Source organism: Delftia sp. NA_296.1 (assembly GCF_052692095.1).
Map to the genome: position 1 here is coordinate 1 of NZ_JBQZGF010000010.1, position 114,427 is coordinate 114,427.

At 65.3% G+C, this 114,427-nt stretch carries 97 protein-coding genes and 5 tRNA genes (1 of these 102 cut by a window edge); 56 read left to right on the forward strand and 46 right to left on the reverse strand.

Going from position 1 to position 114,427, the window contains the following annotated elements; all coding sequences use genetic code 11:
- The 5 genes from ACUTR7_RS22460 to ACUTR7_RS22480 form a co-directional block, all read left to right on the forward strand.
- Positions 1-528: carboxypeptidase-like regulatory domain-containing protein (locus ACUTR7_RS22460; RefSeq protein WP_445609868.1), on the forward strand; the 528-nt coding region annotated here is incomplete at its 5' end.
- Between the two features lie 130 nt (positions 529-658).
- Complete coding sequence (locus ACUTR7_RS22465) at positions 659-4,822, forward strand: Ig-like domain-containing protein (RefSeq protein WP_445609869.1); 4,164 nt, start codon at positions 659-661, stop codon at positions 4,820-4,822.
- Positions 4,822-9,246, forward strand: a complete 4,425-nt coding sequence (locus ACUTR7_RS22470) for an RHS repeat-associated core domain-containing protein (RefSeq protein ID WP_445609870.1) — start codon at positions 4,822-4,824, stop codon at positions 9,244-9,246. The genes ACUTR7_RS22465 and ACUTR7_RS22470 overlap by 1 nt, the downstream gene beginning before the upstream one ends.
- A complete protein-coding gene (locus ACUTR7_RS22475; RefSeq protein WP_278537580.1) occupies positions 9,228-9,698 on the forward strand; it encodes a tetratricopeptide repeat protein in 471 nt (156 codons plus the stop codon). Before ACUTR7_RS22470 ends, ACUTR7_RS22475 begins: the two co-directional genes overlap by 19 nt.
- 646 nt (positions 9,699-10,344) lie before the next feature.
- A complete protein-coding gene (locus ACUTR7_RS22480) occupies positions 10,345-10,608 on the forward strand; it encodes an integrase core domain-containing protein (RefSeq protein ID WP_445609947.1) in 264 nt (87 codons plus the stop codon).
- Here the strand turns inward: ACUTR7_RS22480 and ACUTR7_RS22485 are convergent.
- Positions 10,583-12,730 carry a LamG-like jellyroll fold domain-containing protein gene (locus tag ACUTR7_RS22485; RefSeq protein WP_445609871.1) on the reverse strand — a complete coding sequence of 716 codons (2,148 nt, stop codon included), beginning with the start codon at positions 12,728-12,730 and terminating at the stop codon, positions 10,583-10,585. The genes ACUTR7_RS22480 and ACUTR7_RS22485 overlap by 26 nt on opposite strands.
- Before the next feature lie 747 nt (positions 12,731-13,477).
- On the opposite strand from ACUTR7_RS22485, the gene ACUTR7_RS22490 reads away from it, so the two are divergent.
- From ACUTR7_RS22490 to pdxA, 3 genes are all read left to right on the forward strand, one after another.
- Positions 13,478-14,803, forward strand: a complete 1,326-nt coding sequence (locus ACUTR7_RS22490) for an MFS transporter (protein WP_392415107.1) — start codon at positions 13,478-13,480, stop codon at positions 14,801-14,803.
- 74 nt (positions 14,804-14,877) lie between these two features.
- Entirely contained in the window at positions 14,878-15,630 is a 753-nt protein-coding gene (locus tag ACUTR7_RS22495; RefSeq protein WP_445609872.1) for a Nif3-like dinuclear metal center hexameric protein, read from the forward strand.
- 101 nt (positions 15,631-15,731) lie between these two features.
- Entirely contained in the window at positions 15,732-16,793 is a 1,062-nt protein-coding gene (gene pdxA, locus ACUTR7_RS22500; RefSeq protein WP_445609873.1) for a 4-hydroxythreonine-4-phosphate dehydrogenase PdxA, read from the forward strand.
- 92 nt (positions 16,794-16,885) lie between these two features.
- On the opposite strand, the gene mscL is transcribed toward pdxA, so the two are convergent.
- Entirely contained in the window at positions 16,886-17,314 is a 429-nt protein-coding gene (gene mscL / locus ACUTR7_RS22505) for a large conductance mechanosensitive channel protein MscL (RefSeq protein WP_012207302.1), read from the reverse strand.
- A gap of 149 nt (positions 17,315-17,463) precedes the next feature.
- Here mscL and petA point away from each other — a divergent pair, with 149 nt between their 5' ends.
- The 6 genes from petA (at position 17,464) to ACUTR7_RS22535 (ending at position 21,784) form a co-directional block, all read left to right on the forward strand.
- The gene (gene petA, locus ACUTR7_RS22510) at positions 17,464-18,060 is read left to right on the forward strand and encodes a ubiquinol-cytochrome c reductase iron-sulfur subunit (RefSeq protein WP_012207301.1); all 597 of its coding nucleotides are present in this window, start codon (positions 17,464-17,466) and stop codon (positions 18,058-18,060) included.
- Between the two features lie 14 nt (positions 18,061-18,074).
- Entirely contained in the window at positions 18,075-19,490 is a 1,416-nt protein-coding gene (locus ACUTR7_RS22515; RefSeq protein ID WP_013800811.1) for a cytochrome b, read from the forward strand.
- A gap of 17 nt (positions 19,491-19,507) precedes the next feature.
- On the forward strand, positions 19,508-20,263 hold the full coding sequence (locus ACUTR7_RS22520; RefSeq protein ID WP_012207299.1) for a cytochrome c1: 756 nt from the start codon (positions 19,508-19,510) through the stop codon (positions 20,261-20,263).
- Between the two features lie 103 nt (positions 20,264-20,366).
- Positions 20,367-20,978 (forward strand): glutathione S-transferase N-terminal domain-containing protein, encoded by a 612-nt coding sequence (locus ACUTR7_RS22525; RefSeq protein WP_012207298.1) that lies wholly within the window; start codon positions 20,367-20,369, stop codon positions 20,976-20,978.
- 101 nt (positions 20,979-21,079) lie between these two features.
- Complete coding sequence (locus tag ACUTR7_RS22530) at positions 21,080-21,610, forward strand: ClpXP protease specificity-enhancing factor (protein WP_445609874.1); 531 nt, start codon at positions 21,080-21,082, stop codon at positions 21,608-21,610.
- Between the two features lie 98 nt (positions 21,611-21,708).
- Positions 21,709-21,784: transfer RNA gene (locus tag ACUTR7_RS22535), tRNA-Thr, on the forward strand.
- Between the two features lie 69 nt (positions 21,785-21,853).
- Here ACUTR7_RS22535 and ACUTR7_RS22540 read toward each other — a convergent pair.
- On the reverse strand, positions 21,854-22,159 hold the full coding sequence (locus ACUTR7_RS22540; RefSeq protein ID WP_034396930.1) for a hypothetical protein: 306 nt from the start codon (positions 22,157-22,159) through the stop codon (positions 21,854-21,856).
- 311 nt (positions 22,160-22,470) lie between these two features.
- Between ACUTR7_RS22540 and secA the strand changes: the two genes are divergently transcribed.
- The 4 genes from secA to ACUTR7_RS22560 all read left to right on the forward strand — a co-directional run bounded on the left by secA (position 22,471) and on the right by ACUTR7_RS22560 (position 28,292).
- Positions 22,471-25,218 (forward strand): preprotein translocase subunit SecA, encoded by a 2,748-nt coding sequence (gene secA / locus ACUTR7_RS22545; protein WP_012207295.1) that lies wholly within the window; start codon positions 22,471-22,473, stop codon positions 25,216-25,218.
- 150 nt (positions 25,219-25,368) lie between these two features.
- Positions 25,369-26,601, forward strand: coding sequence for a bifunctional glutamate N-acetyltransferase/amino-acid acetyltransferase ArgJ (argJ, locus tag ACUTR7_RS22550; protein ID WP_180318877.1), 1,233 nt, complete (start codon positions 25,369-25,371; stop codon positions 26,599-26,601).
- 165 nt (positions 26,602-26,766) lie between these two features.
- A complete protein-coding gene (locus tag ACUTR7_RS22555) occupies positions 26,767-27,723 on the forward strand; it encodes an ATP-binding protein (RefSeq protein WP_279211964.1) in 957 nt (318 codons plus the stop codon).
- A gap of 50 nt (positions 27,724-27,773) precedes the next feature.
- Complete coding sequence (locus ACUTR7_RS22560) at positions 27,774-28,292, forward strand: (deoxy)nucleoside triphosphate pyrophosphohydrolase (RefSeq protein ID WP_043822315.1); 519 nt, start codon at positions 27,774-27,776, stop codon at positions 28,290-28,292.
- A 10-nt stretch (positions 28,293-28,302) separates the two neighbouring features.
- On the opposite strand, the gene ACUTR7_RS22565 is transcribed toward ACUTR7_RS22560, so the two are convergent.
- From ACUTR7_RS22565 to ACUTR7_RS22600, 8 genes are all read right to left on the reverse strand, one after another.
- Positions 28,303-28,551 (reverse strand): DNA gyrase inhibitor YacG, encoded by a 249-nt coding sequence (locus ACUTR7_RS22565; protein ID WP_445609875.1) that lies wholly within the window; start codon positions 28,549-28,551, stop codon positions 28,303-28,305.
- Positions 28,551-29,306 (reverse strand): cell division protein ZapD, encoded by a 756-nt coding sequence (zapD, locus tag ACUTR7_RS22570; protein ID WP_012207290.1) that lies wholly within the window; start codon positions 29,304-29,306, stop codon positions 28,551-28,553. The genes ACUTR7_RS22565 and zapD overlap by 1 nt, the downstream gene beginning before the upstream one ends.
- Before the next feature lie 89 nt (positions 29,307-29,395).
- Positions 29,396-30,040, reverse strand: coding sequence for a dephospho-CoA kinase (coaE, locus tag ACUTR7_RS22575; protein WP_445609876.1), 645 nt, complete (start codon positions 30,038-30,040; stop codon positions 29,396-29,398).
- A gap of 14 nt (positions 30,041-30,054) precedes the next feature.
- Entirely contained in the window at positions 30,055-30,948 is an 894-nt protein-coding gene (locus tag ACUTR7_RS22580; protein ID WP_445609877.1) for a prepilin peptidase, read from the reverse strand.
- Positions 30,948-32,165 carry a type II secretion system F family protein gene (locus tag ACUTR7_RS22585; protein WP_445609878.1) on the reverse strand — a complete coding sequence of 406 codons (1,218 nt, stop codon included), beginning with the start codon at positions 32,163-32,165 and terminating at the stop codon, positions 30,948-30,950. The genes ACUTR7_RS22580 and ACUTR7_RS22585 overlap by 1 nt, the downstream gene beginning before the upstream one ends.
- A gap of 38 nt (positions 32,166-32,203) precedes the next feature.
- Positions 32,204-33,946 (reverse strand): type IV-A pilus assembly ATPase PilB, encoded by a 1,743-nt coding sequence (gene pilB / locus ACUTR7_RS22590; RefSeq protein ID WP_445609948.1) that lies wholly within the window; start codon positions 33,944-33,946, stop codon positions 32,204-32,206.
- Between the two features lie 130 nt (positions 33,947-34,076).
- Positions 34,077-34,153, reverse strand: a tRNA-Pro gene (locus ACUTR7_RS22595).
- 33 nt (positions 34,154-34,186) lie between these two features.
- Positions 34,187-35,116, reverse strand: a complete 930-nt coding sequence (locus tag ACUTR7_RS22600; protein WP_445609949.1) for a polyprenyl synthetase family protein — start codon at positions 35,114-35,116, stop codon at positions 34,187-34,189.
- Positions 35,117-35,346: 230 nt separating this feature from the next.
- Between ACUTR7_RS22600 and rplU the strand changes: the two genes are divergently transcribed.
- The 4 genes from rplU (at position 35,347) to proB (ending at position 38,428) form a co-directional block, all read left to right on the forward strand.
- On the forward strand, positions 35,347-35,658 hold the full coding sequence (gene rplU, locus ACUTR7_RS22605) for a 50S ribosomal protein L21 (RefSeq protein ID WP_012207284.1): 312 nt from the start codon (positions 35,347-35,349) through the stop codon (positions 35,656-35,658).
- Positions 35,659-35,673: 15 nt separating this feature from the next.
- Positions 35,674-35,931 carry a 50S ribosomal protein L27 gene (gene rpmA / locus ACUTR7_RS22610; RefSeq protein ID WP_012207283.1) on the forward strand — a complete coding sequence of 86 codons (258 nt, stop codon included), beginning with the start codon at positions 35,674-35,676 and terminating at the stop codon, positions 35,929-35,931.
- Positions 35,932-36,080: 149 nt separating this feature from the next.
- Complete coding sequence (gene cgtA / locus ACUTR7_RS22615; RefSeq protein WP_012207282.1) at positions 36,081-37,196, forward strand: Obg family GTPase CgtA; 1,116 nt, start codon at positions 36,081-36,083, stop codon at positions 37,194-37,196.
- A gap of 83 nt (positions 37,197-37,279) precedes the next feature.
- Complete coding sequence (gene proB, locus ACUTR7_RS22620) at positions 37,280-38,428, forward strand: glutamate 5-kinase (protein WP_012207281.1); 1,149 nt, start codon at positions 37,280-37,282, stop codon at positions 38,426-38,428.
- A gap of 66 nt (positions 38,429-38,494) precedes the next feature.
- Here proB and ACUTR7_RS22625 read toward each other — a convergent pair whose 3' ends face one another.
- Positions 38,495-39,184: an RNA pyrophosphohydrolase gene (locus tag ACUTR7_RS22625; RefSeq protein ID WP_013800822.1), complete on the reverse strand. Its 690-nt coding sequence runs from the start codon at positions 39,182-39,184 to the stop codon at positions 38,495-38,497.
- Between the two features lie 93 nt (positions 39,185-39,277).
- On the opposite strand from ACUTR7_RS22625, the gene ACUTR7_RS22630 reads away from it, so the two are divergent.
- On the forward strand, positions 39,278-41,023 hold the full coding sequence (locus ACUTR7_RS22630) for a proline--tRNA ligase (RefSeq protein WP_141835083.1): 1,746 nt from the start codon (positions 39,278-39,280) through the stop codon (positions 41,021-41,023).
- The gene (locus tag ACUTR7_RS22635; protein WP_071956726.1) at positions 41,020-41,673 is read left to right on the forward strand and encodes a lytic transglycosylase domain-containing protein; all 654 of its coding nucleotides are present in this window, start codon (positions 41,020-41,022) and stop codon (positions 41,671-41,673) included. Before ACUTR7_RS22630 ends, ACUTR7_RS22635 begins: the two co-directional genes overlap by 4 nt.
- Before the next feature lie 54 nt (positions 41,674-41,727).
- On the opposite strand, the gene ACUTR7_RS22640 is transcribed toward ACUTR7_RS22635, so the two are convergent.
- The 5 genes from ACUTR7_RS22640 to hemA form a co-directional block, all read right to left on the reverse strand.
- Positions 41,728-43,101: a hemolysin family protein gene (locus tag ACUTR7_RS22640; RefSeq protein ID WP_445609879.1), complete on the reverse strand. Its 1,374-nt coding sequence runs from the start codon at positions 43,099-43,101 to the stop codon at positions 41,728-41,730.
- A gap of 187 nt (positions 43,102-43,288) precedes the next feature.
- Positions 43,289-43,612 carry a Grx4 family monothiol glutaredoxin gene (grxD, locus tag ACUTR7_RS22645; RefSeq protein WP_012207276.1) on the reverse strand — a complete coding sequence of 108 codons (324 nt, stop codon included), beginning with the start codon at positions 43,610-43,612 and terminating at the stop codon, positions 43,289-43,291.
- A 116-nt stretch (positions 43,613-43,728) separates the two neighbouring features.
- Positions 43,729-44,598, reverse strand: coding sequence for a peptide chain release factor N(5)-glutamine methyltransferase (prmC, locus tag ACUTR7_RS22650; protein WP_445609880.1), 870 nt, complete (start codon positions 44,596-44,598; stop codon positions 43,729-43,731).
- 10 nt (positions 44,599-44,608) lie between these two features.
- On the reverse strand, positions 44,609-45,691 hold the full coding sequence (gene prfA, locus ACUTR7_RS22655) for a peptide chain release factor 1 (RefSeq protein ID WP_445609881.1): 1,083 nt from the start codon (positions 45,689-45,691) through the stop codon (positions 44,609-44,611).
- A gap of 173 nt (positions 45,692-45,864) precedes the next feature.
- A complete protein-coding gene (gene hemA / locus ACUTR7_RS22660; protein ID WP_012207273.1) occupies positions 45,865-47,190 on the reverse strand; it encodes a glutamyl-tRNA reductase in 1,326 nt (441 codons plus the stop codon).
- Positions 47,191-47,262: 72 nt separating this feature from the next.
- Between hemA and ACUTR7_RS22665 the strand changes: the two genes are divergently transcribed.
- The gene (locus tag ACUTR7_RS22665; RefSeq protein ID WP_180318885.1) at positions 47,263-47,538 is read left to right on the forward strand and encodes a hypothetical protein; all 276 of its coding nucleotides are present in this window, start codon (positions 47,263-47,265) and stop codon (positions 47,536-47,538) included.
- A gap of 55 nt (positions 47,539-47,593) precedes the next feature.
- Here ACUTR7_RS22665 and ACUTR7_RS22670 read toward each other — a convergent pair whose 3' ends face one another.
- Positions 47,594-48,517, reverse strand: coding sequence for a LysR substrate-binding domain-containing protein (locus ACUTR7_RS22670; protein ID WP_099732894.1), 924 nt, complete (start codon positions 48,515-48,517; stop codon positions 47,594-47,596).
- Between the two features lie 148 nt (positions 48,518-48,665).
- On the opposite strand from ACUTR7_RS22670, the gene ACUTR7_RS22675 reads away from it, so the two are divergent.
- Positions 48,666-49,658 carry a tripartite tricarboxylate transporter substrate binding protein BugE gene (locus ACUTR7_RS22675; RefSeq protein WP_012207270.1) on the forward strand — a complete coding sequence of 331 codons (993 nt, stop codon included), beginning with the start codon at positions 48,666-48,668 and terminating at the stop codon, positions 49,656-49,658.
- Positions 49,658-50,563, forward strand: coding sequence for an N-formylglutamate amidohydrolase (locus tag ACUTR7_RS22680; protein ID WP_013800830.1), 906 nt, complete (start codon positions 49,658-49,660; stop codon positions 50,561-50,563). The genes ACUTR7_RS22675 and ACUTR7_RS22680 overlap by 1 nt, the downstream gene beginning before the upstream one ends.
- Here ACUTR7_RS22680 and ACUTR7_RS22685 read toward each other — a convergent pair.
- The 6 genes from ACUTR7_RS22685 to ugpB form a co-directional block, all read right to left on the reverse strand.
- On the reverse strand, positions 50,560-52,986 hold the full coding sequence (locus tag ACUTR7_RS22685; RefSeq protein ID WP_445609950.1) for a DUF3772 domain-containing protein: 2,427 nt from the start codon (positions 52,984-52,986) through the stop codon (positions 50,560-50,562). The two genes, ACUTR7_RS22680 and ACUTR7_RS22685, sit on opposite strands and share 4 nt — an antisense overlap.
- Positions 52,987-53,139: 153 nt before the next feature.
- A complete protein-coding gene (gene ugpQ / locus ACUTR7_RS22690; RefSeq protein ID WP_207442147.1) occupies positions 53,140-53,904 on the reverse strand; it encodes a glycerophosphodiester phosphodiesterase in 765 nt (254 codons plus the stop codon).
- A gap of 90 nt (positions 53,905-53,994) precedes the next feature.
- Positions 53,995-55,005 carry a sn-glycerol-3-phosphate ABC transporter ATP-binding protein UgpC gene (ugpC, locus tag ACUTR7_RS22695; RefSeq protein WP_034396898.1) on the reverse strand — a complete coding sequence of 337 codons (1,011 nt, stop codon included), beginning with the start codon at positions 55,003-55,005 and terminating at the stop codon, positions 53,995-53,997.
- Between the two features lie 89 nt (positions 55,006-55,094).
- On the reverse strand, positions 55,095-55,943 hold the full coding sequence (gene ugpE / locus ACUTR7_RS22700; protein WP_012207265.1) for a sn-glycerol-3-phosphate ABC transporter permease UgpE: 849 nt from the start codon (positions 55,941-55,943) through the stop codon (positions 55,095-55,097).
- Between the two features lie 2 nt (positions 55,944-55,945).
- Positions 55,946-56,827, reverse strand: coding sequence for a sn-glycerol-3-phosphate ABC transporter permease UgpA (gene ugpA / locus ACUTR7_RS22705; protein ID WP_012207264.1), 882 nt, complete (start codon positions 56,825-56,827; stop codon positions 55,946-55,948).
- A gap of 123 nt (positions 56,828-56,950) precedes the next feature.
- Entirely contained in the window at positions 56,951-58,255 is a 1,305-nt protein-coding gene (gene ugpB / locus ACUTR7_RS22710; RefSeq protein ID WP_097201471.1) for a sn-glycerol-3-phosphate ABC transporter substrate-binding protein UgpB, read from the reverse strand.
- Positions 58,256-58,675: 420 nt separating this feature from the next.
- On the opposite strand from ugpB, the gene ACUTR7_RS22715 reads away from it, so the two are divergent.
- The 22 genes from ACUTR7_RS22715 to ACUTR7_RS22820 all read left to right on the forward strand — a co-directional run bounded on the left by ACUTR7_RS22715 (position 58,676) and on the right by ACUTR7_RS22820 (position 83,994).
- Positions 58,676-62,590: a DUF3683 domain-containing protein gene (locus ACUTR7_RS22715; RefSeq protein WP_013800835.1), complete on the forward strand. Its 3,915-nt coding sequence runs from the start codon at positions 58,676-58,678 to the stop codon at positions 62,588-62,590.
- Positions 62,590-63,045 carry an HIT family protein gene (locus ACUTR7_RS22720; RefSeq protein WP_319072743.1) on the forward strand — a complete coding sequence of 152 codons (456 nt, stop codon included), beginning with the start codon at positions 62,590-62,592 and terminating at the stop codon, positions 63,043-63,045. Before ACUTR7_RS22715 ends, ACUTR7_RS22720 begins: the two co-directional genes overlap by 1 nt.
- Positions 63,046-63,055: 10 nt before the next feature.
- Positions 63,056-63,478 carry a gamma-butyrobetaine hydroxylase-like domain-containing protein gene (locus ACUTR7_RS22725; protein WP_013800837.1) on the forward strand — a complete coding sequence of 141 codons (423 nt, stop codon included), beginning with the start codon at positions 63,056-63,058 and terminating at the stop codon, positions 63,476-63,478.
- A 227-nt stretch (positions 63,479-63,705) separates the two neighbouring features.
- Entirely contained in the window at positions 63,706-64,437 is a 732-nt protein-coding gene (gene ubiE, locus ACUTR7_RS22730) for a bifunctional demethylmenaquinone methyltransferase/2-methoxy-6-polyprenyl-1,4-benzoquinol methylase UbiE (RefSeq protein ID WP_012207259.1), read from the forward strand.
- Positions 64,438-64,490: 53 nt separating this feature from the next.
- On the forward strand, positions 64,491-65,507 hold the full coding sequence (locus ACUTR7_RS22735) for a Tim44 domain-containing protein (protein ID WP_012207258.1): 1,017 nt from the start codon (positions 64,491-64,493) through the stop codon (positions 65,505-65,507).
- A gap of 122 nt (positions 65,508-65,629) precedes the next feature.
- Entirely contained in the window at positions 65,630-66,268 is a 639-nt protein-coding gene (locus ACUTR7_RS22740) for a ubiquinone biosynthesis accessory factor UbiJ (protein WP_065345757.1), read from the forward strand.
- The gene (gene ubiB / locus ACUTR7_RS22745) at positions 66,265-67,830 is read left to right on the forward strand and encodes a ubiquinone biosynthesis regulatory protein kinase UbiB (RefSeq protein ID WP_013800840.1); all 1,566 of its coding nucleotides are present in this window, start codon (positions 66,265-66,267) and stop codon (positions 67,828-67,830) included. The genes ACUTR7_RS22740 and ubiB overlap by 4 nt, the downstream gene beginning before the upstream one ends.
- Before the next feature lie 58 nt (positions 67,831-67,888).
- A complete protein-coding gene (locus tag ACUTR7_RS22750) occupies positions 67,889-69,337 on the forward strand; it encodes a sodium:solute symporter family protein (protein WP_445609882.1) in 1,449 nt (482 codons plus the stop codon).
- 177 nt (positions 69,338-69,514) lie between these two features.
- Positions 69,515-72,199 (forward strand): DUF7933 domain-containing protein, encoded by a 2,685-nt coding sequence (locus tag ACUTR7_RS22755; RefSeq protein ID WP_445609951.1) that lies wholly within the window; start codon positions 69,515-69,517, stop codon positions 72,197-72,199.
- A gap of 219 nt (positions 72,200-72,418) precedes the next feature.
- Positions 72,419-72,730, forward strand: coding sequence for an FmdB family zinc ribbon protein (locus ACUTR7_RS22760; RefSeq protein ID WP_034396889.1), 312 nt, complete (start codon positions 72,419-72,421; stop codon positions 72,728-72,730).
- An 18-nt stretch (positions 72,731-72,748) separates the two neighbouring features.
- Entirely contained in the window at positions 72,749-73,372 is a 624-nt protein-coding gene (locus ACUTR7_RS22765) for a DUF502 domain-containing protein (RefSeq protein WP_012207252.1), read from the forward strand.
- Positions 73,373-73,413: 41 nt separating this feature from the next.
- Positions 73,414-75,216 (forward strand): aspartate--tRNA ligase, encoded by a 1,803-nt coding sequence (aspS, locus tag ACUTR7_RS22770; RefSeq protein ID WP_445609883.1) that lies wholly within the window; start codon positions 73,414-73,416, stop codon positions 75,214-75,216.
- 78 nt (positions 75,217-75,294) lie between these two features.
- Entirely contained in the window at positions 75,295-76,110 is an 816-nt protein-coding gene (locus ACUTR7_RS22775; protein WP_197944150.1) for a curli production assembly/transport component CsgG, read from the forward strand.
- A gap of 8 nt (positions 76,111-76,118) precedes the next feature.
- Positions 76,119-76,595 carry a dihydroneopterin triphosphate diphosphatase gene (gene nudB, locus ACUTR7_RS22780; RefSeq protein ID WP_404826711.1) on the forward strand — a complete coding sequence of 159 codons (477 nt, stop codon included), beginning with the start codon at positions 76,119-76,121 and terminating at the stop codon, positions 76,593-76,595.
- Between the two features lie 27 nt (positions 76,596-76,622).
- Positions 76,623-77,396 (forward strand): endonuclease/exonuclease/phosphatase family protein, encoded by a 774-nt coding sequence (locus ACUTR7_RS22785; RefSeq protein ID WP_012207248.1) that lies wholly within the window; start codon positions 76,623-76,625, stop codon positions 77,394-77,396.
- 129 nt (positions 77,397-77,525) lie between these two features.
- Positions 77,526-78,248: a GTP cyclohydrolase I gene (gene folE, locus ACUTR7_RS22790; RefSeq protein ID WP_013800846.1), complete on the forward strand. Its 723-nt coding sequence runs from the start codon at positions 77,526-77,528 to the stop codon at positions 78,246-78,248.
- Positions 78,249-78,354: 106 nt separating this feature from the next.
- Positions 78,355-79,236, forward strand: coding sequence for an EamA family transporter (locus ACUTR7_RS22795; protein ID WP_199960339.1), 882 nt, complete (start codon positions 78,355-78,357; stop codon positions 79,234-79,236).
- 14 nt (positions 79,237-79,250) lie between these two features.
- Entirely contained in the window at positions 79,251-80,114 is an 864-nt protein-coding gene (locus ACUTR7_RS22800; RefSeq protein ID WP_445609952.1) for a DUF429 domain-containing protein, read from the forward strand.
- Between the two features lie 45 nt (positions 80,115-80,159).
- Positions 80,160-80,804, forward strand: coding sequence for a LysE family translocator (locus ACUTR7_RS22805; protein ID WP_012207244.1), 645 nt, complete (start codon positions 80,160-80,162; stop codon positions 80,802-80,804).
- A 107-nt stretch (positions 80,805-80,911) separates the two neighbouring features.
- The gene (locus ACUTR7_RS22810) at positions 80,912-81,754 is read left to right on the forward strand and encodes an alpha/beta hydrolase (RefSeq protein ID WP_445609884.1); all 843 of its coding nucleotides are present in this window, start codon (positions 80,912-80,914) and stop codon (positions 81,752-81,754) included.
- Between the two features lie 58 nt (positions 81,755-81,812).
- A complete protein-coding gene (locus ACUTR7_RS22815; protein ID WP_096913901.1) occupies positions 81,813-82,838 on the forward strand; it encodes an AraC family transcriptional regulator in 1,026 nt (341 codons plus the stop codon).
- Between the two features lie 142 nt (positions 82,839-82,980).
- Positions 82,981-83,994 carry a Bug family tripartite tricarboxylate transporter substrate binding protein gene (locus ACUTR7_RS22820; RefSeq protein ID WP_445609885.1) on the forward strand — a complete coding sequence of 338 codons (1,014 nt, stop codon included), beginning with the start codon at positions 82,981-82,983 and terminating at the stop codon, positions 83,992-83,994.
- Here the strand turns inward: ACUTR7_RS22820 and ACUTR7_RS22825 are convergent.
- The 6 genes from ACUTR7_RS22825 to ACUTR7_RS22850 form a co-directional block, all read right to left on the reverse strand.
- On the reverse strand, positions 83,981-85,462 hold the full coding sequence (locus tag ACUTR7_RS22825; RefSeq protein ID WP_445609886.1) for an amidase: 1,482 nt from the start codon (positions 85,460-85,462) through the stop codon (positions 83,981-83,983). The two genes, ACUTR7_RS22820 and ACUTR7_RS22825, sit on opposite strands and share 14 nt — an antisense overlap.
- 100 nt (positions 85,463-85,562) lie before the next feature.
- Complete coding sequence (locus ACUTR7_RS22830) at positions 85,563-87,056, reverse strand: ABC transporter substrate-binding protein (RefSeq protein WP_013800854.1); 1,494 nt, start codon at positions 87,054-87,056, stop codon at positions 85,563-85,565.
- A 129-nt stretch (positions 87,057-87,185) separates the two neighbouring features.
- On the reverse strand, positions 87,186-88,043 hold the full coding sequence (locus tag ACUTR7_RS22835; RefSeq protein ID WP_197944146.1) for an ATP-binding cassette domain-containing protein: 858 nt from the start codon (positions 88,041-88,043) through the stop codon (positions 87,186-87,188).
- The gene (locus tag ACUTR7_RS22840) at positions 88,040-89,092 is read right to left on the reverse strand and encodes an ABC transporter ATP-binding protein (RefSeq protein WP_063328213.1); all 1,053 of its coding nucleotides are present in this window, start codon (positions 89,090-89,092) and stop codon (positions 88,040-88,042) included. The genes ACUTR7_RS22835 and ACUTR7_RS22840 overlap by 4 nt, the downstream gene beginning before the upstream one ends.
- A gap of 15 nt (positions 89,093-89,107) precedes the next feature.
- A complete protein-coding gene (locus tag ACUTR7_RS22845; RefSeq protein WP_445609887.1) occupies positions 89,108-90,031 on the reverse strand; it encodes an ABC transporter permease in 924 nt (307 codons plus the stop codon).
- Positions 90,028-90,990, reverse strand: coding sequence for an ABC transporter permease (locus ACUTR7_RS22850; protein WP_013800857.1), 963 nt, complete (start codon positions 90,988-90,990; stop codon positions 90,028-90,030). The genes ACUTR7_RS22845 and ACUTR7_RS22850 overlap by 4 nt, the downstream gene beginning before the upstream one ends.
- 308 nt (positions 90,991-91,298) lie before the next feature.
- Here ACUTR7_RS22850 and ACUTR7_RS22855 point away from each other — a divergent pair, with 308 nt between their 5' ends.
- Positions 91,299-91,562 (forward strand): YfhL family 4Fe-4S dicluster ferredoxin, encoded by a 264-nt coding sequence (locus ACUTR7_RS22855; RefSeq protein WP_012207234.1) that lies wholly within the window; start codon positions 91,299-91,301, stop codon positions 91,560-91,562.
- A 4-nt stretch (positions 91,563-91,566) separates the two neighbouring features.
- On the opposite strand, the gene pth is transcribed toward ACUTR7_RS22855, so the two are convergent.
- From pth to ACUTR7_RS22890, 7 genes are all read right to left on the reverse strand, one after another.
- Positions 91,567-92,190 (reverse strand): aminoacyl-tRNA hydrolase, encoded by a 624-nt coding sequence (gene pth, locus ACUTR7_RS22860; RefSeq protein ID WP_013800858.1) that lies wholly within the window; start codon positions 92,188-92,190, stop codon positions 91,567-91,569.
- 126 nt (positions 92,191-92,316) lie between these two features.
- Positions 92,317-92,946 carry a 50S ribosomal protein L25/general stress protein Ctc gene (locus tag ACUTR7_RS22865; RefSeq protein WP_013800859.1) on the reverse strand — a complete coding sequence of 210 codons (630 nt, stop codon included), beginning with the start codon at positions 92,944-92,946 and terminating at the stop codon, positions 92,317-92,319.
- A 173-nt stretch (positions 92,947-93,119) separates the two neighbouring features.
- On the reverse strand, positions 93,120-94,079 hold the full coding sequence (locus ACUTR7_RS22870) for a ribose-phosphate pyrophosphokinase (protein WP_012207231.1): 960 nt from the start codon (positions 94,077-94,079) through the stop codon (positions 93,120-93,122).
- 44 nt (positions 94,080-94,123) lie between these two features.
- Positions 94,124-94,200 (reverse strand) — tRNA-Gln (locus ACUTR7_RS22875).
- Positions 94,201-94,229: 29 nt separating this feature from the next.
- On the reverse strand, positions 94,230-95,093 hold the full coding sequence (ispE, locus tag ACUTR7_RS22880) for a 4-(cytidine 5'-diphospho)-2-C-methyl-D-erythritol kinase (protein ID WP_445609888.1): 864 nt from the start codon (positions 95,091-95,093) through the stop codon (positions 94,230-94,232).
- Between the two features lie 70 nt (positions 95,094-95,163).
- Positions 95,164-95,712: an outer membrane lipoprotein LolB gene (locus ACUTR7_RS22885; protein WP_445609889.1), complete on the reverse strand. Its 549-nt coding sequence runs from the start codon at positions 95,710-95,712 to the stop codon at positions 95,164-95,166.
- On the reverse strand, positions 95,709-97,496 hold the full coding sequence (locus ACUTR7_RS22890) for a tetratricopeptide repeat protein (protein ID WP_170962004.1): 1,788 nt from the start codon (positions 97,494-97,496) through the stop codon (positions 95,709-95,711). The genes ACUTR7_RS22885 and ACUTR7_RS22890 overlap by 4 nt, the downstream gene beginning before the upstream one ends.
- Before the next feature lie 61 nt (positions 97,497-97,557).
- Here ACUTR7_RS22890 and mutM point away from each other — a divergent pair, with 61 nt between their 5' ends.
- The 3 genes from mutM to mutY all read left to right on the forward strand — a co-directional run bounded on the left by mutM (position 97,558) and on the right by mutY (position 101,797).
- On the forward strand, positions 97,558-98,388 hold the full coding sequence (mutM, locus tag ACUTR7_RS22895) for a bifunctional DNA-formamidopyrimidine glycosylase/DNA-(apurinic or apyrimidinic site) lyase (RefSeq protein WP_012207227.1): 831 nt from the start codon (positions 97,558-97,560) through the stop codon (positions 98,386-98,388).
- Between the two features lie 336 nt (positions 98,389-98,724).
- Positions 98,725-100,722, forward strand: coding sequence for a dynamin family protein (locus tag ACUTR7_RS22900; RefSeq protein ID WP_013800863.1), 1,998 nt, complete (start codon positions 98,725-98,727; stop codon positions 100,720-100,722).
- Positions 100,723-100,726: 4 nt separating this feature from the next.
- Positions 100,727-101,797, forward strand: a complete 1,071-nt coding sequence (gene mutY, locus ACUTR7_RS22905; RefSeq protein ID WP_445609890.1) for an A/G-specific adenine glycosylase — start codon at positions 100,727-100,729, stop codon at positions 101,795-101,797.
- A gap of 21 nt (positions 101,798-101,818) precedes the next feature.
- Here mutY and ACUTR7_RS22910 read toward each other — a convergent pair whose 3' ends face one another.
- The 7 genes from ACUTR7_RS22910 to ACUTR7_RS22940 form a co-directional block, all read right to left on the reverse strand.
- On the reverse strand, positions 101,819-102,061 hold the full coding sequence (locus tag ACUTR7_RS22910; protein ID WP_012207224.1) for a hypothetical protein: 243 nt from the start codon (positions 102,059-102,061) through the stop codon (positions 101,819-101,821).
- Positions 102,058-103,491 (reverse strand): cell envelope integrity protein CreD, encoded by a 1,434-nt coding sequence (gene creD / locus ACUTR7_RS22915; protein WP_445609891.1) that lies wholly within the window; start codon positions 103,489-103,491, stop codon positions 102,058-102,060. The genes ACUTR7_RS22910 and creD overlap by 4 nt, the downstream gene beginning before the upstream one ends.
- 112 nt (positions 103,492-103,603) lie before the next feature.
- On the reverse strand, positions 103,604-105,064 hold the full coding sequence (creC, locus tag ACUTR7_RS22920) for a two-component system sensor histidine kinase CreC (RefSeq protein WP_445609892.1): 1,461 nt from the start codon (positions 105,062-105,064) through the stop codon (positions 103,604-103,606).
- A gap of 16 nt (positions 105,065-105,080) precedes the next feature.
- Positions 105,081-105,800 (reverse strand): two-component system response regulator CreB, encoded by a 720-nt coding sequence (creB, locus tag ACUTR7_RS22925; protein ID WP_088163890.1) that lies wholly within the window; start codon positions 105,798-105,800, stop codon positions 105,081-105,083.
- A 30-nt stretch (positions 105,801-105,830) separates the two neighbouring features.
- The gene (rapZ, locus tag ACUTR7_RS22930) at positions 105,831-106,733 is read right to left on the reverse strand and encodes an RNase adapter RapZ (protein ID WP_012207220.1); all 903 of its coding nucleotides are present in this window, start codon (positions 106,731-106,733) and stop codon (positions 105,831-105,833) included.
- Between the two features lie 4 nt (positions 106,734-106,737).
- The gene (recN, locus tag ACUTR7_RS22935; protein WP_445609893.1) at positions 106,738-108,513 is read right to left on the reverse strand and encodes a DNA repair protein RecN; all 1,776 of its coding nucleotides are present in this window, start codon (positions 108,511-108,513) and stop codon (positions 106,738-106,740) included.
- A gap of 2 nt (positions 108,514-108,515) precedes the next feature.
- On the reverse strand, positions 108,516-109,412 hold the full coding sequence (locus tag ACUTR7_RS22940) for an NAD kinase (protein ID WP_012207218.1): 897 nt from the start codon (positions 109,410-109,412) through the stop codon (positions 108,516-108,518).
- 30 nt (positions 109,413-109,442) lie between these two features.
- Here ACUTR7_RS22940 and hrcA point away from each other — a divergent pair, with 30 nt between their 5' ends.
- From hrcA to ACUTR7_RS22955, 3 genes are all read left to right on the forward strand, one after another.
- Positions 109,443-110,447 carry a heat-inducible transcriptional repressor HrcA gene (gene hrcA / locus ACUTR7_RS22945; protein WP_445609894.1) on the forward strand — a complete coding sequence of 335 codons (1,005 nt, stop codon included), beginning with the start codon at positions 109,443-109,445 and terminating at the stop codon, positions 110,445-110,447.
- Positions 110,448-110,514: 67 nt separating this feature from the next.
- Positions 110,515-110,593: transfer RNA gene (locus tag ACUTR7_RS22950), tRNA-Ile, on the forward strand.
- 178 nt (positions 110,594-110,771) lie between these two features.
- Positions 110,772-110,848: transfer RNA gene (locus tag ACUTR7_RS22955), tRNA-Arg, on the forward strand.
- A 78-nt stretch (positions 110,849-110,926) separates the two neighbouring features.
- On the opposite strand, the gene ACUTR7_RS22960 is transcribed toward ACUTR7_RS22955, so the two are convergent.
- Together ACUTR7_RS22960 and ACUTR7_RS22965 are read right to left on the reverse strand one after the other, a co-directional pair.
- A complete protein-coding gene (locus ACUTR7_RS22960) occupies positions 110,927-113,296 on the reverse strand; it encodes a CHASE2 domain-containing protein (protein ID WP_445609895.1) in 2,370 nt (789 codons plus the stop codon).
- A 27-nt stretch (positions 113,297-113,323) separates the two neighbouring features.
- A protein-coding gene (locus ACUTR7_RS22965; protein ID WP_445609896.1) for a FecR family protein crosses the window boundary here: on the reverse strand, positions 113,324-114,427 show its 3' portion. It continues 693 nt past the right edge of the window; 1,104 of the gene's 1,797 nt are visible here — the last part of the coding sequence; its start codon lies beyond the right edge, outside the window; it ends in the stop codon at positions 113,324-113,326.

Sequence of the window (114,427 nt, forward strand, 5' to 3'; positions counted from 1 at the left end):
CTGATCAATGGCGTGGTCAGCAACGGGGCCGATGCGGTGACGGTGAATCTGCGTTGCGTGGCAGCGCAGATATGCGAGACGCCTGCGACGGTGACGATTCCTGCGGGGCAAAGCTATGCGTACATCAGCGTGAGCGGCTTGGATGCTGGCTCAACCCAGATCGAAGCTTCTGCTGCAGGCATGGATCCCGTCTATCTCAACGCGGAAACCGTGGCGCCGAGGCTGCGCCTTCAGTCCGCTCCTGCCTCTTTGGCAGAGGGGCAGAGGGCGGCCTATATCTCTGTCTCTGCTGAAGTCCCCGGGGCCTACTGGTCAACGAACCAATACCCGTCAGCTCCCCTGACCATCACCTTCACCAGCTCCGTCCCCTCCGTAGGCACGATCACCGACAGCGTCACCTGGAATGCCAACTCGGGCAACTCGGGCTACGCCACCTTCACTGCGGTCGCCCCCGGAACCACCCAGATCACGGCCAGCTCCCCCGGCTTCACGCCGGCGACCAGCGGCCCGATCACGGTGAACCCATAAGAAAGAGATGAGCATGCAACGCTCCCCATTTTTCCAGTGCGCACGCTTTACGCTTTCCGTGGCCGCATGGCACAAACCGCTGTCAGCGCTTCGGCGTCGTTCCGTTGCGGCCCTGGCCATCGCATTGGGCATGAGCACGGCCATTGCCGCCGACACGGCGCAACTGACCATTGCTGATGGCGTGATCGTCAAATTCGGCCAGGGCGCCGGCATCAGCGTGCGCAGCGGCCTGCAAACGGGATCTTCCGTGGTGCTGACCAGCAGCCACGACGACGCGCAACTGGGCCCGGTGCAGGCGCAGGGGCCACAGTCCCGGGCGCCACAGGCCAGTGACTGGCTGGGCGTGCTGGTAGCGCCTGAAACCGCCCCCGCCAGCCTGAAACTGGACGGCCTGGCCATTCGCTATGCCGGAGGCGCGGAGGGCCTGCCCGGCCACATGGCAGGTGGTGCCGCTCTGGTACTGGCAGGTGCAGGCTACGGTTTCGAGCGGCTGCAGCTCACGGACAACGCCGTGGGAATCCGGGTGGTCGGCAGCGGCAGTCCCCGCATCACGCGTTCGCGCATCGCTGGCAACGGCGTGGGATTGCTGGCAGAGCAGGGCGCCACGCCGGCCGTTGGTGAATCAGATATCTCGGGCAACAGCCAGTTCGGCATACGCAACACCAGCCCGGCCAGCATCGTCCAGGCCCAGGGCAACTGGTGGGGCCACGCCAGTGGTCCGCGCGATGCCGTGGGCAATCCGGCAGGGCAGGGCAATGCGGTCAGCACGGGCGTGGACTATGGCTCCCACCTGACGGCCGAGCCCGTACTGGCCTGCACCATCGCGCCCACGCAAGGCTATGCCACGCGCGTGCGTGCCGTGCAGGTGCGCCTTGACTGCCCGCAGGCCGCGCAGTTCCGCCTGCAGGAAAGCGATCAGTTCGACAGTGCTGCATGGCAGAGCATGACCGGCCACCCCATGCGGGCAAGCTACACGCTGTCCATGGGGGCGGGGGACAAGATGATCCATGTGCAGTTCCGCACGGCACAGGGTGGCATCAACCAGTTCTCGCTGCCACAACCCATTGCATACGCACCTGAAGGTCCTTTGGTGCAGTTCGCCCAGCCGGCCGCTGGGGCCGTGCTGGAGCAGGACACGACCATCGCCATCAACGTGACCGAGCCTGAAGGCGTGCAGCAGGTGGAAATCCTGGTGGATGGCCAGCGCCTGGCCCTGCTGACCGAAGCACCTTTCCAGACCACCTGGGCGCTGGCTGCCGTGCGCAACGGCAGCTATACCCTGCAGGCCAGGGCCACGAACGGCATCGGCCTGAGCAACACTGCAACGCGTCCGGTACAGGTGCAGAAAAAGGCCGGACAAGGCCCGGCCCTCACCGCTACCTTTGCAGGCGCGGCGCTCGCGCCCAATGCGACAATCTCCGCGCCGGGCGAATTGGTCGTGTCCGCACAAAGCCCCATCGGCATTGCCAACGTTAAGGCCACCATCAACGGCCTGCAGATCTTCGAGCGCAGCGGCGACGCCAGCAGTTCCTTCAGCCACAACCAGTTCATCGACTTTGCGCAACTGCCCAACGGCACGCACAGGTTCGGCATCACGGCCACCGACGTGGACGGGGTCGCAGCGGTACTGGACATCCCGTTCACGCTCAGCCTCAGCGCGCCGCCGGCTCCCGTCATCGCGCAGCCCGTCAACAACGCACAGGTGTCCACGCCGCAACTGGCCGTCTCCGGCACGGCCATGGCGGGCTCGCAGGTGCAGCTGTATCTGGGCGGTCAGGCCGTGGGCAGCCCGATGGCCGTGCCAGCCAATGGCAGCTTCTCCGGCAGCCTGACCCTGCCATCCGAAGGCGCGCACCGCATCGAAGCGACGGCCAGCAATGCGCGCGGCACCAGCCCGAGGAGCGCGGCGGTTGCCGTGACCTATGCCATCGCGGCTCCGACGGTGAACTTCACCATGCCGGGCCAGGATGCCACCGTGGTCGGCAGCACGGCCGTCGGTGTCGCCGCCTCGGCACCGGACGGCATTGCCAAGGTCGATTTCTTCGCCAACGGCAGCCTGATCGGCTCGGCCACGCAGGCTCCGTACAGCGTGCAGTGGGACACGTCGGGCGTGGCCAACGGTGCCCTCACGCTCAGGGCCGTGGCCACCAGCAAGGCGGGCAAGACCGGCGAGGCCACGCGCTCCGTCACCGTGAACAACAAGCCGCCCGAGCCCGAGCAGCCCAAGACGCCCTACACGGGCACGGTCAGCTCCGTCAGCCCGGCGGTCTCGTACGGCGCGCAACGCGTCGTCATAGCCGGTGCCGCCGTGTCACGAGCCAGCGGACAGCCCATGCCCAACGCAGCATTGCGCATGGTGCTGGACATCTCGGGCTTCAAGCGGCGCATAGGCATTGCCACCGACGACAGCGGCCAGTACCGCTACGAATTCGTGCCCACGGCCAATGACAACGGCACCTACATCGTCTCCGTCATCCATCCGGAAGAGACCACCACCACCGAGCAGGGGCGCTTCACCATCAACCGGCTGAGCTTCGACCTGGCCAGCTACCAGCTCACCGCGCCGCGCGGCTTTGCCGCCAGCATCACGGTCAACGCGCGTGCCAGCGCCGGCACAGGCGCCACCGGCGTGCGCTGGGCCGTGGTTCCGGCACAGCAGCCCAGCGGCAGCCTGCCGCCGGGCATCAGCGTGGAGCCGGGTGCGCCGGTCAACGTGGCCGCAGGCGCCTCGGTGCCCATGGTCATCCGCTTCACGGGCAGTGCATCGGCCGGGGAGACGGGCACCGTCGTGCTCACGGCCTACGCCAGCGAGACAGGGGACACGCCCCGGGGCAGCTTCACCATCCACTACCGGCTGGTGCAGGCCCTGCCCGAGCTGTTTGCCAATCCCACCTACATAGAAACCGGGGTACAGCAGGAAAAGACCGTCACCGAGAGCATCACCATCGGCAACCGTGGCCTGGTGGCAGCCCAGGACGTGAAGGTCCAGCTGGTGGACAAGGATGGCCGGGCCGCGCCTTCCTGGATCTTCCTGTCCAGCGCCAGCCACATCGGCGCCGTGGACGTGGGCGCCCAGGTGCCCATCCAGGTCACGGCAAGCCCCGGCAAGGACGTGGCCGACGGCATCTACAACTACCGACTGCAGATCACGGCCAGCAACCAGGGCACGGGCACCATACCCGTCTCGGTGGCCGTCACGCAAAGCGGGCAGGGCGGGCTGAGCTTCCATGCCACCGACCTGTTCACGGAAACGCTGGACGCGGGCGGCAAGCCCATACCGGGCGTGGCCAACGTGCGCATACGCCTGCAAAACGATGCCGTGCTCACCTATCTGCGCACCCTCACTACGGACGCGCAGGGCAAGGCCGTGCTCACCGACCTGCCGCCCGGCACCTACACCTACCGCGCCAGCGGCCCGCGCCATGCCGACAGGTCGGGCCGCATCTTCGTGCGCCCGGGCGTCACCACCTCGGAGCGCGTGCACCTGCAGTACCAGACCATCAGCATCGACTTCAGCGTGACGGAAACCACCATCAAGGACGAGTACCAGATCACCCTGGAAGCCACCTTCCAGACCCAGGTACCGGCCCCCGTGGTGCTGCTGGAGCCCCTGTCCATCAGCCTGCCCGAGCTGCAGGTGGGCGAGGAATTCACGGGCGAGCTGACGCTGACCAACTACGGCCTGATCCAGGCCGACAAGGTCGTCTTCACACCGCCGCAGTCCGACGAGTACTACCGCTACGAATTCCTGGCCGACATCCCCAAGACCCTGGCCGCCAAGCAGCGCGTGGTCATTCCCTACCGCATCACGGCCGTCAAGCTGCACCCGCGCAGCATGGGCTTCAGGCAGGCGCGCTCGGCGGAGATGGGTGCCGTGCAGAGCATCGTGGTGAATGCGCGCAATGCGGGCAGCTGCTCGTCCTATGCGCAGTGGGCCACGGCGGAATGTGGCTGGGTCTGTGCCAATGGAGAGGAAGAAACGCGCACGGTTTCCTCCACATTCGGTCGGCTGGTCGGCGGTGCTTGCGGAGGCGGATCTGGCGCAACTCCTCCTTGGCAGCCCGACACCAGATGCCAGGTGATCAATGGCCGTGAGTATTGCGGCCCAGGCTACCCGGGCTGGGGCGGTGCAGGCGGCGGTGCGCAAGGAACCCCGCTGCCGCTGGCCCCCGAATGCACGCCCACCTGCCGTGGCCAGTGCTGCGCAGGCGGTGGCGCGGGCCCCGGTGGAGGAGGCTCTGGCGGAGGCGGTTCGGGCGGCGGAGGCGCAGGAGGTGGAGGCGACTTCCGCTAATGCAAAAAGCATTCACCACACATCAGCCACGACCGGACATCGCCCGGCCGTCAGCCCAAGAGATGCATTCAATAAGGCAAACGATTCGCGAGACGAGAGGGGAAGAAATGAGAAACAGAAAACATGCTGTGCACGGTTGGCTGTGCGCAGTCCTTGCAGCAGCAAGCCTGCTGCCATCGATGGTCAACGCGCAGGACTACTCCAGTTCCAGTGCCTTCACCCGCCCGGGCGATCCCGGCTACTCCCTCACCACCCAGGCCAGCGAACCCCAGGTGCGCTGGATCAACGGCGAATACACGGAAACCCACATCGACCTGCGCGTACAGGTCCTGGGCGGCCCGCTGGATATCGTGCGCAGCTGGAGCCAGGGCCGCTGGTGGCTCAATCCGGCCTGGGCGCCTTTGAACTTTGAACTCGACCCGCTGGGTCGTGACGCCCGGCTCATCGAACGCGCAGGCGTCCTGTACGAGCGCAGCGGCCAGGCCGACCTCTACATCGCCAAGGGCAAGAACAACGCGCCCGTCTTCATCAAGCGGCTTGCCGAAGGCGGCAGTGCCCAGAACCCGCAAGCACAGTGGCGCTGGTACGACCGCCTGGGCAACAGCATCGACTACGACGCACAGGGCCGCATCCTGGGCTACGCCAACACCAACGGCATCAACGTGCGCTTTGCCTACGACAGCGCCACGCGGGCCCGCATCCTGGACCACCACGGCGGCACCGTCTACACGGCCACGCTGGCCAATGGCCTCATCACCCGCATCGAAGACCGGGCCGGGCGCAGCGTCAGCTACCAATGGAATGGGCAGTTGCTCACCCAGGCCACCGACGTCATGGGCCAGCGCTGGAGCTACACCTACGACGGCAACGGCCAGCTCACCAGCCGCACCGACCCCCTGGGCGCCCAGGTCACGGTCCAGTACAGCCAAAGCATCCCTGCCCCCGCACCGCTGCTCACCCTGGGCGCCGCCGGCAAGGTCCTGGACCCCACGGGCACCAGCGGCACCACCAGCAAACTCGCCAACCTCTGGGGCGGTGGCCGGGTCGGCAAATTCGATGGACAGGGCTGCGCTTCCACGGGCAAGAACCAGTACCTGCGAGAGAAACGCCAGTTCCTCGTCACCTACCTGGACTGCCGGGGCAACACCACCGTCTACCTCTACGACCGTGAAGGCAACGAGCTCGAAAGAACCTTCAACGGCAAACCCGCAGCAAAAACCCTCTGGGACGGCAACTACCAGACCCGCGCCATCGACGCGCGGGGCCTGACCACCACCACCCACTACGACTACAACTACCAGCCGCTGCAAATCATTCACTCCGATGGCAGCCGCGACCAATACGAATACGAGCCTGTACGAGGCCTCAGGACAAAGCACATCAACCAGGGCGGCATCACCAGCACCTGGAGTCATGACGACAAAGGCCGCGTCACCATCTGGACCGAAGCCCTGGGCCGGCCTGAACAGCGCACCACGCGCTACCAGTACGACAGCTACGGTCAACTGACGAGCCGCAGCACGGGAGCAGGCGACGGCACGGCAGACGATGCCCGCACCACCACCTACCGCTACGACAACAACGGCAGCCTGATCGAGGCCACGGATCCGCTGGGCCATACCAGCAAGGCGAGCTACGACGCCAGGGGTCTACCTGCAACGCAGACGGACGTCCTGGGTAACACCGCCACGCTGGGCTTCGACGCCGCAGGGCGGCTCACTAAGGCCACCAACGCCCTGGGCCAGAGCACGGTCCACCAATACGACGCCAGGGGACGGCGCACCCAGAGCACCAGCGCAGCAGGGCGAATCCAGCAAACCCGCTACGACCAGGAAGGTCGGGTCATCGAAACCATTGCCCCCGGCCAGACACAGGGAAGCGGCACGCGTATCACTTACGACAGCACGGGTCTGCCCCTGAGTACCACCAGCCCTAGTGGTCTTGTTACCCAGACCACCTACGACAACCGTGGTCGCACGGCCCGCAGCATCGACGCCGCAGGCAACACCATCACCTACACATACGGGGAAGACGAAACAGCACAGGCCGGTCTACTCATCGCCACCCAGTACCCCACGTACAAGGAAGCCTACCAATACGACCCAAACGGCCGGCAGACCGCCGTTACCCAGCATCTAGCGAATCCCTCGACCCCGGACCAGACCCGCACCCAACACCAGCAGTACGACAGCCTGGGCCAGCGGGTTGCCACCATCGACCCGGCAGGCCGAACCAACATCTACGAATACGATGGACTGGGTCGCCTCGTCAAAACCACCGATCCGCTGGCCCAGGCCACGAAACAGACCTGGAACGCCCACGACCAGCTCACCAGCCTCACTGACGCCAAGGGCAACACCCACAAATTCGAATACGACAAGGCCGGGCGCCTGATCAAGGAAACCCGCCCCATGGGCGGTGCCATTCTGTATGCCTACGATGCCGCAGGCCAACTGACACAACGCACGGACGCTGGAGGCAACACCCGCAGCTACGCCTATGACAAGGCCGGCCGCATGGTGCAGGAAGAGCACCAGCTAGGCGGGAAGGAAACCGATCAAAGCATCACCTACCAATACGACGCCGACGGTCTGCTCACAGCCTACGAACAAAAGGACGGCCAGCAGAACCTGATCGGCAGCGCCACCTACGACAAGGACGCGCAAGGCCGAATCACCCAGAACAAGGTCACCTACGGCAAGGTGGACAACACGGGCAGCTTCAGCTTCACGGTAGGCCAAAGCTACAACGCCGATGGCCAACTGGCGGGCCACACCTACCCCGACGGCAGCGCAGGCCACTACAGCTACGACAAGGGCCGCCTAAGCATGGTGACCCTGCCCGACCAGAGCCAGATCCGCTACGGCAACTACCAATGGCTCACGGCCACGCGCATAGAAGCTCCGGGCGCCACCAAAACCATCAGTCTGGACGCCCTTCAGCGACCGCTGTCCATCGAAGTGAAGAACGCCACAGCCGAACTGCTGGCGAGGCGTCACTACCAATACGACAAGGCCGGCAACATCACCCAGATCGACAGCGATCTGGGTAAGACCGAATATGGCTACGACAACCTGGACCGGCTGACCAAGGCTGCACCAGACCAGCCACTCAAGGACCTGGGTCTGCCCACCGAGCAATACCAGTACGACGCCGTGCACAACCGTGTCTTCAGCGGCCACCAAATGGGGCAGTGGAGCTACAACGCTGACAACCAGCTCACCAGTTACCCGCGCCTGCGGCCCTTCGACAAGACAGCGCAACCTACTCAAACCCAGGTGGAGTACACGCCCCAGGGACATACAGCCAGGGAAAGCAGTGACCAGGGGGAAAGAAGCTACAGCTACAACGCCGCAGAGCGACTGACTCGCTATGCCAGCACAGCGGCAGGCCAGAACACGCCGAGCATTGAAGCCAACTACCGTTATGACCCACTGGGGCGGCGCATCTCGAAAGAGGTCAAGGAGGGCCAGGCCACCAAGGTCACTTACTTTTTCTACAGCGACACGGGATTGCTGGGCGAGGCCGATGAACAGGGGCAGATAACAAGGGCGTATGCCTTCGATCCCCAGAAAGCGCAGCAGGAGCTATGGAGCACGGATCCTGTATGGCAGGCGGAGATCAGCGAAGCGCAATTGACAAACAAGAACACCAGCGTCCACTACCTGCATACGGATCATCTGGGAACGCCGATGCTGGGCACCAGTAAACAGGGTGCAATGACGTGGAAAGCTGTGGCTCAAGCGTTTGGAGCTGCGGGGGCACTGCCGCAAAGTCAGGTGGAGATGAATTTAAGGTTTCCGGGGCAGTATTTTGATATTGAATCTTTGAGAAATTATAATTTATTTAGAAATTATATTGGAGAAATTGGTCGATATTCGGAGTTGGATCCATTGGGTGCATTTTCTAGTGAAAATGAATACGTATATGTTGATGGAGATCCGATATCATTTATTGATTCATGGGGTTTGATAAAAGGTGTTGGTAACCCCATAGCTTATAACCCCCTGGAAGGTGGTGGGGGCGGTATTGGCATAGGCATGGGTGGCGGCCGGGGAGGATCTGGTGGTGGAGGGAAATCAGGTGCCGGAGTTACAGGTGGTGGGCGGCCTGCCGTACCCCTTCCTCCAGTAACGCCTCCATCTGAAAAAGAAGACCCTCATGATCGCCCATGGCGCAAGCGAGATACTTGGCATGTATATGTGAGTTGCCATGTTAAAAAGTCTGTAGGTTGTGTGAATTGCCCCGATTTCATAGGAGGGCATGCATATGGTGGCACTTTTACAGAAGCAAGCGCTAGAGCACAGTCAGATGCAAGCGCTAATCTAGGGTATATTGGTGCGCAAGGTTGTCAATTGAGACATTGTCAAGCAGTAGCTTGTTTTGTAAGTGGGAGAGTCGTAGCATGCCCAAGGCCACGGTAACATCGGATGATTTAATACATTTAACTGCTGCTGCCCGTAAAGGTGATGCAGAAGCGCAGAATCTGTTAGGTGTTTATTATGCTACAGGAGCTGTTGATGGAACATGTGATAACGTTTCTGCCTTAAAGTGGTATTTGGAGGCCGCAAAGGTGGGATTGGTGGAATCACTGTGGAATGCTGGGAGTATGCTGATTGATGGTGAGAAGGACGTGAAGACGGATTCACCTTTTGGATTACTATTAATTAGACTGGCTGCCGATTCTTTTCATCCCAGCGCCTGTTCATTTTTATCTTGGTGCTATAAATCTGGACTCTATGGTTTGCAAAAAAATGAAGATAAATCTAAATATTGGGCGGAGGCTTCTCTTAATTACAAAGAAATACAACAGTATACGAATTCAGTGGAGCGGGAGCTTGTGGGAATTTTTATGCAGCAAAAGATGAGTTTATAAGAATGGGAGTCGCTGTTTATGAGTTTTGAAAAATATTTAACTGAATTTTCGAGCGCCATTGCATCTGGTATTTGATAGGACTTGAATTATCATTGGTGGATTTAGATAATGGCGACATGCCGCGCCGTCATAATCAATGAGGATGGGCTATAGCCTTGATCTGGGAAAGGTAGAGTGAATGGGGACCAAGTGCAATTAAAGAGTAAGTAACCTTGAGGGAGGTGTACGGCGAGCCTGTCGGCCCAGGCGCCACAGGCTAGCCCCAAGGCCCCAAAATCCGCGCTCCCCGCCCAGCTACAGTACAACCTCCAGACCCACCGACCGACTGCGCCACGCCGCGTTCGCTGTTGCGCCGGCCGCAAGAGAGAGCCAAGTCCTCCGATCCCGCAGTCTTGCAGAACGATCTGCCGCCGCGCGCTCATCCGTTGCGGTAGCATCCACCGCGCCGTCCTGCTGTTCGATCCCTGGAAAAAACCATGACTACACCAGCCCCAGCGCCTTCACCCGCCCGGGCGATCCCGGCTACCTGCACAACGACCACCTGAGCACGCCCTAGGTTGCCAGCGATGCAACGGGTCGTTCATCCTGGTAGGCCTTGAACGAGAGCTTTGGGCACACGCTTGAGCGCAGCGGCAACCGCACTCGGATGAACCTGTGGTTTACGGACAGTATTTTAATTAAGAGACGGGGACTCATTACGATGCAGGATGCGCGGGAGAATTTGAAGGCTTGGCAGCATGACCACAACCATCACCGCCCGCACGGTTGGCTTGGCTACCTGACCCCAAGCGAATTCGTCAAAAAGAGGTTAGATCAACAACTGGAAAGTCGCTCAACTCCAGTTTTGAAGCGACCGGGTATGTGGAAAATACCAGCGAGAAATCTCATCGTGGAAAATCCGACGCCCTAGTGGGAGGGGTGAAGCCACCGATGTAGCGAGCCACTCCCTTAGTGATGCGCAATTCATCCACATTGGCGTTGAGGTACGAATCACCATACCCAAGACTTTGGCCAAACTGTGTAATGAGGGCTGAGTTGTTCAAATTACGTGAAAGTGTCACTCGGTTCATCTCTACTCCATTGCGGTAGCCGTAGAGCTGATTGCCCAGGCGTGACACTGCAAAGTGAGCCCATTGATTCTGTGCCACATCATGCAGCCCCATGCTAAACCATGCGTTGCCTGCCGTTGGGCTGGCATATTGAAAACCAATTTCTGCATCGTTGTTGATGATGCTGTAGTCATGATCGATTCCGCTGGTTCTTTTGGAAAGCACCGTCCCGTACAGCGACGTTCCACTCCAGGCTCGCAAATACAGCCAAAACTCAATGGTGAAGTCTGAACTGGAGAGATTCATGTCTTCCGAATATGGAACATGCAACATCGATCCGCTGCCATCAAAGCGCACGCTCGCAGTGCCTACTTTTTTCACATCCCCCCTCGTGAGCACCGTACCGTTTCTGGATACATTTTTTCCCGTCTCTTCGAAAAAGGTGGTTCCAGAATTCTCTCCGTCAAAATGCATCAGCAGTACGACTGCACCAACCCCCATTTCGACGTCAAATGACTCCAATACATTGCTGTCGGGATCAAAAGCCTGAACCGCGAACTTGTAGTACCCATTGGCAGCGGTACTCACGCCGCTGATGAGGCCTTGCGCATTCAGCGTCAGCCCGTCCGGTAGTGTTCCTGCAGCAAGCATCCAGACAACAGAAGAAGATGCAGACGAAACAACTTGGCCGGAAAGCTGGCTGAAATAGCTCTCTCCCCGTGCCGCAGAAACCAGAAGGCGCTTGTCCGTCGGCACCGACACTGTCGTCTCGCCACGCACGACGAGGGTTGCGAGTACAGAGGAGAAGTTCTCGGCGTGAGCGGTCAAACGGGTCGCACCGGCAGCCAGACCAGTCACATCAAAACCGGCACATTGCTGCCCAGCCTGCAAGACAACCGATGCAGAGACATTCAGTACCGAAGGATTTGCCACTGTCAGCTGAACGGGGACGTCGCGAGCTTCGGGATTCGGCAGACACACAGTCATGGCAGTGCGAACGCCTTGATTGAGCACGGCACTCGAAGGCGCCAGACTTAGCAAAGGCATATCTCGCACTTCAACCTGAGCCTCCGCAATGCCCAGACTGACATGACTGACGGTGATCTTTGCGAGGCCAAGATTGTTGGCTTGAACTTTAAGATCCGCGCTATGTTGCCCCTCCGGAATGAAGATGCTGGTGCTTGTTGAGGCAACTGAAGGATTGCTGCTGCCTGCGTCCAGAGTCATGCCGCCAGAAGGCGCCGCTGTATCGATTGATATCTGAAGAGAGCTTTCAGTACCAGGATTGAGTTTGAGACTGGCGGGCTTAATAGCAAGAGCCTCTTGACCCACATGAATCAAGCCCTGTTGTACGAGATAGGGAATGCCCAGCAAACCCCAAGTTATTGAATTTCGGATATGGCCAGATGGCACAACGATCGCATTCAGAAGATTTCCGTAAGCCGAGTTGCCGTTTCCCACGGGAGAAGACTCCAGATCCATTATCACTGCAGGCGCGTTGTGATGATGAATGATCGTATTGGATATTTGTGGAGACGAAGCCTCGATGGCGATACCCTCACCATATTCAAAATGTACATAGGCCAACCGTGTCAGCGAATTGTTGGTGCCAGCAGTAAAGCGCCATGTCCCCCAATCCCCAGCAGCCGGAGTGCTTTCGGCAGAGGTGATCACGATCGGCTTGGTTGAAGTGCCAACAGCGTTGAAGGCACCTTTTTGAAGAGTAAAGCTGGAATTCCGTGCCATGCGAATCGTCACGCCGGGCTCGACGCTCATGGTTGCGTCATTGCCCAGCACGACGGCGCCTTGGAATGTATAAGGCGACTGTGCGGCGCGCAGTGTGATATTGCTTTCAATGCGGCCAGTGATTTCTGTGAGGCTTTGGGCTACAGATTGACTGCTGCTCGCCAGCATTGCGAGCAGTAAAAGAAATTTAGCGCCAGCTTGACGGGCTATGCGCTTCACTTTGAACAATTCACTCACCGCACGACCTCTGTGTGTTGAACCAACCGGAACGCGAGTATGGATGAAGTACAGTCCGCATACCCATTCTTGGTATTTGTTGGTTGTCGTTTTTTTGCAATATGCGGGCCATGGCTTTTGCGTTCCGCCGGAATCGGCTGGGCTGGACTTCTTGAAGAGTGAAATTGACAGCCGTGACCCTTCATCGGGAATACCTGCGTCGGCGAGCGGCGGTGATCAGCGAACCAGATGCTCACGCAGCAGCCTGTTCATGTCCGCAAAAATAGGATTGGTCTGACCGTCATGCCTTTTCGCGGGCAGAGTCTGGAGGGCTTGTGAAGGAAGCCGATCCAGGGCCGATTCAAAGGCTCCTTGCCTGCGACCCGCAACAGACGCCGCAAGGGTTATGAACGATCAATTCCATCTGGCTGGCGCGATGCAAGCGCTGCACTGTTGAAGGGCGTTTGCGCGCCTGCCGGCAAGCCCGCCCTCCCATGACCCATACGCCAGAGCGGGTAGACGGTCCGCCGTGATGTTGCGCCCAACGGCGCCAAAGCCGCGCTCCCCACACAGCTACAGTACAAACCCTAGAATCCCCGGACGACTGCGCCACGCCGCGTTCGCTGTTGCGCCGGCCCACAAGCCGGCCCCAAGAGAGAGCCAAGTCCTCCGATCCCGAAGTCTTGCAGAACGATCTGCCGCTGCACGCTCATCCGTTGCCGTGGCATCCACCGCGCCGTCCTGCTGTTCGATCCCTGGAAAAAAACCATGACTACGCTTGACCAAGCGCAGCCGGGCATGGCCCCTGCTGTTGCGACCGCACGTCCTCTCAACCGACAGGACTACAAGACCCTGGGCCTGTCGGCCCTGGGTGGCACCCTGGAGTTCTACGACTTCGTCGTTTTCGTTTTCTTCGCCAACGTCATCGGCAAGCTGTTCTTCCCGGCCGAGATGCCGGACTGGCTGCGCCAGCTGCAGACGCTGGGCATTTTTGCAGCGGGCTATCTGGCCCGGCCCATCGGCGGCATTCTGATTGCGCACTTTGGCGACATCCTGGGCCGCAAGAAGATGTTCACGCTGTCCATCTTCCTGATGGCCGTGCCCACGCTGGTGATCGGTCTGCTGCCCACCTATGCCTCCATCGGCATTGCCGCGCCGATTTTGCTGCTGGCCATGCGCGTGCTACAGGGCGCGGCCATTGGCGGCGAGATGCCGGGCGCCTGGGTCTTTGTGGCCGAGCATGCGCCGGCGCGCCACTATGGCTTTGCCATCGGCTCGCTGACTTCGGGCATCACGGGCGGCATTTTCCTGGGCTCCATCATCGGTGTCTGGCTCAACAGCACCTACAGCGCCGAGGAGATCCACGACTGGGCCTGGCGCATGCCCTTCATCCTGGGCGGCGTGTTCGGCCTGGTGTCGGTCTACCTGCGCAAGTTCCTGCATGAGACACCCATCTTCCAGGAGCTGATGGCTCGCAAGCAGGCCGACCGCGAACTGCCGCTCAAGACCATCGTGCGCGACCACCGCCAGGCCTGCGTGCTGGTGGCGCTGATGACCTGGGTGCTGTCCACGGCCATCGTGGTGGTGGTGCTGTTCACACCGGCCTATCTGCAGAAGGTCTTCCACATCGACGCGGCCCTGGCCATGAAGGCCAACGCCGTGGCCACGGTGACGCTGACGCTGGGCTGCGTGTTCTGGGGCTGGCTGTCCGACAAGATGGGCACGCGTGTGGCCATGGTCACGGGCTGGCTGGGCATGACGGTGACGGCCTATGTGTTCTATCTGAACCTGCCGGGCACGGCGTCCTCGCTGGTGTGGAGCTATGCGCTGGTGGGCTTTTTCGTGGGCAGCATTGCGCTGCTGCCGGTGGTGGGCGTGCGCGCCTTCCCGGCCGAGGTGCGTTTCACGGGCCTGTCCTTTGCCTACAACATGGCCTATGCGGTGTTCGGCGGCATGACGCCCATGCTGGTGTCCGTGTGGCAGCAGGTGGATGTGATGGCGCCTGCGCACTATGTGGCGGCCATGGGCATCCTGGGCGCGGCCATCGGCTTCTGGCCCCTGGCCTGCCGTGGTTGGCAACCCAGGCGCGGCTGAGCTTGGCAGTGGAATGAAGGGCAGCATGGCTGCCCTTTTTGTTGGGCGCCGCATGGATCGCTGACAATCCTTTCATGAGCACCACGCGACAAGAACTCCTGGCCCACTTCGACGGTTTGCTGCAGCCCGAGCGCTTCAAGGACTATGGTCCCAACGGCCTGCAGGTGGAGGGGCGCGGCGAGATCCGCCGCATCGTCAGCGGGGTGACGGCAAGCCGGGCGCTGATCGAGGCGGCCATCGAGGCGCAGGCCGATGCCATCTTCGTGCACCATGGCCTGTTCTGGCGCGGCATGGATGGCCGCATCACGGGCTGGCTCAAGGAGCGCATCCGCCTGCTGCTGGCCCACGACATCAACCTCTTTGCCTACCATCTTCCGCTGGATGTCCATCCGCAATGGGGCAACAACGCGCAGCTGGGCGTGCAACTGGGGCTTGAGGGCCAGGCAACGTTTGGCGAGCAGAACCTGGGCTGGATGGCCGCGGCGGAGTTTGCCGACGCGGCGGCGCTGGGCAGGCATGTGGAGCAGGCGCTGGGGCGCACTCCTGTCTGCGTGGGAGAAGAGCGACTGCGCCCCATTCGCCGCATTGCATGGTGCACGGGCGGCGCGCAAGGTTTCTTCGAGGCCGCGATTGCCGCTGGGGCCGATGCCTTCATCACGGGCGAGATTTCCGAGCCGCAGGCGCATCTGGCGCGCGAGACAGGCGTGGCCTTCCTGGCCGCCGGCCACCATGCCACCGAGCGCTATGGTGCGCCGGCCCTGGCGGGGCAGGTGGCATTGGAGCTGGGGCTGGAGCACCGTTTCATCGAGATCGACAATCCGGCCTGATGCTGGCCTGTTAGTGGCCCACTATTGGCCCGCCCAGGGGGCGAGGCCTTTTGCTGCAAGCGCGGTGCGAATGACCGGCTTGCCTGATCCGGATACCGAAAATGCCTGATTCCACACACCCCCAAGCCGCGATTGCCATCACCCAGGGCGACTCTGCAGGCGTAGGGCCCGAGACCATCGCTAAGGCATTCATGGAAGTGCCCGAGGTCATGCGCGGCTGCTTCGTCGTCGGCGAGTTGCAGACGCTGCGCCGGGCAGCCGCCGTGGCGGCGCGTGCGCGCGATGGCGACAACGCCATTCCCATGCCCGTGGCTGTCATCGAGTCGGCTGAGCAACTAGAGCAGGTGCCGCCGAACTGCATTCCCTTGCTGGAGCTGCCCGGGCTGCCCGGTCCTGCGCCCTGGGGCCAGGTGAGCGCCAGCGCCGGTGACGCGGCTGCGCGCTGCGTGGTCTGGGCCGCGCGGGCTGCCTTGCGAGGCGAAATCGCGGCTCTGGTCACGGCGCCCCTGCACAAGGAGGCGTTGCATGCTGCGGGCGTGGACTTTCCTGGTCATACCGAGCTGCTGCAGTTCGAGGCTGCGCAGCATGCGGGTGTGGGCCTGGACCGCATGCCGGTGCGCATGATGCTGGCCAATGATGAGTTGCGGACGGTGCTGGTCAGCATCCATACCTCGCTGCGCAAGGCGATCGATGCGGTAACGAAGGACAACCTGCTGCAGACCTTGCGCATCACGCATGAGGCCCTGTCGCGCAGTCTGGGCCGCCCGCCGCGGATCGGTGTGGCAGGGCTGAACCCGCATGCGGGCGAGGGCGGCCTGTTCGGCAGCGAGGAGGTCGAGATCATTGCCCCGGCCATCGCCCAGGCGCGTGCCGAGGGCCTGGACGCCCATGGACCTTTTGCGCCCGATACGGTGTTCATGCGCGCCCGCAATGCGCCCGGCCACCCCGGTGAGTTCGACGTGGTGCTGGCCATGTACCACGACCAGGGACTGATTCCCGTGAAGTACCTGGGCGTGGAAAAGGGCGTGAATGTCACATTGGGGCTGCCGCTGGTGCGCACCAGTCCGGACCACGGCACGGCTTTTGATATTGCAGGGCAGGGTCTTGCAGAGGCGAGCAGCCTGATTGAGTCCGTGCGAATGGCGCGCAAATTGGCGGCTTGAATGGCTAGCCCAAGCACCGGGAATCTGCAGTAATGGAAAACGCCCGTGGCAACCATGCCACGGGCGTTTTGATTTGCGTCAAAACACGAATTTCAGCGCTTGAGGCTGTCGCGAATCTCGCGCAGCAGCACGATGTCTTCAGGTGTGACGGGGGCCGGCGCGGGGGCGGCCGGGGCCTCGCGGCGCAGGCGGTTGATCTGCTTGACCATCATGAAAATGATGAAGGCCAGGATGATGAAATTCACCGCCACCGTGATGAAGTTCCCATAGGCAAATACGGGGACGCCGGCCTTCTTGAGGGCATCGAGCGTCATCGCTGTTCCGGGGGGCACGCTGCCCAGCACGACGAACAGATTGGAGAAGTCCAGCTTGCCGAAAACCAGGCCAACGACCGGCATGATCAGGTCGTTTACCACGGAATCGACGATTTTGCCAAACGCTCCGCCGATGATGACGCCCACGGCGAGATCTACCACGTTTCCCTTAACTGCGAACTCACGAAATTCCTGCATCATGCCCATGGCTGGCTCCATCTGGAAAGAGTTTGAGATAGCGCAGTATTGCGCGGCTTTGGAGCCTGTCAATGTCGGAGTCGGTATGGAATAACCATACTCGCCCCGCTACAATTTATTGTTGACCCCAACTCAAGCGACGTAGTTCGAGGAACCCCATGAGTGACACTCCAATCGACTCCAGCAAGCGGACGTGGATCATCACGTCGGCGTGTGCTGGCGCGGTGGGCGGCGTGGCGACAGCCGTCCCGTTCGTGAGCACCTTCCAGCCATCCGAGAAGGCCAAGGCCGCCGGGGCTGCAGTGGAGGTCGATATCTCCGCACTCAAGGACGGCGAGAAGCTCACGGTCGAGTGGCGCGGCAAGCCAGTCTGGATCATCAAGCGCACGCCGGAACAGATCAAGGAACTGCCCGAGCTGGACAGCCAGCTGGCCGATCCCCAGTCCAAGCGCCACCCTGAAGAGTTCACGCCGCCCTACGCGATGAATGAAGCCCGCTCGATCAAGCCCGAAGTGCTGGTCGTCGTCGGCATCTGCACGCACCTGGGCTGCTCGCCTTCCGACAAGTTCCAGCCCGGCGCGCAGCCTTCGCTGCCCAATGACTGGAAGGGCGGCTTCCTGTGCCCCTGCCATGGCTCGACCTTTGACATGGCTGGCCGTGTCTTCAAGAACAAGCCGGCCCCCGACAACCTGCAGGTGCCACCGCACATGTACCTGTCGGAGACCAAGCTCCTCATCGGTGAAGACAAGGCTTGAGGGAGACAAGAACAATGGCCCACGAATTCAAGGACATCGATCCGAACGCGCCTGCGGGCGCCAAGCTCACGAACTGGTTCGAGAACCGTTTTCCAACGGCTTTCGACGCCTACCGTGTGCACATGTCGGAGTACTACGCTCCGAAGAACTTCAACTTCTGGTACATCTTCGGCTCGCTGGCGCTGCTGGTGCTGGTGATCCAGATCGTCACCGGCATCTTCCTGGTGATGCACTACAAGCCGGACGCCGAGAAGGCGTTCGCCTCGGTCGAGTACATCATGCGCGATGTGCCCTGGGGCTGGCTGATCCGCTACATGCACTCCACGGGCGCGTCGGCCTTCTTCGTCGTGGTCTATCTGCACATGTTCCGCGGCCTTCTGTACGGTTCGTACCGCAAGCCGCGTGAACTGGTCTGGATCTTCGGCTGCGCCATCTTCCTGGTGCTGATGGCCGAGGCCTTCATGGGCTACCTGCTGCCCTGGGGCCAGATGTCGTACTGGGGCGCCCAGGTGATCGTGAACCTGTTCTCGGCGATCCCCTTCATCGGCCCTGACCTGGCGCTGCTGATCCGTGGCGACTACGTGGTGGGCGATGCCACGCTCAACCGCTTCTTCAGCTTCCACGTGATCGCCGTGCCCCTGGTGCTGCTGGGGCTGGTCGTGGCCCACTTGCTGGCGCTGCACGACGTGGGCTCCAACAATCCGGACGGCATCGAGATCAAGGGCCCCAATGCGCCCAAGGACGCCAAGGGCCATCCGCTGGACGGCATCCCCTTCCATCCCTACTACACGGTGCACGACATCTTTGGCGTGACGGTGTTCCTGTTCCTGTTCTCGGCCGTGGTGTTCTTCGCGCCCGAGTTCGGCGGCTACTTCCTGGAGTACAACAACTTCATCCCGGCCGATCCGCTGAAGACGCCGTCGCACATTGCGCCGGTCTGGTACTTCACGCCGTTCTACTCGATGCTGCGTGCCATCACCAGCGAGATGATGTATGTGCTGATCGCCTGCGTGTTGCTGGGTGCGGGCTTTGGCGTGCTCAAGTCGCGCCTGCCGGCCGCCGTCAAGGGCGTGGTCGCCATCGTGGCCCTGGGCGTCATCGCCATGATGCTGTCCATCGACGCCAAGTTCTGGGGCGTGCTGGTGATGGGTGGTGCCGTGATCATCCTGTTCGCGCTGCCCTGGCTCGATTGCAGCCCGGTCAAGTCCATCCGCTACCGTCCGAGCTGGCACAAGTACCTCTACGGCATCTTCGTGATCAACTTCGTGATCCTGGCCTATCTCGGTGTGCAGCCGCCTTCGCCCATCGGCGAGCGCGTGTCCCAGGTCGGAACGCTGTTCTACTTCGGCTTCTTCCTGCTGATGCCCTGGTGGAGCCGCCTGGGCAAGACCAAACCCGTTCCCGATCGTGTGACGTTCAAGCCGCACTGAAGCTGGAGAGAACAACAATGAAGAAACTGATTCTCACGTTGATCGCGGCCCTGGGCATCATGACCGGTGCACAGGCTTCCGAAGGCGGCATCGCCTGGGACAAGGCCCCGGGCAAGACCAATGACACGGCATCGCTGCAAAACGGCGCCAAGCTGTTCGTCAACTACTGCCTGAGCTGCCACTCGGCCGCATTCATGCGCTTCAACCGGCTGCAGGACATCGGGCTGACCGAGCAGGAAATCAAGGACAACCTGCTGTTCACCACCGACAAGGTGGGCGAGACCATGAAGGCGGCCATCAACCCGAAGGAAGCCAAGGAGTGGTTCGGTGCCAATCCGCCGGATCTGACGGTGATCGCGCGCTCGCGCGCAGGCCACAACGGCACGGGCGCCGACTATCTCTACACCTTCCTGCGCACCTTCTACCGCGATGACACCAAGGCCACGGGCTGGAACAACCTGGCCTTCCCCAGCGTGGGCATGCCCCATGCACTGTGGCAACTGCAGGGCGAGCGCCGTGCCATCTTCGAAGAAGCCGAAGAGCACGGCGTGAAGACCCAGGTTTTCAAGGGGTGGGAGCAGGTCTCTCCCGGCTCCATGAGCCCAGTGCAGTACGATCAGGCAGTTGGCGATCTGGTGAACTACCTGCAATGGATGGGTGAGCCGGCACAGAACAGCCGCATCCGCATTGGCGTGGGCGTGCTGCTTTTCCTGGCGGTCTTCATCTTCATTGCATGGCGCCTCAACGCCGCGTTCTGGAAAGACGTCAAATAAAACCGTGACTGCAGAAGGTCGTGCAAGCGATTGCGCGGCTGAACTGTGTGCAGAGTGGGCGCCGCGAGCGACCCACTCTTTTTGATTTTTAGGAGCCTCCACCATGATGGTGCTTTATTCGGGAACGACCTGCCCCTTTTCACACCGTTGCCGTTTCGTCCTGTTCGAAAAAGGCATGGACTTCGAGATCCGCGATGTGGACCTGTTCAGCAAGCCTGAAGACATCAGCGTGATGAACCCGTACGGCCAGGTGCCCATCCTGGTCGAGCGCGACCTGATCCTGTACGAATCGAACATCATCAACGAGTACATCGACGAGCGCTTCCCGCATCCCCAACTGATGCCCGGCGACCCGGTGGACCGCGCCCGCGTTCGCCTGTTCCTGCTGAACTTCGAGAAGGAACTGTTCGTGCACGTGAGCACGCTCGAGGAGCGCAACGTCAAGGGCAACGAAAAGGCCATCGAAAAGGCACGCGCCCACATCCGCGACCGCCTGACGCAACTGGCTCCCGTGTTCCTCAAGAACAAGTACATGCTGGGCGAGAACTTCTCCATGCTGGACGTGGCCATCGCCCCGCTGCTGTGGCGCCTGGACTACTACGGCATCGAGGTGTCCAAGAACGCCGCCCCGCTGCTCAAGTACGCCGAGCGCATCTTCTCGCGCCCTGCCTACATCGAAGCGCTGACGCCTTCCGAGAAGGTGATGCGCAAGTAATTCGCATCGGTTGACGACTGATTGCGCGGGCAGGGAAGGCGGTCAACCGGTCGCCATCCTGCCCGTTTTCGTATTACGACCACTCTTTTCCTGGGATCGTCATGACTGCCCCCGAAGCAACTTCCACCCGCCCCTACCTGATCCGGGCCCTGTACGAGTGGTGCACCGACAACGGCTTCACACCCCACATCGCAGTGCGCGTGGACCGCAACGTGCAGGTGCCGCGCGAGTTTGTGCGCGACGGCGAGATCGTGCTCAACGTCAGCTACGACGCCACCAGCGGCCTGCAGATGGGCAATGACTTCATCAGCTTCACGGCCCGCTTTGGCGGCAAGCCACGCGAAATCATGGTGCCTGTCGAGCAGGTGATGGCCATCTACGCACGGGAGACCGGCCAAGGCATGGCTTTCCCGGCGCCGGAGTCGGATGCCGACGCCGACAACGAAGTTTCGGTCGAGCAGGAATCCGATGAGCCCGTGTCGCAGGACGCAGCTGCTGAAGTGCCGGCCGGGCCAGCTGCCGACGAACGCGTGGTGCAGCTGGTGAGTATCCAGAACGAGGGCGATGATGAAGAGCCCCCGCGCACGCCGCCGCCCTCGGGCACGCGGCCCTCGCTGAAGCTGGTGAAGTAGGTTTTTCGTACCCCGGGCCTGTGATCACGCGTGCAAGCGGGCTCGCAGGCGCCAGGAACGGCTGAAGCGGTCTTTTTCTGCGCTAGAATTCGTGCTTCGCCGGTTTAGCTCAGTTGGTAGAGCACCCGCCTTGTAAGCGGTAGGTCGTCAGTTCGAATCCGACAACCGGCACCAAAAGGTCTCCTTCGGAGGCCTTTTTTCATTGCTTTCTTCATTTCCGGCCGCGTTTGTTTCAGCTGCCGACTAGGCCTGCACTTTGAGCCGGATCTCGGTCACATCCCACCCCTTGGTGCGCAGGTGGGCTGCCATGGCGGGCAGCAACTGGCGGATCTTGGCGGCGGCCGCATTGTTTCGCACCAGCAGGCACCAAGTACTGCCCTCGATGGGGCCCGCCTGCAGGCTGGCGCGCAGCAGCGGCGGCACCAGGGGCAGGATGGCCGTCAGGCGATTGCTGGAGTCCCGCGTGAGCTGTGCGAGCCGCGCCAGCGTGGGCGAGTTCTCGACGGCGTGCAGGGCGGTGACGGCGTGGTGGCGGCGTGTGAAGGTCATGGGCTTGAAGGGCTGGACTGGCAGCGTTGGCATGCGCCGGCCCGGAGGGTCGTTATAGCAGCATCTGCGGGGTGGCGCGGGTCCGTGGATTCGGGTTCGGGGCTGTGCGGCTGCATGCGTCGGCCTGCCTGAGAGAGGGTTGGACAGAGGCAGTTAGAATCAATTGTTCGGTTCTCGCTTCGGCCCGGTCGCATGTGTTCTTCAGAAGAGCACTTGCAGGCAGGTGGAGCGGCCCCATCTGAAATCCAACAATCTAGGGATTCCAGGCACACCGCAGTCCGCTTCAGCGGGCGGCGGTGTGTCTTTTTCGCATGGCCACCAACTTCCTCACCAAACTATTCGGCAGCCGAAACGATCGGCTTCTCAAGCAATACCGCAAGACGGTTGTTCGCATCAATGCGATGGAGCCCGACTACGAGAAGCTCAGCGACGAGGCTCTGCGTGCAAAGACGCAGGAGTTCAAGGAACGTGTGGCCAAGGGCGAGTCGCTGGACGACCTGCTGCCCGAAGCCTTCGCCGTGGTGCGCGAGGGCTCCAAGCGCGTCATGAAGATGCGCCACTTCGACGTTCAGCTGCTGGGCGGCATGGCGCTGCACTACGGCAAGATCGCCGAAATGCGCACCGGCGAAGGCAAGACGCTGACCGCCACGCTGCCGGTCTACCTGAACGCACTGTCGGGCAATGGCGTGCACGTGGTGACCGTGAACGACTATCTGGCCAATCGCGATGCGACCTGGATGGCCAAGCTGTACAACTTCCTCGGACTGTCGGTGGGCATCAACCTGCCCAACATGCCGCGCGAGGAAAAGCAGGCCGCCTACAACAGCGACATCACCTACGGCACGAACAACGAATACGGCTTCGACTACCTGCGCGACAACATGGTCTACGAGTCGGGCGACCGCGTTCAGCGCGTGCTCAACTACGCCATCGTCGACGAGGTGGACTCCATCCTGATCGATGAGGCCCGCACGCCGCTGATCATCAGCGGCCAGGCCGAAGACCACACGGCCATGTACGTGGCCATGAACAAGATCGTTCCCAACCTGGTGCGCCAGGAAGGCGAGGCCGACCCGCGCACCGGCGAAGGCGTGACCAAGCCCGGCGACTTCACCGTGGACGAGAAGAGCCACCAGGTGTTCCTAACCGACCAGGGTTACGAGGCCGCAGAGCGCCTGCTGGGCCACGCCGGCATGATTGCCGAGGGCGCCTCGCTGTACGACCCGGCCAACATCACCCTGGTCCACCATCTCTACGCGGCGCTGCGTGCCAACAACCTCTACCATCGTGACCAGCACTATGTGGTGCAGAACGGCGAGATCGTCATCGTTGACGAGTTCACGGGCCGCCTGATGGCAGGCCGGCGCTGGAGCGACGGCCTGCACCAGGCGGTCGAGGCCAAGGAAGGCGTAACCATCCAGGCCGAGAACCAGACCATGGCCTCGATCACCTTCCAGAACTACTTCCGTCTCTACGGCAAGCTGGCTGGCATGACGGGCACGGCCGATACCGAGGCCTACGAATTCCAGGAAATCTATGGTCTCGAGACCATGGTGATTCCGCCCAACCGCCCCAGCAAGCGCGACGACCAGCTCGACCGTGTCTACAAGACCACGCGCGAGAAGTACGAGGCGGCGATCCGCGATATCCGTGAATGCTATGAGCGCGGCCAGCCCGTGCTGGTGGGCACGACTTCGATTGAGAACTCCGAAATCATCGACGAGCTGCTCAACAAGGAAAACCTGCCCCACCAGGTGCTCAACGCCAAGCAGCACGAGCGCGAGGCCGACATCGTGGCCCAGGCCGGTCGTCCCGGCATGATCACCATCGCCACCAACATGGCCGGCCGCGGTACCGACATCGTGCTGGGCGGCAACATCGAAAAGCAGGTGGCTGCTGTCGAGGCCGATGAATCCCTGTCCGAAGCCGAACGCCAGCAGCGCATTGAACAAATGCGCGCCGACTGGAAGATCGAGCACGACAAGGTCTCGGCCCTGGGTGGCCTGCGCATCATCGCCACCGAGCGCCATGAATCGCGCCGTATCGACAACCAGCTGCGTGGCCGTTCGGGCCGCCAGGGCGACCCCGGCTCCTCGCGTTTCTACCTGAGCCTGGACGATGCGCTGATGCGCATCTTCGCGGGCGACCGTGTGCGCGCCATCATGGACCGCCTGAAGATGCCCGATGGCGAAGCCATCGAAGCCGGCATCGTGACCCGCTCCATCGAAGGTGCGCAGCGCAAGGTCGAGGCCCGCAACTTCGACATCCGCAAGCAACTGCTCGAATACGACGACGTGTCCAACGACCAGCGCAAGGTGATCTACCAGCAGCGCAACGAGATCCTCGACGCCTCGGACCTGTACGAGATGATCACGGTGATGCGCGACGACGTGGTGTCCGATCTGGTGCGCCAGTACGTTCCTGCCGAGTCCATGGAAGAGCAGTGGGACCTGGCCGGTCTGGAAAAGGCGCTGGAAAGCGAATGGCGCATCCAGCTGCCGCTGCAGTCGCAGGTGCAGTCTGCGCACGCCATCACCGACGAGGAAATACTCGAAAAGGTGCTGCAGGCCGCCCGCGAAGTGTTCGATGCCAAGGTCGAGCTGATCGGCCGCGAGAACTTCACGCAATTCCAGCGCGCCGTTCTGCTGCAAAGCTTCGACACCAACTGGCGTGACCACCTGTCTGCGCTCGACTATCTGCGCCAGGGCATTCACCTGCGCGGCTATGCGCAAAAGCAGCCCAAGCAGGAATACAAGCGCGAGGCCTTCGAGCTGTTCCGCCAGCTCATCGACCAGGTCAAGACCGAAGTCACGCGCGTGCTGATGACCGTGCAGGTGCAGTCGCGCGAACAGGTGGAGCAGGCCACCGAGGCCCTGGAGCAGCGCAGCGCCCACAGCCTGGAGCACATGACCTATGGCGCTCCGTCGGATGGCGACATCGGTGGCTCCGTCGAAGACGAGCCGCTGGAGCTGCCCGAAGGCGCTCGCGTGGGCCGCAATGATCCCTGCCCCTGCGGCAGCGGCAAGAAGTACAAGCAGTGCCACGGCAAGCTGTCGTGATGCGGCGGGCGTCGTAAGACACTGCAAGACACGGAAAACGGCACGGATGCACTCCGTGCCGTTTTCTTTTTTAAGGTCGATGAAATACGTGCCGCTCCGGTTTGTTCCGATAATGGAGCGCGTTTTTCTTTCACTGTAGGAAGCCCCTCAATGCCTGTGAATCTCTCCGCTCCCGTGCACGCCGACCTGTTGGCGATCGACGGCGTTCGCATCGGCGTCACCGAAGCCGGTGTGCGCAAGGCCAACCGCAAGGACCTGTCCGTGTTCCTGCTCGACGAGGGCGCTTCGGTGGCTGGCGTGTTCACGCAGAACCGTTTCTGCGCAGCGCCTGTGCAGGTCAGCCGCGAGCATCTGGTTCAGACAGCGGGCGCCATCCGTGCCATGGTCATCAACACAGGCAATGCCAATGCAGGCACTGGCGCCGACGGCCTGGCACGTGCGCGCCGTACCTGCGCAGATCTGGCAGCGCTGCTGCAGCTCAAGCCCGAGCAGATCCTGCCGTTCTCCACTGGCGTGATCATGGAAGAGCTGCCTGTGGACCGCATTGCAGCCGGCCTGCCGGCCGCCATTGCCGCAGCCAAGGCCGACAACTGGGGCACGGCTGCCGAGGGCATCATGACCACCGACACGCTGCCCAAGGCCTTCAGCCGGGCCGTGGACATTGGCGGCAAGCGCGTGAGCATCACCGGCATCAGCAAGGGCGCGGGCATGATCCGCCCCAACATGGCGACCATGCTGGGCTTTCTGGCCACCGATGCGGCCATCGCTCCCGAGCTGCTGCAGCCCCTGGTCAAGGAACTGGCCGACGGCTCGTTCAACCGCGTGACCATCGACGGCGACACATCGACCAACGATTCCTTTGTGCTGGTGGCCACGCACAAGGCCGGCAATGCGCAGATCACTTCGCTGACCAGCGCCGAAGGCCAGGCCCTGAAGGCTGCATTGCTGGATGTGTCGCGTTTGCTGGCTCAGGCCATCGTGCGCGATGGCGAAGGTGCCACCAAGTTCATCACCGTCAAGGTGGAAGGTGGCAAGACCGAGGCCGAGTGCCGCCTGGTGGCATATTCCATCGCGCATTCGCCCCTGGTCAAGACGGCGTTCTTTGCCAGCGACCCGAACCTGGGCCGCATCCTCGCGGCGGTTGGCTATGCTAGCATCGACGATCTGGACCAGACCAAGATCGACCTGTACCTGAACGATGTGCATGTCGCAGTCAATGGCGGCCGCAACCCTGCCTATCAGGAGGAAGACGGCCAGCGCGTGATGAAGCAGCAGGAGATCATCGTGCGCGTGCTACTGGGCCGAGGGGAGGCCGAGCAGACCGTGTGGACCTGCGATCTGAGCCACGACTACGTGAGCATCAACGCCGACTACCGCTCCTGACTCTCCACCCACCGTGCCGCCGGCAGCCGCAGGCCTCGTGCCTGGCTGCTGCCAGCTTTCAATGGCGGCCGGCGCGCAAAAGCTCTGGCGTTGGCATGAGATCCATCTCGATTCCCGGGCATATCCAGCGTCGGTGGCCGTGAGATCCGTATTCGAGAGAAATCCATGACATTGCCCACAGAAGCCGTCGCCGCCCCCTTGCTGCAACTCGTGCAGCGCGCCGAGCAGCTGATGCAGCGCATCGAGGCCATCCTGCCCCAGCCGCTGCAATCCCCCGCAGATTGGAATACCGCCATCGCCTGGCGCTATCGCAAGCGCGCCAACGGCTGCGGCCTGCTGGAGCCCGTGCGCCACGTCGGCGCCATGCAACTGTCCGACCTGCAGAACATCGATGTGCAAAAGGACAAGATCGCGCGCAACACCGAGCAGTTCGTGACCGGCCGCACGGCCAACAACGTGCTGCTCACCGGCGCGCGCGGCACGGGCAAATCCTCGCTGATCCGTGCCTGCCTGCATGCCTTTGCGTCGCAGGGCCTGCGCCTGATCGAGGTGGACAAGGCCGATCTGACGGACCTGCCCGACATCGTCGATGTGGTGGCCGGCCGGCCCGAGAAGTTCATCATCTATTGCGACGATCTGAGCTTTGAGGAAGGCGAGCCTGGCTACAAGGCCCTGAAGTCCATTCTGGATGGATCAGTCAGCGCCGCCAGCCCGAACGTGCTGGTCTATGCGACCAGCAATCGCCGCCATCTGCTGCCGGAGTACCAGTCCGAGAATCTGACCTACCAGCGCGGCGAGGATGGGGAGCTGCATCCCGGCGAGGTGATTGAGGAAAAGATCTCCCTGTCCGAGCGCTTCGGCCTGTGGGTGAGCTTCTATCCCTTCAGCCAAGACGAGTACCTGCGCGTGGTGGCGCAATGGCTGGAGGCTCTGGGACTGGACCAGGCCACGATCGAGGCCGCGCGTCCTGAGGCCCTGGTCTGGGCGCTGGAGCGTGGCTCGCGCAGCGGCCGTGTGGCCCATCAGTTCGCCCGTGACTATGCGGGCCGCGCCGAGCGCCCGAACCAGCGCCAGACCGGCATCGCCGATGTCCATGGGCTGGCCGAAGAGGCCGAGCTCTGACAAGCCTGCTGCCCGGCCTTGGGGCCGGGCGGTTTTTTGCGAAAGATCAAGTGACTGAAAAAGAAATCTCCCTGAACACCGGCGCCGATGCTGCCCAGTCTCAACCGCCGTCTCAAGCGCCGGCCCAGCGCAAGCACACCGAAGTCGCCGTTGGCGTGCTCCTGCGCGAGTCCGATGGCGCGCTGCTGATCACCAGCCGGCCGCCTGGCAAGCCCTATGCCGGCTATTGGGAGTTCCCTGGTGGGAAGATCGAATCCGGCGAGACCGTGGAGCAGGCATTGCGTCGCGAGCTTCAGGAAGAGCTGGGCGTCGAGATCGCAGCAGCCCCCGTCTGGAAGGTGACCGAGCATGACTATCCGCATGCCCTGGTGCGCCTGCACTGGTGCAAGATCACGCGTTGGAGCGGGGAGTTCGAGATGCGAGAAGGCCAGCAGATGGCCTGGCAGCAACTTCCGCTGCAGGTGCAGCCGGTGCTGCCTGGCGCCTATCCGGTGCTGCAATGGCTCAGCGAGGAACGTGGGCTGCCTTTTGATGTCGGCTTCTACGAGGCAGGCCAACCGAAAGTCTGAACAGGCCTGATCAGGGTTCAGTGCGAGGGTCGCCGAAGGGCGAATCCTCGGGAGGCATGGGCGCAGGCACGCGGAATTCCTCGTTGGCCCAGGCTCCCAGGTCGATCTGGTAGCAGCGCTCGCTGCAAAAGGGCCGAAAGCGGTTGGCCGGCGCGAACAGGCTGGGGCCGCTGCAGGTCGGGCAGCGCACCGTGGGCCCTGCGGATGATGCATCGACAGAGGGCGTGGCTTTCGTGGACATGCCGGCAGTCTTTTTCATCAGCTGCAAAGCGTGACCTCGAACGAGGCATCTTCGCTGCAAGGCTGGGGTTTGGCGCCGCTCTCGGGGCGAAGCAGGCGCACTGAAACCAGCAGGCGGTTGCCGCTGATTTCCGGAACAAGATTCAATGCCGGGTCTATGCGAAGGCGCAGCAGCTGAAAGCTGCGACCGGGCGGCATGGCCTGCTGGAACACGCCCTTTTCTGCGGCCACCCATTGCGGCACGCCGGTTTCGCGCAGCATCTTGAGCAGCAGCTGCAGCGACTGACCCAGCGGGGTCAGTGTGCTGGCCCAGTCCTCCAGATCACGCAGTCGCACCTGGGGGTCATGGAACTGCCAGGCGTGATAGGCTGGCAAATCGAAACCGCAGGTGCCGCCAGGGATGCCGATGCGGCTGCGCACGGCCATCAGCCATTCGTTGTCGGTCAGGGACTGGCCGGCCTTTCCGTTCTGGGCATTGAGCTGGGCAAAGCACTGCTCCACATGGCGGGACACCTGGTCGAGCATGTGCTCGGCGATATCGGGGTTGCCGCGCAGGCTGTCGAGCAGGCTCTTGTGGCGTTCGAGGTCCTTGAGCACGTCCGTCTTCAGGTCGGTGCGTGCTGCCACGTCCATGATCTCGAAGATGGTGACCAGCGCGAAATGGTGATCGATGGAATGAGCGCGCGACAGCAGCTCGCCCAGGCGGCGATACAGCTGCTCCAGCCTGAGGTAGGTCCTCAGGCGCTCATTGAAGGGATATTCGTACAGGATCACGCTTGCTGGGCTCCTCGGGGTGCTCAGGAATCAGCTGTCTACGTCGTGCACATGCTGAATTACACGCACAGGCCAAGCCATGGCGTGCATCATAGCCCGAACCATGCCGAGATTCGATCGGTGCATGCGTGCAAAGCCTCTATCGTCATGGCTTCGTCGTTGTAGAGCACCCAGTCGGCTGCCGCCAGCCGTGCCGCGCGGGTGGCCTGGGCTGCGATGATGGCTTGCACGGCATCGCGGGGCAATCCGTTGCGGGCCATGACGCGTGCGATCTGTGTTTCCGTCCGGCAGTCCACGACCAGCACGGCATCGAGCAGGGCAGGCCAGCGGCCGGACTCCACAAGCAGCGGGATGTCATGCACGATGAGCGCGCATCCGCCATCGGTGGCCTGCTGGACTTCAAGGGCCGTTTGCCGAGCCACCAGAGGGTGGATGATGGCTTCCAGCTGCTGACGTGCGGCAGGCTGCTGGAAGACCAGCTCGCGCATGCGCGCACGGTCCAGAGCACCGTTCGCATCGATCAGTTCAGGTCCGAAGCTGCGCGCAATCTCGGGCAATGCGGCACCTGCCGGGGCGGTGAGGCTGCGCGAGATCTGGTCGGCATCGATGATGCTTGCTCCGCGCAAGGCAAGCTGTGCGGCCACGGTGCTCTTGCCGCTGCCGATGCCGCCGGTCAGGCCCAGCCGGAAAGGGCGCGGGTGCGGACGTGGTGGCAGGGCGTTGCTGGATTCCATGCCGCAGTGTCGGATCAAAGACCGATGGCCGCCAACAGGGATTGCAGCATCTGCTGGGGTCCGAACACCATGGCGGCAAAGCCGGCGCCCGCAAGAAAGGGGCCAAAGGGAACATAGCCACCTTCGCGCAGGCGGCTGTTGATTTTCAGCGCAATGCCCACGATGGCGCCAATCACGGACGAGATCAGGATGATGGGCACAAGAGCCTGCCAGCCGAACCAGGCCCCCAGCGCGGCAAACAGCTTGAAGTCGCCGTAGCCCATGCCTTCCTTGCCGGTGACCAGCTTGAAGGCCCAGTAGACCAGCCACAGCGAGAGATAGCCCGCTGCAGCACCCCAGACCGCGTCGGCCAGAGGCACGGCGGTCCAGTGCAGTGCCGATGAAAGCAGCCCGGCCCACAGCAAGGGCAGGGTGATGTCGTCGGGGAGCAGTGTGGTATCCCAGTCGATCAGCGCCAGGCTCAGCAAGGCGGCGCTGAACAGGCACCAGATGGCGCCCGTGGGCGTGATGCCCCATTGCATCGTGCAGTAGGCGAATAGCGCAGCGCAGGCCAGTTCCACCAGCGGGTAGCGGATGCTGATCGATGCCTTGCATTCCGAGCACCGGCCCCGCAGCGCCAGATAGCTGAGCACGGGAATGTTCTCGTACCAGTGGATGGCATGGCCGCAATGCGGGCAGCGCGAGCGGGGGCGGCTCAGGCTCAGGGGTGCCTCGGCAGGCGGCAGCGCTGTGGCGGGCGATGGCGTGGCGGAGGAGGAAGATTGCTCTTGCGCCCATTGGGCGCATTCCGCATTCCATTGCTGCTCCATCATGCAGGGCAGCCTATGCACCACCACGTTGAGAAAGCTGCCAACCAACAGGCCCAGCAGGCCGCCCAATGCAGCCTGCATCCAGAGTTCCAAAACCATCAGACCACCTGACCCAGCTTGAAGATGGGCAGATACATCGAAACCACGATGCCGCCGATGAGGGTGCCCAGGAAAACAATGATGATGGGCTCCATCAGGCTGGACAGGCCAGCCACCATGTCATCGACCTCTTCCTCGTAGAAATCGGCCGCCTTGCCAAGCATGTGGTCGATGGAGCCGGATTCCTCGCCGATGGCGCACATCTGCAGCACCATGGAGGGAAAGACGTTGGCATTGGTCATGGCCACGGTGAGGCTGGTGCCGGTGGAGACTTCCTGCTGGATCTTTTCCGTGGCATTGGCATACACGGCATTGCCGGATGCGCCGCCGACAGAATCCAGTGCCTCGACCAATGGGACGCCCGCGGCAAACATGGTCGACAGCGTGCGCGTCCAGCGTGCGACGCAGGATTTCTCGATCAGCACGCCAAAGACCGGCACCTTCAGCAGCGTGCGGTCCATGAATTGCTGCATGCGCTCGTTGCGCTTCCAGGCCTGCATGAAGAAGTAGAGGCCGCCGCCAATCACGCCGAAGATCAACCACCACCATTGGACAAAGACATCGCTGATGCCCATCACGAGCAGCGTCGGCGCCGGCAGGTCAGCGCCGAACGAACTGAACACTTCCTTGAAGGCCGGGATCACGAAAATCATGATGATGGTCACGACGATGAAGGCCACGACGATGACCGAGATCGGGTACATAAGCGCCGATTTGATCTTGGACTTGATGGCCTCGGTCTTCTCCATGTACGTGGCCAGGCGGTCCAGCAGGGCTTCCAGGATACCGGCCGCTTCGCCCGCCTCCACCAGGTTGCAGTAGAGGCTATCGAAGTACATGGGGTGCTTGCGATAGGCCGCGTTCAGCGAGGTGCCTGTCTCCACGTCGGAGCGGATATCGGCCAGCAGGCGCGTCACACTGGGGTTGGTGTTGCCGCGCCCGACGATGTCGAAGGCCTGCAGCAGCGGGACGCCAGCCTTCATCATTGTGGCCATCTGGCGCGTAAACAGCGCGATGTCCTTGGGTTTGATTCTTTTGCCACCGCGCGTACGGCGCTTCTTGATCTTGCTGGGGAGCACGCCCTGGCGGCGCAGCATGGCCTGGACCTGGTTGATGCCTCCGGCCCGGGTTTCGCCACGGACGATCTTGCCGTTGCGATCCTTGCCCTCCCATTCAAAGACAAATTCCTTGATTCCCTTGGACGCGGCTGTGGCCATCGTGCTCCCTCGTTTATTGTCTGCGCTGTTCGCGCTATTTACTCATTGGTGACTGCCAGCACTTCTTCGAGCGAGGTCAGTCCTAGTCTGGCCTTGTGCAGTCCGGATCCGCGCAGAGACCGAACGCCTTCACGCTTGGCCTGTGCCGCGATCTCCAGCGCGCTGCCGTCCTGCAGGATGATGCGCTGGATTTCCTCGCTGATCGGCATCACCTGGTAGATGCCGACGCGTCCCTTGTAGCCGTTGTTGCATGCCTGGCAGCCCACGGGCTTGTAGGTGACCCAGCTGCCATCGATGTCCGCCTCGTCATAGCCCGCCTCCAGCAGCGCCTCCCGCGGGATATCCGCAGGCTCCTTGCACTGGGGGCACAGGCGCCTGGCCAGCCGCTGGGCGGTGATCAGGATCACGCTCGATGCGATGTTGAAGGGGGCAATGCCCATGTTGCGCATGCGCGTCAACGTGGTCGGTGCGTCGTTGGTGTGCAGCGTGGACAGCACCAAGTGACCGGTCTGCGCGGCTTTGATCGAGATGTCGGCGGTTTCCAGGTCACGGATTTCACCGACCATGATGATGTCGGGATCCTGGCGCAGGAAGGCCTTGAGCGCCGTCGCAAAGGTAAGGCCCGCCTTTTCGTTCACATTGACCTGGTTGACGCCGGGCAGGTTGATTTCCGAGGGGTCTTCTGCCGTCGCGATGTTCACCCCGGCCTTGTTCAGCATGTTCAGGCAGGTGTACAGCGACACCGTTTTGCCAGAGCCGGTGGGGCCTGTCACCAGAATCATTCCGTAGGGGCGCCCGATGGCTTCGATCAGGCGAGCCTTTTCCTCGGGTTCGTAGCCCAGGGCATCAATGCCCATCTTGGCCGAGCTCGGGTCAAGGATACGGATCACGATCTTCTCGCCGAAGAGTGTGGGCAGCGTGCTTACGCGAAAGTCGATGACGCGGTCCGGCCCGACCTTGAGCTTCATTCGCCCGTCCTGCGGAACACGCTTTTCCGAGATGTCCATGCGCGAGATCACCTTGATGCGCGAGGCCAGCTTCTCCTTGATGGCGATGGGCGGCGATGCAATTTCACGCAACTCGCCGTCAATGCGAAAGCGCACGCGGTACTGGTGCTCGTAGGGCTCGAAATGCAAGTCCGAAGCGCGCATGTTGAAGGCGTCGAGCAGCATCTTGTGCAGGAACTTGACGATGGGCGCATCCTCGACGTCCGCTGCGGCCGAGTTGTCCTTTTCTTCGGCAACGTCATCGGGTTTGAGGTCCCCGAACTCAAAATCGCCGCTGTCACCGTAGCTGTCCCTGGCTTCGCTGGAGCTTTTGTTCTGCTGCGCGATGAGCCGCTCCAGCTTGTCGGCCTCGACGATGATCCAGTCCACGCCCAGCTGGGTGGTGAACTTGATCTGCTCGGCGGCTTCCTGCTGCGTCGGGTCGGCGGTGGCCACCGTGAGGCGGTTGCCGCGCTTGCTCAGAGGGAGCACGCGATAGGTGCTGATGATCTTGGCGTCCAACAGCTCTTGCGGCAGGCGCATGGCGTCGATCGCATCAAGGTCGAGCAGCGGCGCGCTGAACATGGTGGAAACCGTCTCCGCCACTTCCAGGGCCGAGAGGGTGCCGGCGATGCTCAGTTCGGCAAGGAAAGAGGTGCGATTGGCGACTGCCTTGCTGGCGGCCGCTTCCGCTGCCTGCTGCGATACCTTGCCTGCTGATATCAGGGCTCGCCCGATGCCGGGAAGCGATGCAACAGCGGAAGCATTCTTGAGCGAGGAGTCAGCAACAGCCATGTAGCAAGACGTTTGAGAGGAAAGGACATTTATCCTATCATCCCTGAAGGCTTGAAAGGCCAGACGCACTGCTGCGCACCCAGGTCTTGAACCTGGCTCAATGGTGGCGTGGTGATGAAGTGACCAGAAATGGTCGGGGTGAGAGGATTCGAACCTCCGGCCTCTACGTCCCGAACGTAGCGCTCTACCAGGCTAAGCTACACCCCGTTGCTTTTGTAGACAAAGCAATGCAGCCTGAAATCAGGTGCGTCGCTCCAAAAGCTGAGACGCTAATTGTAGCAAACTTGCCGTATGCAAATTGCTCGGGAGCACATTTATTGCATCGATGGCGCGGCGTGCCTCGGCGTGTGCAGCCTCGCGTGCCACGTCCAGCGCGCCTGTGCTGCGCACGATATCCACCACGGCAGACAACTGCTCGGTTGAGCCCTGCTCGATGGCGTTGCGCACGATGGCGGCCTGCTCCGGTGTGCCGCGCTGCATGGCGGCAATCAGCGGCAGGGTGCACTTGCCTTCGCGCAGGTCGTCGCCCAGGTTCTTGCCCATTTCCTGGGTGTCGCCTGTGTAGTCGAGCACGTCGTCAATGATCTGGAAGGCGGTGCCCAGGGCCTGGCCATAGATGGCGCAGGCCTGTTCGATCTCGCGGGGGGCGTCGGCCAGCACGGCGCCCAGCTGGGCGCTGGCCTCGAACAACTGGGCGGTCTTGGAGCGGATGACGTGCAGGTAGCCAGCTTCGTCCAGCGAGGCATCGTGCGTGTTGATGAGCTGCTGGACCTCGCCCTCGGCGATCACGTTGGTGGCGTCCGAGAGGATCTTGAGCACACGCATGCTGCCCACTTCCACCATCATCTGGAAGGAGCGCGAGTGCAGGAAGTCGCCGACCAGCACGCTGGCCGGATTGCCGAAGGTCTCGTTGGCCGTCGGGCGGCCACGGCGCAGGGTGGACTCGTCCACCACGTCGTCGTGCAGCAGAGTGGCGGTATGAATCAGCTCGACCACGGCCGCCAGGGCATGCCTGTCCCTGCCTTCGTAGCCCAGCGCATTGCAGACCATGAGCAGCAGGGCCGGGCGAAGGCGCTTGCCGCCTGCAGCAATGATGTACTGGGAGATCTGGGCAATCAGCGGGACGGTGGTCGTCAGGCGCTGGGCGATCACATGATCCACCTCGCGCATGTCGTCAGTGATCAGGGCAAGCGGATTGGGGGTGGAGAGAGCTGTGGTCAAGGTACTGTGGCCGCCAAGTGGATCGGCAATTATAGGAAGAGCGATCCCGCCTGCGGCCCGCTCTGGCGGTTGTTTGGGTGCGGGGTGGGAGCGCTTCATGCAAAGAATGTGAGTGCGTGCTAGAATCTCCGGCTTCCGTGGAAATTCGTTCGCGGAACTCTCAAATTCAAGAGGTTTAAATGTACGCAGTCATAAAAACCGGCGGCAAGCAGTATCGCGTTGCAGCCGGCGAAAAGATCAAGGTAGAACAGATTGCTGCGGACGTAGGCCAAGAAGTTGTGATCGATCAGGTTCTGGCAGTCGGCAACGGCGCTGAAATCAAGGTCGGCACACCTCTGGTGTCCGGTGCGTCTGTCAAGGCAACCGTGGTTGCTCACGGCAAGCACGACAAAGTGCACATCTTCAAGATGCGCCGTCGTAAGCATTATCAGAAGCGCCAAGGCCATCGCCAGCAGTTCACAGAGCTGCAGATCGTGGCGATCGCTGCTTAATTCAGGAGCTGAGTCATGGCACAGAAAAAAGGCGGCGGCTCTACGCGAAACGGGCGCGATTCCAAGCCCAAAATGCTCGGCGTGAAGGCTTTCGGTGGTGAACTGATCACGGCCGGCTCGATCATCGTGCGCCAACGTGGCACCAAGTTCCATCCCGGCGACAACGTCGGTGTGGGCAAGGACCACACCCTGTACGCTCTGGTGGACGGCCACGTGTCGTTTGCTGTCAAGGGTGCACTGTCCAAGCACACGGTCAATGTGACGGCTGCCTAAGCCCTGTCACTTCGACGCTCGAAGCCCCGACCTGTCGGGGCTTTGTCGTTTCAGGAGGGTTGTGCATCGTGCCTTCGCCCTCTTTTCCGTCTCTGAGGTGTGGCCTGGGGCTGTCTGGTGCACACTGCTTTTTGTAAACTGGATGCCTCATGAAGTTCGTCGACGAAGCTTATATCGACATTTCCGCCGGTGACGGCGGCAATGGCTGCGTGTCATTCCGGCACGAAAAATACAAGGAATTTGGCGGTCCCGATGGTGGAGACGGTGGCCGTGGCGGCCATGTCTACGCGGTGGCCGATGTCAACCTCAACACTCTGGTGGACTACCGCTTCTCGCGCCGGCACGATGCCACGCGCGGTGAGCACGGCAAGGGCTCGGACATGTTTGGTGCGGCGGGCAACGACATCACGCTGCGCATGCCGGTTGGCACCATCATCAGTGATGCCGAAACCGGCGAGGTGCTCTACGAGCTGCTGACGGCCGGTGAGGTGGTCACCATTGCCAAGGGTGGCGACGGCGGCTACGGCAACCTGCGCTTCAAGAGCGCCATCAACCGCGCGCCTCGGCAAAAGACACCGGGCTGGCCTGGCGAGCGCAAGAATCTCAAGCTGGAGCTCAAGGTACTGGCCGACGTGGGTCTGCTGGGCATGCCCAATGCGGGCAAGTCCACCTTCATTGCTGCGGTCTCCAATGCGCGTCCCAAGATTGCCGACTACCCGTTCACCACGCTGCATCCCAATTTGGGCGTGGTGCGCGTCGCTGCCGAGCAGAGCTTTGTGGTGGCCGACATCCCAGGCCTGATCGAAGGCGCCTCGGAAGGTGCGGGCCTGGGTCACCAGTTCCTGCGCCATCTGCAGCGCACCCGATTGCTGCTGCATGTGGTGGACCTGGCGCCGTTCGATGACAGCGTGGATCCTGTGGCCCAGGCCAAGGCCATCGTGGGCGAGCTGCAGAAGTACGATGCCGAGCTGTACAACAAGCCGCGCTGGCTGGTGCTCAACAAGCTGGACATGGTGCCGGCCGAGGAGCGCGCCGCACGCGTCAAGGACTTCGTCAAGCGCTTCAAGTGGAAGGGGCCGGTCTTCGAGATTTCCGCCCTGACGCGCGAAGGCTGTGAAGTGCTGATCCGCACCATCTACAAACATGTGCATGAGCAGCAGCAGATCGAGGCCGGTCCCAAGGAAATCGATCCGCGCTTCGTCGAAGTCGAGGGCGATGGCGTGGATCTCACCGATCCGCGTTTTGCCCCCCGCGATTCCGAGTAAGAGCCGCCTGCCGCTCCCATCGCCTTGATCACAACAGCGGCGCGGCCTGCCTGGGCCTGCGCTGCAAGAATCACTATCCATCCATGTCTTCCAACTTGTTGCGTGATGCCCATCGCATCGTGGTCAAGGTCGGCTCCAGCCTGGTGACCAATGAAGGTCGCGGTCTTGATGAGGCCGCGATCCAGGAATGGAGCCGCCAGCTGGCGGCCCTGGTGCGTGGGGATGAGAGCCATGGCGGTCAGCGGCGCGAGGTGATCATGGTCTCCAGCGGGGCGGTGGCTGAAGGCATGAAGCGCCTTGGCTGGGCCGCGCGGCCCAAGGAGATCCATGAGCTGCAGGCCGCTGCAGCCGTGGGCCAGATGGGGCTGATACAGATGTACGAGTCCAAGCTGCGCGAGCAGGGCATGGGCAGTGCCCAGGTGCTGCTCACGCATGCCGACCTGGCGGACCGCGAGCGCTATCTGAATGCGCGCAACACCTTGCTGACGCTGCTGGAGCTGGGCATCGTGCCGGTGATCAACGAGAACGACACCGTGGTCAACGATGAGATCAAGTTCGGCGACAACGACACCCTCGGTGCTTTGGTGGCCAATCTGATCGAAGCCGATGCCCTGGTCATCCTGACCGATCAGCGAGGCCTTTACAGCGCAGATCCGCGCAGCAATCCCGATGCGCGTTTCATCGACGTGGCAAATGCCGGCGATCCTGCACTGGAGGAGATGGCGGGCGGTGCGGGCTCGTCCATCGGCAAGGGTGGGATGATCACCAAGATCCTCGCGGCCAAGCGTGCGGCGGGCTCGGGTGCTTCAACCGTCATCGCCTGGGGGCGTGAACAGGACGTGCTGGTGCGTCTGGCTGCGGGCGAGTCCATTGGCACGCTGCTCGTTGCGCAGACCCACAAGAACCAGGCGCGCAAGCAGTGGATTGCCGACCATCTGCAACTGCGCGGTTCCGTGTCCGTGGATGCCGGTGCCGTGGCCAAGCTGCGCGACGAAGGCAAGAGCCTGCTGCCCATCGGCATGGTGAATGTGGATGGCGAATTCGCCCGCGGCGATGTGATTGCCGTGCGCGATGCGCTGGGCATCGAGGTGGCGCGTGGTCTGGCCAACTATGCAAGTGCCGAGGCGCGTCTGCTTTGTCGTAAGAGCTCGGTGGAGATCGAGCGCCTGCTGGGCTATTCCGCAGGCCCGGAGATGGTGCACCGCGACAACATGGTGATTGCCGGGCACTGATGCCTGCGCAATCGGGGCAAAGAAAAAGCGCACCCTCGGGTGCGCTTTTGCATGGAGCCTTTGGCTTCAGGCCTTGCCTGGATCGGGGTGCAAGATCTGCTGCTGCCCTGACTGTGGATCAGGGTCGAAGCAGGCACCAGGCGGCAACTCCATACCGGGATTGACGCGAAAGCTGCCTGAGCGCGCCGGATGCAAGCCTGGAGCGCCATAGGTTTCGGGACCTGTTTCATGGGCTTCCCTGGGGCGCATGCCGCTGCGAAGATAGCGGTTGCGCTGCTGCTCGCCCCGTGGCAGAAAGCGTGCCAGCTCGGTCAGGGCCATCTCGTAGACGCCGCGTTTGAACTCCACCACCACATCCAGTGGCACCCAGTAGTCATTCCAGCGCCAGGCGTCGAATTCGGGGTGGTCGGTGGCACGCAGGTTCAAATCCCAGTCGTGACCCATGAGTTGCAGCAAATACCAGATCTGCTTCTGGCCTTTGTAGTGTCCGCGCGCATCGCGGCGGATGTACCGGTCTGGCACCTCGTAGCGCAACCAGTCCCGGGTGCGGGCGACCACGCGAACGTGGTTGGGCATCAACCCCACTTCCTCATGCAGTTCCCGGAACATGGCCTGTTCGGGTGTCTCCCCCCGGTCAATGCCGCCCTGTGGAAACTGCCAGCTGTGGGTGCGGATGCGCTTGCCCCAGAACACCTGGTTCTTTTGGTTGAGCAGGATGATGCCGACGTTCGGGCGAAATCCGTCCCGGTCAAGCATAATCGAACCCCAATTTTCTGAATTGTGTCCATTATGCACGGTGCCTTGCCAGCGGCAAGCACGCTGCCCCGATTCCCGCGAAGCCCCTGATCCATGAAAGCCTCCCAATTTTTCATCTCCACTCTCAAGGAAGCTCCGGCCGATGCCGAAGTGGTCAGCCACAAGCTCATGACGCGGGCCGGCCTGATCAAGAAGCTGGGCGCAGGCATCTATAACTACATGCCCATGGGGCTGCGCGTGATCCGCAAGGTCGAGGCCATCGTGCGCGAGGAAATGAACCGTGCCGGTGCCGTGGAAGTGACCATGCCCGTGGTCCAGCCTGCCGAGATGTGGGAGGAGACCGGCCGCTTCGAGAAGATGGGTCCCGAGCTGCTGCGCATCAAGGACCGCCATGGCCGTGACTTCGTGATCCAGCCCACCAGCGAAGAGGTGGTGACGGACATTGCGCGCCAGGAGCTTAAGAGCTACAAGCAACTGCCCAAGAATTTCTACCAGATCCAGACCAAGTTCCGCGATGAGCGCCGCCCGCGCTTTGGCCTGATGCGCGGCCGCGAGTTCATCATGAAGGACGCCTATTCCTTCGACAAGGACCGCGACACCGCCCAGATCAGCTACCAGACCATGCGCGCGGCCTACAAGCGCATCTTCGATCGCTTCGGCCTGCAGTACCGTGCCGTGCGTGCCGACAGCGGCGCCATCGGCGGTGATCTGAGCGAGGAATTCCAGGTGATCGCCTCCACGGGCGAAGACGCCATCGTCTACTGCCCCAGCAGCGACTACGCCGCCAATATCGAGAAGGCCGAGGCCCTGGCGCCTGTAGGCCCCCGTCCCGCTGCAGCCCAGGCCATGGCCCGTGTGGCAACGCCGGGCAACAGCACCTGCGAATCCGTGGCTGCCCAGCTGGGCCTGCCGCTGTCGCAGACGGTGAAGTCCCTGGTGCTGGCCACCGACAAGCTCGACGACAAGGGCGATGTGGCGGGAAGCCAGGTCTGGTTGCTGCTGCTGCGTGGCGACCATGAGATGAACGAGATCAAGGTGGCCAAGGTGCCTGGCCTGGACGTGGGCTTCCGCTTTGCCACGGTGGCCGAGATCGAGGAGCACTTCGGTTGCCAGCCCGGGTACCTGGGCCCCATCGGCCTGAAGCAGCCTGTGAAGCTGGTCGTGGACCGCGAGGTCGCCGTGATGGCCGACTGGGTCTGCGGCGCGAACGAGGCCGACTTCCACATCACCGGCGTGAACTTCGGCCGTGACCTGCCTGAGCCTGATGTCGTGGCCGACCTGCGCAATGTGGTGGCCGGCGACAAGTCCCCCGATGGCGCGGGCGAGCTGGCCATCGAGCGCGGCATTGAAGTGGGCCATGTGTTCTACCTGGGCACCAAGTACTCCCAGGCCATGAACGCCACCTTCCTGGCCGAGAACGGCAAGCCCTCGCTGTTTGAAATGGGTTGCTACGGCATTGGCGTGACACGCCTGCCCGCTGCCGCCATCGAGCAGAACCATGATGAGCGCGGCATCATCTGGCCCGACGCGATTGCACCCTTCACCGTGGTGGTCTGCCCCATCGGCATGGACCGCAGCGAGCCCGTGAAGGAAGCCGCCGAGAAGCTGCATGCCGAGCTGCTGGCACTGGGCGTGGACGTGATCTTGGACGACCGCGGCGAACGCCCGGGCGCCATGTTTGCCGACTGGGAACTGATTGGCGTGCCGCACCGCGTGGTGCTGTCCGACCGCGGCCTCAAGGAAGGCCAGGTCGAGTACCAGCATCGCCGCGACACGGAAGCGACCAAGATGGCCGCTGCCGATGTGCTGGGCCATCTCAAGCAGAGGCTGGGTCTGTGAGCCAGGCCCCCGTGATGGCGCGCCGCGATTGCCTGCGCCTGGCGGCTTCGCTGGGTGCTGCGCCGTTGCTGGGCGCGGTGGCCGCGCCCGCCTGGGCCGGCGGGCAGCTGGAAGAGCCGCTGGCCGATTCGGTGCGCACCGCGCTGAGTTCGGCCGTCACGGGATCGGCGCCGCCCGAGCTGCGCTTTGCCTCCACCGAGGCCCGCATGGACTACCTGCGCTGGCTCACCGCCAGCAGCGAGCGCCTGCGCTCGCGCAAGCCCGAACTTGCAACACGGCTGGAGTTCCTGCAGACCGTTTGGTACGAGGCGAAGCGTGCCGGCCTGGAAGTCTCGCTGGTGATGGGACTGGTGCAGGTGGAGAGCGCGTTCCGCAAGTTCGCCATCTCCAGCGTGGGCGCGCGCGGCTACATGCAGATCATGCCGTTCTGGATGCGGCTGATCGGCGATGGCGACATCGGCAAGCTGTTCCATATGCAGACCAATCTGCGCTTTGGCTGCGTCATCCTGCGCCACTATCTGGACCGTGAAAACGGCGATGCCTACATGGCGCTGGGCCGCTACAACGGCAGCCGGGGGCAGCCCCAATACCCGAATGCGGTGTTTGCTGCGCAGCGCCGCTGGGAGATCGAGCCCTCGCGCTCGGCCTGAGGGGCCGCAGGCTGGCGCCTGGCGGCAGTCCTGCAGGCCTGTCTTGCTGCGTTTTCAGGACGACGTGTCCGGCGACATGCTGGACACCTTGGCCACGGCGGCGGCCGTATCGCCTGCATTGGGCGGCGCGGCCGGGCTGCTGCCGGACATGCGCGTGACCAGGACTTGGTCGATGCGGTAGCTGTCCACATCCATGACCTCGAAGCGGTAGCCGCCCCATTGCACGGTGTCCGTGCGCCTGGGAATGCGCCGAAGCATGACCATGAGGAAGCCCCCCAGGGTTTCGTAGTCCTCGGAATGCGGCAGCTCGTCGAGCTCCAGGGCCTGCATCACATCCTCGACCGGCGTGACGCCATCGATCAACCAGGAGTTCTCGTCGCGGCGCAGGATCTGTTCCTCGTCGCCGGGGCTGACGAGGCCGCCCATCACCGTGCTCATCACGTCATTGAGCGTGACCACGCCGACCACCAGGCTGTATTCGTTGACGATGACGGCAAAGTCCTCATGCACCTGGCGGAACTGCTCCAGCACCTCGGCCAGCGTCAGGCGGTCCGGCACGACCAGCACCTTGTGGATCAGCGAATCGTCCATGAGCGACAGGGACTGGTTGTTCAGCGCGCGCTGGAACAGGTCCTTGGCATCGACATAGCCGACGATGTGGTCGATGTCGCCGTCGCAGACGGGGTAGGTGGAAAAAGGCTCCTCGGCAATGCGGACCCGGATCAGTTCATCGGGGTCGTCGCGGTGGAAGTAGGCGATGCGGTCGCGCTGCGTCATGGCCGAGCCGATGGTGCGCGAGTCCAGCTCGAACAGGTTGGCGATCACCTGCTGCTCCTTCGCGGCCAGCACGCCTGCGCGCGCTCCGGCTTCGGTCATGGCCAGGATGTCTTCGTGCGTGATACGGTCATCGCGCACCGTGGGCAGGCCGAACAGCTTGGCAACGGCGTCGGCCAGATGGTTGAAGCACCAGACCAAGGGCTTGAGCACCGCCATGCACCAGAGCATGGGGCGCAGCACGCGGATGGCCAGGGCCTCGGGCTCGGCCATGCTCAGGCGCTTGGGCAGCAGGTCGGCGAACAGGATGAACAGGGAGGTGACGCTGGCGAACGAGAGCAGGAAGCCCACGGTCTGCGCACGGCTGTCGGGCAGCCAGAGCATCAGCAGCTCGGCCAGATAGGGGGTCAATGCCCCTTCGCCCACCACGCCGCCCAGGATGGCGACGGCATTGAGCCCAATCTGCGTGACCGTGAAATATTCGCCCGGCTGGGCCTGCATCTTCATGACCAGTTCGGCGCGGGGTTCGCCGTCCTCCGTCATCTGCCGCAGTCGCAGGCGCCGCGAGGCGGCCAGCGAGATCTCGGCCACGGAGAAGAAGGCACTGGTCAATATCAGCGCGACGATCAACAGCAGACTTTGGGACAGACTCATAGGCAGGGCGGAGAAGCGGGCGCAGGCGCGCTTTTCCGGATGTGAAAGATGTGACCATTCGACCACACATCGCATGCCCCTGGCCCTGAGGCATGCCCGGGGAGTCCGCCGGCAGCGCGGCGCAGGCGAAAAAAAGCCACCCGAAGGTGGCTCGATGCTGCGCCGAAGGCGCGTGGTGCGATAAGGCTCAGGCCTTGGGTGCCAGCAGCTGCTGCAGCTCGCCCGACTCGTACATCTCCATCATGATGTCCGAGCCGCCGATGAACTCGCCCTGCACGTAGAGCTGGGGGATCGTGGGCCAGTTGCTGTAGTCCTTGATGCCCTGACGGATTTCCTGGTCTTCCAGCACGTTGACGGTGGAGATGTCCTTGGTTTCCACGCCGCAGGCCTTGAGGATCTGGATGGCGCGGCCAGAGAAACCGCACATGGGAAAGCTGGCGCTGCCCTTCATGAACAGCAGGATGTTGTTGCTCTTGACCAGTTGGTCGATGCGTTGCTGGGTGTCGCTCATCTGTGTGGTGCTCCGGGGTCGTGGTGGGCGCCGCAGGCGCGGCGGCATGGATGGGATTATTTCACTCTCGGCGCGGACTTTGAAAGCATGCGGGATTGCTGCGCCCAGGCCAGAGCTCAGGTCAGAGCTCTGGCCTGCCCTTGCCATTGCCCGCCCGTGCAGCGGGCAATGCCGCCCAAGTCGTGGCGATGCTGCACGTCGCCAAAGCCGGCATGGCACAGCAGGGCGGCCACGGCATCGGCCTGGTCCCAGCCATGCTCCATCAGCAGCCAGCCGCCCCGGGCAAGCAGCGCTGGCGCCTGTGCGATGATGGCGCGGATATCGGCCAGGCCATCGGCACCGCTGGCCAGCGCCGACAGCGGCTCATGCGCCAAGGCCTGCAGGTGCGGATCGTCATCACGGATATAGGGCGGGTTGCTGACGATGAGGTCGAACGGTGCCTGCCCTGCCAGCGGCTGGAGCCAGCTGCCATGCGCGAACTGCACACCCAGTTGCAGGCGCGTGGCATTGGCGCTGGCCACGGCCAGTGCGTCGGCGCTGGCATCCACGGCCCAGACCGTGGCGCCGGGGCGCTGGCTTTGCAGGGCCAGCGCTATGGCGCCGCTGCCGGTGCCCAGGTCCACCACGCGGCAAGCGGGGCCTGCCTGGGTCTGGGCAGGCATGAGCTCCAGCGCCCAGTCCACCAGGGTCTCGGTATCGGGGCGTGGGTCGAGCACACGCGCGTCCACGGCCAGATCGAGCCCGTAGAACTCCTTGTGGCCGAGCAGGTAGGCAACAGGTTCCGCGCCAAGGCGGCGTGCGCACAGCGCGGCATAGGCCTCGGCCTGGGGGCCGGTCAGCATGTCCTCGTCATGGGTCAGCAGCCAGGCGCGGCCGCCAGACTGGCGCCCGAGCACGTGCAGCAGCAGCATTTGCGCGTCGATGCGCGCAAGCCCCAGGGCCTGGGCCTGCTGCAGCGCTTCTTTGACGATGGGGGGATTGGCCATGGCCCGGGCCTCAGTTGTTGACCTGCAGTTCGGCCAGCAGTTCGGCCTCGCGTGCGGCCTGCAGCGCGTCGAGCACATCGCCCAGGTCGCCTTCCATCACGGCCAGCAGTTTGTAGATGGTGAGGTTGATGCGGTGGTCGGTGAGCCGGCCCTGCGGGAAGTTGTAGGTGCGGATGCGGTCGCTGCGGTCGCCGCTGCCGATCAGGCCCTTGCGCAGCGCGGCCTCCTTGGCTTCGCGCTCGCTGCGCTCCTTCTCCTGCAGGCGCGCCTGCAGCACCTGCAGGGCCTTGGCCTTGTTGCTGTGCTGGCTGCGGCCGTCCTGGCACTCGGCGACGATGCCCGTGGGCAGGTGGACCACACGCACGGCCGAGTCGGTCTTGTTGATGTGCTGGCCGCCGGCGCCGCTGGCGCGGAAGGTGTCGATGCGCAGGTCGGCCGGGTTGAGCGTGATGGCCTGGGTTTCGTCCGGCTCGGGCATGACGGCCACGGTGCAGGCGCTGGTGTGGATGCGGCCCTGGGTCTCGGTGGCCGGCACGCGCTGCACGCGGTGGCCGCCGGATTCGAAGCGCAGGCGACCGTAGACATCCGTGCCTTCCACGCGCAGCACCACTTCCTTGTAGCCGCCCAGCTCGCTCTCGTTGGCGCTCATGATCTCGACCTTCCAGCCCACGGCGTCGCAGTGGCGCGTGTACATGCGGGCCAGGTCGCCTGCGAACAGGGCCGATTCGTCGCCGCCCGTGCCTGCGCGGATTTCGAGGTAGGCGTTGCGCGTGTCATCGGGGTCCTTGGGCAGCAGCAGGCGCTGCAGCTCGTCCTCCAGCTGGACCAGCTCGGCCTCGGCGCTGGCGATTTCCTCCTGCGCCATGTCGGCCATGTCGGGGTCGGAGAGCATCTCCCGCGCAGCGGCCAGATCGGCCTCGCGCTGGCGGTGGCGCGCATAGCGGCCTGCAATGGCGGTGACGTCCGCGTGCTCGCGCGAGATGGCGCGGTACTGCTTCATGTCGCCCATGATGTCTTCGCGCGAGAGCAGGAAGTTGAGTTCTTCAAGGCGCTGGGCGTAGCGCTCCAGTTGTTGGCGCAGAAAGTCTTGCATGGTGTGGGGCGGTGGTGCGAAGGGCTGCTCGGGCAGCACTGCGGCGGGAAACGTGGGGGCCTGGAAGGGCGGATGGGCCTTAAAAACCGGGAGGGGCGGGGAGGGGCCGCAAGTGCGGCCGGGGCGCCACAGGCCCGTTGGCGCGCGGCCCTGCGCAGGGGCGGCGAGCGCCGCTAGAGCGCCTTGTCGGGGGCCGTGCCGCGCGGGCCGCTTTGGGCCGAGCGCAGGAACAGGCGCGAGACCGTGTCCATGGTCTGGCTGCGCTGGTCGGCATCGCCCTTGTGCAGCTCGGCCAGGGTGCCGTGCAGCATTTTCTGCGTGAGGCCGCGCGACAGGGCCTCCAGCACGGTGTCGATGTCTTCGCCCTTGGCCAGCAGCTTCTTGGCGCGCGCAATCTCCAGCGCACGCCATTCATCGGTCTGGGTATTGAGCTGGCGGATCAGCGGCACCACACCGGCCTGCGGGCGGCGCTGGTCCAGCCAGTGCATGAAGCTTTGCACGCCGTGGTCGATGATGACTTCGGCCTGCTCGACCGCTGCCTGGCGCTGGGCCTGGCCCGTGCGCACCACGGTGGCCAGGTCGTCCACGGTGTAGAGGTAGACGTCGCGCAGGTCCTTGACCTCGGATTCGATATCGCGCGGCACGGCCAGATCGACCATGAACATGGGGCGGTGCTTGCGCTTCTTGAGCGCGCTTTCCACGGCGCCCAGGCCGATGATGGGCAGGCTGGACGCCGTGCAGCTGATCACGGCATCGTATTCATGCAGATGGTCGGGCAGGTCGGCCAGCCGCATGGTGCCGGCGCCGAACTGGGCAGCCAGCTTCTCGCCGCGCTCCAGCGTGCGGTTGGCGATCATGATCTGCTTGGGGTGGCGGGCCGCGAAGTGGGTGGAGACCAGCTCGATCATCTCGCCCGCGCCCACGAACAGCACGCGGATCTGGGACAGGTCTTCGAACAGCTGGCCGGCCAGCCGCACGGCGGCAGCGGCCATGCTGATGCTGTGGGCGCCGATCTCCGTGGAGCTGCGCACTTCCTTGGCCACCGCGAAGCTGCGCTGGAACAGCTGGTTCAGCGTGCTGCCCAGGGCGCCTGCGTTCTCTGCGGCGCGCACGGCATTCTTCATCTGGCCCAAAATCTGGGCCTCGCCCAGCACCATGGAATCGAGCCCGCTGGCCACGCGGAAGGCATGGCGCGCCACATGGCCGTCTTCCAGCAGATAGGAGTGCGAGCGCAGCAATTCGGACGAAATACCGCCGCTGTTGGCCAGCCAGTGCAGGGTGTGGTCCATGGCCGGCATCTCGGCCGCGCAGTAGATCTCGGTACGGTTGCAGGTGGAGAGAATGGCGGTCTCGACGGCGCTGTGCTGGCGGCCGGGGCCGGTCAGCGATTCGCGCAGGCCCTGCAGCGTGGGCACGATCTGGTCAAGCGCGAACGCGAAACGTCCCCGCATATCAAGCGGAGCCGTGTGGTGGTTGATGCCGAGTGCCCAGACTGCCATAACCCGGGATTATAAAATTTCGCGCAGTTTCAGGCATCCCTGATAACAACACCCTGAAATCGGAGCCCGCACATGGGATGGATTGCGAGTACGAATCATTGGCTGAACTTCCTGGCGCCTGCACTTTTCCTGTCGCCGGCCCTGATGTTGTGCGCGCTTTTGATCTATGGAAAATCGCAGAAATCCCTTGCCTGGTGGTTGCAGGTTGCTATCAATTTGGTTGTTGGTGCGCTGGTGTTGCTGGCCGGTTTGTGGTGGTTCGGGCGCGATGCAAAGATGGCCACCTACACCGCCCTGGTCCTCGTGATGGCGCTTTGCCAGTGGGTGCTTTCGCGCGGCTGGCGCTGACGGCTGACAGCAAAGATTGATGCAGATCAACGGAAGAGGGCGTTTCTCCCGGCGATCAGGGGCCTGAGACTGCGGCTGGAGGCACGGCACCCGGCGCGGCCTGCTCCAGCAGCCATGCGCGGAACTGCACAAACGCTTCGGAAGGCGCCCGCGCGGCCGGCCGGCACAGAAAGTAGCCGCGTTCGATGTGGACGGGTGCAGGCAAGGCAAGGGCCACGCGGCCGGCGGCCAGGTCTTCCTCCACCAGGCAGCGCTGCACCAGGGCCACGCCCATCCCGGCGGCCACGGCCTGGACCAGCAGGGCCACCAGTTCGAAGTCCGCCGCAGGCGCGGGGCAGGGCCCGGGCAGGCCGAGGTGGCTCATCCAGCGCGCCCAGTTGCCAGGGTAGTTGGTGTGAAACAGCAAGGGGCGCGCAAGCACATCCGCTGCGCTGCGAATGGCTTGCGGGCCCTGCAATTCGCGCGGATGGCAGATGGGCACCAGATCGCGGCCCACCACATAGTCGGCCACCACATGGGCGGGCCAGGGCTCGCTGCCCACGCGCAGCCAGCCGTCGATCTCGGCGGCGGACAGCGGGTCATCGCGCCGGTAGGGGGCGAACGAAAGGACGATGCCCGGATGCAGTGCATTGAATCGCGGCAGGCGCGGAATCAGCCAGTGGCTGAACAGCGTGGGAACGACCGACAACCGCAGTTGCGGGCCGAAGTGGCGCCTGCGTGCGGCGGCCGAGGCCGATTCGATGGACTGGACGGCAGGCTCGACGGCTTGCAGGTATTCACGGCCAGCCTCGGTCAGCACGCTGCGCCGGCCCTGGCGCTCGAAAAGGGCAAAGCCCAGGTGCTCTTCCAGCCGGGCGATGGCGCGGCTGATGCCGCCCTGGGTGACATACAGCTCCTGGGCTGCCAGCGAGTAGCTGCCCAGGCGCGCCGCCGCCGCAAAGGCGTGCAGCTCGGAAAGCGAGGGAGAGTGCATGCGCATGACGGACGCAATTATGACGGTTTGTCATAGTTGCTTGCCGTCTTGTCTCTTTTCGCGCGTGCGGCGGCTGTCCAGAATCGGCGCCTGTTCCGCGAAGCCCTGCCCTGCAGCAGGCCGCTCTTTCATCCATCACGAGAGGAAACACACCATGGCAATGCGCCGCACCCTGTTGTCCAGCCTGGCCGCCTGCGCCGCCACTGCTCTTTTGGCTCCCGTCGCCTGGGCCCAGGGCCCGGCTGCCGACTATCCCAGCCGGCCGATCCGCCTGGTCGTGCCGTTTGGCGCGGGCGGCTCCACCGACATGGTGGCGCGTCTGCTGGCCGAGAAGATGAGCGTGATCCTGGGCAAGTCCGTGGTGGTGGACAACCGGGGCGGGGCGGGCGGCTCCATTGGCGCCTCCGAAATTGCGCGCGCTGCGGCCGATGGCTACACCATCGGCATGGCCACGGTGAGCACGCATGGCTCCAACCCGGCCATCTTCCGCAAGCTGCCCTACGACCCGATCAAGGACTTCGCGCCCATCACCAATGTGATGTCCGTGCCCAGCGTGTTCGTGATCAACGCCAGCGTGCCCGCCAAGACCATGAAGGAGTTCATCGCCCTGGCCAAGGCCAACCCGGGCAAGTACAGCTTTGCCTCGCCGGGCACAGGCTCCCTGGGCCACGCCAACATCGAGAATTTCATGAACCTGGCCGGTATCGACCTGCTGCACATCCCCTACAAGGGTGCGGGCCAGGCCATCACCGACGCGCTGGGCGGCCAGGTCAATGCCATGACGGACAACCTGCCCTCCACGCTGCCCCACATCAAGGACGGCAAGCTGCGCCCGCTGGCCGTGCTGGCCTTCAAGCGCGCCGACGTGCTGCCCGACGTGCCCACCTACACCGAGCTGGGCTTCCCGCAGATGGGTGATGGCGGCTGGTTCGGCCTGGTCGCACCTGCCGGCACGCCGCGCCCCATCATCGACAAGCTCAATGCGGCTGCGCACAAGGCCATGGCCATGCCTGACTACCTGGAAAAGCAAAAATCCATCTCGGGCGAGTCCATGGGCAACACGCCCGAGGAATTTGCCAAGCAGATCAAGGCCGCCATCGAGCGCTACACGGCCGTGGCCAAGCGCGCCAACATCAAGCTCGACTGATGGACCGCATGGCACAGACCGATTTTCTGCGCCCCCGGCCGGACACCCCGGTCGTGGTGCATCCCGCCACCGGCGAGGTGCTGCCCATCGTCTGCGACTCGCCGCACAGCGGCACGTCCTATCCCGAGGATTTCGGCCATGCCGTGCCCATGTCCCTGCTGCGCCGTGGCGAGGACACGCATGTGGCCGCGCTCTGGGATCAGTGGCCCGCGCATGGCGCAACGCTGATCGAGGCCACCTTTCCGCGCACCTACATCGACCCCAACCGCAGCGAGGCCGACCTGGACCCCGCCCAGATCGACGGCCAGTGGCCCGTGCCCCTGGCGCCCAGCGTCAAGACCCGCCAGGGCCTGGGCCTGATCTGGCAGCGCATCAGCCGGGACGGCGTGGCCACGCCGCTGTATGAACGCCCGCGCACGGTGGCCGAGGTGGAGCACCGCATCGCGCGCTACTGGCGTCCCTACCATGCGGCGCTGGCGCAGGCCATCGATGACAGCGTGCAGCGCTTTGGCGGCGTCTGGCATCTGAACCTGCACTCCATGCCCAACGATGTCTACAAGCGCCTGGGCCGCACCGATGCGCCGCCGCTGGCCGACTTCGTGCTGGGCGACCGCGACGGCACGACCTGCGCGCCCGAGTTCATCCAGCTGGTGGGCGAGACGCTGGCGGGCTTTGGCTACAGCGTGGCCTACAACGAGCCCTACAAGGGCGTGGAGCTGATCGGCCGCATAGGCCAGCCGCACCTGGGCCGGCACAGCCTGCAGATCGAGATCCGCCGCCCGGTCTACATGGACGAGGACACGCGCGAGCCCAACGCGGGCTTCGAGCCGCTGCGCGGCCATCTGCGTGAGCTGATGGCCGTGGTCGCGGCGCATGTGCGCGCTGAAATGGCCGGGCGAGGCTAGGCCGGGCTGGCGGGGTCGCCGGGCATGGGCGGCGTGCCTGGCGAGCCCGGCATGCCTGCCACCACCGGCGCCGCCACCGAGGTGGTGGCCGGTGGCGACAGGTACAGGCCCGCGCCCTTGAGCGATGCCAGGATGCTGAACAGCACATCGCTGCGCACCCCGCCCGCATTGCGCGGGTTGCCCACGTAGCCGATGGCCAGGAAGGTCAGCGTGCCGTTGGCGATGCCTTCGAGCTGCACCACAGGCTCGGGCGTGTCCAGGATGCCTTCATGCGTGCGAAAGGCCTCCAATATCAGGGTCCGCATGCGTTCGGCATCGGTGTCCAGCGGCGCGGGCAGGCGCAGCAGCACGCGCCCGGGCGCGCCGGCCAGCGTCATGTTGCGCACGGTCTTGGTGATGAATTCCGAGTTGGGCACGATGACGGTGGAGCGGTCGCCCAGCTGGATCTCGGTGGCGCGCACGTTGACGCGGCGCACGTCGCCCTCGGTATCGCCCAGCACCACCCAGTCGCCCACTTTCACGGGCCGCTCTGCCAGCAGGATCAGGCCCGAGATGAAGTTCTGCACGATGGCCTGCAGGCCAAAGCCAATGCCCACCGACAGCGCGCTGGCCACCCAGGCAATGCGCTCCACGCTGATGCCCAGCCCAGCCAGCGCCACGGCCACCACGAAGATGCCGCCCACATAGCCCAGCAGCGTGGTGATGGAGCTGCGCATGCCCGGCTCCAGCGAGGTGTTGGGGAAGTAGCGGTCCGTCAGCCAGCGCTTGATCACGCGGATCACGATCAGGCCCGTGACGATCACGGCGAATGCGGTGAACAGGGCCTGCGGCGCCATGGTGAAGTCGCCCACCTTGAGGCTGTGGTTCACCGTGCTGCCGCGGCGAAATACCTCGTCCGGACCCGTGCCCAGCGGGGCCAGCAGGGCGATCACCATGTAGAACAACAGGGCCACGCGAAGCAGGCCCGAGACCAGCACCGAGGCCTGGTCCAGCAGCCGGCCCTCGATGCCCAGGCTCTGGTTCAGCCGCGTGCCGAAGCTGCCCTTGGACGACAGCAGGGCCTCGCACAGATCGTCGCCCAGCTGGAACAGCAGGTAGGTGGTGGCAAAGACCACGCCGGTCCACACCATCTGGCGCGCCAGCGTTCCGGCCAGCGCCACATAGCCGGTCACGGCCAGCGCAATGGTGGCAATGCTGGCCACCGCCGCACAGGCCACGAGCAGGCCCACCCACAAGGGCCGGGGCGGCGCAGGCTCTGCCTGGGCGCCGTCTTCCTGCGCGACCGGCGCCGGCGCGCGCAGATGCCGCAGGGCCAGCATGACCACGGCCGAAATCAGCAGGGCCGACAGGGCGTGCACCGTGACCTCGGCGGCCAGGCTGGCGCCGATGATGGCGTTGACTTCGGTCACCAGGCCATTGAGCGCGGCTCCGGCGGCAATCCACCAGGGATAGGGGCTGAGCCGCTCGGCCAGCTCGTCCGACACGCCGGGCAGGCGCCAGGAACTGCGCCTGCGCGACAGCAGGGTCTGGCCCAGCGACACCACGAAGGCGCCGAACAGCGTGACCTGCACACTGGCCTTGGCCAGCGCGTCCAGCGATTCGCTGAAGCCATCGCCGGCCTTGAGCACGCTCCAGGCCAGCTGCGCCGCCAGGCCGATCAGCAGCGTGTTGATCACCACCGTGGCCGCCGCGCGCAACGAGCGGCGCAGGCGGCCGCTGGGCAGGCGCGCGGGCGCGGCGCGCACCAGCAGACGCTCGGCCAGCCAAGGGCCGAGCAGGGCGATCAGCAAGGCGGCGGCCAGGCTGGCGATGAAGCCGCCCCGGCGATCGGACGCCATGGTGGAGGCGACGGCCTGGCGCAGCTCGCGCCCCAGGCCCTGCAGGCGTGCCGCGTCCAAAGGCGCGGCAGCGCGCAGGTTGCGCCAGAAGGGCCGGCCCAGCGGCGAGTCGGTGCGGGCCGTCAGTGCGGCCTGGAATTGTTCGCGGCGCTGGCGTATCAGCTCGTTGCCGCGCTGGTCGGCATCGACCGACACCAGCCGCGCGAGCTTGAGTTCGGAATCCACGGCACTGCGCTGCCTGGCCAGGCTGGCGCGCTGCTCGGCCACATCGGGCGCATCGGCAGGGGCGCCTTTTTCGGGCGCGGGGCCCAGGCCGGCCAGGCGCGAATCGATGTCGGCCAGTTCCTCTGTGCGGCGGGCTGCGACCTGGTCGGCCGCCGTGCCTATGGCCGCAGCCTCGTCCAGCAGCTTGCGGCCGTCATCGTCCTCGGCCAGCTTGCGGGGAATGGCGTCCAGCTGCTTGCGCAGATCGTCCACGCTGGGCAGGGCGGGCCGGCCGTCGGGCGCCGCCGTGGCCGCCGTTGCTGTGCGGTCCTGCGCATGGGCCGGAGCGGGCGCAGTGAGGACCAGCATGGCCAGGACCATCAGGCCGGTGGCCAGGCATTGGCGCAAGGCCTGCGCCCAGGTAGGGCGCAGCGGGAGAGGGCACGGGCGGGGCGGTGTCATGGACGCACATTGTGCGGCGGGCTGCCGCGACGGTTGTTTCCAAAGGTCCGGCCCCGCCAGCCGGCAGCCGTCTCAGTGCGATGCGGGACTGAACATATCGACACGGTCGGTGATGACGCCGTCCGTGCCCAGGTCGATCAGGCGCTGCGCGGCCCATTCATCGTTGACCGTATAGCTGCTGCAGCGCAGGCCCGCGCCATGCACCTTGGCGACCAGAGCCGCATCCCACAGCGCATGGTTGAGCACCATGGCCGCGCAGCCCAGGTCCAGCGCGGTGCGCAGGTCGGCGTCGCCCGTGGCATCGGCCAGCTTGTCCACCAGCAGGCCCCGCGGAATGTGCGGTGCCGTGTCGCGTGCGCCCTTGAGCGCATCGGTCTTGAACGAGGTGAACAGCGGCTGGATGCAGTCCCTGGGCCAGATGCGGTTCATCAGCTCGCCCGTGGCGCGGCCCGTGGCCTCTTCCTGGCCGGGCGTGGGCTTGATCTCCACGTTCAGGAAGAAGTGGTTGGCCAGGCACCAGCGGGCCAGGGCTTCCAGCGTGGGCAGGGCCTCGCCCGCAAAGGCGCGCGAGTGCCAGCTGCCGGCGTCCAGCTGGGCGATTTCGCCCATGGACAGGTCGCCACCCGTGCCGTGGCCGTTGGTGGTCCGCTCCAGCGTGGCGTCGTGCATCAGGAACAGCACGCCGTCGGCAGACAGCTTGGCATCGCACTCGAACATGCGATAGCCGTGCGCGGCGCCCAGGCGGAAGGCGGCCATGGTGTTCTCGGGCGCCAGCTTGCCGGCGCCGCGGTGGGCCACCCACAGGGGGTAGGGCCAGGATTTCAGGTTCTCGGTCATGGCGAGTCCGTCAAAGGAAGGGAGCTTGGATGGAAAAAGAGAGCCTCTGGGGCTCTCTTGGAAAAGGTCGGAGATCCGGCCTTCAGGGGATCAGATCCGCTTTCCGGATTCTGCGTCGAACCAGTGCAGGCGACGCTCTTCGGAAGGACGCACGCGCATGGTCTCGCCGGACTTGGGGAAGGGCGCGCCTTCGTCGATGCGCACCGTCATCGTCTCGCCATTGAGCGAACCATAGACCAGGCGCTCGGCACCCAGCATTTCCACGGTGTCCACCTTGATTTCCCAGCCGCCTTCGCTGACGACGACCAGGTGCTCGGGGCGGATGCCCAGGATGCGGCCGGCCGTGCCGCCGGGCGCGTTCTTGAGCAGGTTCATCGGGGGCGAGCCGATGAAGCTGGCCACGAAGGTGGAGGCGGGCGTGTGGTAGACCTCTTCGGGCGTGCCGAACTGCTCCATCACACCGCCGTTCATGACGATCATGCGCTGGGCCAGGGTCATGGCCTCGACCTGGTCGTGGGTCACGAACAGGCTGGTGATGCCCAGCTCGGCGTGCAGCTTCTGGATCTCGATGCGGGTCTGGCCGCGCAGCTTGGCGTCCAGGTTGGACAGCGGCTCGTCGAACAGAAAGACCTTGGGCTGGCGCACGATGGCGCGGCCCATGGCCACGCGCTGGCGCTGGCCGCCCGACAGCTGGCGCGGCTTGCGGTCCAGCAGGTGCGACAGCTCCAGGATCTTGGCGGCCTTGTCCACGCGGCGCTTGATCTCCTCGGGCGGCACCTTGGCGATCTTCAGGCCGTAGGCCATGTTCTCGTAGTTCGACATATGCGGGTACAGCGCATAGTTCTGGAACACCATGGCGATGTCGCGCTTGGCCGGTTCCACGTCGTTGACCACCTTGTCGCCGATCAGCAGCTGGCCGTCGGAGATCTCCTCCAGGCCCGCCACCATGCGCAGCAGGGTGGACTTGCCGCAGCCCGAAGGGCCGACGATGACGACGAACTCGCCGTCCTTGATTTCGGCGTTGACGCCGTGCAGTACCTGGTTGGCCGACGGGCCCTGGCCGTAGCGCTTGATCAGGTTGCGAAAGGAAATGGATGCCATACGAAGATTCTGGTTGAGTCGCAGAGCGAAGGGCGCTGGCGCTTGCTCTGCGGGGTTCTATACGGTGGGTTGGGGCGGCGGCGGGCGGTTTACTTTTCGGTGTCCACCAGGCCCTTGACGAACCAGCGCTGCATCAGGATCACCACGGCGGCGGGCGGCAGCATGGCCAGCAGGGCCGTCGCCATCACCACGTTCCAGTCGTTGCCGGTATCGCCGCTGGCCACCATGCGCTTGATGCCGATGACCACGGGGTACATATCTTCCGAGGTGGTCACGAGCAGCGGCCACAGGTACTGGTTCCAGCCGTAGATGAACTGGATCACGAACAGCGCCGCGATCGAGGTCTTGGACAGCGGCACCAGCACATCCTTGAAAAAGCGCATGGGGCCTGCGCCGTCGATGCGGGCGGCTTCCACCAGCTCGTCCGGCACCGTCAGGAAGAACTGGCGGAACAGGAAGGTGGCCGTGGCCGAGGCGATCAGCGGAATCGTCAGGCCGGCGTAGCTGTTGAGCATGCCCAGCGTGGAGACGACTTCGTAGGTGGGGCCGATGCGCACTTCCACGGGCAGCATCAGGGTCACGAAGATCAGCCAGAAGCAGATCTTCTTGAACGGGAAGCGGAAGTACACCAGCGCGAAGGCCGACAGCAGCGAGATCGCGATCTTGCCCACGGTGATCACCATGGCCGAGACGAAGCTGATCCACATCATGCGTGCCACGGGCGCGCTGGAGCCGGGGCCCGAGCCGCCGAACAGCGCGGCCTTGTAGGTTTCCCAGAAGTTGCTGCCGGGCACCAGGGGCATGGGCACCTGGATGATGTCCTGCGGCGTGTGCGTGGAGGCCACGAAGGCGAGGTACAGCGGAAAGCCGACGATGATCACGCCCAGCACCATGATCAGGTGCGAGAAAAAGGAGAGAAGGGGACTGCGTTCAACCATGATCAGTACTGCACTTTCTTCTCAACATAGCGGAACTGGATCACGGTCAGTGCAACCACGATCACCATCAGAACGACCGACTGCGCGGCCGAGCCGCTCATGTCCATGGCCTTGAAGCCGTCGTGATAGACCTTGTAGACCAGGATGGAGGTGTCCTGTCCCGGACCGCCCTGGGTCGTGGCGTCCACGATGCCGAAGGTGTCGAAGAAGGCATAGACCACGTTCATCACCAGCAGGAAGAACGTGGTGGGCGACAGCAGCGGGAACTGGATGTCCCAGAAGCGGCGCATGGGGCCTGCGCCGTCGATGGCGGCGGCCTCGATCAGCGACTTGGGGATGGACTGCAGGCCCGCAAGGAAGAACAGGAAGTTGTAGGAAATCTGCTTCCAGATCGCGGCGATGACGATCAGCGTCATGGCGTTGCCGGAGTTCAGCAGGTGGTTCCAGTCATAGCCGATCATGCGCAGCGCATAGGCCACGACGCCGATGGACGGCGAGAACATGAACACCCACAGCACACCCGCCACGGCGGGCGCAACGGCATAGGGCAGCAGCAAGGCGGTCTTGTAGGCAAGCGCGCCCTTGATCACGCGGTCCGCAAAAATGGCCAGCATCAGCGACAGCGCAATGCCGAACACCGCCACCAGCACGGAAAAGATGGCCGTGGTCTTGAACGAGGCCAGGTAGGCAGGGTCATCCAGCAGGTGCTGGAAGTTGGCAAACCCCACCCATTCGGTGGAGAAGCCAAACGTATCCTGCGCCTGGAACGACTGCACGATGGCCTGGCCTGCAGGCCAGAAAAAGAAGACCAGCACGATGACCATCTGTGGTGCTATCAGCAACCACGGCAGCCAGGCGGATCGAAAAAGAACGCGTTTTTCCATGACGGAACTCGGTAGAACAAAACAGCCCGCAAACCGGATGGCCGTGGGGCCGCCGGTTGCGGGCCTGTGATGCACGGTGCGGGCTGCCTGCGCAGCGGCCACACCGCAAATCACATGGGAGGATTACTTGTTGGCCCGGGCGAAGCGGCCCAGTTGCTCGTTGCCACGGGTGACAGCGGTGTCCAGGGCTTGCTGGGGAGTCTTCTTGCCAGTCCAGATCTGTTCGGTTTCCTCATCGATGATGGTGCGGATCTGAACGAAGTTGCCCAGGCGGATGCCGCGCGACTTGTCGGTGGTCTTGCGGATCATCTGCGTCACGGCGGTGTCGGTGCCGGGATGCTTTTCGTAGAAGCCCGAAGCCTCGGTCAGCTTGTACGCAGCGGTGGTCACGGGCAGGTAGCCGGTGCGCTGGTGGCTGGCGGACTGGATCTTGGTGTTGTTCAGGAAGTTGAAGAAGTCAGCCACGCCCTTGTAGCGTTCGGCGCTCTTGCCGGCCATCACCCACAGGGAGGCACCGCCGATGGCCGTGTTCTGGGGCGCGCCCTTCACATCGGCGTAGTAGGGCAGTTGCGACTGGCCGAAGGCGAACTTGCCTTCCTTGACCACGCGGGCATACAGGCCGGAGGAGCCGGTGATCATCGCGCACTCGCCGGAAGCGAAGGCGGCGTCAGGCACGTTGCCGCGGCCCTTGTAGACGAAGCTGCCATCCTTGGCAGCCTTGGCCAGGTTCTCGAAGTGCTTGACGTGCAGCGGCGAGTTGAACACCAGCTTGGCATCGGTGCCGTCAAAGCCGTTGTTCTTGGTCGCGTACAGGGTGTTGTGCCACAGCGAGAAGCTCTCCAGCTGGGTCCAGCTCATCCAGCTCGTGGTCAGTGCGCAGCGGTGGCCCGAGGCCTTGAGCTTTTCGGCGGCGGCGAACACTTCGGGCCAGGTCTTGGGCGGCTTGTTCTCGTCCAGGCCTGCCTTCTTGAAGGCGTCCTTGTTGTAGTAGAAGATGGTGGTCGAGCTGTTGAGCGGGTAGCTCATCATCTGGCCGTTGGGGGCGGTGTAGTAGCCGGCCACGGCGGAGATGTACTCGCCCTGGTCGAACTTGAAGCCGCCGTCGTTCATGACCTTGGTGACGGGCACCACGGCGCCCTTGGAGGCCATCATGGTGGCCGTGCCCACTTCGAAGACCTGCAGGATGTCAGGCGCGTTGCCGGCGCGGAACGCGGCGATGGCGGCCGTCATCGACTCGTCATACTGGCCCTTGTACGTCGGCACGATCTTGTACTGGGTCTGGCTGGCGTTGTACTCCTTGGCCAGGTCGTTCACCCAGTCGCCCAGGGCTGCGCTCATCGAGTGCCACCACTGGATTTCGGTTTGGGCTTGTGCCGAGATGGTGGTGGCCGCGATCGCGGCTGCCATGGCCAGTTGCTTCAGTTGCATGAGGACTCCTCTAGTTCGGTGACGGTTTCAGACCGCTGCCACGGTAAGGCAGGGGCATGACATGTCTGTGTCATTGTTTTCGGATGCTTCGTACCGCACTACAGGCCAAACCCGGTGAGCCGCTGGTCCCGTATGTCAGTCGTGTGACAAAAAATGACACGCGAAGCGGCGCTATTTTAGGTCAATACCATTTCGTTTCAAAAGCCGGGTTGTTCGTATTGGCTCGTTTGTGCTCTTTCTGTATAAGGCACCTTCACCGGGCTCCGCAAGATCCCGCCACGTTGGCGAGGGCTGGCTTCGCGGGCCGAGACGGCGCGCCGTCCAGAGCCCCGTGGGAAGCGCATCCCCGGGGCGCTCGCTTAAAATTGCGCTCCCACTTGGCTTAGCGGCGCCCCGAGAGCGCCAGACACGGTCTACCCCATGAATGTACCGATTGCGTTGGCAGCCCTGCAGGCACAGGCTGCCGAACCTGCACGTCTGCGAGAGATTCCCTACAACTACACCTCGTTTTCCGATCGCGAGATCGTGATCCGCCTGCTGGGCACGTCCATGTGGGATGTGCTCAACCAGCTGCGCCAGGAGCGGCGCACGGGCCGCTCCGCCCGCATGCTCTACGAGGTGCTGGGGGACATCTGGGTCGTTCAGCGCAATCCCTACCTGCAGGACGACCTGCTGCACAGTCCCGACCGCCGCAAGTCGCTGGTGGAGGCCCTGGAGCACCGTCTGGGCGAGATCGACAAGCGCCGTGCTCCGCAGCAGGACCCCGTGCGCGATGCGCTGGTGGGTCAACTGGTGGATGCAGCGCGCCGCGCCGTGCATGAGTTCAACGCCACCTTCGTCGAGGCCGAGCAACTGCGCCGCCGCGTGCAGAAAAGCCTGGGCCGCCACACGGCCAAGGACAACATCAAGTTCGACGGCCTGTCGCGCGTGGCCCATGTGACGGACGCCACCGACTGGCGCGTCGAATACCCATTCGTGGTGCTCACGCCTGATACCGAAGCCGAGATGGCCGCCCTGGTGCGTGCCTGTATCGAGCTGCGCCTGACCATCATTCCGCGCGGCGGCGGCACGGGCTACACGGGCGGCGCGATCCCGCTGACCTGGCGCAGCGTGGTGATCAACACCGAAAAGCTCGAAGCCATGACCGAGGTGGAGATGCGCCGCATTCCCGGCGTGGACCACGAGGTGCCCACCATCTTTACCGAAGCCGGCGTGGTCACGCAGCGCGTGGCCGATGCGGCCGAGCGCGCGGGCTTCGTCTTCGCCGTGGACCCCACATCGGCCGAGGCCTCGTGCATCGGCGGCAACGTCGCCATGAATGCGGGCGGCAAGAAGGCCGTGCTCTGGGGCACGGCGCTGGACAACCTGGTGTCTTGGCGCATGGTCACGCCCGATGCACAGTGGCTGGAAGTCACGCGCGTGGGCCACAACCTCGGCAAGATCCATGACGCCGAGATGGCCAGCTTCGAGCTGCAGTACTTCGAGGCAGACGGCAAGACCCCCATCCGCAGCGAGCGCCTGGACATTCCCGGCCAGAAATTCCGCAAGGAAGGCCTGGGCAAGGACGTGACCGACAAGTTCCTGTCGGGCCTGCCCGGCATCCAGAAGGAAGGCTGCGACGGCCTGATCACCAGCGCGCGCTGGGTGGTGCACCGCATGCCCGAGCACACGCGCACGGTCTGCATGGAGTTCTTCGGCAACGCCAAGGACGCCGTGCCCAGCATTGTCGAGATCAAGGACTTCATGTTCGCCGAGCAAAAGCGCTCGGGCGTGCTGCTGGCCGGCCTGGAGCACCTGGACGACCGCTACCTGAAGGCCGTGGGCTACGCCACCAAGAGCAAGAAGGGCAACGGCCATCTGCCCAAGATGGTGCTGCTGGGCGACATTGCCGGCGACAACGCCGACGATGTGGCCCGCGTGGCCGCCGAGGTGGTGCGCATTGCCAACTCGCGCAACGGCGAAGGCTTCACGGCCGTCAGCGCCGAGGCGCGCAAGAAATTCTGGCTGGACCGCAAGCGCACGGCCGCCATCTCGCGCCACACCAACGCCTTCAAGATCAATGAAGACGTGGTGATCCCGCTGCCCCGCATGTGGGAGTACACGGACGGCATCGAGCGCATCAACATCGAACTGTCGCTGCGCAACAAGCTCAAGCTGTGCGATGCGCTGACGGACTTCTTCCAGCACGGCGACCTGCCGCTGGGCAAGCAGGACGATGCGGGCGACATCCCCTCGGCCGAGCTGCTGGAGGACCGCGTGCAGCAGGCCCTGGCCCTGGTGGCCGACGTGCGCACGCTGTGGCAGGGCTGGCTGGACGATGTCGAGAACCTCTTCCCGCAGCTGCAGGACCACACGCTGCGCGCCAGCTGGAAGACCCAGCTGAAGGCGCCCATGGCCCAGATCTTCGCGGGCGCGGCCTTCCAGCCGCTGCTGGCCGAGGTCAACGCCATCCACCAGCGCGTGCTCAAGGGCCGTGTCTGGGTGGCGCTGCACATGCACGCCGGCGACGGCAACGTGCACACCAACATTCCGGTCAACAGCGACGACTACGAGATGCTGCAGACCGCCCATGAGGCCGTGGCACGCATCATGGTGCTGGCGCGCCATCTGGACGGCGTGATCTCGGGCGAGCACGGCATCGGCATCACCAAGCTGGAGTTCCTCAGCGACGACGAGCTGGCGCCCTTTGCCGCCTACAAGCAGCGCGTGGACCCCGAAGGCCGCTTCAACAAGGGCAAGCTGATCCGCAACGAGAAGCTGCAGGCTGTGGTGGGCCAGAGCCATGACGGCCGCTCGCCGCGCGAATCGCTGATGTTCGCCGACCTGACCAACGCCTACACGCCCAGCTTCGGCCTGATGGGGCACGAGTCGCTGATCATGCAGCAGAGCGACATCGGCGCCATCGCCGACTCGGTCAAGGACTGCCTGCGCTGCGGCAAGTGCAAGCCCGTGTGCGCCACCCACGTGCCGCGCGCCAACCTGCTGTACAGCCCGCGCAACAAGATCCTGGCGACCTCGCTGCTGGTCGAGGCCTTCCTCTACGAGGAGCAGACGCGCCGCGGCGTGTCGCTGCGCCACTGGCAGGAGTTCGAGGACGTGTCGGACCACTGCACGGTCTGCCACAAGTGCTTCAACCCCTGCCCGGTGAAGATCGACTTCGGCGACGTGACCATGAACATGCGCAACCTGCTGCGCAAGATGGACAAGAAGAGCTTCAGGCCCGGCAACAAGCTGGCCATGGCCATGCTCAACGCCACCAATCCGGACACCATCAAGTTCATGCGCTCGGCCATGGTCGGCGTGGGCTTCAAGGCGCAGCGCCTGGCCTCCGACGTGCTGCACAGCCTGGCCAGGAAGCAGACCCAGCGTCCGCCGGCCTCGGTGGGGCGCGCGCCGCTCAAGGAGCAGGTGATCCACTTCGTCAACAAGAAGCTGCCGGGCGGCCTGCCCAACAAGACGGCGCGCGCCCTGCTGGACATTGAGGACAAGGACTACGTGCCCATCATCCGCAGCCCGCAGACCACGAGCGCGGACACCGAGGCGGTGTTCTACTTCCCCGGCTGCGGCTCCGAGCGCCTGTTCAGCCAGGTGGGCCTGGCCACCCAGGCCATGCTCTGGCATGCCGGCGTGCAGACCGTGCTGCCACCCGGCTACCTGTGCTGCGGCTATCCCCAGCGCGGCAGCGGCCAGTTCGACAAGGCCGAGAAGATGATCACGGACAACCGTGTGCTCTTCCACCGCGTCGCCACCACGCTCAACTACCTGGACATCAAGACCGTGGTGGTCAGCTGCGGCACCTGCTACGACCAGTTGCAGGGCTACGAGTTCGGCAAGATCTTCCCGGGCAGCCGCATCATCGACATCCACGAGTACCTGCTGGAAAAGGGCGTGACGCTGCAGGGCAAGGAGGGCTACCTCTACCACGACCCCTGCCACTCGCCCATGAAGCTGCAGGACCCGATGAAGACCGTCAAGGCGCTGGTCGGCGACGGCGTGGTCAAGAGCGAGCGCTGCTGCGGCGAATCGGGCACGCTGGGCGTCACGCGCCCCGACATCTCCACGCAGATCCGCTTCCGCAAGGAAGAGGAACTCAAGAAGGGCGAGGCCGCGCTGCGCGCCAGCGGCGCCCTGGCCGAGAAGGACAACGTGAAGATCCTCACCAGCTGCCCCAGCTGCCTGCAGGGCCTGTCGCGCTACGGTGGCGATATGAACAACGGCCTGCTGGAAGCCGACTACATCGTGGTCGAGATGGCGCGCCAGATCCTGGGCGAGAACTGGATGGCCGAGTACGTGCAGCGCGCCAACGCCGGCGGCATCGAACGGGTGCTGGTCTGATGGCTGCTCCCGCTTCCTGCCCCCTGTGCGCCACAGAAGGAGGCGTACCCGTCTGGCGCGGCCAGCGCCTGCGAGTGATCCGCGCGCAGGAAGAAGGCTTTCCGGCCTTCTACCGCGTGGTCTGGAATGCGCATGCGGCCGAGTTCTCCGACCTGGACGCCGCCGACCGCCAGCACTGCATGGATGCCGTGGTCGTGGTCGAGCGCGTCTTGCGTGAGCGCCTTGCTCCGGCCAAGATCAACCTGGCGGCGCTGGGCAACATGGTGCCGCACCTGCACTGGCATGTGATTGCGCGCTTTGACTGGGACAGCCATTTCCCGGGCGCGGTCTGGGCTCCGGCCCAGCGCCCGCGCAATGGCGAGCGCGAGGCCGAGGTGGCAGCGCACTTGCCAGCCATAGACACGGCGCTGGTCCAGGCACTCGATGCCTGGCAGCAGCACCCCGCCACTGAATGAGGAGCACCGCATGGCCGGCCTGACCCCTGACACCCCAACCCCCGAAGCCCTGACCGTGCACGGCGCATCGCGCGTGCTGGAAGTCGCCTACTCCGACGGCGCAAGCTTTCGCATCCCCTTCGAGCTGCTGCGCGTGTACTCGCCCTCGGCCGAAGTCCAGGGCCACGGCCCGGGCCAGGAAGTGCTGCAGACGGGCAAGCGCGAGGTGTCCATCACGGCCATCGAGCCCGTGGGCAACTACGCCATCAAGCCCTTCTTCAGCGACGGGCATGAAAGCGGCCTGTACACCTGGGAATACCTCTACGAACTGGGCCGCCGCCAGGACGAGTTCTGGGCGCAGTACCTGGACCGGCTGCAGGAGTCCGGCATGGACCGCGACACGCCCATGCCCGGCAAGGCCAGCGGCGGCGGACACGGCTGCGGCAGCCACTGACGCCGCGCACGGGTGCGCGCTGTATGGCGCCGTTCCCCTCGCACCACATTCCGGACCTCTGTACGGCACAGGGTTATTGGGGGTGGTGCTATATTTAAAATAGCTTGAAAGTCTTTGTTTGAAGGCGTTTCAAGCTGTTTGTTCTTGATAACCCTTGCCCGGCAAAGCCCGTGGCCACACGGGGTTGTCGCTGTACGCATTACTACTGCTTGCTTAGCATCGTTGTTATGAGCACCACACATTTCGGATTCCAGTCGGTGGACGAGCGCGAGAAGGCCAGCCGCGTGCGCGGCGTGTTCGACTCGGTCGCTTCGCGCTACGACGTCATGAACGACCTGATGTCGGGTGGTCTGCACCGTGCCTGGAAGGCCTATACGGTGATGGTGGCCAACCTCAAGGAAGGCGACAAGGCGCTGGACATCGCGGGTGGCACGGGCGATCTGGCCCTGGCCTTCGCCAAGAAGGTCGGCTCCACCGGCCAGGTGGTGCACACCGATATCAACGAAGCCATGCTGCGCGTGGGCCGCGACCGCCTGATCAACAAGGGCGTCATCCTGCCCACCATGGTCTGCGATGCCGAGGCCCTGCCGTTTCCCGACAACCATTTCGATCTGGTCAGCGTGGCCTTCGGCCTGCGCAACATGACCCACAAGGATGCGGCACTCAAGGAAATGAACCGTGTCCTGCGCCCCGGCGGCAAGCTGCTGGTGCTGGAGTTCTCCAAGGTGGCCAAGCCCCTGGAGAAGGCCTACGACTGGTACTCCTTCAAGATTCTTCCGGCCATGGGCAAGCTCGTGGCGGGCGATGACGCCAGCTACCGCTATCTGGCCGAGTCCATCCGCATGCACCCCGGCCAGGAGGATCTCAAGCGCCTGATGCAGGAATGCGGCTTCGGCCATGTGGACTATCACAACATGACGGGCGGCATTGCGGCCCTGCATGTGGGAATCAAGTGCTGAGCGCGTGAGGCGTTCGGTGAGGTGACGGCAACACGATTATTCGAGGAGATGACATGAAAAAGCTATGGTCTATGGTCTTGGTCGCGATGCTGGTGGTGGTCCACGGCACGGCCGACGCCAAGCGCATGGGCGGTGGCGGATCGGTGGGCAAGCAGTCGAGCAATGTGACGCAGCGTGAAGCTACGCGCGCGCCGGCGCAGAACACGCCGCCGCAGAACGCCGCCACACAGAACGCTGCGGGCAAGCCTGCCACGCCGCCTGCGGCCGCTCCGGCCAAGAAGCCCTGGGGCGCCATGCTCGGCGGCCTGGCCGCCGGCCTGGGCCTGGCCTGGCTGGCCCACTCGCTGGGCCTGGGCGCCGCCTTCGGCCAGTTCCTGCTGATCGCCCTGCTGGCCCTGGTCATCATGGTCGTGGTGGGCATGGTCATGCGCTCGCGCCGTGCAGCGGCCGGCGCGCAGCAGGCATCGTCCAGCCCCTTCGCCTTCCAGAACGCGGCCCCTGCGGGCGCGGGCAACATGGGTGGCAACGTGGACAGCGCACCGCTGGCACGCCAGTACAACCCCGAGAAGGTTGGCAACGACGCCTCGGCCCGTCCCTGGGAGCAGAACCACCAGCCGGCCGCCCTGGCCTCGGGTTCCGGCGTGCAGATCGGCTCTGCCCTGGCAGGCTCGCAGAACTGGGGTGTGCCTGAAGGCTTCGATACCGAAGGCTTCCTGACGGCTGCCAAGCGCAACTTCGTCACGCTGCAATCGGCATGGGACCGCTCGGACATCGCTTCGCTGCGCGCCATGATGACCGACGAGATGCTGACCGAGATCCGTGGCCAGCTCAGCGAGCGCGAGGTGCAGCGCCCTGGCCAGCCCAACCAGACCGACGTGGTCATGATCGATGCCCAGTTGCTGGGCATCGAGGATCTGGGCAATGACTACATGGCCAGCGTGGAATTCTCCGGAATGATCCGCGAGGACGCCTCGGCAGGTCCCACGCCCTTCCGCGAGGTCTGGAACATGACCAAGCCCAAGAGCGGCAGCAGCGGCTGGCTGGTCGCTGGCGTCCAGGCACTGCAGTAAGTAATTTGCAGAGGACCGGCGCAAGCCAGGGATGCGACAGGGGGTCACGCCATGGGCTGGCCACTTGTCTCGACCGGATTTGCGTCGGCCGCATCCTCTCACTTCGGGAATAATCGGGGACTATGGCAACACAGTCCCCTTTTTCTTTTCTGAACGGTCTCATGGAACGCGTGATGGCCGGTCCGCAACCGCCGCAATGGCTGGTCAGCGAGGTGCATCAGCGCCTCGTGCTGTTCCTCAACCATGTGCTGATGCAGGAGAAAGAGGCGATGGAGCGCCTCGTGCGGCAAAAGGGCCGCGTGGCGCGCGTGCAGTGGCGCGGCTACTCCATGGCCCTGCAGATCACGCCCGCCGGCCTGTTCAACGTGGCTCCCGAAGGCGCGCAGCCCGACCTGCTGCTTGAAGTCACCGAGACCTCCCCGCTGGCCCTGGCCCAGGTGGCCCTGCGCGGCGACAAGCCCTCCATCCGCATCGAGGGCGACGTGCAACTGGCCGCCGACATCAACTGGCTGGTGGACCACGTCGAATGGGACGTGGAGGAAGACCTGGCCCGCATCATCGGCGATGCGCCCGCGCACACCGTGGCCAAGGTCGCGCGCAGCGCCGCCCAGGCGCTGCGCCAGTTCGTGGGGGCCCGCATGGCCGGCAAGCCCGATGCCGATGCCCCCGCCCCCGAGGCCGCACGTGCGGCAGCGCCCGCCAGCGCGCCCGTTGGTTCCCCCGTGGTATCCCTGCCCGGTTTCGAGAACGACAAGCCATGAGCCGGTTTCTTCGCGGGCTGACCATCCTCTGGGTGGTGTTCCGCTACGGACTCGACGAACTGGTGCTGTCGAGCTTCGAGCATCCCTGGATGCGCCGCGCACGCGCGGTGCTCACGCTCGGCCGGCGGCTGGACAAGCCGCGCGGCCAGCGCCTGCGCGAGGCCCTGGAGGAGCTGGGGCCCATCTTCGTGAAGTTCGGCCAGGTGCTGTCCACGCGCAGCGACCTGATGCCGCCCGACGTGGCCGAGGAGCTGGCCCGGTTGCAGGACCGCGTGCCCCCCTTCGATTCGCAGATTGCGGTGGACACCATCGAGCGCGCCTTCCGCAAGAAGCTGGACCAGATCTTCGTGAGCTTCGAGCGCGAGCCGGTGGCCAGTGCCTCCATCGCCCAGGTGCACTTTGCCGTGATCAGCGACCGCAACGGCGTGCAGCGCGACGTGGCCGTCAAGGTGCTGCGTCCGGGCATGAAGACCGTGATCGACAAGGACCTGGCGCTGATGCACATGATGGCGCGCTGGGTCGAGCGCCTGTCGGCCGACGGCAAGCGCCTCAAGCCCCGCCAGGTCGTGGCCGAGTTCGACAACTACCTGCACGATGAGCTGGACCTGATCCGCGAAGCTTCCAATGCCGCGCAGCTGCGCCGCAACATGGAAGGGCTGGACCTGGTGCTGATCCCCGAGGTGTACTGGGATTTCTGCCGCAACGACGTGATGGTCATGCAGCGCATGACCGGCGTGCCCATCAGCCAGGTCGAGCGCCTGCGCGAAGCCGGCGTGGACATCCCCAAGCTGGCACGCGACGGCGTGACCATCTTCTTCACCCAGGTCTTTCGCGATGGCTTCTTTCACGCCGACATGCATCCGGGCAACATCATGGTCAGCCTGGAGCCCGAGACCTTCGGGCGCTATATCTCGCTGGACTTCGGCATCGTCGGCACGCTGACCGAGTACGACAAGGAATACCTGGCGCAGAACTTCACGGCGTTCTTCCGCCGTGACTACAAGCGCGTGGCCGAGCTGCACATCGAAAGCGGCTGGGTGCCGCCGAGCACGCGCGTGGACGAGCTGGAGGCCGCCATCCGTGCCGTCTGCGAGCCGTACTTCGACCGTCCGCTGGCCGAGATTTCGCTGGGCATGGTGCTGATGCGCCTGTTCCAGACCTCGCGCCGCTTTCAAGTCGAGATCCAGCCGCAACTGGTGCTGCTGCAAAAGACGCTGCTCAACATCGAAGGCCTGGGGCGCCAGCTGGACCCCAACCTGGACCTGTGGAGCACGGCCAAGCCCTTCCTCGAAAAATGGATGCTGGACCAGATGGGCCCGCAACGGCTGTGGCGCGAGCTGCTGGCCGAGGCGCCGCGCTATGCCAAGCTCATTCCCGAGCTGCCGCGCCTGATCCATCGCCGGCTCACGCGCAACTCCGGCGAGCACGACGAACTGCTCAAGGAGCTGCTGCAGCAGCAAAAGCTCACCAACCGCCTGTTGCAGGCCATCGTCAGCGCCGGCATCGGCTTTGTCATCGCGCTGATCCTGCTGCAACTGGTGGTGCGGCTGCGCTGGTACTGAGAACACTGACGGGTTTCCGGACCTCTCCCTTTTCCCACTTTGAAACAGGAGTGCCAGCGTGCTGCTCTCTATGGTGATCGCCTACCTGTTCGTGACCATCGCCATCGGCCTGTGGGCGGCCAGGCGGGTCAAGAACACGGCCGACTTCGCAATTGCCGGGCGCCATCTGCCCATGTACATGATCATCACCACCACGTTTGCCACGTGGTTCGGCTCGGAGATCGTGCTCGGCGTGCCCGCCAAGTTCATCGAGGGCGGCCTGCGCGGCGTGGTCGAAGACCCGTTCGGCGCGGGCATGTGCCTGATCCTGGTGGGCCTGTTCTTCGCGGGCAAGCTCTACCGCATGACGCTGCTGACCATCAGCGACTACTACCGCCACCGCTATGGCCGGTCCATCGAGATCGTCTGCTCGCTGATCATCATGCTCAGCTACCTGGGCTGGGTCTCGGCCCAGGTCACGGCCCTGGGCCTGGTGTTCAACCTGCTGTCGGGCGGCACGGTCAGCATTTCCATGGGCATGGCCATCGGTGTGGTGTCCATCCTGGCCTATACGCTGTTCGGCGGCATGTGGTCGGTGGCGGTGACGGACTTCCTGCAGATGATCATCCTGGTCGTCGGCCTGGTGGTGCTGGCCTGGTTTGCCAGCGACATGGCTGGCGGTGCCGGCAAGGTCATCGACCTGGCCGTGAGCCGCGATCTGTTCCAGTTCTGGCCCGAGCCCAGCTGGCATGAAATCCTCTTCTTCTTTGGCGCGGCCATCACCATGATGCTGGGCTCCATTCCCCAGCAGGACGTGTTCCAGCGCGTGATGTCGGCCCACAGCGAGAAGGCCGCCACGCGCGGCACCGTCATCGGTGGCTCGGCCTATATCTGCTTCGCCTTCGTGCCCATGTTCCTCGTGGCCAGCGCGCTGATCATCATGCCCGGCGAGACGGCGGAGCTGCTCAAGCAGGACCCGCAGAAGGTGCTGCCCACCCTGGTCATGGACAAGATGCCCTTCGTCATGCAGGTGCTGTTCTTCGGCGCGCTGCTGTCGGCCATCAAGTCCTGTGCCTCGGCCACGCTGCTGGCGCCCAGCGTGACCTTCACCGAGAACATCTGGCGCCAGTTCCGCACCCAGGCCAGCGACCGGGAAATGCTGCTGGCCATGCGCATCAGCGTGCTCGTCTTCAGCATCTGCGTGCTGGCCTACTCGATCAAGATGGAAGGAACGCCCATCTATGAGCTGGTCTCCAGCGCCTACCAGGTGCCGCTGGTCGGCGCCTTCGTGCCCCTGGTCTTCGGGCTGTACTGGAAGCGCGCCACCACGCAGGGCGCCATTTGCGCCGTGGCACTGGGCATTGGCGTGTGGGTGGTCTTCATGGCCACGCCGGCTTTGCACGAGGCATTTCCGCAGCAATTGGCGGGACTGCTGGCGGCTGTGACGGGGATGTTGGCCGGGTCACTGGCACCGCAGTGGCTGGCCAATCGCAGCGCAGACATTCTTGAATTCAGCCCCGAAAGGTAAGCGCCGTCACACCATCATTTGCAAAAACAATTGATGACAATCATCAATAGTTATTAACTATATAGTCGGCGGCTGGGATTGTGGAGGTCCCGGAATGCTGACTTGGGTGGTGTGAAGCACAGGTCGTGACAGTACGGCGGACCTCCGAATAGCAAACGCTTGGGAGGAAGCACCGTCATGAAAACACTCAAACTGATTGCGAGGGCTCGCCGGCTGAAGCTGCGGCCTGTTGCCGGCGTCCGGTTCCGATGGAGTTGGCTTGGCGGCGCCTTGCTTGTGCCAGCCCTGTGCGGCCAGGTGGCAATGGCTGCGCCGAGAATCCCAGTCGCGCCGGTCATTGTCTGGAGCGAGGATTTCGAAAACCCGCAGACACCCCCCATCACCACGGAGGGGCGGGACCTGCTGCTCTACAAAGGCGCGGCCCCTGCGGGGCAGATGTATACCGCCGACCCGCTGTACCGGATGAGTGCCAACCAGTGCAATGGCATAGTCACCTCATTCAACCAGAATCCGGATTCTGCGGCCATGATTGCGGCGTGCGCTGTCCAAGGCAACTGGAACAGCCTGCAGCAGATGGCCGAGGTCGTCGGGCGCTATCAGGGCCAGAGTGCGGCGGCTGCACGCAACAATCACGTCATGGCAATGCTTACAGCGAATGGGACCTTTCCTGCTGGCGCAATTGCCTTTCGTACCGCCACCAATATTGCACAAAGTGCCAGCAGCAGATTCCTCACGGCCCGTACCGATGTGGTGGCGACCTTCTGCTCGTCGGGATTTGCAGCCCCGCTGCTGCGTTTTTCTCTGATCAATGACGCTGGTACGGAACTGCCCATCTCCACGACCGCGATCAATCCATGCGTGGGTGGACAGTCATTCAATACAACACCTATCGGTATTTCCGGCTCCCAGACCGCTGTGGCCCAGACAGTGACTTCTCCGGGAGCACTGCTCTTCAGCGGGGCCTCTGTCGGGTTTGTTCTGCACAACGACCAGACCAGCTCCATGGGCAACGATTCGTCGATCGACAACGCGCAGATCATCGACGTGACGCCGCAACTGGACAAGGCCTTCTCGCCTGCCAGCATCCACCTCGGCCAGGTCTCCCGGCTGACTATGACCATCACCAATACGAACGATCTGCTGCGCAAGCAAGGCTGGTCGTTTACCGACAACCTGCCTGCAGGACTGGTCGTCGAGGGCAATGCCAGCACCACCTGCCCCGGCACGACCGTGCAGGCTGCAGCAGGCGGCAGCACCGTGACCGTGTCCAACGGAGACCTGGCCCAGGGCGCCGCCTTCTGCGAGGTGAGCCTCGACGTGCGCCCGACCGCGACAGGCAGCTTCACCAACGGTTCTTCCAACCTCAGTCTTATTGGCCTGAACCAGCCGGCCACACTGGCTGTGCTGGCGGTTGCGCCAGCGGCCGACATGCAGGCCGCCAGCGTTGATCTTCCGCCGTCCATGACGGTGGGAGCACCGGTATCCGGCAGCTTCAGCTGCACCAACGCGGGACCCAGCACTGCGGCGGCAGCCTCGTGCGCCATTTCAGGTCTGCCGGCAGGCGCTTCCGTATCCTGCACTCCCGCTGTTCCTACAGGATCGCCGCTGGCCGCAGGCGACAGCATCGCCTGCACGGTAGGCTTCACGCCTGCTGTCACGGGCGCCATCACGGCACTGGTGACGGCCGGCAGTGCAACGACAGATCTGGTTCCAAGCAACAATGCGATGTCCTTCCCCTACAACCCAGGGGAGTCGGCGGACATGAGGGCCACGGAGCTGACCCTGCCGGCCTCCATGGCGGTGGGCACGCCGGCATCCGGCAGCTTCAGCTGCACCAACGCGGGGCCCAGCCCTGCGGCGGCAGCCTCGTGCGCCATTTCAGGCCTGCCGGCAGGCGCGTCCGTGTCCTGCACTCCCGCTGTACCTACAGGATCGCCGCTGGCCTCGGGCGCCCGCATCGACTGCACGGTGGGCTTCACGCCCACAGCGGGCGGGGCATTCACGGCCCTGGTCTCCGCCAGCAGTGGCACGCCGGACCCGGTGCCTGCCAACAACACCATCTTGCGCCCCTACAGCCCCGGGGAGCGTGCCGACATGCAGGCCAGCGCCATCTCGCTTCCCCTGACCATGACGGTGGGTGCGCCGGTATCCGGCAGTTTCAGCTGCACCAATGCCGGCCCCAGTGCGGCCACGGCGGCTTCGTGCGTGATCTCCGGCCTGCCCGCCGGGGCGACCACGTCCTGCACGCCCAGCGTGCCCACGGCCTCGCCATTGGCATCGGGCGGCAGCATCGCCTGCACAGTGCAGTTCACGCCCACCACAACGGGCACCATCGCGGCCTTGGTGACGGCGAGCAGCAGCACGGTGGATCCGGTGCCGGCCAACAACACCAAGGCCCACCCCTTCAACCCCGTGGAGCGGGCCGACATGCAGGCCACCAGCGTCACGCTGCCGGCCACCGCCAACGTGGGTGTTCCCGTGAAGGGATCGTTCGTCTGCACGAATGCCGGCCCCAATGCGGCGGCCTTTGCCAATTGCTCCATCGCAGGGCTGCCGGCAGGTGCCAGCACCTCATGCACGCCTGCGGTGCCGACTGGCGCGCCGCTGGCCTCGGGTGCCCGCATTTCCTGCACGGTGAGCTTCACGCCCACCACGCAGGGCAGCCTGACAGCCACGGTGACGGCGGTCAGTGGAACCACGGACCCGGAGCCGGCCAACAATTCGCGTGACCAGGAGTTGGTGGTTGCTGCCGCATTGACGCCGGAGCCGGTCCCCGCCACCGGGGTGCCTGCCCTGGTGCTGATGGGCCTTGCCGTCATGCTGGCCGGTATGGGGATGCAGCGGCGCCGGGCACGGCGCTGAACATGGACGCGGCAGGCGCCCCGGCAGCGGGGCCGGCACCGCCCTGATGGAATGCCAGTCCGCGCGACTGGCATTTTGCATTTCGGGCCATCAGGTACCGACTGATGCATGCGGCTTGCGGCTCTCCGGCCTGGGCCTTTGGGGGCAAGGCAGCCGCAGTATCGGGCGGATGCCTATAATCGAAAGTTTTGCATCTTCTCTCGTATAAGCATTAGCGCCATGCCTATTTATGCATACAAGTGTGGCTCCTGCGGTCATGCCAAGGACGTGCTGCGGAAAATCTCGGATGCTCCGCTGACGACCTGCCCGGCCTGTGGTGCCGAGGCCTTTTCCAAGCAGCTGACGGCTGCCGGCTTCCAGCTCAAGGGCTCGGGCTGGTACGCGACCGACTTCAAGAACAGCGGCAGCAAGAGCGCCGCCACGCCGGCTCCAGCGGCAGACACCCAGGCCTCGGATACATCTGCCGCACCTGCGGCAACTGCGCCTGCTGCGGCCCCCGCATCTGCTCCCGCACCCTCCACGGGCCATTAATCAAGGCTTGCATTTCTCATGTCCGCTCTGCGCAAATGGCTGTTCGCCGGCCTGCTGGTGATTGTTCCTCTGGTGATCACGCTGGGCGTGCTCAACTGGATCATCGGCACGCTGGACCAGACGCTGGCCATCCTGCCCGAGGCCTGGCATCCGGACCGGCTGCTGGGTTTCCACATTCCCGGCTTCGGCGTGGTGCTCACGCTGCTGATCCTGCTGGTGGTTGGCGCTGCGGCCAGCAACTTCATCGGCCGCAAGCTTGTCTCCTGGGGCGATGCGGTGGTCAGCCGCATTCCCGTGGTGCGCTCCATCTATTCCAGCGTCAAGCAGGTGTCCGATACCGTCTTCTCGGACAGTGGCAATGCGTTTCGCACCGCCGTGCTGGTGCAGTGGCCGCGCGAAGGCGTCTGGACCGTGGCTTTCGTCACCGGCTCGCCCAGCGGAGAGGTCGCCGCCTATCTGCGTGACGAATACCTGAGCGTCTTCGTGCCGACAACGCCGAACCCGACGGGCGGCTATTTCGTCATCGTTCGCAAGAGCGATTGCATCGAGCTGGAAATGAGCGTGGATGCCGCGCTCAAGTACATTGTTTCGATGGGCGTGGTGACTCCTCCGGATCTCACACTGCCCGCGGAATCCAAATAACAAACTGTCGCGCCCATCCCGGGCGCAGGAAGCTTTTCATCATGGCCATGCGCTCCCATTACTGCGGTCTAGTGACCGAAGCCCTGATGGGCGAAACCGTTACCCTGTGCGGCTGGGTGAACCGTCGCCGCGACCATGGCGGCGTGATCTTCATCGACCTGCGTGACCGCGAAGGCTATGTGCAGGTGGTCTGCGACCCCGACCGTGCCGAGATGTTCAAGACTGCCGAAGGCCTGCGCAACGAGTTCTGCGTGCAGGTCAAGGGCCTGGTGCGCGCACGTCCCGAAGGCACGACCAACGACAAGCTCAAGAGCGGCCAGATCGAAGTGCTGTGCCACGAGCTGAACGTGCTCAACGCCTCGGTCACGCCCCCGTTCCAGCTGGACGACGAGAACCTGTCCGAGACCGTGCGCCTGACCAACCGCGTGCTGGACCTGCGCCGCCCCTACATGCAGCGCAACATGATGCTGCGCTACCGCACGGCCATCCAGGTGCGCAACTTCCTGGACAAGGAAGGCTTCATCGACATCGAAACGCCCATGCTGGGCAAGAGCACGCCCGAAGGCGCGCGCGACTACCTGGTGCCCAGCCGCGTGCACGATGGCGAGTTCTTCGCCCTGCCGCAGTCGCCCCAGCTGTACAAGCAGATGCTGATGGTGGCCGGCTACGACCGCTACTACCAGATCACCAAGTGCTTCCGCGACGAAGACCTGCGCGCCGACCGCCAGCCCGAGTTCACGCAGATCGACTGCGAGACCTCGTTCCTGGACGAAGAGGAAATCCGCGCCATCTTCCAGCGCATGATCACCGAGGTCTTCAAGACCCAGCTGGACGTGGATCTGGGCGAGTTCCCGATGATGACGTACCAGGATGCGGCCTTCCGCTTCGGCTCGGACAAGCCTGACCTGCGCGTCAAGCTCGAGTTCACCGAACTGACCGAAGTCATGAAGGACGTGGACTTCAAGGTGTTCTCCACCCCCGCCACGACCAAGGGCGGCCGCGTGGTCGCGCTGCGCGTGCCCGGCGGCTCGCAGATCTCGCGCGGCGAGATCGACCAGTACACCGAATTCGTCAAGATCTACGGCGCCAAGGGCCTGGCCTGGATCAAGGTCAACGAAGTGGCCAAGGGCCGCGATGGCCTGCAGTCTCCCATCGTCAAGAACCTGCATGACGCGGCCATTGCCGAGATCCTCAAGCGTACGGGCGCACAGGACGGCGACCTCATCTTCTTCGGCGCCGACAAGGAAAAGATCGTCAACGACTCCATCGGCGCGCTGCGCCTGAAGGTGGGTCACAGCGAATTCGGCAAGGCCAACTGCCTGTTCGAGAACCGCTGGGCGCCGCTGTGGGTGGTGGACTTCCCCATGTTCGAGCACGACGAGGAAAACGACCGCTGGGCGGCCGTGCACCATCCCTTCACCTCGCCCAAGGACGGCCACGAGGAGCTCATGGTCACCGACCCGGCCAACTGCCTGGCCAAGGCCTACGACATGGTCCTGAACGGCTGGGAGTTGGGTGGCGGCTCGGTGCGTATCCACCGCGCCGACGTGCAGAGCAAGGTGTTTGACGCGCTCAAGATCTCGCCCGAAGACGCCCGCGCCAAGTTCGGCTACCTGCTGGACGCGCTGCAGTACGGCGCGCCCCCGCACGGTGGCCTGGCCTTCGGCCTGGACCGCCTGATCACGCTGATGACGGGTGCCGACTCCATCCGTGACGTGATCGCCTTCCCCAAGACCCAGCGTGCCCAGGACCTGCTGACCCAGGCGCCTTCGCCCGTGGACGAAAAGCAGCTGCGCGAGCTGCACATCCGCCTGCGCAACCCGCTGGCGGCCACCCAGGGCTGAGGACCGGGCCTGGCGGCTTGATACGGACGGCAGAAGCTGGCACAGCTTCTGCCGTTTTTCTTTTTGCGGAGAGCTTTCATGCGTTTTCAAGGCATTGCATCGGTGGCGCTGGCTGTGCTGGCAGGGCTGGGCCTGTCCGGCTGCGGGGAAAAGAAGACCGAGCTGGGGCAGGGCGGCTCGGAGATCACCGGCTCCGCCGGGCCCCTGGGCGCGAACAATGGCTCGCGCGAACTCGTGCGCTGCGACGCGCCCGTGGCCACGCTGGCCCTGGCCGAGAATCCCAACGGCTACGTCATGGGGTCGGGCTACCAGCTGCCCGCCTCGCCCGTGCCGCTGATCAAGCTGCTGGCCCAGCAAAGCGGCTGCTTTCGTGTGGTGGACCGGGGCGCGGGCCTGCGCGGCACGGTGCAGGAGCAGGACCTGAAGAACGCCGGCGTGCTGCGCGAGAACTCCACGGTGCGCAAGGGCCGTGGCTATGAGGCGCAATACACGCTGACGCCCAGCCTGACCTTCAGCGAGCAGGACGCGGGCCGGGGCCTGGCCGGCGTGGTTGCCGTGATTCCGGTGCTGCGGGACATCGCTGGGCTGGCCGGCATGGTCGAGCAGGTCAAGTTCAAGGAGGCGCAGACCGCGCTGCTGCTGTCGGACAACGAAACCACCGAGCAGGTGGCCGCTGCCACGGGTGCCGCCCGCACCACCGATCTGGGCGTGGGCGGCATGGTGCTGGGCCGCCTGGGCGCGGCGGGCGCGGGCTGGAGCAATACCAACGAGGGCAAGGTCATCGCCGCCGCCTTTCTGGATGCGCACAACCAGCTCGTGCATCAGGTGCGCGCGCTGCAGGCCAAGGAGCTGCCACCGCCCGTGGCGACCAAAGCGGTCCAGGGCAAGGGCTGATGCCTGCCATGCCAGGCTACAAGATCCCTGAATCGGTGCTGGTCGTCATCTACCGCGATGACGGGCAGGTGCTGCTGATGCGCCGCACGGCACCGGCGCCTGAGGGCGGGGAGTTCTGGCAGTCGGTGACGGGCAGCAAGGACCATGAAGGCGAGTCCTGGCGCGAGACCGCAGTGCGCGAGGTGCGGGAAGAAACCGGCATCGATCCCGAGGCACCCTGCTGCCTGCTGCAGGACTGGGCGCTGGAGAACATCTACACCATCTACCCGGCCTGGCAGCACCGCTATGCGCCCGGTGTATGGCACAACCGCGAGAGGGTTTTCGGCCTGCGGATTCCGTCCTACACCCCTGTGTTCTTGAATCCGAGGGAACATACCGCATCTGCTTGGCATCATTGGCATGACGCTGCCGAGCGCTGCTACTCCCCGTCCAATGCGGAAGCCATCCTGATGCTGCCGCGATTCGCTTCACTGGAGCTGGACTGATCCCGATCCCTGTGTTCCTGACCGCCTATGACTGACAACGTGAAATCCTCCCACGAGGTGGACCCCGGCCCGTCCATACTGCGCGTCGCGACCTACAACATCCACAAGGGCGTGCAAGGCATGGGTCCCGTGCGCCGCCTGGAGATCCACAACCTGGGACACGCTGTGGAGCAGCTCGATGCCGACATCGTCTGCCTGCAGGAAGTGCGCAAGATGAACCACAAGGAGGCCGCGTACTTCGAGCGCTGGCCCCAGGTGTCGCAGGCGGAGTACCTGGCTCCCCTGGGCTACGAGGCCGTCTACCGCACCAATGCCTACACGCGCCACGGCGAGCATGGCAACGCGCTGCTCACCCGCTGGCCCGTGGTGGGCCACCAGCACGAAGACATCTCCGACCACCGCTTCGAGCAGCGGGGCCTGCTGCATGTGGAGGTGGAAGTGCAGAACCGGCGCGTGCACACCATCGTGGTGCACCTGGGCCTGATCCCCGGCAGCCGCGTGCGCCAGGTCTCCCAGCTCAAGCGCTTCATCGAGCGCGAGGTGCCGCCCGGCGCGCCCGTGGTGGTGGCGGGCGACTTCAACGACTGGGGTGGCCAGATCAAGCGCATGCTCGGCGGTTTCGGCCTGTACGAATACGACGAATTGCCGAGCGTGCCCACCTATCCCTCGCGCCTGCCGCTGGCCCAGCTGGACCACGTCTACGTGCGTGGCCTCACCCCGCTGGGCCTGCATGTGCCCAAGGGACGCATCTGGTGGCGCATGTCCGACCATCTGCCGCTGATTGCCGAATTCCGCCTCTAGCCCCGGGTTCTGTCACACAAGCCATTCTTTTGCTATTGAAATGATAGCTTTCAGCGCGGGCAGAACCTGCGTTTGGGTGGAAAATCCCTTGCGTGCCATGCCGCGGGTTTCGCTGTTACCATGCCAGCCATGTTCAGAGAACTCGTCGACATGAAACAAGACAGCCAGGCCGAGGGCACCCCCGTCTCGGTCAAGATCCGCGAACGGTTGAAGCAGGCGCAAAAGCGCTTTCATGCGAACGACAACATCTCCGAATTCATCGAGCCCGGTGAACTCGAGCTGCTGCTCGACGAAGTCCAGGACAAGATGCAGGGCGTGCTCGACAGCATGGTCATCGACACCACGCACGACCACAACACGCGCGCCACGGCGCGCCGCGTGGCCAAGATGTATGTCAACGAAGTGTTCCGTGGCCGCTATGTGGCGCAGCCCGCCATCACCGAGTTCCCCAACGCCGAGCACCTCAACGAGCTGATGATCGTCGGCCCGATCACGGTGCGCAGCGCCTGCAGCCACCATCTGTGCCCGGTGATCGGCAAGATCTGGATCGGCGTGCTGCCCAACAAGAACACCAATGTCATCGGCCTGTCCAAGTACGCGCGGCTGGTGGACTGGATCATGGGCCGCCCCCAGATCCAGGAAGAGGCCATCATCCAGCTGGCCGACCTGATCCTCGACAAGACCCGCCCCGACGGCCTGGCCGTGGTCATGGAGGCTTCGCACTTCTGCATGTCCTGGCGCGGCGTGCGCGAGATGGACAGCAAGATGCTGAACTCCGTCATGCGCGGCGCCTTCCTCACCAATCCTGAACTGCGCCGCGAGTTCCTCTCGCTGGTGTCCAGCCGCAGGTAACTCCCCGGGGTGGCGTCCCCGGACGCCTCAGACAAGACCCCAGGCTGCGCAGTGCGCGGCCTTTTTTCTTTCCCGCGCCACGCCCCGCTTTCCCCCGGACCTGCCCATGTCGCTGCAAGCCTTTGCCCTGATCATCGTCGCCGGCCTCATCCATGCCGGCTGGAACATCGTGGCCAAGAAGGCGGGCGGCGACTCGCGCTTCGCCTTCTTCACCTCGGTCATCATGATGGTGATCTGGGCACCGCTGGGCTGGTGGGTGGGGCGCGATGTGGTGCCCACATGGGGGCGCAACGAATGGCTGGTGGTGCTGGCCAGCGGCCTGCTGCACGTGGCCTACTACGTGACCTTGCTGCGCGGCTACCGCAGCGCGGACCTCACCGTGGTCTATCCGCTGGCGCGCGGCTCGGGGCCGCTGCTGTCGTCCATGGTGGCGGTGGTCTTCCTGGGGGAGCAGATTTCCTCGCTGGGCGTGCTGGGCATTGCCGGCGTGGTGGTTGGCGTGTTCCTGATCGCGGGCGGCCCCGGCCTGCTGCGCGCACGTCATGACCCCGAAGCGCGCGAGCGGCTGCGGCTGGGCCTGTGGTACGGCCTGCTGACGGGCGCCTTCATCGCCAGCTACACCGTGGTGGACGGCTACGGCGTGAAGATGCTGCTGATGTCGCCCATCCTCATCGACTACATGGGCAACTTCGTGCGCGTGTTTCTGCTCGCTCCCGTGGTGCTGCGCGACCTGCCCACTGCGCGCAGCCTGTGGCGCACGCAGTGGCGCTTCGCGGCCCTGGTGGCGCTGATCAGCCCCATTGCCTATGTGCTGGTGCTCTACGCCATGCAGGATGCACCCATGTCGCACGTGGCGCCTGCGCGCGAAGTCTCCATGCTGTTCGCGGCGCTGATCGGCGGGCACATGCTGCGCGAAGGCGACCGCCTGGCGCGCATTGCAGGCGCGGTGTGCATTGCCGTCGGCGTGACGGCGCTGGGCCTGGGCTGAGCGCCATGGCGGCAATGCGGGTGCTGGGCTGCGATTTCAGCAGCCGGCCTACGGCGCGCAAGCCCATCACCATGGCCCTGGGCCACCTGCTGGCTGGCGACACGGTGGTCCTGCAGGATTTGCTGGAGTTCGCCTCGCTGGACGCATGGGCCGCCTGGCTGGCCCGGCCCGCCGATGCGGCGCAGTCGGGGCAGTCGGCCTGGGTGGGCGGTTTCGACCTGCCTTTTGGCCTGCCGCGCGAACTGGTGGAGCAACTGGGCTGGCCCACGGACTGGGCGGCCTGCATGGATCACTACGCCGGCCTCACGCGCCAGGCCATACGCGAGCAGTTCAGGGCCTTTTGCGCGGCGCGGCCCGCAGGCGGCAAGTTCGCGCACCGCGCCACGGACGGGCCTGCGGGGGCCAGCCCTTCCATGAAATGGGTGAACCCGCCCGTAGCCTACATGCTGCATGCCGGGCTGCCCTTGCTGCGCGCGGCCGGCGTGCATCTGCCGGGCCTGCAGCCGCCCGGCGAAGGCGATGCGCGCCGCGTGGCGCTGGAAGCCTACCCGGGCATGCTGGCGCGCGCCGTGATCGGCCGCCGCAGCTACAAAAGCGACGAGCCCGCGCGGCAAACGCCCGAACGCCATCAGGCGCGTGTGCAATTGCTGGCGGCGCTGGAGCGCGGCGACAACCCGCTGGCGCTGCGCCTGCGTATCGACGCCGAAGAAACCCGCAACCAGTTGCTGGCAGACGGCAGCGGAGACAGGCTGGACGCCGTGATCTGCATGCTGCAGGCCGCCTGGGCCGCGGCCCGCCATGCGCAGGGCGATGCGCTCTATGGGTTGCCGCACGACCTGGACCCGCTGGAAGGCTGGATCGTCACGGCGCAAGCCTGACCCAAGCCGCGCTGGAACATGCGATGAATCAAAAAGAGAGAAGCGATGCCGACCTTTGAAACCCTGCTGGCCTTTTTTGGCGTGGCCGTGCTGCTGGGCCTGAGCCCGGGGCCTGACAACCTGTTCGTGCTCATGCAATCGGCCCAGCGTGGCTGGCGCGTGGGACTGTGCGTGGTGCTGGGCCTGTGCCTGGGGCTGGTGGTGCATACGGCGGCGGTTGCGTTGGGCCTGGCGGCGCTGGTGGCTGCATCGCCCCTGCTGTTCACCGCCATCAAGCTGTGCGGCGCGGCCTATCTGGCTTGGCTGGCCTGGGGCGCGCTGCGCGCCGTGGCCCGGCCGGGCGAGATGCCGCTGGCCGGCGCAGCCGACCCGCTGACCCCCGCACGGGCGCTGCGCTGGGTGGGGCGTGGCGTGGTGATGAACCTCACCAATCCCAAGGTGCTGATCTTCTTCCTGGCCTTTCTGCCGCAGTTCGCGGACCCCGCGCGCGGCAGCGTGGCCACCCAGGTGATGGTGCTGGGCTGCGTGTTCATGCTGGCGGCGCTGCTGGTGTTCGGCGCCATCGCCTGCTGCTCGGGCTGGTTCGGCGTGCTGCTTCAGCGCTCCGTGCGCGCTCAGAACTGGCTCAACCGCGTGGCCGGGCTGGTCTTTCTGGGCATGGCCGTGCGGCTGGCCCTGGTGCAGCGTTAGGAATACTCTGCTTTTCGCTGCGGGCCACGGCGCAAGGGCCGGGCCGTGGCACAGTCCACGCCATGCTTTCCCGATTGCGCAATCTTTCATGGCCTGCCGCCTTGCTGATGGCCGGATTGTCCGGACTGGCCCTGCTGATGGCGGCGGCCTGGCTGGTGGGCAGCCTGTTGAGTCAGCCGGACCACCAGCCTGTCGGCGCGCCGCCTGCGGACTGGCCGGTCCAGACGCTGCAGTTGCCCACCGACGAGGGCGGGCAGGTCCGGGGCTGGTTCGCCAAGGGGCAGCCGGGCCATGGTGCCGTGCTGCTGCTGCACGGCGTGTACGCAGACCGGCTGGCCATGCTGGCGCGTGCGCGCATGCTCCATCGGCAGGGGTACTCCGTCTGCCTGATCGACCTGCCCGCGCACGGCGAAAGCAGTGGCGAGCGCATCAGCTTCGGCATGGTTGAAGGCGCAGGCGTGCGTGCCGCCATGGCCTATGTGCGGCAGCAGCTGCTGGGCGAGAAGGTGGCGGTGATCGGCACATCGCTGGGCGGCGCGGCCCTGCTTTTGTCCCATGTGGCGCCGGGGCCGGATGCGGTGGTGCTGGAGTCCGTGTTCCCTGACATCCGGCAGGCCATAGACAACCGCGTGCGCGCGCACATCGGCTGGCTGGCGGACGTGGTCAAGCCCTTGCTGGCGTGGCAGCTGCCGCTGCGCCTGCATCTGGAGCTGGCGCAACTGCGTCCCATCGACCATGTGAAGGCGCTGGGTGCTCCCGTGCTGATCGCGGCCGGGCTGCAGGACCGGCACACCACGCCCGCAGAAACCCGCGAGCTGTTCGATGCGGCGCGTGAACCCAAGGCGCTGTGGATGGTGGAGGGCGCCGCGCATGTGGACCTGTACGACTACGCGCCCAAGCCCTACGAGCTGCGGGTGCTGGGATTCCTGGATCGATATCTGGGCCATTGATGGAGACAATGGCTGGCAGGCCTTGACCTGCCCATCTGACGCCGTCTCCACCAAGCCCATGCCACAAACCACGGCCCACACCATTGCCATTGCCCAGGTCCTGCAGATCGTGCAGGGCGTGCAGCGCAATGGCATGGATGTGCCAGCCATCCTGCGCCGTGCCGGCATTGCGCCGGCCCTGCTGGATGCGCCGCTGTCGCGCGTGACCCAGGCGCAGTACGCGGCGCTGATCCGCGTGCTGCGCCGCGTCTGCCGCGACGAGTTGTGGGGCCTGTGCCGCCATCCGCTGCCCGTGGGCAGTTTTGCCCAGGCCTGCCGCAGCATGCTGCCCTGCCGCACGCTGGGCGAGGCATTGCAGGCCGGGCTGCGTTTCTACCGCCTGGTGCTGCGCGACTTCGCTCCCCGGCTGCAGGTGGTGGACGGCGTGGCCCGCATCGCCATGGTGTCGCTGCGCGAGCGTGATGCGCCGCTGGCCTATGCCGAGCGTTCCTTTTGCTTTCTGGGCTATGGCGTCATGTCCTGGCTGGTGTCGCGCAGGATTGAGCTGACGGGCGTGTGCGCGCCGGCCGGAGCCAGCATGCCGTATGGCACGGAGGCGCAGCGCCTGTTCCTGGCGCCGCTGCAGCGTGACCGCGACTTCACGGGGCTGGAGTTCGATGCGCGCTGGCTGGAGCTGCCCGTGGTGCAGACCCCGGAGAGCCTGGCCGAATTCCTGGACCAGGCGGCCATGGGCCTGGTGATCCGCTACCGCGACCGCACGCGCCTGGGCGAGCGCATCCGCCGCCTGCTGCGCCGCGATCTGGCGGGGGAGCTGCCTTCGCTGGAGCAGGTGGGCGCCGCGCTGTCCATGACACCGCAGACGCTGCGCCGCCGCCTGCGCGACGAAGGCCTGGGCTTCCAATCCCTCAAGGACGACCTGCGCCGCGACGCCGCCATCGAATTGCTGAACCGCCCGGATCTGACCCTGGCCGACATCGCGGCCCGCGTGGGGTTTGCGGAGGCCAGCACCTTTCACCGCGCCTTCAAGGGCTGGACCGGCCTGCCGCCGGGCGCCTACCGGCAGGCCCAGCATCGCGGCCGCTGATCTTTTTTGCCAATCATTTTGAGACGATCGGCGATTGGTGGCGGAAGGCCCGGTGGCCACACTGTCCATGGACCCTGCCACTGCGGCAGGGCACACCGCCCCGCCAACGAGGGCGGAGCACCGAAGGACAAGGAGACAAGCCATGGAATCGAGCCGACGCGGCTGCCTGCGGGCGGCGCTGGCATGCGCCGCCAGCGCCTCACTGGGTGCTGTCCTGGGGACGGCATCGCCGATCGCCTTTGCACAGCCGGCAGGCGGTGCCTATCCGTCCAAGCCGCTGCGCATGGTGATTCCCTACCCGGCAGGCGGCGGCACGGACATCATCGGCCGCATCATTGCCCAGCAACTGAGCCAGGCCTGGGGCCAGCCCATGGTAGTGGAGAACCGGCCGGGCTCCAGCGGCATCATCGGCGGCGACGTGGTGGCCAAGTCGCCGCCAGACGGCTACACGCTGCTGCTGGGGATCACGGCCATGATCCAGGCGCCTGCGCTGTACGCCAAGATGCCTTATGACGTGCTCAAGGACTTTGCCCCCGTATCGCAGGTGGCCCTGTCCTCGGACCTGTTCGTGGTGCCGCGCGACGTGCCGGCCACGACGCTGCAGGAGTTCATCGCCCTGGTCAAGGCCCATCCGGGCAAGTACAGCAACGGCAACTACGGCAACGGCACCTCCTCGCACATGCATGGCGAACTGCTTCGTGCCCGGGCCGGGCTGGATCTGGCGCTGATTCCCTACAAGGGCGCGGCGCCGCTGGTCAACGATGTGCTGGGCGGGCAGCTGTCGTCGGCTTTCATCGACGTGTCCTCGGCCAATGCGCACCTGAAGTCCGACAAGATCCGCATCCTGGCCATCACCGGCATGCAGCGCCATCCGGCGCTGCCCGAGGTGCCCACCTTTGCCGAGCTGGGGCTGGCGGGCTTCGAGGCCAATGGCTGGTTTGCCACCTTCGTGGCGGCGGGAACGCCCCGGCCCATCGTGGACAAGCTCTCGGCCGAGGTGCGGCGCATCGTGGCCTCGCCCGAACTCAGCGGGCGCCTGGCGGCCATGGGGCTGCGCCCGGTGGGCGGCACGCCCGAGGAGCTGTCAGCGGCCATGGCGCGCGACCTGCCGCGCTGGGCGCGCATCGTCAAGGATGCGGGAATCAGGCTGGAGTAGCCGGCACTGCGTGTGCCCGCGCCTGTGCCCCGTCTTCGCTGTCGCCAGTGCCCTTGCCCGGAGGCAGGGGCTGTGGCCAGGCCGGCTGCGGCGGCCGCAGCTGCTCCAGCACACGGCTGAGCCGCAGCACGCCCAGGTCGTCAAAGCGGCGGCCCGCGATCTGCACGCCGATGGGCAACTGCCCGTCATGCCCGCAGGGCACGGACGCGGCGGGCTGCTCTGACATGTTGTAGGGCACGGTGAAGGCAATGTGCTCCAGCGGTCGCAGCGGGTCGTTGGTGGGGCTGGGCAGGTGGGCCGGGAAAGCCGTGATGGGCGCCACGGGCGACAGCACATAGTCGAAGGCCGCCGTGGCCCGCACCGTGGCCACGCGCAGCAGGTGCGATTGCTGGCTGGCCACGAACAGCTGGGTGGCGGTGATGGACCCGGCACTGTCGGCCCAGTCGCGGATGAAGGGCAGGACCACGCGGCGCTGGGCGTCCGGCAGCGACTGCATTTCCACATGCGAGCGCATGCGCCAGAAATGGTCGAGGCCGTCGAGCATGTCGCGGGTGAGCCAGGGCTGGATGATCTCGATATGGGCGCCGGCCGATTCCAGCCAGGCCGCAGCCTGCTCCACCACGGCACGCACGCGGGGCTGCAGGGGCAGGCCGCAGCCGGCATCCAGCAGCAGGCCTATGCGCAGGCCGCGCACCTGGGCGGGGTCCATGTCGAAGCCGCTCCAGGCAATGTCCTGGTGCGGCAGGCCCATGCTGTCGCGCGCATCGGGCAGGGACAGCGCCTGCATCATCAGCGCGGCATCGGCCACGCTGCGCGTCATGGGGCCGGCGCAGCGGCCGGTATAGGGCGGGTCGATGGGCACGCGGCCCAGGCTGGGCTTGAGGCCGAAGATGCCGCACCAGCCTGCGGGCAGGCGGATGGAGCCGCCAATGTCCGTGCCCACATGCAGCGGCCCGTAGCCGGCTGCCGCAGCGGCGCCCGCGCCTGCGCTGGAGCCGCCCGGCGTCTTGTCCAGATCCCAGGGGTTGAAGGTGTTGCCGTGCAGCGAGGACAGGCCCGAGGACAGCATGCCGTAGTCTGGCATGGTGGTCTTGGCGAAGAGGATGGCGCCCGCCTCGCGCAGGCGCGCAGCGGGCGGGGCATCCAGCGGGGCCGCGACCTGCGGCATGGCGGCCGTGCCCACGGGGGTGGGGTCGCCGCGCGTGGCGATGTTGTCCTTGACCGTGGCGGGGACGCCGTCGAGCAGGCCTGCCGGCTCGCCGCGCAGCCAGCGGGCCTCGCTGGCGCGTGCCTGGGCCAGTGCGGCCTCGGGGCGCAGCAGGTAGGTGGCGCCCAGGGCCGGTTCCCAGCGCTGCACATGGGCCAGCAGGTCTTGCATGACCTCGACGGGCGAGAGGCTGCGCTCCCGGTAGGCGCGCAGCAGCGCATGGGCGGGTAGGTCGTGCAGGGCCTGTGTCGTTCCAGTCATCGCGGCTTCCTCGAGGATGGCGGTTCCAGCGGCAGATCTGCCGCAGTGTGGACCGGGGCCACCGGCGCGCCTGTCGCCTGTGGCTCAGCCGGTGCGCGGTTCAGGTTGCCCAGGACAGTGCCGAGAGATCGTTGACGAAGATGGGCATGTCCTTCCACAGTCCGCGCAGGTTCTTGTTGGCCACGGTGACCCATTGCGGCGTGTAGAGGAAGGCGTGCACGCAATCCTGGGCCAGCAGGCGCTGCGCATCGCCCAGCAGGCGCGAGCGGTCGGCGGGGCGCGAGGCGTTCTTGATCTTGTCGTACAGCTCGTTGAACTGGGCGGACTCGTAGCCCCAGTAGTAGTCGGGCTTGGCGAAGTTGCCCAGGTCGAAGGGCTCGACATGGGAGATCAGCGTCAGGTCGTAGTTCTTGAGGGTGTAGGTGCCCGACAGCCACTGCGCCCATTCGACGTTCTGCAGCTTGGCGCGGATGCCGATCTTGGCCAGCTGCGCGGCAATCACCTCGCCGCCCTGGCGCGCGTAGGGCGTGGGCGGCAGGGTCATGGTCAGCTCCAGCGGGGTCTTGACGCCGGCCTCGGCCAGCAGCGCCTTGGCCTTTTCCACGTCGAAGGGGTTGATGCCCGTGGTGTCCACATAGCCAAAGGCCGTGGGCACGTAGTAGCTGCCGATGGGCAGGCCGTAGCCGTCGCCCGCGCCGTCGATCACGGCCTTGCGGTCGATGGCCGCGGCAATGGCGCGGCGCACGCGCGCGTCGCCCAGGGGCTTGCGTGCGTTGTTCATGGCCAGGATGGTCTTGGCGCGCGAGCCGCTGACCACGACCTGGAAGCGCCCGTTGGCCTTGAACTGGGCCACGCTGCGCGGCGTCACGCGCGGGAAGGCATCGACATCGCCAGCCAGCAGCGCAGCGACCTGGGCCGCAGGGTCGGAGATGAAGCGAAAGCTGGCGCGGCGAATGCGCAGGCCGGAGGCCATGCGGTGCTGCGGCCAGGCCGTGAGCGTGACCGAGGCGCCCTTGCTCCAGTTGCCCAACTGGTAGGGGCCCGTGCCCACGGGGCGCGTGGCGTTGGTGGCCGCGCTCTTGGGCTCGACGATGATGGAAGTCGCCTGGCCGAGCACGAAGAGGAAGTCGGGATCGATGTCCTTGTTGATCACGACCACGGTGTGGTCGTCCACCACGCGCGTGGACAGGGAGGCGAAGGTCCGCTTGTCCTTGTTGGTGCTCTTGTCGTCGCCTGCCCGGTCGAAGGAATACTTCACGCTGTGGGCGTTGCAGGGCTCGCCGTTCTGAAAACTCACGCCCTTGCGCAGGCGGAAGGTGTAGGTCTTGAGGTCGGGCGAGACCTCCCAGCTCTCGGCCAGCAGCGGCGAGACGCTGCCGTCCGGGTTGATCTTGGTCAGCGTCTCGAACAGGTTGTAGAGCACGATCTCGCCGATGGACGATGCGGCGCCGGCCGTGGGGTCCAGCCCCGGGGGCTCCAGCGTCATCGCCAGCGTGATGCTGTCCTTGCGGCTCTGGGCCAGCGCAGGCCAGGGCATCAGCAGGGGCAGGCCGGCAGCAGCGGAGCTGGCCAGCAGGGAACGGCGGTTGAACATGAACAGGTCTCCGGAAATTCTTGCAGATGGTTCTCGGGCCGCTGTATGCGGCCTGCAGCAGTGTTTTTACACCACGGCGCACGGGTGCGTGGCCCTGGGGGCCTGGTCCGCGCGGGCGGCCGTCAGCTTTCAGGCCCGGTGCTGCAGGGCGATGCGCGGCACGGCCCGGACAAGGGCCTGCGTATACGGGTGCTGCGGGGCGTGGAACAGCTGCTGCGGCGCTCCGCGCTCGACGATGCGGCCCTCGCTCAGCACGATGGCGTCGTCGCACAGGTGCTGGACCACGGCCAGGTCGTGGCTGATGAACAGATAGGACAGGCCCAGCTGCTGCTGCAGATCGTGCAGCAGGTTCAGCACCTGGGCCTGCACCGAGACGTCCAGCGCACTCACGGGCTCATCGGCCACGATGAGGCGGGGCCGTGTGATCAATGCCCGCGCAATGGCGATGCGCTGGCGCTGGCCGCCCGAGAACTCGTGCGGGTACTTGTCCAGATCCTGCGCGCGCAGGCCGACCTGTTCCAGCGTGGCGCGGGCCAGGTCGCGCCGGGCGGTGCGTTCGGGCGACGCAGGCTGTGCGAGCAGGGGTTCGCAGACGATGTGCTCCACCGTCATGCGCGGGTCCAGCGAGCCGTAGGGGTCCTGGAACACCATCTGGAAGTCGCGGCGTGCCGTCCGCAGTGCCTGGCGGCCCAACTGGTGCAGATCTTGGCCCAGCAGCCGCACGCTGCCGGCGCTGGGCGTGTCCAGCGCCATGACCAGGCGTGCCAGCGTGGACTTGCCCGAACCCGACTCGCCCACCACGCCCAGGCTGCGCCCCGCCGTCAGCGTGAAATCCACGCCGCGCAGCGCATGCACCTGCTCCGGCGCGCGCCACAGCGACCGGCGTGGCAGCTGGTAGCTGCGGGCCAGGCCTGTCACTTGCAGCAGGGGTGCATCGGAGGCCGGTGGCGTCTGGACCGGTGGCGCCTGGAGGGGGTGCCCTGTCATGCGCATTCCTGTGCAGGCAGGCCCTGTGCAATGGCCTCGGGGCGCAGGCAGCGCACCACATGCGGCTGTGCCCAGGCCTGCAGGGATGCGGGCGTGGGCCGCTGCGGGCGCTCCAGTACCACGGGGCGCGGGCGCTCGCTGTGGCAGGCCGGCTCGGTGAAGCTGCAGCGGCCCGCGAAGGCGCAGCCGGCCGGCAGGTCCACCAGCTCGGGCACGGTGCCGGCAATGGTGGGCAGCCGGGCCGGCGGCAGGCTGCCTGGGGCGGACAGGTCCAGCTGGGGTCTGGCCGCGAACAGGCCGCGCGTATAGGGATGGGCGCGGCGCGCGAAGATGGCCTCGGTCATGCCGCTTTCGACCACGCTGCCGCCGTACATGACAAGCAACTGCTCCACGTTCTGCGCGATCACGCCCAGGTCGTGCGAGATCAGCAGCAGGGCCATGGAATGCTCGGCCACCAGTTCCTGCAGCAGGTCCAGGATTTGCTGCTGAACGGTCACGTCCAGCGCCGTCGTGGGTTCGTCGGCAATCAGCAGGTCGGGCCCGCAGGCCAGGGCCATGGCGATGGTGATGCGCTGGCGCTGGCCGCCCGAGAACTGGTGCGGATAGTCGTCATAGCGCTGGGCCGCACGGGCAATGCCCACGCGCTCCAGCAGCGCCACCGCATGCGCGCGCGCGGCCTGGCGGCCCAGGCGCAAATGATGGCGCAGCGGCTCGGCCACCTGGCGGCCGATGCCGTGCACGGGGTTCAATGCCGTCATCGGCTCCTGGAACACCATGGCCATGCGGTTGCCGCGCAGGCGGCACAGCGCGTTCTCGTCCATGTCCAGCAGCTCCTTGCCGTTGAGCTGGATGCTGCCGTCCACCTGAGCATGCTCTGGCAACAGGCCCATCAGCGCCAGGGCGGTCAGCGACTTGCCGCAGCCCGACTCGCCGATCAGGCCCAGCGTGGCGCCGCGCTCCAGGATGAACTCCAGGTTCTGCACTGCGCGCGCGCGGCCGCGCGGGGTCTGCAAGGTGATGGTGAGGCCGGAGACTTCGAGCAGGGGCATGGGCGCGTGCCTTCCTCAGCGCTGGCGCGACAGGCGCGGGTCGAGCAGATCGCGTAGCCCGTCGCCCAGCAGATTGAGCCCGAGCACCGACAGCGCAATGGCCAGGCCCGGCCACACGGCCAGCAGCGGTGCCTGGAACATGAGGGTCTGCGCCTCGCTGAGCATGCGGCCCCAGGAGGCCTGGGGCGGCTGCGTGCCCAGGCCCAGATAGGACAGGGCGGCCTCGGCCAGAATGGCCAGCGCGAACTGGATGGTGGCCTGCACCACCAGCACCGGCAGGATGTTGGGCAGCACATGGCGCCAGGTGATGCTGGCGCGGCCATGGCCGCAGGCGCGTGCGGCCAGCACGTATTCGCGCGCCCACACGGCCTTGGCTGATGCTCGCGTGATGCGTGCGAAGGTGGGGATGTTGAAGATGCCGATGGCAATGATGGCGTTGACGATGCCCGCGCCGAACACGGCCGTGAGCATGATGGCCGACAGCAGCGCGGGAAAGGCAAAGCTGAAATCGGCCAGCCGCATGATGGCCTCTTCCACCCAGCCCCTGCAGGCTGCCGCGACCAGGCCCAGCGCCACGCCCATCGACAGCCCGATGCCCACGGCAATGACGCCGACCAGGATGGAGCTGCGCGCGCCCAGGAACAGCAGCGAGGCCACGTCCCGCCCATAGGCGTCGGTGCCCAGCCAGTGCAGGGCGCCCGGTGCAGCCAGCTTGGCGTCCATGTCCATGTCGTAGGCAGAGCCCGGCGTCCACCAGAAAGACAGCAGGGCCGTGAGAAGCAGCAGTGCGGTCAGCACCGCTCCCAGCAGGAAGCTGCGGTGGCCCAGCATGCGCCGGCCCGCTCCGGCGGGCGCGCCCAGGGTGACGGCCCGCGTGGGCCGGTGGCCCGGTGGCGGGGCGGAGGGCGGGGGCGAAGGAGGGCTGTGCGGCTGGCTCATACGTCGCTGGCCTCGATGCGCGGATCAATGGCCGCGTACAGCACGTCCACGATGAAGTTGATGACCACCACCATGGCCGCCAGCAGCAGCACGCAGTTGCGCACCACGATCAGGTCGCGGTTGGCGATGGACTGGAAGATCAGCCGGCCCAGGCCCGGCAGGTAGAACACGTTCTCCACCACGATGGTGCCTGCCAGCAGCTGGGCGAACTGCAGGCCCATGACCGTGAGCACGGGAATCATGGCGTTGCGCAGCACATGGCCCCAGAGCACGGCGCGGCGCGACAGTCCCTTGGCGCGGGCCGTGCGCACGAAGTCCTCGCGCAGCACCTCCAGCACGGCCGAGCGCGTGATGCGCGCCAGGATGGCCGCCTGCACCACGGCCAGCGAGATGGCCGGCAGCAGCAGCGCCTGCAGTGCCTGCAGCGGGCCGCCGCCGTCGGCCTCGCTCCAGCCGGGAAAGCCGCCGGCGGAAAACCATTGCAGCTTCACCGAGAACACCAGGATCAGCAGGATGGCAAACCAGAAATTGGGGATGGCGATGCCGACCTGTGCCAGGCCCATGATGCCCAGGTCGCCCCAGCGGTTGTGGCGCGAGGCGGCATAGATGCCGGCGGCCAGTGCCAGCACGGTCGTGATGAGCATGGCCATCACGGCCAGCGGCACGGTGACGGCCAGCCGCTCCAGCACCAGCTCGCTGACCGGCGTGCTGTAGGCGTAGCTCAGTCCCATGTCGCCGTGCAGCAGTCCCTGCAGCCACTGCAGGTAGCGCTGCCAGGCCGGCTGGTCCAGCCCCAGCTGCACGGCCAGCGCCTGCACCGCCTCGGGCGCGGCATCGGGGCCCATCAGCGTCTGGGCGGCATTGCCGGGCAGCACTTCCAGCACGCCGAAAACCACGGCCGATGCGCCCAGCAGCGTGGCTGCCAGCATCAGCAGGCGCTTGAGCAGAAAGATGCTCATGGGCAATCGGCCTCGGCAGGGTGGGTGGCGGTCACGTCGGCGGAGTGGGTGGGTTGTTCTTGGAAGGGCCCGAATGGTACTGCGCATGGCCCATGCGCGCAGCATAGCGGCCTTTGAAGCGGCAGGGCCTCGATGGACGGGGACGCGGCCATCGATTGCAGGGCGCCGGGCTTGCCCGTGCAGGCTCCATGCTTATGTGGCGGACAGGATAATGGCGGCATGACTGATGCCACCTTGCTGCAAGGCCCCTTCGGGGCGCATGGGCCCGCCCGGCCCGGAGCGTGGCTGGCACTTGCGAGGGACCTGCCATGGCTTTGATGATCACCGACGAATGCATCAACTGCGATGTCTGCGAGCCCGAGTGCCCGAACGATGCGATCTCCATGGGCGAGGAGTACTACGAGATCGAGCACAGCAAGTGCACGGAGTGCGTGGGCCATTTCGATGAGCCCCAGTGCGTGCAGATCTGCCCGGTGGCCTGCATTCCCGTGAATCCCGCCCATGTGGAAGACCGCGAGACGCTGATGCAGAAGTACCTGCGTCTGCAGTCCCAGGCTCCCGCTTCTTCCTGAACGTTCAGCCCTTGTCGCTCTCGGCCGTGGCCGGGCGTGCGGGCTTGGGGCGCGGCGGCTTGGTGGTGTGGATCAGCAAGGTTGCCTTGTCCATGTTGCCGGCCTGCAGTTCGGGCCAGGCCTTGAGGGAGTGGGCGATGCTGTCCTCGATCAGCTGGCGCTGGTCGGGCGCGGGCTTCTTGAGCACCCAGTTGGCGACTTCGGCCTTGTGGCCTGGATGGCCTATGCCGATGCGCAGCCGCCAGTAGTCAGCCGAGCCCAGCTGGGCATGGATATCGCGCAGGCCGTTGTGTCCGCCGTGGCTGCCGCCGCGCTTGAGCTTGACCTGGCCGGGCTCGAAGTCCAGTTCGTCATGCACCACAAGGACTTCCTCGGGCTGGATCTTGAAGAAGCGCGCCAGCGCGCCCACCGACTTGCCCGACAGGTTCATGAAGGTCTGCGGCTGCAGCAGCCAGACGTTCTCGCCGCGCACGCTGGCACGGGCCATGAGGCCGAAGTAGCTGCGCTCGGGCACCAGATGGACCTTGAGTTCGCGCGCCAGCGCATCAATCCACCAAAAGCCCGCGTTGTGGCGGGTGTCCTCATACTCCGGCCCGGGGTTGCCCAGGCCGACAAACAATTTGATCATCGGGCGATTATCTCCATGGCGGCCGCAGCAGGCGGGTGAGGGTGCTCCCCCATGCAAAAGGCCCACGCGAGGTGGGCCTTTTGCAGGTTTGCGGCAGCCGGGGCCACCGCAAGGGAAAGCCAAGAATTACTTCTTGCCCTTCTTGGCCGGAGCGGCCGGGGCTGCCACGGGAGCTGCCGATGCATCAGGAGCCACTTCGGGCAGCTTGATGGAGATCAGGGCGGGGTTCTTGTTGGAACCGCGCACCACGGCCTTCACGCCGTTGGGCAGCTTGACGCCTTGCAGGCCCAGGGTGGACTTGGAGGTCAGGCCGCTCAGGTCCACGGTGATGAACTCGGGCAGTTGGGCGGGCATGCACACCACGTCCAGTTCATGGACCAGGGGAGTGATCGTGCAGTTCTCGACCTTGACGGCCTGGGACTGTTCCATGCCTTCGAAGTGCAGCGGCACCTTCAGGTGAACCTTGGTCTTGTCGTCAACGCGCTGGAAGTCCACGTGCAGGATGAGCTGCTTGTAGGGGTGGAATTGCACGTCGCGCAGCACGACCTTGGAGGTCTGGCCGTTGACTTCCATGTCCAGGATGCTGGAGTGGAACACTTCCTTCTTCAGGGCGTGCCACAGGGCGTTGTGATCGATTTCGATCAGTTGGGCTTCGGCAGCACCGCCGTAGACGATGCCAGGGGCCTTGCCCGAATTGCGCAGACGGCGGCTCGCACCCGTACCTTGCTTGGCGCGCTCAAAAGCGACGAATTGCATAACTAACTCCTAGATGGATGGACCGCGACCAGCCTCATCCGTTGATAAAAGAACGCCTGTCCGATGCGGACCAGGCTGCTCTTGCGGTGTCCCGGGGTGGTCCTGAAACCACTCCGGAACGCGCAAACCTCCCGAAGGAGGTTTGCTGGGTTCCGACCACAGGGGCCGATATTTTATTCAGAGAACAGGCTCAGCACCGAATCACCGGTGGAAATCCGCTGGATCGTCTGGGCAATCAGGGGTGCCACGGACAGTTGGCGGATCTTGCCGCAGGCCTGTGCCTCGGCGCTCAGGGGAATGGTGTTGGTCACCACGACCTCGTCCAGGGCGTTGCCGTTGCCGATGCGCTCGATGGCCGGACCCGAGAAGATCGGGTGCGTGCAGTAGGCATAGACACTCTTGGCGCCGCGCTGCTTGAGCACTTCGGCCGCCTTCACCAGCGTACCGGCGGTGTCGATCATGTCATCCATGATCACGCAGTTGCGGCCGTCGATATCGCCGATGACATGCATGACTTCGGAGACATTCGCCTTGGGGCGGCGCTTGTCGATGATGGCCAGGTCGCAGCCGAGCTGCTTGGCCAGCGCACGTGCGCGGACCACGCCGCCGACGTCAGGGGAGACGACGATCAGGTCTTCGTAGTTCTTCTGGCGCAGATCGCCCAGCAGCACCGGCGTGGCATAGATGTTGTCCACGGGGATGTCGAAGAAGCCCTGGATCTGGTCTGCGTGCAGGTCCATGGTCAGGACGCGCTCGACGCCCACGGCCTGCAGCATGTTGGCCACGACCTTGGCCGTGATCGGCACGCGGGTGGAGCGCGGGCGGCGGTCCTGGCGGGCGTAGCCGAAGTAGGGAATCACCGCGCAGATGCGCTCGGCCGATGCACGCTTGAGCGCGTCCACCATGACCAGCAGTTCCATCAGGTTGTCGTTGGTCGGTGCGCAGGTGGATTGCACGACGAAGACGTCGCGCGTACGCACGTTCTGCTTGATCTCGACGGCGACTTCTCCATCGGAGAAGCGACCCACGTCGGCTGCGCCCAGCGTGGTGCCGAGGTGCTGAACGATTTCAGTGGCCATGCCAGGATTGGCATTGCCGGTGAAGACCATGATGTCAGGATGATGTGAATGCATTGAGCGCCCCAGTACGATGGGTTTGCCTTGACGCGAAAGACGTTTGGCAGGGGAGGAAGGACTCGAACCCTCGCATGCCGGAATCAAAATCCGGTGCCTTTACCAACTTGGCGACTCCCCTACACAGGCCTTCTGCCGCAGGCAGACAGCCTATAAACTTTCATCTTTCAGCCAATCCTTGAGAGGATGGGCGTGTAGATTGCTGCAAACTCTGACGTTCCAGGTGCCAGGGGCATCCTTTAAGTCAATTGTTTGCGTCAGTGGTGCAAATACTGCACTTCCTGAGCCCGTCATTCTAGCATGCAGTTTTAGTGAGTTTAGCCAATCGATGGCTTTTTTCACTTCAGGCTGCAGCCTTTCGGCGACAGGCTGCAAGTCGTTTTGGCCAAAGCCATAGTGATCTGCAGCAAAGTCTTCGATTGTAGCATGGGCATGATCGCGCTTGAGGGTTGCGTCGCGGAAGATGGACAGGGTCTCCAGCCCCGCCTCGGGCTTGACCACCACGAACCGCTGGGGCGGCAGGGCGTGAGCCTGTTCCAGCGGCGTGATGTGCTCGCCTATGCCTTCCACCCAGGCGGAGTTGCCGCACAGAAAGAAGGGCACATCGGCGCCCAGGTCCAGTGCAATGCGCTGCAGCTCGCGCCGCGTCAGGTTCAACTGCCACAGGCGGTTCAGTGCGATCAGGGTCGATGCCGCATCCGACGAACCCCCGCCCATCCCCGCCTGCGCCGGCAGGCGCTTTTCCACGCCGATGTGCACGCCCGCGCTGCAGCCGGTGGCCTGCTGCAGGGCCCGTGCGGCCCGCACGATGAGATCGTCGGCAGGAAGTGCCATGCCCGACAGGTCCTCGCGGCTGATCTGGCCATCGCCACGCCTGTCGAAATGCAGCGTGTCATGCCAGTCCAACAGCATGAAGACCGATTGCAGCAGGTGATAGCCATCGGCGCGGCGGCCGGTGATGTGGAGGAACAGGTTGAGCTTGGCCGGAGCCGGCACGTCGTGGAGCGAGCGCATGGGCTGGAGAGGATGAGGAAAAAGAGGCAGGTGCGGCAGCTGGAGATGGAGCAGGCGCGCCTGGCGGAAATCAGGGCGTGTCGAGCACGATGCGCAGCGCGGCCGGCGGCTGCGGGTCATTGCGCCGGGCGGACAGGCGGCCCTGCTCCATGCGGGAGAGGTCGACCTGCCAGCCTGTGGCAGCGGTGGCCCGGCCCTGCAGCCAGTCGAACAGGGCGGCAATGGGCAGATCGCTGCCCGTCAGCTCTTGCACCAGTGCCGGCAGCGAGTCCGAGGTCTTGCGCTCCTCGCCTTGCTGCAGGCTTGCCTGACCCGGCTCCCAGAGCAGACGCGCCAGTGTCGAGCCCAGGGGCGTGAACAGCAGCAGCTCGCCGCGCCGGGGGGTACCCAGCAGCTCGAAGCCCGCGCTGAAGGATTGGTTTTGCGCATCTTCCACCTGCAGCGCCAGCCGGCCCGCCCAGTGGCCTGCAGCGGTGGGGGCGGTTGCGTCGGCCTGCAGCTGGCGGGGTGGCAGGGCACAGCCGGCCAGGGCCAGCAGTGCGGCGGCGGCCGCCGTGGCGCACAGCTGCCGGCGTGCAAGGGCGGGATGCGGCAACCCGGGCACGGCGCGGTGGCTCAAAGCGAGACGCCCAGGCGGCGCAGGGTTTCGCGCAGGGTCGTGTTGTCAGGACTGGTGGCCAGGCCCTGGCGCCAGATCTTCTGCGCGCGTTCGCGATCACCCTTGGCCCAGAGCACTTCGCCCAGGTGTGCGGCGATCTCCACGTCAGGGCGTGATGCGTAGGCGCTTTCGAGCAGCCTGAGGGCTTCGTCCAGGTCGCCCCGGCGGAATTTCACCCAGGCAAGGCTGTCGGTGATGAAGGGGTCGCCGGGCGACATTTCCAGCGCCTTGCCGACGAGCTTTTCGGCTTCATCCAGATGGATGCCGCGTTCGGCGAAGGAGTAGCCCAGCGCGTTGTAGGCGTGCTGGAAATCGGGCTGGCGCGCGATGATGCCGCGCAGCAACCGTTCCATTTCGTCATGCTTGCCAATGCGCTCCGCCAGCAGGGCGGTGTCATAGGCGAGCTCGGCGTCTTCAGGGTCCTGCTTTTGCAACTCGGCCTGCAGCGCGTAGGCCTGGGCATTCTGATTGGCATCGCGCAGCAGCTGCACTTCGGCCAGGCGCTTGAGCCGCTGCTGGCTGGGGCCGCTGGCGGGCACGGCCTCGATGAGGGCGCGGGCTTCCTTGAGCTTGCCCTGGCGCGCGAGCAGGGCGGCACGGCGCGCCTGCACGCTCAGCAGGTTGGGCGCGTCGTCGATGCGGCGCAGCAGGGCGTCGGCCTCGGCGAACTTGCCTTGCTTTTCTGCAATCTGGGACTGCAGCAGGTAGTACTGGGACTGGGCCGCACTGCGCGCCACACCGGCGGGAATCTGCGGCACGAGCTTGCCAAAGCGCTCGGTGGACGCCTGGGCTGCATCCACGTCGTTGGACTGCAGCTGCAGCGCGGCCAGGGTGGCCCAGGCTTCGGCGTAGTCGGGGGAATCCACGGTGATGGAGACCAACTGCTGGCGGGCCTCGTCCATGCGCTGCTGGCCCAGCAGCACGCGGGCATAGGCCATGCGCATCTGGGCTGAAGGGTTCTTGGCCAGGTAGCGTTTGACGATGGGCTCCGCCTCGGGCATGCCGGCTTCCAGCAGCTCCATGGACAGCAGGGCCACGGGGCCGGTATCGGGTGTCAGTGCCTGTGCCTTTTGCACGGCCTGCATGGCGGCAGCCTTCTGCCCGGCGCCCAGGCGCATGTGGCCGATGGTGGCCCAGGCAAGGGGGCCACTGGCGGGGTTGTCGGTCTCGCCCGCCATGGCCTGCTCGACCACATCGGCGGCCAGGGCCTTGTCGCTGGCGTTGTTGTAGAGCTGGGTGATGCCCAGGTAGGTGGCGGGCTTGGAGGGCGCAGGCGTGGCCTCGATCTCGCGCTTGAGATAGCTGCCGGTATCGGCGATGCGGTTCAGTGCCACCAGGATCTGGAGCACGAAGCGGTTGGCGTCGCGGGACTGGGGAAAGGCGTCGAGCCAGGCACGGGCATTGGCCAGTGCGCGCTCGCCGGAGCGCGACTGCAGCGCCAGTTCCGTGCCACGCCGGTACAGCTGCTCGCTGCCGCTGGTGCGAGCGGCCTCCATCATCATGGCCTGGGCGTCGCCCAGCGCACCTTCGCTGGCGGCGATCTCTCCGACCAGGATCTCGTAGAACAGCTCGGCGTTGAGGGCGGCGCGATCGTCCTCCGCAGAGGCGGCGGCGGAGGAGGGTGGTTCGGGGGATTCCGTCTCGATGGTGGCTGCGGTCTTGCCCGGGAGTGCCCAGGCAGTGGCGGAACCCATGGCCAGGGCTGCTGCCACGGCAAGTCCCTGAAGGCGAAGGCGATGATCCATCGAACCATAATAATCGAAGCCCAGACCACATTTCGCACAACTACAGCACAACCCGGATCGCATGCCTGAATTGCCAGAAGTAGAAGTCACGCGGCGCGCTTTTGCCGCGCAGATCGCCGGAGCGCGCATTGAATCCGTGGCCTTGGGCAAGCCCTTGCGCTGGCCGTTGGGCATTGCCCCCGAGCTGCTGGCCGGGCGCGATGTGCACGGCGTGCGTCGGCGCGGCAAGTATCTGCTGATGGAGCTGAGCGAGGGCCTGCTGATGCTGCACCTGGGCATGTCGGGCAGCCTGCGTTTCGTGGCCCCCCATGAAGCACCCCTGGGACCTGCAGGGACGCATGACCATTTCGACCTGCAGACCAGCAAGGGCCTGCTGCGGCTGCACGATCCGCGGCGCTTTGGTGCGGTGATGTATGTGGCGGCCGAGAGCGATCCCTGGGCGCGCAGGCTGCTGGACCATCTGGGGATGGAGCCGCTGGATGACAGTTTCTCGTTCGAGACCTTCCGGGCCGGCCTGAAGGCCAGCCGCACGCCCATCAAGCAATTGCTGCTGAACGGCAGCGTGGTCGTGGGCGTGGGCAATATCTATGCGTCCGAGGTGCTGTTCATGGCGCGCATCGCGCCCACGCAGCCGGCCTGCGAGGTCGGGCCGCGCAAGGTGCGCCGGTTGTTCGAGGAGATCCGCCGCGTGCTGGCCCTGGCGGTGGAGCAGGGCGGCACGACGCTGCGCGATTTCTCCGCGCCCGACGGCATGGCCGGCCACTTCCAGCTGCAGGCCAAGGTCTATGGCCGCGAAGGCCTGCCCTGCACGCACTGCGGCTCACCCGTGCAAATGCTGCGCCAGGGGCAGCGCAGCACCTACTTCTGCGCGCGGTGCCAGAAGGCGGGATGATCGCTTCAAAAAACGGAGCGAATGCTCAACGTCTCGTAACGCCTGTTGCGGCTGCATTGCAGCAGGTCCCGCGAAGCATTTGCAGAAAACGCCTGTTTCTTCAAATTTCAGGCACCAGCCAACGCAGATTGATGGTGAAATATTGTTTCATTTGTAAATAAACGATATTTTGTCCTTAATCCCCCCGCTCCAGGGGCCGGCCTTGGGGCGCCGCAGCAGGCAAAACGGGGCGACGGTGCTATATTTTGAAGAGAACAGGCATCACGCTTGCGGCGCAATGTCGAGGCGATCACTAGGCATCGGCAGACATTGGCGATGCAATGGCGGGGGAAACACGTGGGACCATCATTCAACGAGCAATTCGACCAGCACGGCGCATGGCGCCGCGGCTTTGCGCAGCAATTGCATGCGCTGCGCGAATGGCTGCAGTCCCAGGAGCTGCTGGATGTCGCGGTGCAGGAGCGGCTGCAGCGGCTGGAAGCCCAGGTGCGTGGCGACAAGGTCATGGTGGCCTTCGTGGCCGAGTTCTCGCGCGGCAAGTCCGAGCTGATCAATGCGGTCTTCTTCGCCCACTATGGCCGCCGCCTCATGCCGGCCAGCGCAGGGCGCACGACCATGTGCCCCGCCGAGCTGGGCTGGGAAGCCGAACTGCAGCCCAGCCTGCGCCTGTTGCCCATCGATACGCGCGAATCGCTGGAAAGCCTGGGCCAGTGGCGCGCCCGTCCCGAGGCCTGGCTGCAACTGCCGCTCGACGTGAACAATGCCCAGCAGATCGCCGACACGCTGGCCAAGGTGGCCGAAGTGCGCAAGGTTTCCGTGGAACTGGCGCGGACCTGGGGCTTCTGGCATGACGAGGACCAGGGCGGCAATCCCTTCGTGGATGAGCAGGGCCTGGTCGAGGTGCCCATGTGGCGCCACGCGCTGATCAACATGCCCCATCCCCTGCTCAAGCAGGGTCTGGTCATTCTGGACACGCCTGGCCTGAATGCCGTGGGCGCCGAGCCCGAGCTGACGGTCAACCTGATCCCCCAGGCCCATGCCGTGGTCTTCGTTCTGGCGGCCGATACCGGCGTGACCAAGTCCGATCTGGCCATCTGGCGCGACCATGTGCTGCCGCCCGATGTGGCTTCGGGCCAGCATGCGCTGGCCGACTCCCGCCTCGTGGTGCTCAACAAGATAGACACGCTCTGGGACAGCCTGAGTTCCGCGTCGCAGGTGCAGGCCCAACTGCAGCGCCAGCGCCAGGAGTCGGCACAGATGCTGGGCCTGCCCATGGAGCGGGTGCTGCCCGTGTCGGCGCAAAAGGGCCTGGTGGCCAAGGTCTCCAGCAACGATGCGCTGCTGCAGGCCAGCGGACTGCCCGTTTTCGAGAACATGCTGGCTGAGGGCATCATGGGCCAGCGCCAGAAGGTGCTGCAGACGGCCGTCAGGGCCAATGTGCAGCAGTTGCAGGTCGAGGTGGAGCGCGTGCTCAACATCCGCCGCCGCGACCTGGACGACCAGATGGCCGAGCTGCGCAGCCTGCGCGGCAAGAATGCCAGCGTCATCGCCTCCATGCGCCACCGCATCGAGAGCGAGCAGCAGGATTTCGATGCCAGCGCCGCCAGGATCCAGGCCGTGCGGCTGGTGCACATGCGCATGCTGCGTGACATCTTCCGCCAGCTGGGCTCCAGCGCGCTCAAGCAGGAACTGGTCGATCTCAAGGATGCGCTGGAGCAGCGCGGCCTGAAGCTGGGCGCCCGCAAGGTCTATGCCGAAACCTTCGAGCGCCTGCGCACCGTGGCGACCCGGGCCCAGGCGCAGGCCGGAGAGATCCAGTCCATGCTGGGCGCGACCTTCAAGGAACTCAATGCCGAGTTCGGCTTCTCGCTGCAGGCTCCGGCCCAGCTGGAACTGGCCGAGTTCGGCGGCGACCTGCAGCGCATCGAGGCCAGCTATACCCAGTACCTGGGCCTGGGCCACGCGCTCAGGCGCAGCAATCCTGCGTTTGCGCAGCGCCTGATCAAGGCGCTGGCGATGCGGTTGCGCACGGTGTTCGAGTCTGCGGCCAACGACGTGGACATGTGGAGCAAATCCGCCACGGCCCAGCTCGATGCCCAATTGAAGGAGCGCAAGCGCAGCTTTGCCCGCCGCATCGAAGCGGTGGACCGCATACAGAATGCGGCCTCGGGCCTGGTGGAACGCATTGCCGAGATCGAGACCGCCGACGAACAGCTCACGGCCTTGCAGCTGCAGCTGGGGCAGGCCACCATGGAACTGCTGCAACCCCTGTCCCCGACGCCCGCCTTCCCCGGCCTGGCAAAGGCTGCACAGGAAACTTCACTGACTGCTTGATATCTTGACCTTTCCCTCGATTGCCACGCCCGTCGTGCAGTGGCAGGCGTCGCATGGACGCAATCACCTGCCCTGGCAGCAGACGCGCGATCCCTACCGCGTCTGGCTCTCCGAAATCATGCTGCAGCAGACCCAGGTGAGTACCGTGCTGGGCTACTACCAGCGCTTTCTCGATGCCTTCCCCGATGTCGCCAGCCTGGCGGCCGCACCGCAGGACGCGGTGCTGGCGCTGTGGAGCGGCCTGGGCTACTACAGCCGCGCGCGCAACCTGCACCGCTGTGCCCAGGCCGTGGTCGAGGACTGGGGTGGTGCCTTTCCCGGCAGGGCCGAGGATCTGGCCACGCTGCCGGGCATAGGCCGGTCCACGGCCGGCGCCATCGCCTCCTTTTGCTTTTCCGAGCGTGTGCCCATCCTCGATGCCAACGTGCGGCGTGTGCTCACGCGCGTGCTGGCTTTCGATGCGGATCTGGCTGTTGCCAGGAACGAGCGCGAACTGTGGGACCTGGCCCAGCAGCTGTGCCCCACCGAGGACCTGCAGCAGGCCATGCCCCGCTATACCCAGGGCCTGATGGACCTGGGTGCCACCATCTGCACGCCGCGCAAGCCCAGCTGTCTGGTCTGTCCGCTGCAGCCGCAGTGCCGGGCAGCGCGCTTTGGCAATCCCGAAAACTATCCCGTGCGAACGCGCAAGCTCAAGCGCAGTTCCGAGGCCTGGTGGCTGCTGATCGCCGTGGACGGGCAGGGCCGCGTCTGGCTGGAGCGCCGTCCTCAACAGGGCATCTGGGCGGGGCTTTATGCGCCGCCCGTGTTCACCGGGCGCGAGGCGCTGGAGCAGGCGGCGGCACAGCATTGGCCAGGAACGGAGCCCCTGGACTGGACCGATCTGCCCGCCTTCCTGCATGTGCTCACCCACCGCGATCTGCACCTGCATCCGGTGCGCCTGCGCGTGCAGGGCGGCGGCATCGATGCCGCCACGCCGGACGGCCAGGGCTGCTGGGCCGATGCCGGGGCCTGGGCCGACATGGGCCTGCCAGCCCCCGTGCGCAAGCTGCTGGATGCGCAATTTGCGGGCTGAGGCCACGGCCGGCCCGGCTGGCTAGAACCTGCGGCGCGGCAGCAGCAGGGCGCAGCGCAGCAGCATCCAGGCCAGCCATTGTTCCCGTGCGCCGGGCGTGCGCCTGGCGCGTGCGGTGGCGTCGGCAATGTGCAGGCGCAGGGAGCCAAGGGCATGGCGGTCCCCGCTTTGCACGGCCTGTTGCCAGGCCTGCTCGCAGCGCTGGCGCTCCAGCGCCTGATTGTCCGGGCTGCGGATATCGCTGATGGCGGTGATGGTGCTCATGGCTGCAGCGCTCCCACGGTGGGTGGGGTGCCCGCACCTTCACCGCAGCGGTCGCCATCCTGCCGGCCGAAGGCATACCAGTCCACATGCCGCGTGCAGACCATGATCAGGGCCAGCACCGCGAACAGCGCGATCGATCCCACGATGAGCGCGCTTTGCTCCAGTTGCAGCAGCACGTACAGCAGGCCGTAGAGTGCGGCGATGCCCGCCGCAAACGGCAGGCCGCGGCGCAGGCTGCCCAGGATGTGGCTGGCGTAGTAGGCCAGCAGCAGCACGCAGGCCGAGGCGGCAATGCCGTAGGCGCTGGCAAATCCCATGTGCTCCGACAGGCTGATCAGCAGCAGGAAGAAGCTGCACAGCGCCGATCCCACCAGCAGGTACTGGATGGGATGCACGCGCAGCTGCTTGAGCACCTCGAACAGACCGACGGCCACGAAGGTCAGCACCACGAAGAGCAGGCCGTACTTGGTGGCGCGGTCGCTTAACGAGTAGGCGTTGATGGGGTCCACGAAGTCCGTGTCCAGCGATTCCAGGCAAGGGCCGCTGTTGGGGGCATGGGCGGTGCCCGCGTATTCCTCCATGTCGCGGCGGCCGGGCTGGCACAGCGGCTGCTGGTCGGTGAAGGCCTGGCGTGCGGACGAGGCCAGGGCCGAGAGGTTCCAACTGGCTTCGAAGCCCTTGTCGCTGATCTCCCGCCGGTTGGGCAGAAAGCTGCCACCGAACGAGGGATGGGGCCAGTCGGCCGACAACTGGACCTGGCTGTGGCTGCCCAGCGGCACGAAGGCCAGCTTTTCGGTGCCCACCAGTTCCAGGGCAATCTTCAGTTCAAGGGGCCCGTCCTTCTTGAGCAGGGCCGGCGCCAGTTCCGCCTGCAGGCCCTGCGAGTAGCGCTCCAGTGATGTGCCGGGGCCCACGTCCAGGCTCTTGCCATCGGCTTCGATGGTGGCCGAGCGTATGCCGCGCGGATCGGTGAGCGACAGCGCCACCCGCAGTGCGCCGCAGCGCACGGTCTGGTTGGCCGCCGTGTCGATGGAGGGCTTTTCCAGGTACTGGGCGGCGTTCGTGAAGCTGGCGCTGATGCTGTCCTGCATGGCATAGGTGCTGACCTGGTGCAGGCCGCGCGAGCGCTCCTCCATGCGCGCCGTGGCCTGGTGGCGCAGTTGGTCGGGCAGCAGCATGCGCTGGAACTGGCGCGTGGTCCACTCGGTCTTGCTGCCTTTTTCCACGCCCGTGGTCTCGGTGCAGTTTTGCACCAGCACCGGGCCCATCAGCGTCTGGCGGCCAGCCAGGCTGGCGACCACGCCCTGCACGGCGTTGTCGCGGTTGCGTATGCGGTCCCGCACCACGTCGTGTATCAGGCCCAGGCCCAGCATCAAAAGGCCCAGCATGACCAGCAGGGCCACGCCTTTGGCAAGCAGTCGGTTCTTCATTCCACATCCCGTTCGTTGATCGTGGACGCAGTCTGGGCGGGGGCTGTGTGGCCGGAATGAAGTGTGTGAAGCGGGTGTGAAGTCGGATTCGCAGGGCCGATAGGGGGGGGCGTCAGTGTGCCCGCAGTGGCCAGTTCAGCGTGACACGCAGCCCGGGGTGGGCGTTGGCGGCCTGCATGCTGCCGCCGTGCAGCAGCATGATGCGCAGCACGATGGACAGGCCCAGTCCCGTGCCGCTGCGCTCCCCGTTGGGGCGGGGGGTGGTGAAGAAGCGCTCGCCCAACCGGCCCAGCAGGGCCTCGGGCACACCGGGGCCGTGGTCGCGCACGCTGACGCGGCCGGGCTCCAGGTCCACGTGGATGCTGCTGCCCTCTGGGGCGAAGTCGATGGCGTTGCTCAGCAGGTTGCTCAGGGCCAGCACCACCAGGTCCTGCTCCCAGGGGCCGCTGCTGTCCTGGCCTTGCAGTACCAGCTGGATGCGGCGCTGGTGCGCTGCGCTGTGGACTTGCGCCATGGCCTGTTCGGCACAGGCCTGCAGGCTGCAGGCCGTGTGCGGGTGCAGGGCGCGGCGCTGCTCCAGCTGGCTCAGGCGCAGCAACTGGTCCACGAGGTTTTGCAGGCGCTGGCACTGGTCCACCACCTGGCGTGCGAACAGTTCGCGGTCGGCCGATGGCAGGTCTTCCTGCAGCAGCTCGCCTGCGCCACGGATGGCAGCCACGGGGCTCTTGAGTTCGTGCGTGAGGGCGCGCACATAGCCTTCGATGTAGTCGCGCCCTTCCAGGCGGCTGCGCATGTTCTCCATGGCGCGCGCCAGTTCGCCCAGCTCGCCGGGCATGCGCGGGGCCTCGGGCATGGGCGGGGCGGTGGTGGGGGAGGCGGCCTCGTTGAGCGTGGGCGCCTGTACCTGCTGGGCATAGCTGCGCAGGCGCCGCACATGGATGACCAGCCACCAGGTGACGGCAAAGCCCACGCCGGCCGACAGCAGCAGGAACAGCAGGCCGCCGCGCAGCATCTTGCTTTCCGCGCTGTCCACGATCTTCTGCACCGAGTGGGCGGGCTTGGAGGCGGTGAGCACGCCCGTCACGCGGCCATCGACCATGATGGGTGCCGAGACATACATGACGCTGCTGGCCTCGTCGTTCTGCACCTCGCGCGTGGTGCGTGCGCCGTATTCGCCGCGCAGCGTGCGGTACACGTCGCGCCAGCGCGAGTAGTCGGCGCCCTGGTCCAGGCCGGCGGAGTCGAACAGCACCAGGCCCTTCTGGTCCGTGACGGTGACGCGCATGTCCAGGCTGGTCTTGCGCGTGTCCCAGATCCAGACCTTGACGGTCTGGTTGGCATAGGCCTGCATGTGGTGCGCGAAGCGGCTGTCGGCGGGGCTTTGCTGCAGCACGCCGCTGGCCATGTCGTCGCTGGCCAGCGCAGCCAGGGCGTAGGCGGTCTCGACCAGCGTGTCCTCGGTCACCTTGCGCACGCTGGGCTTGACCTCGACCATGAAGACGCGCAGCACGAAGAATGCGGCCAGGCCGTTGATGACGAAAAAGGCGAAGAACAGCCGCAGTCCGAGGCGCATGGCGTGCTGCGGTGGCTCAGCCCGGCAGCGTCAGGCTGTAGCCCATGCCGCGGTGGGTGGTGATGAAGTCCTGCTGCGGCGCCTGGGCGCGCAGCTTGGCGCGCAGGGTCTTGACGTGCGTATCCACGGTGCGGTCCGTGCTGTCGCTGTCCTGGCCCCAGATGCTGTCGAGCAGGAACTCGCGGCTGAGGATGCGCCCGGGGCGCTCCAGCAGGCAGCGCAGCAACTGGTACTCGCGCCGCGTCAGCTCCAGGGGCACACCCTGCATGCGCACGCGCTGGCCTTGCGTATCGATGCTGAACAGGGCATCGGCCGGCGCTGCGCTGGCCGTAGGCGCGGGCTGCAGGCGCTGTGCACGGCGCAGCAGGGCGCGGGTGCGGGCCACCAGCTCGCGCGGGCTGAAGGGTTTGGTCAGGTAGTCGTCGGCGCCCAGCTCCAGGCCCAGCACGCGGTCCATTTCCTCGCCGCGTGCGCTGAGCACCAGCAGCGGCACGGCGGCGCCGGCCTGGCGCAGCTCGCGGCACCAGTCCAGGCCGTTGCCATCGGGCAGGCCCACGTCCAGCAGCAGGGCATCGGGCGGCTGCGCCTGCCATTGCGCGCGTGCGTCGGCCAGCTGCAGGCAGTGGCGCACGGCGATGCCGTCGCGCTCCAGCGCATAGCAGACGGTGCGCGCGATGGCGGGGTCGTCCTCCACCAGCAACACACGCGGAGCGTTCGTCATCGGCAAGCCTTGCATCGCAGTGTTCCGGAGGCGGGGCCTGGCGCTTCAGACGTCGTGCGCAAGCAGGTCGGCAGGCTTGAGCGTGGGCCGGCTGTCCAGCGAGCGGTGCCGGCACAGCGTGGGCCAGCGCGGGGCAAAGTGCCGCGCCAGTTCCTCGACCAGGAAGACCGAGCGGTGCTGGCCCCCCGTGCAGCCGATGGCCACGGTGACATAGCTGCGGTGGTTGCTGGCCATCATGTCCAGCCAGGACTCCAGGAACTGCTGGATGTCTCGGCGCATCTGGTCCACGCCGGGCTGCTGGCGCAGGAACTCGGCAACGGGTGCGTCCATGCCGGTCAGCGGGCGCAGCTGGGGTTCGTAGTGCGGGTTGGGCAGCATGCGCACATCGAACACATAGTCGGAATCCGAGGGCAGGCCGTGTTTGAAGCCGAAGGACTGGAAGACCAGGGTCATCTGGCCCACCGGGGCCGCAATCAGCTCCTTGATATAGCTTTGCAGCTGGGACGAGCGCAGGTGGCTGGTGTCGATGACATGCGACTTCTCGCGCAGGTCGCCCAGCAGTTCGCGCTCGGTTTCTATGTCCTGCACCAGGGCGCGGCGGCCCTCGGCGACAGGCCCTTGCGACAGCGGGTGGCGGCGCCGCGTTTCGGAAAAGCGCCGCACCAGGGTGCCCGTGGTGGCGTCCAGAAAGACCAGGTGGGGCACGACGCCCTGGCGCTGCAGCCGTTCCAGCTGGCCGGGCAGGTGGGGCAGTCCGCCGGCGCTGCGCGCATCCATGGCGATGGCCACCTTGTTGCTGTGGCGGCCGTGCTCCAGTTCGACGAAGGCGGACAGCAGCTCGGGGGGCAGGTTGTCCACGCAGTAGTAGCCGGCATCCTCCAGCGCATGCAGGGCGACGGATTTGCCCGATCCGGACATCCCGGTGATCAGCACGATCTCAAGCGACATGGCATCAGCCTCCATTGGTGTTGCGCGCGCCGTTGGCCGCGCGTCCCGGCTTGGACCGTGTGCGGTCGGCATCGGCCTGTGGCCGCTGCCGGCCGGCCCGTCGCGGGGGTGGGCGGGGTGCAGGTGCCTGGCGCGCCATGGCCAGCATTTCGCGGGCATGGGCCATCGTGGTTTCGGACTGGCGCTCGCCACCCAGCATGCGCGCCAGCTCGGCCTCGCGTGCGGCGCTGTCCAGCGGCTGCACGGTGCTGAGCGTGCCTTGCCTGGCGCGCTGCTTGGCCACCAGGTAGTGCTGGTCGGCGCAGGCGGCAACTTGCGGCAGATGGGTGACGGACAGCACCTGGCGCGAGCGGCCCAGCGCGTGCATGAGGCGGCCCACGGTCTCGGCGACGGCGCCGCCCACGCCCGAGTCCACCTCGTCGAAGATCAGCGTTCCGGCCTCGCCCAGCTCGCTGGTGGTTACGGCAATCGCCAGCGAAATGCGCGACAGCTCGCCGCCCGACGCCACCTTGGCAATCGGCTTGGGGCTGGCCCCAGGATGGCCGGCGACCAGAAAGGCCACGCTGTCCACGCCAAAGGCACCGGGAGAATCGGCCGTGGACAGGGCGGCCTCGAACAGGCCGCCTTCCATGCCCAGGCCCTGCATGGCCTGGGTGATGGCGCGCGACAGGCGTGGCGCAGCCAGGGCACGCTGCTGCGACAGCACCCGGGCGCTGGCCTGGTAATGCTGCTGCGCGGATTGCTCGGCGGCATGCAGGGCCTCGATGTCCACGGCGGCGTCCAGCTGCTGCAGCTCCTGGCGCCAGCCGGCCAGCAGCGCCGGCAGTTCATCGGGCGTGCGGCGGTAGCGGCGCGCCAGCTGCATCCACAGCGACAGGCGCGCATCCAGCTCGGCCAGGCGTTCGGGATCCAGGTCGGCGCGGCGCAGATAGGCCTGCAGCGAATGGCGCGCATCCTGCACCTGGGCCGTGCACGAGGCCAGCACATCGGCGATGTTCTGGAACTCGGGCTCCAGGTGCTCCTGGTTCTGGATCAGATGGCTGGCACGGCCCAGCGGAGTGATCACGCCGGCCTCGTCGTCCTCCAGCATCTGCAGCGTGGTCTGGGCCGTGTCGATCAGGGTCTGGGCATGGGACAGGCGCGTGTGCTGGGCATTGAGCTCGTCCCACTCGTCGGCCTGCGGGGCCAGCTTGTCGAGTTCGGTGATCTGCCACTGCAGACGCTCGCGTTCGCGCTGCAGGCTGTCCTGGGCGGATTGCGCATGCTGCAGGGCTTGCCGGGCCTGGCTCCAGCGGCTCCAGCTGGCCTGAACCTCGCGGCTGTCTATGCCCGCGTAGGCGTCCAGCAGCGCGCGCGCTGCGTCGGGCCGCGTGAGGCTTTGCCAGGCATGCTGGCCGTGAATGTCGATCAGCTGCTCGCCCAGGGCGCGCAGCTGCGTGGCCGTGGCCGGCGTGCCGTTGATCCAGGCGCGGCTGCGGCCCTGGGTGTCCACCGTGCGCCGCAGCAGCAGGCTGTTGTCCTCGCAGGCCAGGCCTGCGGCCTCCAGCCAGGGGCGCAGCCGCGCGCAGCCGTCGAACTCCACGCAGATATCGGCCTGGGTGCAGCCTTCACGCACCACGTCGGCGTCGGCGCGGGCGCCCAGGGCCAGCTGCAATGCGTCGATCAGGATGGATTTGCCGGCGCCGGTCTCGCCGGTCAGCACGGTGAAGCCTGCATGCCAGTCCAGATCCAGGGCCTGCACGATAACGAAGTCGCGCAGAACGATGCGCTTGAGCGCCATGGTCAGGCGCCCCCCTCGTTCCAGCCCAGTTTCTTGCGCAGCGTGGCGAAGTAATTCCAGCCCTTGGGGTGCAGAAAGCGCACGCTGTGGTGGGCGCGGCTCACGAGGATGCGGTCGCCGTGCTGCAGCGAGGCCAGGGACTGCATGTCGAAATTGGCGCTGACATCGCGCCCGGCCACGACTTCGATCGTGACCTCGTTGGCGTCGGACAGCACGATGGGGCGGTTGGACAGGTTGTGCGGCGCAATGGGCGCCATCACCCAGGCGGGGATGGACGGGTGCATCATCGGCCCGCCGGCGGACAGCGCATAGGCCGTGGAGCCCGTGGGCGTGGCCACGATCAGGCCGTCGGCGCGCTGGTTGGAGACAAAGCGGCCGCCCACCTCGATGCGCAACTCCACCATGCCCGAGGTGCCGCCGCGGTTGACCACCACGTCGTTCATGGCCAGGGCCTCGAACACGCACTGGCCGTCGCGGATCACGCGGGCGCACATCAGGGGGCGCAGGTCCTCCTCGTATTCGCCCTGCAGCATGGGCGTGAGCGTGGCCTCGAAGTCCTCCAGCGCGATGTCGGTGACAAAGCCCAGGCGGCCCTGGTTCACCCCGATCAGGGGCGTTCCGTATTGCGCCAGGTGCCGGCTCACGCCCAGCATGGTGCCGTCGCCGCCGACGACCAGGCCCAGGTCGCAATGCCTGCCCAGGCCGTCGACATCGAGGGTGGGGTAGTCTGTAAGCCCTGCATGCAGGGCCGATTGGGTATCGAGCACGACTTCGCAGCCCTGGCGCCTGAGGAAGTCCGCAATGCGCTCAAGCGCGTTGCTGGCATTCTCGGACGGGGCGCTTGCGCTGGGAGCGTGGTACTTCCCGATCAAGGCAACGTGGCGAAACGTGGACGTCATTTCTGGAAATTACATCATTAAAATCATCACATGCTCGACGAACGTGCCAAGTTGTTGCTCAAAGCGCTGATCGAGCGTTATATCGCTGACGGCCAGCCTGTGGGCTCGCGAACCCTGTCGCGTGCGTCGGGGCTTGAATTGTCGCCTGCCACGATACGCAATGTGATGGCTGACCTCGAAGACCTGGGGTTGATCATCAGCCCGCACACCTCGGCGGGCCGCATTCCGACAGCCCGGGGCTACCGGCTGTTCGTGGACACCATGCTCACTGCGGACCGTGCAGATATCGTGACGCCCGAGCTCGTGCCCGAGCAGCCGCAGAAAGTCATCGCCAACGCCGCCAACCTGCTGTCCAGCCTTTCCCAGTTCGTGGGCGTGGTGCTGGTGCCGCGCCGCACCTCGGTGTTCAAGCACATCGAATTCGTGCGGCTTTCCGAGCGGCGCTTTCTGGTCATCATCGTCTCGCCCGACGGCGACGTGCAAAACCGCGTCATCTTCACCGATGTGGACTACTCGGCCTCGCAGCTGATCGAGGCATCGAACTTTCTCAACAGCCACTACGCAGGCCTGGCCATGGAAGAGGTGCGCGAGCGCATCAAGGGCGAGGTCGAACTTCTGCGCGGCGAGGTGGCCACGCTCATGCAGGCAGCCGTCAACGTGGGCACGGAAGCCATGACCAGTGCCCAGGAGGACGTGGTTATCTCGGGCGAGCGCAATCTGCTGTCGGTCAGCGATTTCTCCAGCGACATGGGCAATCTGCGCCGCGCCTTCGATCTGTTCGAGCAAAAGACCCAGATCCTCAGGCTGCTGGACTTCTCCAGCCAGGCCGAAGGCGTGCGCATCTACATCGGTGGCGAAAGCCAGGTCGTGCCTTTCGAGGAGCTGTCCGTGGTCAGCGCGCCCTACGAGCTCGATGGCAAGGTGGTGGGCACGCTGGGCGTGATCGGCCCCACCCGCATGCACTACGACCGCATGATCCAGATCGTGGACATCACCTCCAAGCTCGTCAGCAACGCGCTGAGCCACAAGCGCTGAGTCCCGCAGGTTAGGCTCTACAATAGTTGTTTGCCATGGCGTGCGTCCGCGCTGCCTTGGTGAATCAGGGGCCTTAGCTCATGCTTGGTTAGAGCAGCGGACTCATAATCCGTTGGTGCCCAGTTCGACTCTGGGAGGCCCTACCATCCATTGGTATGAAAAAGCCTGCCGCCTTTCCGGGCGGCAGGCTTTTTTGCTGGGCGCAACGCTGCTGCGTGACATGGCTGCGCCCGGCTGCCGTTGAATGCGACTTCCAGGTTTTTTGCAGAAATATGGCGCTTTTGCCTGGAAGCTCCGAAACCCGCTGCTACAATGCGAAGCGTTGCGGCTGTAGCTCAGCTGGATAGAGTACTTGGCTACGAACCAAGGGGTCGTGGGTTCGATTCCTGCCAGCCGCACCAAAAAACGCAAAGCCCTGAAGTTGAAAGACTTCAGGGCTTTTTCGTTTGCATGGGCCATCCGCTGGGATGGCGCCCCGGTCAGGCGTCCTGCGCTTTCGGCAGCACGATGCTGAAGGTGCTTCCCTGGCCTGGCGCGCTTTCTATCTCCAGCTGCCCGCCATGGCGGGCAGCCACGGTGCGTACAAAGGCCAGCCCGAGGCCTGCGCCGTCCAGGTGCTTATGGTGGTCCAGGCGCTCGAAGGGCTGGCTCAGGCGGGCGACGGCCTGCGCATCCATGCCGGGTCCGTGGTCCCGGATGGCGATGCGGCAATGGCCTGCGTCCTGCAGCAGCAGGCATTGCACCGTGGCGGGGCTTGCCGGTTCTCCACGCGCACCGTACTTGATGGCGTTGCCGATCAGGTTGACGGCTGCGCGGTGGAGCATGCCCGGGTCGCCCAGCACGGGGCATTCCTGCTCGGGCAGGCTGAACTCCAGCTTCACATGAGCCGCGCTGGCCTGGGCCCAGCAGCTTTCCACGGCCTGGTCCAGCACCAGGCCCAGGTCCAGCCGCTGCCGGCGCAGCGCCTGCTGCTGGGCACGCGCCAGGTGCACGAAATCGTCGGCCAACTGGAGGGAGGCCTGGGCATAGCCTTCGATGCGCGGGAGCAGCATGCCCAGGTCGGGCGACTGGGCGGCACCGCGCTGCATCTCCAGCAAGGTGATGATGGATGCCACGGGTGCCCGGATGTCGTGCGAGATGAACTGCATGGCCTGGTCGCGCTGGGCCTGGGCGCTGCGCAGATCGCTGATGTCGACCAGGGTGATCAGCCAGCCCGTGGTGGGCGGGGCCTCGAAGGTCTGGGTCAGCAGCATCAGGCTGCGTCCCATGGGGTCGCGCCCCTCGCTGCTGGGCGGCAGGCCGTGGGCGGTAAGTGCCTCGGGCGTGAGCAAGGGCTGGCCGGCGGATGCGCCGGCTGCCGTGTCCAGTGCCCGCAGACCATCGAGCAGCCGGGGCAGGGCATCGCCGGCCCTGAGGTCATGCCCCAGGCTGCGTGCATAGGCGTGGGCTGCGGCATTGGCCAGCAGCACATGGCCCTGCCGGTCGCAGACAAAGGTGGGCGAGGGCAGCTGGCGCAGACTTTCGCTGACGAAATGGTGCAGGGCGCGCAGTTGGCGCGAAGCCTGCTCCACGGCCGCGATGCGCTGGTCCAGCAGGTCGCCGCCCAGGCGCAGCGCGGTGGGCAGGCCCTGCCCCTGCAGGTCGCGCAGTTCCAGCGCCAGAAAGCGCGCGGCGGCGCGCAGGCGCAGCCAGCTCCATAGCGGATAGGCCAGGGCCAGGCCCAGCAGGCCGGCTGCAGGCGCCGTCTGCACCTGCCACAGGCGCGGTGCAAGCCCGGCCAGCGAAAGGCAGGCCAGGGCCAGCAGCGCGCAGGCCAGCATGCCGCCCGACGGGCCCAGCCAGGCCAGGGCCAGCAGGGCCAGCAGCACGGCTGCCGCATTGAGCGCGCGGTTGAGCGTGGCCGATGCGGGATGCACATGCGAGCCCTGCAGGCTGCCGTTGAGCACATGGGCCAGCATCTCCACGCTGGAGATGGGCCGCGCGCTGGTGCCCAGCGGTGCGGTGAAGCGGCTGCCCAGGCCAGTGGCCGTCGTGCCGATGAGCACGTATTTGCCGCGGAATGCCGCTGCAGGAATGCGGCCGCGCAGCACGTCGATGTAGGAATAGGTGGTGAAGGGCGAGCGGTCCCTGGCGCCTTGCTCCGGCCTGGCCTGTGCAAAGACAATGATCTCCTGCTGGCGGCGTTGCCAGGAGAGTGAGTCGGGGTCCATGGGCGGCGCGGGCTCCGGGCGGGCGCATGCGCGGCCGTTCTCGCCCACGCAGTGCAGGGCCAGCGCCATGTGCCACCAGGGCTGCTGGGCACTGCCTTCTATGGCATGGAAGCCACGTACCGCGCCATCGGCGTCCACGGGCAGCTGGGTATGGCCCAGCGCCGCTGCGGCCTGTGCGAAGGCCGGCAGCGGACCGCTGCCTGGCGCCACGGGCAAGACGGTGCGGCCGCTGCGCTGCAGAACGCGCGCCAGCAGCAGGTCGTCGCCGGGGTAGTCCAGGTCTTCCTCGCTGAGCATCACGTCCAGGCCTATGGCGCGCGGCGGTGCCTGGCTGATGCGCTCCAGCAGGCCGGCGTGCAGTGCGCGGCGCCAGGGCCAGCGGCCAATGGCGTCGATGCTGGCATCGTCGATGGCGACGATGACGATGTCCTGCGATGCCTTGGGGCGGTGCAGCCAGCTGGCCGTGTCCTGTACGAAGCCGTTGATGCGGTCGAGCTGCCCGTCGCCGCCGAGCCAGAACACCAGGGACAGCAGGCCCGCCGCCAGCAGCAGCCAGTCCCGCCGCAGTCCACGGCCACGCGCAGGCGCTGGCTGCGCCGGCGTGGCGGGGCTGTCAGGCAGAGGCGGCTGGGTGGACAAGCGCGGTCAGGGAATGAACGGGCACGGCTACTGGCGCTGCAGGCGCTCTCCGTTGCCCGAATGCATCATCTCGCCGCTGGCGTCGACGATCCAGCTGCCGGTGCGGAACTGGCGCGCGGCCGAGAAATCGCTGCGCAGGCCGTTGGCATCCTCGATCTGCAGGCGCAGGTAGTAGCTGCCTGCGGGCAGGTCCTCGGTGCTCCATTGAGGCTGGTCGGTCCAGAGGTCCACCAGCGGCGCGGTGAACTCCTGGTCGCGCGCCACCATGACGTGGTAGCGCTGGCCGGGCTCGCCGCTCCAGCGGATCTGGCGGCTGCCTTCTGCGGGGCCGTCACCCATCTGCAGCGCGCTGGCCGAGGGCTGGGGAGGAACGGCAGCCAGTTGCATGGCCTGGGCTGCGGCAAACGGGCCCTGGTCGGGCTGTCCATCGGCCAGCGTGCGAATGCTGGCGGCACGCCAGAGATAGCGTCCGGCCGGCAGGCGGGCCAGCGTGGTGGCGGGCAGCGTGCAGTCGTTCAGGTCGCGTGCATCGATGGCGGGCTCGGCAAAGCCGGCCTGCGCATCGGCAGAGACGACCTGGATGCGGTAGCGCGCGGCGCCCACGACCTGTGTGCATTGCAGGCTGGCGCGGCCCAGGCCCACGGTGGCGTCGGCCTGGGGTGATTCATACAGCGGCGGCACGGGATGGGCCTTGACGCGCAGGGCGCGGCGGCTGGCGGCGCCCGGAATGCCCTGGGCATCGATGCCGCGCAGGGACAGCACGTAATCGCCGTCCTCCACGCCCGCCAGGCGCAGCGGCGATGCCGTGGCCTGGAAGCTGGCGCTGCGCAGCACCTGGGTCATGTCGGCATCGCGCGACAGCTGCAACTGGTAGCGCACGGCGCCCGGCAAGCCGGGCAGGGGCAGGCTGATCCAGTTGGCGTCTTCCGCCAGCGCGGGCCACGCCGTGATGTCGGGCGCACCCAGCATGGGGCGGGGCTCGCCCACGCGGCCGTTGGCGGCCACGGCCACGCCCTGGCCCGGGCGCAGCAGCGCATCGCCAGTGTTCGCGCTTGAGGCGTCGGAGCCCACGGCGACGGTGCCTTCATCGACGGCGGCCGCCGTGCTGCCGGCGGCATCGGCCTGGACCAG

Excerpts from the sequence above, each read along its gene's own strand:
- ACUTR7_RS22785 (WP_012207248.1), top strand. The coding sequence starts at position 76,623 with ATGACTGACAACGTGAAATCCTCCCACGAGGTGGACCCCGGCCCGTCC.
- ACUTR7_RS22555 (WP_279211964.1), top strand. The coding sequence starts at position 26,767 with ATGACATTGCCCACAGAAGCCGTCGCCGCCCCCTTGCTGCAACTCGTG.
- ACUTR7_RS22475 (WP_278537580.1), top strand. The coding sequence starts at position 9,228 with ATGCCCAAGGCCACGGTAACATCGGATGATTTAATACATTTAACTGCT.
- mscL (WP_012207302.1), bottom strand. The coding sequence starts at position 17,314 with ATGGGCATGATGCAGGAATTTCGTGAGTTCGCAGTTAAGGGAAACGTG.
- pdxA (WP_445609873.1), top strand. The coding sequence starts at position 15,732 with ATGCCTGATTCCACACACCCCCAAGCCGCGATTGCCATCACCCAGGGC.
- ACUTR7_RS22800 (WP_445609952.1), top strand. The coding sequence starts at position 79,251 with ATGCGGGTGCTGGGCTGCGATTTCAGCAGCCGGCCTACGGCGCGCAAG.
- ACUTR7_RS22830 (WP_013800854.1), bottom strand. The coding sequence starts at position 87,056 with ATGTTCAACCGCCGTTCCCTGCTGGCCAGCTCCGCTGCTGCCGGCCTG.
- folE (WP_013800846.1), top strand. The coding sequence starts at position 77,526 with ATGTTCAGAGAACTCGTCGACATGAAACAAGACAGCCAGGCCGAGGGC.
- ACUTR7_RS22530 (WP_445609874.1), top strand. The coding sequence starts at position 21,080 with ATGACTGCCCCCGAAGCAACTTCCACCCGCCCCTACCTGATCCGGGCC.
- ACUTR7_RS22580 (WP_445609877.1), bottom strand. The coding sequence starts at position 30,948 with ATGGTTTTGGAACTCTGGATGCAGGCTGCATTGGGCGGCCTGCTGGGC.
- ACUTR7_RS22665 (WP_180318885.1), top strand. The coding sequence starts at position 47,263 with ATGGGATGGATTGCGAGTACGAATCATTGGCTGAACTTCCTGGCGCCT.
- ugpB (WP_097201471.1), bottom strand. The coding sequence starts at position 58,255 with ATGCAACTGAAGCAACTGGCCATGGCAGCCGCGATCGCGGCCACCACC.
- ACUTR7_RS22565 (WP_445609875.1), bottom strand. The coding sequence starts at position 28,551 with ATGAAAAAGACTGCCGGCATGTCCACGAAAGCCACGCCCTCTGTCGAT.
- ACUTR7_RS22840 (WP_063328213.1), bottom strand. The coding sequence starts at position 89,092 with ATGCCCCTGCTCGAAGTCTCCGGCCTCACCATCACCTTGCAGACCCCG.
- rpmA (WP_012207283.1), top strand. The coding sequence starts at position 35,674 with ATGGCACAGAAAAAAGGCGGCGGCTCTACGCGAAACGGGCGCGATTCC.
- ACUTR7_RS22835 (WP_197944146.1), bottom strand. The coding sequence starts at position 88,043 with ATGACAGGGCACCCCCTCCAGGCGCCACCGGTCCAGACGCCACCGGCC.
- recN (WP_445609893.1), bottom strand. The coding sequence starts at position 108,513 with ATGGCGCTCAAGCGCATCGTTCTGCGCGACTTCGTTATCGTGCAGGCC.
- ACUTR7_RS22680 (WP_013800830.1), top strand. The coding sequence starts at position 49,658 with ATGGACCGCATGGCACAGACCGATTTTCTGCGCCCCCGGCCGGACACC.
- ACUTR7_RS22855 (WP_012207234.1), top strand. The coding sequence starts at position 91,299 with ATGGCTTTGATGATCACCGACGAATGCATCAACTGCGATGTCTGCGAG.
- pilB (WP_445609948.1), bottom strand. The coding sequence starts at position 33,946 with ATGGCTGTTGCTGACTCCTCGCTCAAGAATGCTTCCGCTGTTGCATCG.
- ugpE (WP_012207265.1), bottom strand. The coding sequence starts at position 55,943 with ATGGTTGAACGCAGTCCCCTTCTCTCCTTTTTCTCGCACCTGATCATG.
- ACUTR7_RS22725 (WP_013800837.1), top strand. The coding sequence starts at position 63,056 with ATGGCCGGCCTGACCCCTGACACCCCAACCCCCGAAGCCCTGACCGTG.
- ACUTR7_RS22820 (WP_445609885.1), top strand. The coding sequence starts at position 82,981 with ATGGAATCGAGCCGACGCGGCTGCCTGCGGGCGGCGCTGGCATGCGCC.
- ACUTR7_RS22870 (WP_012207231.1), bottom strand. The coding sequence starts at position 94,079 with ATGCATTCACATCATCCTGACATCATGGTCTTCACCGGCAATGCCAAT.
- ACUTR7_RS22940 (WP_012207218.1), bottom strand. The coding sequence starts at position 109,412 with ATGACGTCCACGTTTCGCCACGTTGCCTTGATCGGGAAGTACCACGCT.
- ACUTR7_RS22720 (WP_319072743.1), top strand. The coding sequence starts at position 62,590 with ATGGCTGCTCCCGCTTCCTGCCCCCTGTGCGCCACAGAAGGAGGCGTA.
- cgtA (WP_012207282.1), top strand. The coding sequence starts at position 36,081 with ATGAAGTTCGTCGACGAAGCTTATATCGACATTTCCGCCGGTGACGGC.
- ACUTR7_RS22465 (WP_445609869.1), top strand. The coding sequence starts at position 659 with ATGAGCACGGCCATTGCCGCCGACACGGCGCAACTGACCATTGCTGAT.
- ACUTR7_RS22805 (WP_012207244.1), top strand. The coding sequence starts at position 80,160 with ATGCCGACCTTTGAAACCCTGCTGGCCTTTTTTGGCGTGGCCGTGCTG.
- ACUTR7_RS22520 (WP_012207299.1), top strand. The coding sequence starts at position 19,508 with ATGAAGAAACTGATTCTCACGTTGATCGCGGCCCTGGGCATCATGACC.
- ACUTR7_RS22755 (WP_445609951.1), top strand. The coding sequence starts at position 69,515 with ATGAAAACACTCAAACTGATTGCGAGGGCTCGCCGGCTGAAGCTGCGG.
- hrcA (WP_445609894.1), top strand. The coding sequence starts at position 109,443 with ATGCTCGACGAACGTGCCAAGTTGTTGCTCAAAGCGCTGATCGAGCGT.
- ACUTR7_RS22480 (WP_445609947.1), top strand. The coding sequence starts at position 10,345 with ATGAACCTGTGGTTTACGGACAGTATTTTAATTAAGAGACGGGGACTC.
- ACUTR7_RS22735 (WP_012207258.1), top strand. The coding sequence starts at position 64,491 with ATGAAAAAGCTATGGTCTATGGTCTTGGTCGCGATGCTGGTGGTGGTC.
- ACUTR7_RS22470 (WP_445609870.1), top strand. The coding sequence starts at position 4,822 with ATGCAAAAAGCATTCACCACACATCAGCCACGACCGGACATCGCCCGG.
- ugpC (WP_034396898.1), bottom strand. The coding sequence starts at position 55,005 with ATGGCATCCATTTCCTTTCGCAACCTGATCAAGCGCTACGGCCAGGGC.
- ACUTR7_RS22740 (WP_065345757.1), top strand. The coding sequence starts at position 65,630 with ATGGCAACACAGTCCCCTTTTTCTTTTCTGAACGGTCTCATGGAACGC.
- hemA (WP_012207273.1), bottom strand. The coding sequence starts at position 47,190 with ATGGCAGTCTGGGCACTCGGCATCAACCACCACACGGCTCCGCTTGAT.
- petA (WP_012207301.1), top strand. The coding sequence starts at position 17,464 with ATGAGTGACACTCCAATCGACTCCAGCAAGCGGACGTGGATCATCACG.
- ACUTR7_RS22585 (WP_445609878.1), bottom strand. The coding sequence starts at position 32,165 with ATGGCCACAGCCGCGTCCAAGGGAATCAAGGAATTTGTCTTTGAATGG.
- pth (WP_013800858.1), bottom strand. The coding sequence starts at position 92,190 with ATGATCAAATTGTTTGTCGGCCTGGGCAACCCCGGGCCGGAGTATGAG.
- creC (WP_445609892.1), bottom strand. The coding sequence starts at position 105,064 with ATGCGCCTCGGACTGCGGCTGTTCTTCGCCTTTTTCGTCATCAACGGC.
- ACUTR7_RS22765 (WP_012207252.1), top strand. The coding sequence starts at position 72,749 with ATGTCCGCTCTGCGCAAATGGCTGTTCGCCGGCCTGCTGGTGATTGTT.
- argJ (WP_180318877.1), top strand. The coding sequence starts at position 25,369 with ATGCCTGTGAATCTCTCCGCTCCCGTGCACGCCGACCTGTTGGCGATC.
- ispE (WP_445609888.1), bottom strand. The coding sequence starts at position 95,093 with ATGCGCTCGCTCCACGACGTGCCGGCTCCGGCCAAGCTCAACCTGTTC.
- ACUTR7_RS22675 (WP_012207270.1), top strand. The coding sequence starts at position 48,666 with ATGGCAATGCGCCGCACCCTGTTGTCCAGCCTGGCCGCCTGCGCCGCC.
- ACUTR7_RS22910 (WP_012207224.1), bottom strand. The coding sequence starts at position 102,061 with ATGAGCACCATCACCGCCATCAGCGATATCCGCAGCCCGGACAATCAG.
- ACUTR7_RS22845 (WP_445609887.1), bottom strand. The coding sequence starts at position 90,031 with ATGAGCCAGCCGCACAGCCCTCCTTCGCCCCCGCCCTCCGCCCCGCCA.
- coaE (WP_445609876.1), bottom strand. The coding sequence starts at position 30,040 with ATGGAATCCAGCAACGCCCTGCCACCACGTCCGCACCCGCGCCCTTTC.
- ACUTR7_RS22640 (WP_445609879.1), bottom strand. The coding sequence starts at position 43,101 with ATGAGTCTGTCCCAAAGTCTGCTGTTGATCGTCGCGCTGATATTGACC.
- ACUTR7_RS22865 (WP_013800859.1), bottom strand. The coding sequence starts at position 92,946 with ATGCAATTCGTCGCTTTTGAGCGCGCCAAGCAAGGTACGGGTGCGAGC.
- ACUTR7_RS22850 (WP_013800857.1), bottom strand. The coding sequence starts at position 90,990 with ATGAGCATCTTTCTGCTCAAGCGCCTGCTGATGCTGGCAGCCACGCTG.
- prfA (WP_445609881.1), bottom strand. The coding sequence starts at position 45,691 with ATGCAAGACTTTCTGCGCCAACAACTGGAGCGCTACGCCCAGCGCCTT.
- ACUTR7_RS22670 (WP_099732894.1), bottom strand. The coding sequence starts at position 48,517 with ATGCGCATGCACTCTCCCTCGCTTTCCGAGCTGCACGCCTTTGCGGCG.
- ACUTR7_RS22795 (WP_199960339.1), top strand. The coding sequence starts at position 78,355 with ATGTCGCTGCAAGCCTTTGCCCTGATCATCGTCGCCGGCCTCATCCAT.
- proB (WP_012207281.1), top strand. The coding sequence starts at position 37,280 with ATGTCTTCCAACTTGTTGCGTGATGCCCATCGCATCGTGGTCAAGGTC.
- ACUTR7_RS22715 (WP_013800835.1), top strand. The coding sequence starts at position 58,676 with ATGAATGTACCGATTGCGTTGGCAGCCCTGCAGGCACAGGCTGCCGAA.
- ACUTR7_RS22525 (WP_012207298.1), top strand. The coding sequence starts at position 20,367 with ATGATGGTGCTTTATTCGGGAACGACCTGCCCCTTTTCACACCGTTGC.
- rapZ (WP_012207220.1), bottom strand. The coding sequence starts at position 106,733 with ATGTCGCTTGAGATCGTGCTGATCACCGGGATGTCCGGATCGGGCAAA.
- ACUTR7_RS22810 (WP_445609884.1), top strand. The coding sequence starts at position 80,912 with ATGGCCGGATTGTCCGGACTGGCCCTGCTGATGGCGGCGGCCTGGCTG.
- ACUTR7_RS22815 (WP_096913901.1), top strand. The coding sequence starts at position 81,813 with ATGCCACAAACCACGGCCCACACCATTGCCATTGCCCAGGTCCTGCAG.
- ACUTR7_RS22760 (WP_034396889.1), top strand. The coding sequence starts at position 72,419 with ATGCCTATTTATGCATACAAGTGTGGCTCCTGCGGTCATGCCAAGGAC.
- ACUTR7_RS22630 (WP_141835083.1), top strand. The coding sequence starts at position 39,278 with ATGAAAGCCTCCCAATTTTTCATCTCCACTCTCAAGGAAGCTCCGGCC.
- ACUTR7_RS22625 (WP_013800822.1), bottom strand. The coding sequence starts at position 39,184 with ATGCTTGACCGGGACGGATTTCGCCCGAACGTCGGCATCATCCTGCTC.
- ACUTR7_RS22825 (WP_445609886.1), bottom strand. The coding sequence starts at position 85,462 with ATGACTGGAACGACACAGGCCCTGCACGACCTACCCGCCCATGCGCTG.
- ACUTR7_RS22890 (WP_170962004.1), bottom strand. The coding sequence starts at position 97,496 with ATGGATCATCGCCTTCGCCTTCAGGGACTTGCCGTGGCAGCAGCCCTG.
- ACUTR7_RS22515 (WP_013800811.1), top strand. The coding sequence starts at position 18,075 with ATGGCCCACGAATTCAAGGACATCGATCCGAACGCGCCTGCGGGCGCC.
- aspS (WP_445609883.1), top strand. The coding sequence starts at position 73,414 with ATGGCCATGCGCTCCCATTACTGCGGTCTAGTGACCGAAGCCCTGATG.
- ACUTR7_RS22540 (WP_034396930.1), bottom strand. The coding sequence starts at position 22,159 with ATGACCTTCACACGCCGCCACCACGCCGTCACCGCCCTGCACGCCGTC.
- ACUTR7_RS22495 (WP_445609872.1), top strand. The coding sequence starts at position 14,878 with ATGAGCACCACGCGACAAGAACTCCTGGCCCACTTCGACGGTTTGCTG.
- ACUTR7_RS22775 (WP_197944150.1), top strand. The coding sequence starts at position 75,295 with ATGCGTTTTCAAGGCATTGCATCGGTGGCGCTGGCTGTGCTGGCAGGG.
- mutM (WP_012207227.1), top strand. The coding sequence starts at position 97,558 with ATGCCTGAATTGCCAGAAGTAGAAGTCACGCGGCGCGCTTTTGCCGCG.
- ubiB (WP_013800840.1), top strand. The coding sequence starts at position 66,265 with ATGAGCCGGTTTCTTCGCGGGCTGACCATCCTCTGGGTGGTGTTCCGC.
- creB (WP_088163890.1), bottom strand. The coding sequence starts at position 105,800 with ATGCAAGGCTTGCCGATGACGAACGCTCCGCGTGTGTTGCTGGTGGAG.
- rplU (WP_012207284.1), top strand. The coding sequence starts at position 35,347 with ATGTACGCAGTCATAAAAACCGGCGGCAAGCAGTATCGCGTTGCAGCC.
- ACUTR7_RS22600 (WP_445609949.1), bottom strand. The coding sequence starts at position 35,116 with ATGCGCGAGGTGGATCATGTGATCGCCCAGCGCCTGACGACCACCGTC.
- ubiE (WP_012207259.1), top strand. The coding sequence starts at position 63,706 with ATGAGCACCACACATTTCGGATTCCAGTCGGTGGACGAGCGCGAGAAG.
- prmC (WP_445609880.1), bottom strand. The coding sequence starts at position 44,598 with ATGGCCAATCCCCCCATCGTCAAAGAAGCGCTGCAGCAGGCCCAGGCC.
- creD (WP_445609891.1), bottom strand. The coding sequence starts at position 103,491 with ATGAAGAACCGACTGCTTGCCAAAGGCGTGGCCCTGCTGGTCATGCTG.
- grxD (WP_012207276.1), bottom strand. The coding sequence starts at position 43,612 with ATGAGCGACACCCAGCAACGCATCGACCAACTGGTCAAGAGCAACAAC.
- ACUTR7_RS22685 (WP_445609950.1), bottom strand. The coding sequence starts at position 52,986 with ATGGTCCTGGCCATGCTGGTCCTCACTGCGCCCGCTCCGGCCCATGCG.
- ACUTR7_RS22490 (WP_392415107.1), top strand. The coding sequence starts at position 13,478 with ATGACTACGCTTGACCAAGCGCAGCCGGGCATGGCCCCTGCTGTTGCG.
- secA (WP_012207295.1), top strand. The coding sequence starts at position 22,471 with ATGGCCACCAACTTCCTCACCAAACTATTCGGCAGCCGAAACGATCGG.
- ugpQ (WP_207442147.1), bottom strand. The coding sequence starts at position 53,904 with ATGACCGAGAACCTGAAATCCTGGCCCTACCCCCTGTGGGTGGCCCAC.
- ugpA (WP_012207264.1), bottom strand. The coding sequence starts at position 56,827 with ATGGAAAAACGCGTTCTTTTTCGATCCGCCTGGCTGCCGTGGTTGCTG.
- nudB (WP_404826711.1), top strand. The coding sequence starts at position 76,119 with ATGCCAGGCTACAAGATCCCTGAATCGGTGCTGGTCGTCATCTACCGC.